The organism is Idiomarina aquatica (genome assembly GCF_004362895.1).
Taxonomy (GTDB): domain Bacteria; phylum Pseudomonadota; class Gammaproteobacteria; order Enterobacterales; family Alteromonadaceae; genus Idiomarina.
The window spans coordinates 1-115,343 of record NZ_SNXI01000003.1 but is presented as its reverse complement, the minus strand read 5'-3'; the positions used below and the strand labels follow the sequence as shown (position 1 = coordinate 115,343).

Here is a 115,343-nt window from a genome sequence, read left to right as displayed (position 1 = left end):
GGGGCTCGCGCAAGAGGGTGTTGGAGGCCATGGATGGCCGGAAACAAGCGTACAGGGATGTACTTGCAGCGTCCCTCTTGCGCGAGCCCCCGGCATACCAACTAGCCCGTCTTTGCAGAGTTGATATGCCCGAACTCCCCGAGGTTCCCAGCGCTTATAGGCCCAGCACTTCTTTACCCTGAATAAAATCAACATCAACCGGAATGCCGGCATCGCTGAGGCGGTCAAGGTCGGCTTGCAGTTGCGTATTGATCACACCCAGACTGTTGACCAGTTCGGCAACGCCGTCGTAATCACCGTCGCCTTGCAGGGTCAGGATTTTTTCTGACAGCTCGTTCATTGCCTGACGCATTTTGCCCATATTAATTGCGTACTGGCCGTCGGCGTTGCGGGTGAAGGCACCGGCGTTGGCAAAGTAATTAAAACGAATCATATTGGCTTTGCCGTGGGCGCTGGAGGCACCGAAGCGGACAGAACGGAAGATACTGGCCATAAAGGTGGTGTAGTAATCTTCCAGTTTGCCGGTCTCGATTTCGCCTTTTTCGAACAACTGGGTGATCATATACAGACCCAGGATATCGGCTTTACCTTCTTCCAGTGCCGAGGCATGTTCTTTTAACGCAGCGCGGACGGTGCCCTTGTCATTAATGGTGTTTTTAATACCTAAACCATGGGCGACTTCGTGGAACATGGTATTGGCAAAGAATGCATCGAAGGTAATATTACCTCGTTGCCCGGGCACAATAAGCTGTTCGGCAATAGGCACCAGAATTTTATCAAACTTAGCCTGCATGGCGTTTTTTAACTGCAGGCGACGGGTACCTTTTTCTAGCTGAACTTGCTCGTCATTAGGTAAGTTGATGGCAATTGTTTTACTACCGGCGTTGGAGTGGCCGGCGTAGTAAATAGCGTCGTAGGCGTTAAGTTGTGCATTAGCACCGGGCATTTCTGCCTTGTATTTGTCCGCAACCGGCAGGCCTCGTTGCAGTTCTGGTAAGAATTGCGCGTACTTAGCTAATCGTTCACTCCATGCTTTGTCCTTAATTAAAACGTAGGACTCAAATGCAGTTTTGTAGCCGAATAACTGGTCTTCGTAATTCTCGATCGGGCCGATGACGACGTCGATATCATTGCCGGTCATATCCATCCAGGCAAGATCAGAGGGCTGGTATTCGTTACTCAAAAAAGCGTCGGCGCGCAAACGCAGATAATTTGCAAAATCCTGGTTCTCCGCTAAATCAGCTGCCTGGCGCAATAGGTCAGCCGCTTTTTGCAGCTGCTGTTGATAAGCTTGAGAATAAGGGACTGCAGTTAACTGCCCGTTGCTATCGCGACGGATTAAAGTGTACAAGCTGTCTTTCTGATCGTTGTCGAAGGCCTCAAATTCCGGCTTAGTCATGTCGGCGGGATAAAAATTGGCGCCGGCAGGTTTTTCGCTGAACTCAGCAATAAACGGCTTGTCGCCGTTGAGACGATCCCATGGGCCGTAGTTAATTCGTCCAAATTCTTTCGCTGACTCGGGAACGGAGGATAAAAACTCGTCGCGGTCGCGTGGGAACGCTTGCTGCCAAAATAAATCATCCATGATCACTGATGCGTCGATTAATAGTGAGATCATGCGCTTTTGGTTATCACTCAGATGGCTCAAATCTGAATTCAACTCATAGTCAGTGTATATATCAAAGCGACTTTCGGCGCCATCAGCGACGCTGTATTGCACTGTTGTAGCAGTCGATGATTGCTCGGCGCTATCGGTTGATGATGTCGGTTGATCGCTGCAAGCGACCAGGGCTAAACATAAAGGAGCTAAGGTAAATATTTGTTTTAACATAACGGTGTTTTTTTGGTTATAGTAGCGGTTACACGATCTATAAAGTACTGCTTACTACCAGCGGGCGCAAGCGAGACTAAATAATAAGGATACGGCAATGGCAGCGCCGAATGCGCTTTACCTATTAATCGACGACCGTTTAAAACGCGATGAACTGCAATTACCGGGCTTACCTGAAACCGCAGAGCGGGTGCGGGAGGCAACGCTGAACCCTAATTGCAATTTGCAGGAGCTGGCGCGAATCATTCAGCATGACCCGGCTTTGTCGGCGCGTTTAATTCGATTGGCTAATAGTGCGTACCTAGGGAGCAGAAGCAAGGCAGAAAGTTTAATGCAGGCGCTAACCCGCATTGGGCTGCGGCGGATAAGAACGTTGGCATTAGCGATGGCGGTAGAACAAGTATTCTGCCCGGCTAATGATATTGTGCGCGAATATGCACAACGCTATGTTCGGCAGACACGCGAGATCGCGGCTGCGTCGGTTGTTATCACACAACATCTGCAGGAGCGCGGCATTGGCCACCGGTTACATCAGGATGTGGCATTATTGGCGGGTATGGTATCGCGCATCGGGCTGGCACCAATTTTAAAGCTGGCAGATGAGTTTGATGATAGTTTTGCTAACCCGTCGTTAATTAACGGTACAATGCGGGGTTTCGGCGGCAAGTTGGGAGTCGATGTGCTCAAACACTGGGAGTTCACGCCTAATTTAATTCGTGTACCACACTATTTTCGCTGTGGCCGTATGAAGTTGCTCGACGATGCAATTGTTGTGAACTACTGCGATATCGTGCATCTGGCGAGTTTGCTAACGGAAAATGCCGAAGCAGATAAAGCGGCTATGACCATTGCCGAATATGAACAGCGGGAAATTATTCCTGCCAGTGGTTTCTGGCAGGAAGAGTCCATACAAGCAGCCTATCAAACGATGCTGGAGACGCTAAGTTAAGCGTCAGAACCCGTAAAGGCACGAACCAGGTCATCATATAACTGACCCACTTGTGCTGAAATCAGCATAAAATCAGCGTCAACTTTTTGCTCCGCTGTTGGGTCGACCAGATCATCTTGCTCATCCATTAGCATATCGGTTGCCTTGACCCGTTTTAATGCAAAATCTGTCTCAATAATAAAGTCGATATGCTCTTGCCATGTTAGCCCCAGCCGCGTTACCTGTTTACCGGATGTCAGGTGAGCTTGAATATCCTCACGGCTAAGATCTTCGTTTTTGCAACGTAATATGCCACCGTCTTGCTGTGGTGCTTTTAGTTCGGCTTCGTCACCAAATTCAAACGGGTTAGGAACGTGATTGGACTTAAGCCATTCGGTCAGGGTTAGTTCGATTGATTCTGCCGGGCTCACCGGCTGCACCGGTAGTGAGCCTAGCGTAGAACGCAACAGCCCCAGGAAGTCTTCTGCTCTGTTCGCTGCTGATTCATCGATGACAATCAACTGGCGGGTTAAATCGATGTATCCCCAGCTTAGGCGAAAGCGGCTGAATGCTTGTGGCAGCATCTGGTGTACCAAGTCTTCTTTGAGGTTTTGTTTTTCTTTGCGATTAACCGGACGTCCCTCAGTTTCCTGGATTTGACGAACTTTTTCGTCCACTTCTGCGTTAACGACGGTCGCGGGTAATACCTTTTCTTCGCGCCGGGCACAGAGCAAGTGGCAATTATTTAAGCTGTGTGTGAGTAACGCATTGTCTGCGCCAAAGGGAGAACACCAGCCAAAGCTACTTTGATCCTGGCGCCCGCACGGCTTAAATAGATAGTCCTGTAACTGATTTTCAAAGTCTTCGGGCAATGCAAAAGTGTCGCTAAAGCGATAAAAGCGTAAATTCCTAAACCACATGCTGAGGTCTCTTTAAGTTGATTATTTATGTAAACAAGGATTAATTAAGAATGATTACCGGGAAGGTAAATTCGTAAGTTAGGCCATTACCTGGCTCACTGTAGGCGTTAATATCGCCTTTTAATGTCTGTGTTACGAGGTTTCTTACAATGTGCGTGCCCAGACCGCTGCCGCCCTGGTCACGTTTGGTGGTAAAGAACGGGTCAAACAAATGATTCAGCTTTTGTTCATCAATACCAATGCCATCATCGCTGTAGCGAATACGCAGCAGATCTTGCTCGCCATCATGCTCGGTAGTGATATTTATCCACATATTACCGCTATTAATGCCATCAAAGCCGTGCAGTAGCGAATTCATAATAAGGTTTGTGAAAATCTGTGATATGGCGCCGGCCGGGCAGCGGATATACAAATCGGCGGGACACTCGATATGTATCTGGTGTTGCGTTTTTTTAAGTTGCGGTTGCAGTGACTGGATTAAGTCTTCTACATAGCGCTTTAAATTAATATCGCGAATAGCATCTGACGCTTGGTCAACAGCAACCTGTTTAAAGCTGCTGATAAGTTCAGAGGCGCGCTGCAAATTGTTGTCAAGCAGGCCCAGACTCTCCTGACCTTCGGTAATAAACTTTTTCAGTTGCGGCTGGGTGAGCTGTTTGGACTCCAGTGCTTGTGCCAATTCTTCCAACTTTTCCTGCATAAAGGAAGTCGCGGTAACACTGATGCCTATGGGCGTATTCACGTCATGTGTTATACCGGCAACTAAACCTCCCAGTGAGGCCATTTTTTCTGATTCAACCAGTTGCTGTTGGGTTTCTTTTAAATGTTGCAGAGACGCTTCCAGGCGCTGGTTTGAGTCGCGCAGCGTTTTTTCCATGGTACGGCGTTGGCTGATTTCCCGTTCCAGCTTCTCCTGGCGCATTTCCAGTTCGTTTTTACGTTGCTCCAAGTCTAGCATCACCTGGCTCAGGCGCGAGGTCTTGCGGGCGACTTCCTGCTCCAGAATAGCATTTTGCTCATCCAGCTGGCGGTTAGCCAGTTTCAGTTTGTGCTGTGTGCGCTCCAGGTCGTCCTGATATTCCTCGATATTATCAATAAGCTGATTGTAAGCGTGTTCAATTAATACCAATTCATTGTTGTGTTGGTCGTGTAGACGTACTCGCGAGGCTTCCAGGTTATCTAACCGGAACGAACGAATCTGCCGGGTCAGGTCATTTAACGGGCGATTAAGCATGCGATTAAAAGCCAGCGAAAATAGAATCAGCAGGAAGGTACTCTTGATGATGGCGTTACCGACAATAAAGGCCAGGCTGAGCTTAATCCGGTCAATGGCAATATCGCGGGTCGAAAATAGCGTGACATCACCGACGCGGGTAGAGTGTCCGGAAAACTCAAAAATGAGCGTATTAAAATAACCAAAGATACCGTTCTGTTCTTGTAGCGTGTAGCCGTCGGCTACTTGCTCCGGAAGCTCGTCAACCGATATTGTTTCGCCTAACTGCACCACCACGTTACCGCTGTCATCGCGAATTAAAACGCCGGCAATGGCCGGAATACTGATTAAGCCATCGGCAATGGTATCTATTTGCGGGTTATTAAACTCCCACAGCGAGCGAGTCAGGGAACCGCTAAAGGTACTTTGTTGGTTTTCCAGTTCGGCCAGCAGTGCGCGTTTAGTATCAAAGTATTCGGCCCCAATCTGGATCGCTGTCACCATTAATGTCAGTAGAAAATAGACTGACAAAACGCGAGTGAGTAGTGAGGTAGAAATACTTTTATTGGCCATAAAAGAGTAACAATCGCCGTTTATTCTATGCGGATAATTATCGCTTAAGCTAAAACATTCTCGCCCGTAACGCAATAAAAAGGCGTGTCACAAAGCTGACATATAGCCGTCATCAAGCTGTCACGAAAAATCACTAAAGTTGTCGCATCTTTCACATGGGGGCTTAATTCCCCTTGATTAAATAGCGAAGGTCCCACTTATGAGGTTGTTAGCAACAAGCACCGCGTTAGCTCTCGCAGCCACGCTATCACTGTCTGTAAATGCTCAGGATTCCAATCTTGAGCCGGTGGTAGAAAATGCCGCACAAATCAACCAGTCCGCACGGCAGTCACAATTAACTGTCGATACGATAGCAGAGTCAATGCAAGAGCGCCTGCAACAGTATAAGCAAATCATGAAGGAGATTGATGGTTTGCAAGTCTATACCCAGCAGCTACAGCAGCAGGTTGGTAGCCAGCAACAGGAAATGGATGACCTGAACCAGTCACTTGATCAGGTGAGCATTGTCGAGCGTCAGGTATCGCCTTTAATGACTCGCATGATTGATGCACTGGAAACCTTTGTAGAACTGGATGTACCGTTTTTAGAAAAAGAACGTACAGACCGCCTGGCAGGCCTAAATGACTTGATGCAGCGTGCCAACGTTGAGGTTTCTGAAAAATTCCGCCGGGTCATGGAAGCTTATCAAATCGAAGCCGAATACGGTCGCAATATCGAAGCCTACAGTGCAGAGCACTCCGTCAATGGTCAGCTGCAGGATGTGACCTTTTTGCGTATCGGTCGGCTGGCATTAATTTACAAAACCCGTGATGGGCAGCAATTAGGTATTTGGGATCAACAGGCGCGCGAATGGAAGCCTTTAGACAATAGCCACCTTATAGCCATCGACCAAGCGATTAGCATTGCCCGCAAACAAAAAGCACCGGACATGCTGATGTTACCTCTTCTCGCCAATAAAACCTCGGGTCAATAAGGAGCTCTGGTATGTTACGTCACTCGTTAAAAAAATTGACCCTGGCTGCAGCGGCTTCTTTGCTGGCCATGTCGGCAAGCGCGGCAAAACCGCAGGATCCGATTAATTTAGATCAGTTATTACAACAGTTGCAGCAAGGTCAATTCTCGCAGTCGGAAGAGAATAAAGCGCGTGAAGCGCGTTTCAGGCAGCAGGAAGCACAGCAAGAACAAATCCTGCAAGAGGCCATCGCGCAGCGCAACGCGCTGGAGCAACAAGCGTCAGATTTAGAGACACAGTTTGAAGGCAATGAAACTCGCCTGGCTGAGCTGGAAAATAACCTTGAGCAAAGCATGGGCTCGCTGAAAGAGCTGTTTGGTGTATTGCAACAGGTAACCAGTGACGCGGCGGGTAAGTTCCAGAATTCGGTAATATCTGCGCAATTCCCCGGCCGGGCGGAGCAACTATCTGCACTGGCGGAAAAAGTCGGTAATTCATCTAAGTTGCCGTCGATAGAAGAGATTGAAACGGTCTGGTTTGCTTTGCAAAAAGAAATGACTGAGTCCGGCAAAATTGCTGAATTCACTGCTGAAGTGACTGAAGCAGATGGCGAGAAAGAACAACAATCGGTCGTTCGCGTTGGTAGCTTTAACCTGGTGGCTGACGGTAACTACCTGGAATATAACAGCACCACCGGCAATATTGCCGAGTTAGTGCGACAACCGGCCGGGCGCTATCTTGATTCGGCAGAGGCGATACAGGAAGTCGATTCGGGCGTGGTGAACTTTGGCTTAGACCCCACCGGTGGATCGATATTAGGCTTGCTAGTGCAGGCGCCCAGTTTAAAAGAGCGTGTCCAGCAAGGTGGTACTGTGGGCTATATTATCCTGGCGCTGGGCGTGGTCGGTTTACTATTCGCGCTGGAACGATTTGTGTCGCTGATGTTGATTGGCAACAAAGTTAAACGCCAGCTCAAGAAGCCGCAGCCGAGCAATGACAACCCGCTGGGTCGCGTCATGCTCATTAAGGACAAATACCCGCAAGCTGACACCGAAACACTGGAGCTGAAGTTAAGCGAGGGAATTTTACGCGAGGTGCCTAAGATCACCCGTAATCTAACCTTTATTAAAATCATCTCGGTCGTCGCGCCACTAATGGGTCTGTTAGGTACCGTCACCGGCATGATCAATACCTTTCAGGCGATCACCTTATTCGGTACTGGTGACCCTAAGCTGATGGCTGGTGGTATCTCGCAGGCATTGGTTACTACCGTACTGGGCTTGGTTGTGGCGATTCCAATGACGCTGTTATTTGCGATGTTACATACCCGCAGCAAAAACATGATTCATATCCTGCAGGAACAAGCGTCGGGCATCATTGCGGAGCGTTCTGAGCGAGGAGCATAAGTCATGTTATTCCTCATTGAATTTAGTCACGCGTTACGTGACTTCCTGGAGACCGGCGGCCAGGTGCTGCTGGTCATCGGAATCCTCATCTTTACGATGTGGTTGATGATTTTAGAACGAATTTTTTATTTTTTTCGTGGCCATCGTGCCCGTGTCAAAGACGCACTAAAACGCTGGCAGCAGCGTGAGGACAAGTCCTCCTGGCACGCCGAACAAATTCGCCAGGCGATGATTTCACGGGTGGCATTGAGTTTAGGCGGCAACCTGCCGGTGATAAAAGCATTGGTAGCACTGTGTCCGTTGCTGGGCCTTATGGGCACCGTAACCGGCATGATCGAGGTGTTCGACGTGATGGCAATTACCGGTACCGGGAGCGCACGTTCAATGGCTTCGGGCGTGTCGAAAGCGACTATCCCGACGATGGCAGGCATGGTCGGTGCTTTATCGGGGGTGTTTGCTGCAACCTGGTTACAGCGCACCACCCGCCGCGAAAAAATGAAATTAGAAGACCGCATTTTACTTGAGCGTCATTAATTGGAGCGCCAACAATGAAACAGCATTTTGCCAACTTAGTGGAAGAAGAAGAAAGCCAAATTGATATGACGCCGATGCTGGACGTTGTATTTATCATGTTGATTTTCTTTATAGTTACAGCGTCTTTCGTGAAAGAAGCGGGTATCGACGTTAACCGACCGGACGCTTCAACAGCGGTGCAAAAAAGCCGCGCCAATATCCTGGTCGCGATTAGCGAAAATAACGAGATCTGGATTAACAAACGCCAGGTTGATGCGCGTGCGGTACAGGCAAATATTGAACGCTTATATGCCGAGAACCCGCAAGGCTCGGTGGTCATCCAGGCGGATGAGCAGGCCAATACCAAAACCCTGATTCAGGTGATGGATGCCGCGCGTTCAGCCGGTGTATTCGACGTGTCAGTAGCAACGGACGAACAGTGATATGCGTTATCTTGCTGCAATTCTAGCTGCCGCAGGCATCACCATTGGGTTGTTTTATCTGATGCAGTCGCTAATCAGCGGCGGCGAGGGGGCGATGTCAGAACCTGTGCGCGGTAGCGTGCTTGATTTTGTGCGTACCCCCGAACCAGAGCAAGTTCAGGAAAAGGAAAGAAAGCCTGAGCGCCCGCCCGAGCCTGAGCAGCCACCGGAAGATTTACCACAGCCACAAATGGACACCAATGTCGAAGCCGATACCGGCGCTGGCTATGACTTTTCGGCCAATGTCGATGCAGCAGCTGATATTGGTAATGGCGCTTCGCTACAAGCCTCTGATGGCGAATATCTGCCCATCGTTAAAGTGCAGGCAACTTATCCTCGCCGGGCTTTACAGCGAGGTATCGAAGGTTACGTGGTCGTTGAGTTTACCGTTACCCGGCAGGGCACTGTGCGTGACCCGGTGGTCGTGCAAGCCGAGCCTGAGGGGATCTTCGAGCAATCGGCGCTGGATGCGGTCATGAAATTTAAATACAAGCCGCGGGTAATCGATGGTGAACCCGTCGAAGTCGAAGGCGTGCAAAACCGCATGACCTTTGAAATGAATTAATGGAGAGCGTCATGAATAAACTGTTAAAGACGCTGGCATGTGCGGGTGTTGCACTCTTTGTATCGGCACAACCGGTGCTGGCGCAACAAACAGAACGTGTACCGGCGTTACGCGAGAAAGTTTATAGTCAGTTGGCCCGGGCACAGTCGGTTGCTGACGAGCAAAATAACGCAGCAGGTATTGCTGTGCTGCGTGAGATAGAATCTCGAGCGGATAGCATGAATAGCTATGAGCGGGCGATGCTCTGGAACTTTTTCGGTTTTATGCACTATGACAATGGCGATACGACCAAGGCCATTGAATATTTCGGCAAGGTGGTAAACGAAACGCCAATCCCAGCATCGTTAAAAAAGAGCACCTTGTTCAGCTTGTCGCAGTTAGCATTGAGTGACGGCCAGTACCAAAAGTCACTGACTTACCTCAGTGACTGGAAAACTCTGGCGGAAGAAAAAGAGTTAGCTAAGGCATGGATTTTAGAAGCGCAGGCCTACTATCAAAAAGGCGACTACGCAGCTGCGCTTGAACCGATACAGCGAGCAATTGAAAACGCAGAAAAGAAAGGCGATATAGCCAAAGAAAATTGGCTGATTTTGGCACGCGCAGTGCACTATGAATTGGGTCAAACCGAAGGTGTTGCGCGTATGCTCGAACAGTTAGTGGTTAACTACAGTAAACCCGAGTATTGGTTACAACTAGCCGGTATTTATGGTCAGCTGGAACAAAATAAAAAGCAACTGGCGGTGTTAGAGGCGGCTTACCAGCAGGGTTTTGTTACTACAGCCAGCGATATTCGCAATCTGGCGCAGGTATATTACCTGAACGAATTACCCTATGAAGCTGCGCAGTTGATGCAAAAATTCTTTGATGAGGGTGTGCTTGAGCGTAATCTGAGTAACCAAAAATTTTACGCGCAAAGTTTAACGCAAGCCAAAGAATATGACGCGGCAATAGCAGCTTATCAAACCGCTGCTGATTTGGGCGATACAGCAGAAATGCTGGCTCAGGCTGCTCAGTTAGCTATTAACATAGATAACAACGAGCAAGCGTTGCAGCTGGCTAAACGGGCATTGTCAGCGGGCGAGGTTAAAAGCCCGGGCAACCTTTATCTGGTGCAAGGTATGGCTCACGTAAATAACAAAGATTTTGAACAAGCAATTACAGCATTTGCCCGTGCAGCTGAATTTGAGGAAACGCAAGCAGCAGCTCAACAATGGGCAAAATATGCTAAGGCTCAGGAAAAACATGCTCAACAAATGGCCAACATTGACATCTGAGTGACATCAAAAATTCACTCAACTATCACAATGCCATAAATCTGTCATAAAAAAGACATAACATGGACACAGATCAGAAATGAATCTGTAATCTTCGCTGTAATGGTTTAAAATATATTATAGCGTTGTTTAATGCTCCATTTAGTTATTGTTAATACAGGGTCTTTTTATGAACAAGCTGCTAGGTTATGTTGCGGTTGCAGCCGTGCTGGCATTTCCGCTAAGTGCAACGGTTGTCTCGCCGGTGCAGGCACAGGATAACGATGCATTAACGGTTTATGGTCGTGCAAATGTATCTTTTCAGAGTAACGATGAAGGCAACGCTGACGGGCGTTATACCGATGTTGTTAGTAACTCATCACGCTTCGGCTTTAAAGGTTTCGCCGATTTAGAAAACGACTTGGAAGTTTTTTACCAACTTGAATTTGGTATTGATCTGGCAGATTTTGACGAAGGTGATGATGCTGTCACTAACCGTAACCAGGTCGTGGGTTTGCGTGGTAATTTCGGCGAGGTCATGTTGGGTCGTTATGATACGTTCCTGAAAGACTCGCAAGGCAAGATTGACGAGTTTACTGATTACGAAGCTGACCTTAAAAGCTTGTTCCGCGGTGAAAACCGTCCGGATAATACGTTAACCTATTATTCACCAGCTTTTAACAACATAAAATTTGGTATGACTTACATTGCCTCTGACGATGAAGATGGCGATGATGGAGTCTCGTTCGGCTTGTTATACGGCGATGCGAAGCTCAACAAAACCAATTTTTATGCGGCAATTGCCGTTGACCGCGATGTTGCCAATTACGATATTGAACAATTGTCAGTAGCGACCAAATTTGGTGACGTTCGGGTTGGTGCTGCAATACAACAATTTGAAAGTATTAACGGCCTTTACGACGGTGATGGCTATTTAGTGAGTGCTGCCTACCCATACAATAACTGGGTATTTAAAGGCCAATATCAATCAGTTGACGAAAGTGGCGATACTGATGCCTCGTTTTCGTTTGGTGCCGACTACTTCTTTAGTGGTGATACCCGCGTGTATGCATGGTTTACCGGCCGCGAGTGCGACATTCAACAGTATGAAAGTCGTGGTTGTAGTGCCACACCAGGCACTGAACAAGACTATTTGGCTGTCGGTATTCGTCACGACTTCTCCTGGTAACGGTTATCTGACTTCAGTAGCCTCTGTCATCGATAGAGGCTACACTACGCCCTGTAAAGCGTAATATAGGGAGTTCACTGTTATGACCAATCTGGCTGTTCTGGGCATTTACCTTTTGATTGGTCTGGTGATAAAACGCGCGGGTAAATTCCCCGACAATACCGCGCAGGTTCTTAATCTGTATGTCATCTATGCCGCGCTACCCGGTGTGATTTTTACCAAGATCCCATCACTTCAATTCTCTACTGATTTATTAATTCCGGTGATTATACCCTGGGTACTGTTATGTATCAGTGCGGTTTTTATTTACGCGGTCGGTCGCCTATTGGGGTGGAGTCGCAGCATTATTGGTGCGCTGCTAGTATGCGTGCCGCTGGGTAATACTTCCTTTTTTGGTTTCCCGATGATCGAGGCCTTTTATGGCAGCGACGCGATTTTGTATGGTCTGCTATATGACCAGTTTGGTTCTTTCTTTGGCCTGGCCATCTATTCGACCGTGATTATTGCACTATTTGCTGAAGGCGCCGACGGTGAGACTAGCAGGCCCAGTGTGCTGGGGATTGGCAAAAAAATAATCTTGTTTCCGCCCTTTATTGCTTTGGTTATCGCATTATTTATCAAAGACCTGCAGTATCCGCCAATATTTGCTGAATTAGTGCAGTCGCTGGCGGTGACGCTGGTACCGGTGATTATGGTAGCGGTCGGGTTTCAGCTAAAATTCAGGCTGCCAAAAGGTAGTAAAACCCCCTTATTTGTAGGTTTAGTGACCAAACTTTTGATAATGCCCCTAATCACTATCGGTTTACTGTGGTCATTTGGTTTTGATTCGCAGTTGGTGCAAGTCACGGTATTTGAAAGTGCTATGCCGCCGATGATTACCGCAGGTGCAGTAGCCATAATGGCTGGTCTGGCGCCGAGTCTGGCTGCCGCAATGGTAGGTTATGGCATTCTGTTTGCGTTCGTGTCACTGCCACTTTTCTACCAGTTATTACAGTGGCTGGCATAAAATGTTGTCATAAAAGTGACGTGTTTTAATAAAACTGTCATATTAATTGTTAATAATCAGGGCATCCCAACAGTGCAGGAATCCCTAAATGTCACGCAGAATATTAATTGTTGAAGATGAGGCTCCCATTCGCGAAATGTTAAGTTTCGTGATGGAGCAGCATGGCTATCAGGCAGTGGAAGCCAAGGACTTTGACACTGCGATCAGTAAAATTGCCGAACCTTACCCCGATATGGTGCTATTAGACTGGATGCTCCCCGGTGGATCGGGTATTCAGCTGGCGAAAAAAATAAAGGGCGACGATTTTACTCGTAACATTCCCATTATTATGCTGACCGCTCGCGGTGAGGAGGAAGACAAAGTCAAAGGGCTGGAAGTCGGGGCAGACGACTACATCACTAAACCGTTCTCGCCAAAAGAATTGATGGCTCGCATGCGGGCAGTCTTCAGACGTGTTGCGCCAACGGTGTTGGATGAGCCACTTGATTTTGAAGGCTTAAAACTAGATCCCGTCTCGCATCGTATATCGGCTAATGACAGAAGCATCGATATGGGGCCGACCGAGTTCAAGCTGTTGCACTTTTTTATGACTCACCCGGAACGCGTGTATAGCCGCGAACAATTGCTTGATCACGTTTGGGGCACTAATGTTTATGTTGAAGATCGAACCGTCGACGTGCATATTCGCCGGTTACGCAAAGCACTGACCGAGCACGGCTATGATCGTCTAATTCAGACGGTTCGTGGTGTCGGTTATCGCTTTTCAAGTCGCTAACAGGTATTAACAGGGACCGCGCAATTCATGGACCGTGATTACTCAAATTTAATTGCTGTGCGCGGGTTGCTGCTTTACCTGATTCCCTTTGGTGTTATTGGCTGGCTGTTAGACTTGTTTTGGCCGGTACTTACCTTTGCGCTTGCCGGCCTTGTGCTATGGCATTATTACTACCAACAACGGCTGACTAAATGGTTATGGAAAAGCCGTAATCTTTTACCACCGACCGCACCGGGTAGCTGGAGCTACATTTACGATGGCATTTATCGCAACCAACGTCGTAGTCAGTATCGCCGTAAATCGCTGGCGCGGCTGTTACGTCGATTCCGCGAAGCTGCCGAAGCGCTTCCTGATGCAGCCATTGTTTTTCGTAAAGATGGCTCGTTACTGTGGAGCAATAAATTAGCGCAATTTTATTTCGGCCTGCGTTGGCCGGAAGACGCGGGCATGCGTTTGTCTAACCTGATCCGTCACCCGGAGTTTTTTGTTTATCTCAACAAGGGTGAATTTGGTGAGGCGTTAACCATACCATCACCCGTGCGCGACTCCTTAGACATCGAAATTCGCGTTATGCCATACAGTGATGACCAGTTTTTATTGGTTGCCCGTGACGTGACGCAGTTAAAGCAGCTCGAGAACTTGCGCCGCGACTTTGTTGCTAACGTTTCACACGAATTGAAAACCCCACTGACGGTGTTACAGGGATACTTAGAGATGTTGGATGAACCGCAGCATACGCCCCCTGCAATGACAGCCAAAGCGGTAGAGCAAATGCAGCTACAAAGCGAGCGGATGAAGAACTTGGTTGACCAGTTATTGCAGTTATCCCGCATGGAAACGCCGAGCCATGATGTGTTTGATCAAGTAGTTGAGATGCCAGCACTAATTGGCGAGCTACGTGCTGAGGCTGAAAAACTGGCAACTGACAAAGCATTGCAACTGACCTTTGATATCGAACCGATTAATGTTTACGGTAAACGCGACTTGCTGCGCAGCGCAATGCAAAACCTAATCACTAACGCCATACGTTATATTCAGGACGAGGGTCATGTGCGGGTTACCTGGCGGCGTGTTCGCGATGAAGTTGAATTTAGCGTTGAAGATAACGGCCCGGGTATCGATGGTGAACATTTACCGCGTTTAACTGAGCGCTTTTACCGGGTCGACGCCGATCGTAACAGTGAAAATGGTGGCACCGGGCTTGGGTTATCGATCGTTAAGCAAGCGCTGGAACACCACAACAGCCATTTAGAAGTTAATAGTAAACCTGGCGCCGGTTCGCGTTTTTGGTTTCGGTTGTCAGCGGGCTTAATTCAAAACCGCAAATAAAAAAGCGCCATCATAAAAGCGTTAAAAATCTGTCATATTTGTCATCAAACTGTCACATTACTTGCCTATACTTTCATCATCGAAACAAACTCATCAAATCGATGATGACTAAGAGGTGAACACAATGTTCAAATCATTAAAATCCTTCAGTAAATCATTTTCAGTTATTGCTTTAGCGGGCGGCGTGGCATTTAGTGGTGCCGTGGCAGCTAATACCGATGACCTGCCGGAATACAATAAAGTGTCTGGTCTGTCTGGTAACCTTTCATCAGTTGGGTCTGATACACTGGCCAACATGATGACCTTCTGGGGTGAAGAATTTAAACGCATGTATCCCAGCGTTAATATTCAAATCCAGGCCGCCGGCTCATCGACTGCACCGCCAGCGTTAACCGAAGGCACGTCAAGCTTTGGCCCAATGAGCCGGGCGATGAAGTCGAAAGAAATCGAAGCGTTTGAAAAGCGTCATGGCTATAAGCCAACGGCTGTGCGTGTTGCTATCGACGCCTTGGCCGTATTCGCGCACAAAGATAATCCTATCGAGGGTCTTTCTATTGCCGAAGTTGATGCAATCTTCTCTTCTACCCGCAAATGCGGCGCCAGCAAGCAAGTTAACCGTTGGGGCGATTTAGATTTAGACGGCGAATGGGCAGGTCGTGATTTACAGCTTTATGGTCGTAACTCGGTATCAGGTACTTATGGCTACTTTAAAGAAGTCGGTTTGTGTGATGGTGATTTTCGTTCTAACGTTAACGAACAGCCTGGCTCGGCTTCAGTAGTACAGTCAGTTTCTACTTCTTTGAATGCGATTGGTTACTCTGGTATTGGTTATGTTACCTCTGGCGTTAAAGCAGTACCTATTGCCAAAGGCGACGGTGAAGACTTTATTGCGGCGACACGCGAAAACGCATTGGCAGGAAAGTATCCACTAGCACGCTTCTTGTACGTATATGTAAACAAGCACCCGAATAAGCCTCTGGGTAAAGCAGAAGCTGAATTCATGAAAATGATTCTGTCAAAACAAGGCCAGGATATTGTCAATAAAGATGGCTATATCGGTCTACCCAAAGCGGTTGTCGATGCTGAACTGGAAAAACTTGGTTTAAGCCACTAAATTATAAACCTTTTAGAAGGCCGGCATCCCATTTGAGGTTGCCGGCTTTTTATATTTTTACACTTTGGTGAACAAAATATGACAGCACTGTAACAGTACTGTCATAAAACTTTACTAAACTAGTACTCAGTTAATTTAGAGTCACTTTAAATACTTGAGGTCACGATGGCGACACAATCTGCCCAGCAGTTATCTGCCAATCGCACGCGGTTGTTTAAAGACCGATTTGCCCGCTACGGAGTTACCGCTGGCGGCATTATGGTGTTGGTTGCACTGCTTTTGATCTTTTTCTACCTGCTTTATGTGGTACAGCCGATTTTCGAATCGGTTAGCCTTAAAAAAGTAAACGAATTTAACTTGCCGCAAGCGCAGCAAGTTGAAGCGGTGGGGATGGAAGAACAAGCAGAAATCGGTTATCGCTTTTTGCAAAGCGGTAAATTAGAGTTTTTCGCATTAATTGACAAAAACGAACGTCAAGCCGGCGAAATTTTGCTTAGCGAGCAATTTGCCGATGCGGATAAAATCAGTAGTTTTGCGAAAACCTTACCGGTCAACAAACAGTACGTTTATGGTTTAAACGACGGCAAAGCTGTGGTGGTTGAACCAAAATTCAACGTGACCTTTCCTGAAACAGCTTCAACTTCCGCCACCGACCGTGTTGAGCGGATTATTACCCCGCGCTTTGAGGTGAAGAATGATGGTCAGCCGTTGGTCATTGATGAGCAACAACGTGCTTTGCAAAAACTTGCCTACGAAACTGATGGCGATGGAATGTTGTTTGCGGCAGCGGTGGATGGCAGCACGTTGCTGATCACGCACTTTGTTGCCGAAGAAAACTTTATGACCGGCGCGGTCACACTGACGCCAAACTACACTGAAATTCCGCTTAACAGCGCTATTGATGACATTGTGGTTACGCCGGATCTGCGCCAGGTGATGGTGCGCCGTGAAAACCGTGTACACATATTTGATATATCGATTAGTGGTGAAGTTAGCGAACGCGATCTACTACCGATGCGCAAAGGTGAACTTGGTAACGCAACCGGAATGTACTTGTTGGCTGGGGCGTCGTCTATCCTGTTAACCCATGATACCGGTTTGGTCTCACAATGGTTTGAAGTTCCCGGTGACGAAGGTCGCCAATACCAGTATATTCGCCAGTTTGATGCGGGTTCACCGGTAACTGATGTTGAAGTGGAATACTATCGCCGCACGTTTTACACCTTGTCTGAGAATGGTGAATTAAATATTTTTCATACCACCTCAGAAGCTGACTTATACCAGGGCAAACCAGCCGAAGTCGACGTTGAGCGCGTGATGGTTGATCCGCGTGCAAATTATCTATTGATGAAAACGGCGTCAGGGTACAGCTTATTCGATGTTGATAACGAACATCCGGAAGTAACCTGGAGTGGCATATGGCAGGAAGTCTGGTACGAGGGTTATCCTGAACCTGATTACACCTGGCAGTCGACCTCGGGATCGGATGATTTCGAATCTAAATTTAGCCTGGTGCCCATTTCATTCGGTACCATCAAAGCGGCGGCCTACGCGATGTTATTTGCGGTGCCGATTGGCCTGGCTGCTGCAGTCTACACGGCTTACTTTATGTCACCGTCGGTACGTAAGTTCGTTAAGCCAACGGTCGAAATCATGGAAGCACTACCGACCGTTATCCTGGGTTTTTTGGCGGGCTTATGGCTAGCGCCGTTAGTCGAGGCCTATTTACCCGGATTTATTGCCATATTAATTTTGATACCGACCTCTATTATAGCGATGGCAGCTATCTGGAGTCAGATGCCAACCAACATTAAGTCTAAAGTGAACGATGGGCGTGCCAGTTTACTGCTGATACCGGTTGTATTGTTGATGGGTTGGTTATCTTTCGAAATTAGTCCCTGGATAGAGCAGGTACTGTTTGACGGTGATGCACGTCGCTTTATTACTAACGAGCTTGGCGTGACTTTTGACCAGCGTAACTCTTTGGTAGTAGGCATTGCCATGGGCTTTGCGGTTATTCCGACTATTTTCTCGATTGCAGAGGACGCCGTATTTAGTGTGCCTAAACACCTATCTAATGGCTCGCTGGCGCTGGGCGCTACGCCGTGGCAGACACTGACTAAAGTGGTGCTGTTGACAGCCAGTCCGGGTATTTTCTCGGCGGTTATGATGGGCTTAGGCCGTGCGGTCGGCGAAACCATGATCGTGTTAATGGCGACAGGTAACACGCCGATCATGGACTGGAACATCTTTGAAGGCATGCGCACCTTGTCTGCCAATATAGCGGTCGAGATGCCTGAGTCAGAAGTGGGTAGCTCGCACTACCGGATTCTGTTCCTGGCGGCATTTGTGCTGTTTATTTTCACCTTCTTCTTTAACACCATTGCTGAATTTGTGCGCCAACGCTTGCGCGACAAATACAGCTCAATGTAATCCGGACTTGAGGTTTAACAATGAAAAAGTGGTTTAGAACCGGCAAACCCTGGATTTGGCTAACCGCAGGCTCTGTTAGTATCAGCCTGGTCGCGGTCATTGGGCTGGTGATCATGATTGGCTGGCGCGGCTTGTCCTTTTTCTGGCCATCAGCGATTCACGAGATGGATGTAAAGCAAGCCGACGGCGGCACTAAGCACATCATCGGTGAAATCTATGACAGCGAAATAGTACCGACCACGCGGTTGCCGCAGTCTATGGTCGAGTTGGCTGAAATTGAGTCAGAAACAATTACTCGTTACCTGATGAAAATTGGTAACCGCGAATACGTGCCGCTGGATTTTACCTGGGTACTGGAATCGTTGGTGACCGAAGACACCACCCCGGCCGATTTAGCCGTTATCGAGCGCAGTAAAGACGGTAATTTTTACGGTCGTATTACGGCGATTACTGAACAAGGTAACGTGATTGCCCGTCAGGGCGATGCCGACTTCCGTGAGCTGCTGTTTGAGCGCGTGGAACGCGCGGTCGAGCTGAACGAACAGGCGATGGGCTTACAGGAAAGCGAAATTGCCTCGGTTAACTATGCCATGGGCGAGCTGGAACTCGAACGTCGACGGTTGCAACTGGAAGACGAGCTAACGGACCAGGCTGTGGCTTATCTGCAGGAACAGCGCGAGAAGTTGCAACAGGACTATCAGGTCTATGAAGAGCAACTGTTTGACCTGCGTGAGCAGGCGCAGCGCGACACCTTGCTGGTAAAAGACTTTCGTGGCGAGGAAGTTACGGTACCCATGTACCGGGTGCTGGATGTAAATTTCCCTAACGACATGGGATTTTTTGCCAAAGTAGGACACTTTTTCCAACAAATCGGCAAATTTGTCAGCGAAGACCCACGCGAAGCGAATACCGAGGGCGGTGTTTTCCCTGCTATCTTTGGTACCGTATTTATGGTGTTGCTGATGTCCGTCATCGTGACGCCGTTTGGTGTGGTGGCTGCTGTTTATCTGCACGAATATGCCGGTAAAAACTCGATCACAAAGTTAATCCGTATCGCGGTGATAAACCTGGCCGGTGTCCCATCCATTGTTTACGGTGTATTTGGCCTGGGCTTCTTCGTTTACATGGTCGGAGGCAGCCTTGACCAGGTGTTTTATCCGGAAGCCTTGCCGAACCCAACGTTTGGCACGCCTGGTGTACTATGGTCTGCAGTAACGCTGGCGATACTGACTTTGCCGGTGGTGATTGTATCCACAGAAGAAGGCCTGTCGCGCATTCCCAGTACCTTGCGCGAAGGCTCATTAGCGTTGGGTGCGACGAAGTGGGAGACCATTTGGCGGATTATTATTCCGATGGCATCGCCGGCTATTATGACCGGTTTAATCCTGGCAGTTGCGCGTGCAGCGGGTGAGGTAGCACCGTTGATGCTGGTTGGTGTGGTTAAATCAGCGCCGATGTTGCCGGTTGACGGTAACTTCCCGTACTTCCATCTTGACCGTAAATTTATGCACCTGGGCTTCCATATCTACGATGTCGGCTTTCAGAGCCCGAACGTGGAAGCAGCAAGACCGCTGGTTTATGCCACCTCGTTCTTGTTGATTACGGTCATTGTTGGACTCAATTTAACGGCGATAAGCGTGCGTAACCATTTACGCGAAAAGTATCGTTCGCTTGAACACTAAGTTTGAATTGTCGAGAAGGTTTTAAATTATGATTTCGGTAAACCCGACTACAAGTAACGCAGAAAAGCTAGATCTGGAAAACTTATCACCAGAGCAAACAGCATTGAGCATCAAGAACCTCGACTTGTTCTACGGACAGGATCAAGCGCTGTACGATATTTCGATGCATGTACCGAAGAACCGTGTTACTGCGTTCATCGGTCCGTCTGGTTGCGGTAAATCGACGCTGTTGCGTTGTATTAACCGTATGAACGACCTGGTCGAAATTTGTAAGGTTAAAGGCGACATCGAGCTGCATGGCAAGAATATCTATGACAAAGACGTTGACGTAGCAGCGCTGCGTCGTCGTATTGGCATGGTGTTCCAACGGCCTAATCCTTTCCCTAAGTCGATTTACGAAAACGTCGTATACGGCCTGCGCTTACAGGGGGTTAAAGACCGTCGCGTGCTTGACGAAGCGGTGGAAACATCGCTGCGTGGTGCAGCTTTGTGGGATGAGGTTAAAGATCGTTTAAATGCCAGCGCGTTTAGTTTGTCTGGCGGTCAGCAGCAACGTCTGGTTATTGCTCGCTCTATCGCAATAGAGCCGGAAATCCTGCTGCTTGATGAGCCAACCTCGGCGTTGGACCCGATCTCAACACTGACCATTGAAGAGTTGATTACGGATCTTAAAAAGCAGTTCACCGTCGTTATTGTTACGCATAACATGCAACAGGCAGCGCGTGTATCCGATCAAACGGCGTTTTTGTATATGGGCAAATTGATTGAATATGCCGATACCGATACGCTATTTACAACGCCGTCAGAAAAGCAAACCGAAGATTATATTACCGGCCGTTACGGTTAAGGAGACAGTGATGGATAAAATGAATATGGGCAAACACATCTCCGGAAAGTTTAACGAGGAGCTGGAAGCGGTCCGTAATAAAGTATTAAGCATGGGTGGCATGGTTGAACAGCAAATCAGCGATGCCCTCGAAGCGATTCAAACAGCGGACGTTGAGTTGGCCGAAAAAGTACTGAGCAGTGATCACAAGATCAATAAGCTGGAAGTACAGATAGACGAAGAGTGTGTGCATATAATCGCTAAACGCCAGCCGGCTGCCAGCGACTTGCGGTTGGTGATTGCGATCATCAAAACCATAGCTGATCTTGAGCGCATCGGTGACGAAGCTGAGCGTATTGCTAAAGTGGCGAAAGAGAGCTTCAGCAAAGACCAGCAGCAACTGTTGGTTAGCCTGGAGAATCTGGGACAGCACATTCTGGGCATGTTGCGTAAAGTGCTGGACGCTTTTGCTCGCATGGATCTAGAGGCGGCATACGAAGTGCATCAACAGGATGAGCAGGCGGATCGTCAGTACGAAGCACTGACGCGTCAATTGATGACCTACATGATGGAAGACTCACGTTCGATCCCGAAAATTATGGATGTACTGTGGTCAGCACGTTCGTTGGAGCGGATGGGCGATCGCTGTCAGAACATTGCTGAATACATCATCTTTTTCGTTAAAGGCAAAGACGTGCGTCATGTATCGCCAGAGAGCATGGAACGCACGGTGCTGGGCAAAAACCGCGATTAAAATAATTGCCGGGCACGAATGGTGCCCGGTATTTTCCGCATCCGCGCAAGTATTTCGCTGCCATTATTACTGTCAATATCCATCACCACATAGCCCACGGCTTCGTCCGTCTGCAGATATTGACCCGCGACGTTAATCTGATATTCACTCAAGATACTGTTAATCGCGTTAAGCATGCCAGGCTGATTCTTATGGATATGCAACAAACGACGGGTGGTGTCGTGTGTTGGCAGGCTGACTTCCGGGAAGTTTACAGCTGACAGGGTCGACCCGTTATCGGAGTAACGCACTAATTTACCCGCGACTTCAGTACCAATATTTTCCTGAGCTTCCATGGTTGAGCCGCCGATGTGCGGAGTTAACAAACAATTATCAATACCACGCAAGGGTGATAAAAACTCTTCGTTGTTACCTTTTGGCTCGACCGGGAATACATCAATGGCTGCGCCCGCTAAGTGGCCACCTTGCAATGCTGAAGCCAGCGCCTCGATATCCACCACGGTGCCGCGCGAGGCATTAATAAACAGGCTGTTGGGCTTCATGCGGCTAAATTGGCGGACGCCCATCATCATCTGCGTTTGCTCGGTTTCCGGCACGTGCAGGGTCACAATATCGGCCTGACTGAGCAGATCATCCAGCGTGTGCACCGGCATCGCATTACCCAGCGGCAACTTGTCTTCGATATCGTAATAGATAACCTGCATGCCCAGTTGCTCGGCTAATACACTGAGCTGGCTACCAATATGGCCATAACCAACAATACCCAGTGTTTTGCCGCGCGCCTCAAACGAGTTTTTTGCTGATTTAAGCCAGCCCCCGCGGTGGGCTGAGGCATTTTTAGCCGGAATGCCGCGTAACAGCATAATCACCTCGGCTAATACCAATTCGGCAACACTGCGGGTATTGGAAAAGGGCGCGTTGAACACGACTACACCATGGCGCTTAGCGGCGGCTAAATCAACTTGATTGGTGCCAATACAAAAACAGCCAACTGCAATCAGTTTCTCTGCTGCGGCAAACACGCGTTCGTTAAGTTGCGTGCGTGAGCGAATGCCAACGATGTGCACATCCTTCATTTTTTCGATTAGCTCGTCATCGGACAGCGAACTGGGTAACACCTCCATATTGGTGTAACCGTGTCGTTCAAATAATTTTATGGCGCTGGGGTGCACGCCCTCGAGCATCAGGATTTTGATTTTGTCTTTTGACAACGATTGTTTTACTACGCTCATGGTGGTTTTTATTCTTATTAGTGATGAATAGGTTATGAGAGTTTAAAATTCGTATTTTTTAACGCCGTCAGGGCTACCCAATAGGGCAATATTCGCGCCGCGAGCCGCAAATAAACCGTTGGTAACCACACCGACAATATTATTGAGCTTGTCTTCCAGCTCCATCGGTTTCATGATCTCGAGGTTGTGTACGTCCAGGATCCAGTTGCCGTTGTCGGTAGTAACGCCCTGACGCCATTCCGGGTCACCACCTAACTTAACAATTTCACGTGCCACATAAGATCGAGCCATGGGGATAACCTCGACAGGCAACGGGAACTTGCCCAGTATGCCAACCATTTTGCTTTGGTCCGCAATACACACGTATTTTTCGGCTACGGCGGCAATAATTTTTTCGCGCGTTAACGCCGCGCCACCGCCTTTTATCATTTGACCGTGCTCATTAATTTCGTCAGCGCCATCAATATAAACCGGTACCGGGCCTGCCGCGTTCAAGTCAAAAACGGGTATGCCATGCGCTTTTAAACGTGCGGTCGATTCTTCAGAGCTTGATACAGCCCCCTCGATATCGTCTTTTTTGGTTGCCAGCGCGTCAATGAAAAAGTTAACGGTCGAGCCCGTGCCTACGCCGACAATGGTACCGTTCTCGACGTACTCTAATGCTGCTTCCGCGGCTGCTTTTTTCATTTCGTCGCTTGCTGCCATGATCAATTTTTCCTGTTTATTTGTTGCGCAAAAAAATCAATGTTTAGTATACGGCTTTTTACGGTTGACTGCACCGCAACATCTGTTAAAAACGCCAATGTTTTGTCGGCGTAATCACCTCAGGGATAGGTACGTCCCAGGACTCAACCGGAATGGATTCGACTTCTTGTTGGTCGTAGGCAAGCCCAATGGGGCTTAACTGCGTTAACAAGCCGTCGCGCCATCGCGCCAGGGTGCGATCGTAATAACCGCCGCCCATGCCCAGACGATTGCCCTGTCGATCAAAGCCAACCAACGGCATAAATAGCCAATCGATTTGTGCCAGTGGAACAATGTTTTGACAATCAAGCGCTGGCTCGGCGATACCGTAACGGTTTTTTATCATCGTTGTGTGCGGGTTGTAGCGTAAAAACAGCAAATGTCCTTTGCTGAAGGGATGTAACACTGGCAATACGGTGGTTATACCCTGCTGCCATAACGCGTTGATAGTTGGGGTTGTATCCAGCTCTGCAGCAAAGCTTTTAAAAATTGCTGCAATGCCGCCGTGGTTTAAATCTAGCCGCTGTTTTACGCGCGCCGCGACCGCCTCGGCTGCCTGCTTGCGGCTGGCCTCACAAAGCTGTGCTCTGGTCTGCTGTAACTTGCGTCTTAAGGCATCTCGGGTCATGCTAAAGCGATAGGTAAAATAACAATGACAATAAGGATAACCGATGAAGGCATTAAAAACGATGTTAGTCGGACTCGTCGCGCTGACGATGAGCAGTGCAGTTCTGGCATGGCAGGCGCCACCCAAAGCGCCGGAACGAGCCCAGGGTGATGGCCCATACGAGCGCTTAATTTTACGCGGTGGTACTGTGATTACCGGCGAGGGCGCACCGCCACAGGGGCCGGTTGATATTATCATTGAAGATGACCGTATCGTGCAAATTGTCAGCGTTGGTAATCCGGGCGTGCCGGTGATTGAATCACGTCGGCCTAAAGCCGGTGCCGACGATAAAGAAATTGATGTTTCCGGGCACTATATTTTACCGGGCTTTATCGATATGCATGCACATATTGGTGGTTCAGCCGAGGGCATACCTGCCGAGTACGTGCTGAAGCTATGGCTGGGCCATGGCATTACTACCATTCGTGAGCCAGGCAGCTTTAATGGTCTGGACTGGGTAAAATGGCATCAGGCTGAGGCTAAAGACAATGATATTGCCTCGCCGCGCATTGTGCCTTATGTGGGCTTTGGACAGGGCTGGGAGGAACCCATTTATAACGCTGAGCAGGCACGTGACTGGGTGCGTTACATCAAAAAACGCGGCGCCGCCGGTATTAAGTTTTTTGGCGCATCACGTAAGGTGATGGAAGCGGCGCTTGATGAAGCCAACAAACAGGGCTTGGGAACCATGATGCATCATGCGCAGCTTAACGTGATGTCGATGAATGCACTGGACTCTGCGCGGCTCGGTTTAACTTCTATGGAGCACTGGTATGGGTTGCCCGAAGCGTTGTTTGAAGACAAACGAATTCAGAACTATCCGGCGCATTACAATTACAACAATGAACAACACCGCTTTGAAGAAGCTGGAAAACTGTGGCAACAGGCGGCGGAGCCAGGCTCTGAAAAATGGAATGCGGTTCGCGACGAGCTGATCGAATTAGACTTTACCATTAACCCGACCTTAACCATTTATGAGGCGTCGCGCGATCTGATGCGTGAACGTCAGGCAATTTGGCACGATGAATATACTCTGCCGCGGTTATGGGACTTTTTCGAGCCGAGCCGCTATGCGCATGGTTCGTATTGGTTTGACTGGACCACCGATAACGAAATTGCGTGGAAGAAAAACTACCAAAAATGGATGGCGTTTTTGAAAGATTACCACGCCAATGGTGGCCGTATTACCCTGGGTTCAGATGCGGGTTATATCTACAAAATTTATGGTTTTGGCTACATCCGCGAAATGGAACTGCTGCGTGAGGCAGGTTTGAACGCACTAGAAGTGATTCATGCAGCAACCTTAGCTGGCGCAGAAGCACTCGACATGGAAGACGAAATTGGCAGTATCGCACTGGGTAAAAAAGCCGATATGGTGATTGTAAAAGAAAACCCGTTGGCTAACTTCAAAGTGCTATACGGTACCGGTCATTTTAAATTAAATGACGACAACCAGCCGATCCGTACTGAGGGTATCAAATACACCATCAAGGACGGCATTGTTTACGATGCACAAGCACTGCTTGAAGATGTAAAACGTATTGTTGCTAAAGAAAAAGCATCACGCCAGTGATGCTTTTTAAATAGGGTGGTTTCCCGGCGGCGCCGTTGTTGGGCGTTAGCCCTTGAACCCATTGGTTCAAGGCGGGGAGCAAATGGGATCCATCGTAGGCTTCCCGATACGTGTCGGGCTTGCTCATGACGGGCCAGTGGTCCCCTTTAGATATAAGCATCGGCTCAGGGACATTCGCCTACGTGTCGTACGCCCCAGGAAACCGCAGAAAAGGGTACTTTAATTTAGCGTGAACCGCGCTGCGATCGTTGTTCACTCATTGCTTGTTCTATGGTTGCCTGCAGTAATTGGATCTTTTCTTCCAATTTAGCCGTGCGTGCAGCTTGATCATTTTGATCCTGAATCCATTCGTGGCACAGGTTCAACGCTGTCATCACCGCAATTTGTTCGACGTTGGTCAGACTGGTGCGCTCCCTGGTGTCGCGCAGACGCTCATCTAACGCATCCGCAGCTTGTTGTAACGCGCTTTCCTGACCCGCCGGGCAGTTAACTTTGTAGTTTCTGTCCAAAAGGGTGATATCCATGGTACGACCTGCCATTTTGCAGACTCCCTGCTTATTATTCTAACAACACAGTAATCTGTGCCAACCCCACTATTATGACACGAGCGGCGAGCGCTTGTCAGCTAGCGTATTATAAAGGCCAGTGTTAGGATGTAAGCAAGCGAATTCAAGGACTTTTACAATGGCGACACGTTTTAATTATGACCGCTTAGCGGAAATGTTCGCGCAGTTTGATATGACGCCCTCGGCTGCCGAAGTACAGGGCATGCTCACCGGCCTAATTGCAACCGGTACGCGCGCCGACAGTGATGAACTGCTGACGTTAATGACTGACCTGGCCTATGACGGCAACGCCATGCCGGCAGAGCTGAAAAATCTTATCCGCGAGCAGGCCGAAGAAATTCAGGTGTCATTGGGCGATCGTGATATGGGTTATCAGTTGTTGTTACCCGACGATAAAGCACCTTTGGTGGACCGCTTACAGGCCTTAGGTGGCTGGGTGCAATCCTTTTTGGTCGGTTTTGGCGTAAACCAGTCAAGCGTAGCAACGGCTTCCGGCGATTTACGCGAAGCGCTGGATGACATGATCGAAATTGCCAAACTGGACTTTGATGATGAAGAAGGCGAAGACGCGGAGCGTGCTTATTTTGAAGTCGCTGAATACCTGCGTATTTCTGCCATGATGTGCTTTACCGAATTAGGACGTCACCAGCCGGCGGCTAATGATATCAGTAAAACACTTCATTAATTGGTTATAAAAATTCGTTTTAAGTTGCTCGTTAAGAGGTGAACTGATGAAACCCGTGATACCCCAGGATGAGTTTTTACAACGCCGTAAACGCGTGCTCGAACAGCTACCCGATAACGTGGTGGCGTTGGTCGCTGCAAACCAAGAATTGACGCGCAGCAACGATACCGAATATCCATTTCGACAGAATAGCTATTTTCATTATCTGACGGGCTTTAACGAGCCGGATGCGGTATTGGTGTTAAGCACGGTGTCTGACCACGCCGGCAGCACACTTTATTGTCAGGACAAAGATCCGGATGCCGAAGTTTGGCATGGACTGCGGCTGGGGTATCACAATGCACCCAACGCTCTGGGTATTGAACAGGCCTTTGATATCGAAGAAATCGACGAACGCCTGCCCGAAACACTCAACGGTGCCGAGAGCGTCTATTTAATTTTAGGCGAAGACGAAGAGCTCGAGCATCAGGTTCACCAGGCAATGGCGTATTTGCGTGAGACCGAAAAACGCGGTAACAAGGTCCCGCACCGTATCGACGATCTCAGACCCTTGGTCGATCGCATGCGACAAATCAAATCGGCGCACGAGCTGCAAGTAATGCAGGAAGCCGCGCGCATTAGCAGCGACGCGTTTAAACGCATCATGAAATTTGTCCAGCCTGGCGCGTATGAGTATCAACTGGGCGCTGAACTGCATCACGAATTTGCCATGAATGGCGCATTATACCCGGCCTACGGCATGATTTGCGGCGGTGGTGCCAATGCCTGTGTGCTGCACTACACCGATAACCGCGACCAATTACACGACGGCGATCTGGTACTTGTCGATGCCGGCGCTGAATATCAGGGCTATGCTGCGGATATTACCCGCACCTTCCCGGTTAACGGCAAATTTTCGGATGAACAAAAGCTGTTGTACGAATTGGTCTTAAAAGCGCAGCTGGCCGCATTTGAAAAAATCAAACCCGGCTCTGACCTGAATCAAGCCACCCAGGCAGCGGCGCGTGTTATCAATGATGGCCTGACAGAACTGGAAATTTTAACAGGGGATGCGGACGAGAATTTCGAACAGCAGCGCTGGAAAAAATACTTTATTCACGGCCTAAGTCACTGGTTGGGTCTGGATGTACATGATGTCGGCCGCTACAAAGATGCTGACAACCAACCGGTTAAATTGGAGCCGGGTATGGTTATTACGGTTGAGCCGGGTATTTATATTTCGCGCGAATCAGGCGCAGATGAGCGCTGGCGCGGTATTGGTATTCGTATCGAAGACGATTTAGTTATTACCGAAGACGGCTTTCAGAACATGACGGCGTCAGTACCGAAAACGGTGGAAGAGATAGAAGCGTGGATGCAAAAGTTGTAATTGCCGGCGGTAGTCTGGTCGGTGCGCTAACCGCCTTAATGTTAGCGCAAAAACGGCCTGACTGGCCGATTGTGGTGGTAGAACCTCGTGCCGATGGACCACCTCAGGATAAGCGCATCATTGCGTTGGCGGCCGCGTCGGCAAAACGTTTAAAACAACTCGGTGTGCTGAATGAGCACATTACACAAACCCCAATCGAGCACATTCACATCAGCGACCGCGGCTTTATTGGGGCAACAGAATTACACGCCGAAACCGAGGGTGTCGACGCGCTCGGCGTGGTCGTGCCTGCGGCTCAGTTGGTTCAGCGGTTATACGAAAGTTGCCGACAGTTACCGAATGTCGAATGGCTTAGTGCGAGTCGGGTCGAGACCATCGATCAGCAGGTAGCGCAGATAGATATCAAACTCGATAACGGGCAACAACTCGCGACCGAATTGTTGGTGGGAGCGGATGGTCAGCATTCTTTGGTACGCGAAGCGCTTCGTTTACCCAGCGAGGTCGAAGAGTATGACCAGGTTGGCTGTATTGCTACCTTAACCCTGGATCGGCCCCTCAATGGCTGGGCCTACGAGCGTTTTACCGAGCACGGCCCGATTGCATTGTTACCGATGCCCAATAATCAGGCTTCGCTGGTCTGGACCTTTACCGGCGACGCGGCAGAACAGGCAAGGCACTGGCAGGATGAACATTTTATCAAAACCTGCCAGCAGGCATTTGGTTATCGGGCCGGCGCAATAACCGCTACCTCGGAGCGCTTTTTTTATCCCCTGCAATTACGGCGGGCAACGCGCTCTATTCGTCACCGCAGTGTGATAATTGGCAATGCGTCACACGCGTTACATCCAATTGCAGGGCAGGGTTTTAACCTGGGGCTGCGTGATGTCGAGACGCTGGTAGCGTCGCTGGCGCGGGTTAACGACCCGGGCGAATTTTCGGTGTTGAATGACTACCACAACAAACGCCAGCAGGATTACGATGCCATTATCAACCTGACCGATTTGTTAGTCAGAGGCTTTTCCAACCACTATGGGCCGATGGTGGTGCCGCGCAATATGGCATTACTGGGGTTGCATCATATAGCGCCGTTAAAGTCTGCGTTCGCTCGCTTAACCATGGGGATGAGGGTATGAGACGACAACAAGCAGACATTGTCATTGTCGGAGCCGGTATGATTGGCTTGAGCCTGGCGTGTTTACTGGCCAAGGCAGGACGTCAGGTGACTGTGTTGGAGCGTCATTCGCAGCCGCAATTAAGCGATGAGCTCGCGCTGCGTGTCAGTGCGCTTAATAATCGCAGCCGTCAGGTACTGCGGGATTGCGGCGCCTGGCCGCTGATTGACGATTACCGCATTGGGCCTTATACCAGCATGGAAGTGTGGGATAAAGACAGCCCTGCACACATCGAGTTTAGTGCCGCAGAAATTAATCAGGACGACTTGGGTGCGATTGCCGAAAATAACGTGGTTGAGCACTTTTTGTGGCAGCAGGCACTGCAACTGGGTGTTGATATTCAGCAAGTTGACGAGTGGAAACTGCTTAACGAAGGGGATGCCGATAGTCTGGTCGAAATAAAAGTGGGTGATGACTTAGTCTTTGCGTCGTTGTTGGTAGGCGCTGACGGTGGTCGCTCGCTGGTAAGGCAATGGAGCGAATTACCCGTAACGTTCTGGGATTATGAGCAACAGGGTATTGTCGCTAATATTAAAACGGAGCAGCCTCATGGCGGCGTCGCGCGGCAGATATTTTTGCCGACCGGACCGCTGGCGTTGCTGCCGACTCCCGATGCGCACACTGTGTCGATTGTTTGGTCGGCTGACACGGCGCTGGCTGAACAGTTGTTACATGAATCGGCAGAGCGCTTTGCCAAGCACGTAGAAACCGAGTCACAACGAGTATTAGGTGGCTGTAAATGTGTCTCTGATATTAAGGCTTTCCCTCTGCGCATGCAGTACGCCCGGCAGTGGCAGCATGGCCGCATTGTGTTAGCCGGTGATGCCGCGCATACCATTCATCCATTGGCGGGGCAGGGTGCAAATTTGGGTTTTGCCGATGTGCGAGCACTGGCGCAACATTTAGACACAAGGGATTTAAAATCCCTTGTTGAATTGAACAAGGCATTAAGTAAATACAGCCGCGAACGCCGCGCCGACACCCAACTGATGATCGCCGGTATGGAAGCTTTCAAACGTGGCTTTGGCACCGCTAATCCGCTGGTGAAAGGCATGCGCGCCATCGCCTTCGCGATACCCAATAAGCTTACTCCGTTAAAGCGCCGGCTAGCGCAGCTCGCGATGTAGACGCTTCGCGTGGTTTGGGCTCGTGCTTTGCACTCGCGGTATAAGCTCGCTGCGCTCGCGGTTTAGGCTTCGCGGCTTAACGGCCGCAGGCCCGACACCACGCGTAGCGTCTACACCACGAGCGCAGCAAGCCCAAACCGGCGTAGCCCTAAACCGCGAGCACAGCGAGCCTAGATCCTGGCTTTTAGGTAGTCCGCTAACTGCGAGGCTGCGGTGGATGCACCGCCCGCGAGCCGCATGATCACGTTAACCGAGCCCGGATGAGGCAACCGCTTGCCATCGGGTAGTGTATCGATAACAGAAATGGCGTCCGGGACCGTGCTGCGAGCAAGCACCGTGATACCCAGTCCACTATTGATTGCGGCCGTCAGACCGGAAAAATCGGTATTGGTGTAGGTAATACGATGAGGTTGATGAATACGTTGCAGGCTTTGTTCGGCGCGGCGCCGGTAAATGCAGCCTTCGGGGGCAACGACTAGGGGTAAACTGGGTTGTTCAAGCAGCGCCGGCGATAACGCCGGTGAGCCCACCCAGACTAATTCCTCGCGCTGAATCAGCACGTCACTTTTATTGGTCTGTTCCCGCAGTGCCAGAATAATATCAAATTGCTGACCCAATCCAGCCAGTAAGTCCTTACTCAGCGCTGACGTCACCTGCAGCGTAACCTGTGGGTAGACCTGCGCGAATTGCCCTAAAACTTTAGGCAACAAGCTAGAGGCAAACTCACTGGTAATACCCAGCCGTACTTTACCACTGACTTGCTGCGGTTCGAATTGCGCCCAGGCCTGATCATTAAGCGCTAACAAACGTTGGGCGTAATCAAATAACACTTCGCCATCGGCGGTCAGGGCAAAGCCGGCACCGTGTCGTGTGAGTAACTCAACACCAATTTGCTGTTCCAGCTTTTTTAGCTGCAGGCTAATGGCCGGCTGCGAGCGGCCCATACGTTCTCCGGCCGCCGTCATGCTGCCCAGCTCAATGACTGCAGTAAAACTTCGCAACGCCTCAAGGGACAAGTGCTTCATTATAAAGCCTTATAAAGTCGAGATAGGGTATTTAAATAATTAATGCAATTATAAACAATATTCATTGTTAGTTTAAGCCGATCACGCCTATAATTTGCGCCCATTAGCTCGTCATTATTTTAAAAGGATCGCGTTATGGGCAGCAAAACTCCGTTGTATGATGCACACGTCAAAGCCGGCGCCAAAATGGTCGACTTCCATGGCTGGGATATGCCATTGAACTACGGCTCGCAAATCGAAGAGCACCACGCCGTGCGCCGAGACTGCGGTGTTTTTGATGTTTCGCACATGACCATTGTGGATGTTGAAGGTGCGCAAGCTCAGGCGTTTTTACGCTACTTGCTTGCTAACGACGTAGCCAAGCTAAAAACCGAAGGCAAAGCACAATACACCAGCATGTTAAACGAAAGCGGTGGTGTTATTGACGACCTTATCGTTTATCACTTCTCTGACACCTCATACCGTATGGTAGTCAACTCAGCGACCCGTGATCGCGATTTAGCCTGGATCGAAAAAGTCGCTGCTGATTTTGACGTAACCACCAACGAACGTGACGACATGGGCATGGTTGCGCTGCAAGGTCCTAACGCGGCAGAAAAAATCCAACAGGTAATTAGCGCAGATCAGTACGCCGAAATTGACGGCATGAAACCATTTGTGGGTAAACAAGTAGACGACTACTTTATTGCTACCACCGGTTACACCGGCGAGAAGGGCTACGAAATTGTCGTGCCATCGCAGCAGCTGGAAGCGCTGTGGGATGCTCTGTTAAAAGCCGATGTTGCACCGTGCGGTTTGGGGGCGCGTGATACCCTGCGTCTGGAAGCTGGCATGAACCTGTACGGCCAGGATATGGACGAGAACATTACCCCGCTGGAAGCAAACATGGGCTGGAGTGTGGCGTTTGAACCGGCAGACCGCAACTTTATTGGCCGCAAAGCATTAGAAGCTTTAAAAGAAAAGGGCCACGACAAGTTAGTTGGTCTGGTAATGGAAGCAAAAGGGGTACTGCGTCACGGTCAAAAAGTGACCGTTGAAGGTGGCGAAGGTATCATCACTTCTGGTACATTCTCGCCTACACTTGGATTCTCTGTCGCGATGGCTCGTGTACCGGCCAGCGTTGGTGATACAGCCGAGGTAGAAATGCGTAAGAAGCAAGTACCGGTAAAAGTCGTTAAGCCAAGCTTCGTGCGAAACGGTCAATCTGTTTTATAATCACGTTTTTATAGACTAATAACAGGAAGTCATTATGAGCAACATTCCAGCCGATTTAAAGTATGCATCAACCCACGAGTGGGTTCGCGACGAGGGTGACGGTACCTTCACCATTGGTATCAGTGAGCATGCCCAGGACCTGTTGGGTGATATGGTATTCGTCGAGTTGCCTGATGTTGGCGATAAAGTCGAAACCGGTGACGATATTGCAGTCGCTGAGTCAGTAAAAGCGGCATCCGATATCTATGCACCCATTAGCGGCGAAGTCGTTGCTATTAATGAAGATTTGGAAGATTCGCCAGAAACCGTCAACAACGACCCGTATGGCGACGGTTGGTTATTCAAAATTAAAGCGGACGACAGTAGCGAGCTGCAAAACCTGTTGGACGCAGACGCCTATGAAGCGTCAATTGACGAAGATTAATTTCGTCATGCATTAGCAGACATGGAACGTCGCGAACCCCGGAGCCAACAGCCGGGGTTCGTTGTTTTTCTTACACAGAAAATTTTCCTATTTGTACGAGGCCGAGGTAAATGACCAGTACTACCCTGACGCAATTAGAACATCACGACGAATTTATTGGCCGCCACATTGGCCCCAGCGCTGACGAGCAAAAAGCGATGCTTGAGGTGCTTGGTGCGGATTCGCTGGAAGCGCTGACTAAAGACACGGTGCCGGGTACTATCCTGCGCGAACCGTTTTTGCAGGTGGGCGAGCCACAAAGCGAGCGCGAAGCGTTGGCAACGCTGAAAGCGATAGCCAAAAAGAATCAAATTTTTACGTCGTATATCGGCATGGGCTATTACGACACCGTAACGCCTAACGTGATCTTGCGTAACGTACTGGAAAACCCGGGTTGGTACACAGCGTACACGCCGTATCAGCCGGAGATTGCACAAGGCCGTCTGGAAGCACTGCTTAACTTCCAGCAAATGACCATGGATTTAACTGGCCTGGATTTGGCCAGCGCCTCGTTGCTGGATGAAGCGACTGCGGCCGCCGAAGCAATGGCGATGGCCAAACGCGTATCGAAAAATAAAAAGTCGAATGCGTTCTATATTGCTGACAACGTTTACCCACAAACCATCGACGTAGTTAAAACACGTGCAGAGTACTTCGGTTTTGAGATCATTGTAGGTCCGGCGCGTGAGGCCTCTGACCATGACGTGTTCGGTGCGTTATTACAGTACCCGGATAAAACTGGTGAGCTGCATAATATCGAGCAGCTGATTGGCGAGTTACAAGAGAAAAAGGCCATCGTTGCCGTTGCCTCTGATTTAATGAGCTTGTTGATGCTTAAGTCTCCGGGCGAAATGGGTGCCGACATGGTGTTCGGTAACGCTCAGCGCTTTGGTGTTCCTATGGGTTACGGCGGTCCTCATGCCGCGTTCTTCGCAACTCGCGACAAGTTTAAGCGTTCATTGCCGGGTCGCATAATTGGTGTGTCCAAAGACAGCCGCGGCCGCCCTGCATTGCGCATGGCAATGCAAACTCGCGAGCAGCATATCCGCCGCGAAAAAGCGAATTCAAACATCTGTACCGCGCAGGTACTGCTGGCTAACATGGCGTCGTTTTATGCGGTCTACCATGGCCCGCAAGGCCTGCGTCGTATTGCTAATCGTATCCACCGTCTGACCGACATCGTGGCGCTGGGCTTAAAAGACAAAGGCGTAGAGATTCAAAATGGTCATTGGTTTGACACCCTGACTTTCGAAATGAAAGACAACGCGGCAGACGTGTTGGCGCGCTCTAAGGCAGCACAGCTGAACCTGCGCAACGACGGCGAGGGCGTGTTTGGTGTGAGCCTGGATGAAGCCAAAACTCGTGACGATGTCGAAGCCCTGTTTACTGTCTTGTTTGGCGAAAATCACGGCCTGGATATCGACGTATTAGACAGCCGTGTTGCAAGCGGTGACGTTGAGTCGATTCCTGCGGCGTTGGTGCGCCAGTCGGACTTTTTAACGCACCCGGTATTTAACGAGTACCACTCAGAAACCGAAATGCTGCGTTATATCAAAAAGCTGGAAAACAAAGACTTAGCATTAAATCATTCGATGATTTCGCTGGGTTCGTGCACCATGAAGCTTAACGCAACCGCTGAGATGATCCCGGTCACCTGGCCTGAGTTTGGCCAGTTGCACCCGTTCTGCCCGGTCGATCAGGCGCAGGGTTATGCTGAATTGGTATCGACGTTGTCTGACTGGTTAATTGATATTACCGGTTACGACGCGTTGTCGATGCAGCCTAACTCCGGTGCGCAAGGCGAATACGCTGGTCTGCTGGCGATTCAGAAGTACCATGAAAGCCGCGGCGACGGACATCGCGATATTTGCTTAATCCCAAGCTCGGCGCACGGTACTAACCCGGCCTCAGCGCAAATGATGAACATGAAAGTCGTGGTCGTAGACTGCGACAAACACGGCAACGTCGACATGGCTGACCTGAAAGCGAAAGCTGAAGAAGCCGGCGATAACTTGTCGTGCATCATGGTCACTTACCCGTCTACGCACGGTGTATACGAAGAAGGCATTCGCGAAATCTGTGACTTAGTCCACAGCTACGGCGGCCAGGTCTACATGGACGGTGCCAACATGAACGCTCAGGTTGGCGTGACCTCGCCAGGTTACATAGGCTCTGACGTATCGCACCTTAACCTGCATAAAACCTTCTGTATCCCGCATGGCGGTGGTGGTCCGGGTATGGGCCCCATCGGTGTTAAAGAACACCTGAAAGACTTTTTGCCAAACCATAGCGTGATCAACATCGAGTCGACTAAAACCGGTAACGGCGCCGTATCGGGTGCACAGTTTGGTAGTGCCAGCATTCTGCCAATTTCGTGGATGTATATTGCCATGATGGGTGGCCGCGGTCTGCGTGAAGCCTCTGAAGTGGCTATTATGAACGCAAACTACGTGGCTGAGCAGTTAAGCAAACACTTCAAGATCCTGTACCGTGGTCGTAACAACCGCGTTGCACACGAGTGCATTATCGACTTGCGTCCGTTAAAAGAAGCGGCCGGCATTGCCGAAATCGACGTTGCTAAACGTCTGCAGGACTACGGCTTCCACTCGCCAACCATGAGCTTCCCGGTAGCGGGTACCATTATGGTTGAGCCGACAGAGTCTGAGTCTAAAGCTGAGCTGGATCGTTTTATCGAAGCGATGGTTAGCATTAAGCAAGAAGCCGATAAGATTGCCGCCGGCGACTGGCCGAAAGACAATAACCCGCTGGTAAATGCACCGCATACCCTAGCGGATATTACTGATGCTGAATGGGATCGCCCATACGACCGCCAAACGGCAACCTATCCGGTAGAAGCCGTTGGCTACGACAAGTTCTGGCCAACCGTTAACCGTATTGATGACGTGTTTGGCGACCGCAACCTGATGTGCTCCTGCCCGAGCATTGACGAATACCGGTAGCGTGCGCCCCGGCGCACGTGCTCTACAGCACTAAAGTTTGGTTATTCGAAAGCCCTCTGGTTAGAGGGCTTTTTGTATTGATTGCCGACTTCCGAGACTTAATCGTGCTTAGCGAAAAATTTCTTGAACAGGCGCTCTGACTCTTTCAGACCATCCTCTGTGAGCAGGACAGACTTACTTTTACCAACTGGATTCCCAATAAGACCCTTTTCATGGAGCCTATTCATAACATCCCAATCGAAGGACTTCCACGACCGACAACCATCGTGCAAAGTCAGCTGTAGCAAAGCAAGCACGGCCTCATCGACTTTGTCTTCATCAACTTTCATAGTTTTTATCCTGTGGTTATTTAAAACTACGCGACGACCTGACTACCGCAAAATACTAAACCTGCCCACCAACCCCTTTAAACTTCTCTACAAACGCCGAAATCTTCTGAAACACAGTTTGCTTCTTGGTTCGGTATTCCGGGTTTAGCGGGCTTAGTTTCGGCAGTGTTGAGTTCAGCTCGGTGCCGTTTTCGCTGGCGTATTCGCGACGTAATGAGGCGGCGATATAGCGCTTGGCGGCGTATTCGTTGAGGTTCTCCGAGCGAATGAGTTCTTCGGCTTCACGTAGCTGTTCGGCTTGGGCGAATTTGTAGAAGTCGTCGATAATTTCTGATTTTTCCGGTATTTCATCAAGCTCGGTTTGGTTAATAAATTTAACCACCAGACTTTCTTTGGCCCGGTTGCCAAGGCTGGCGCGAATTAGGCGGCGAACTTCTTCTATTAAGTCGTCTTTGCTTTTGTTTCTCCTATTCTGCTCAAATATCAGCTCAAGAATATAGTCGAGGTTTATTTCCTGCGACTTCAGCAAGTCGACTTCAAATTCGATATCGTCCCAGTCGATAGATGACTGCGCTTGGTTTTCGGCTGATCTTTCACGGCGGATCCAGTCGCGAATATCGTTATAGGTCGAACGATAATCCTGTACTCTTCGTTCAGGCGGTATGCGAATGGTTTGCAACGTTGCAATATCGTCGTCGCTTAAATGATGCTCAACCTTGAACGCTTCAACGGCATCATCATCGCTGGTATCGATTTTCTGCAGAGCTTTTAAGCTGGCAAATTCATCGTAGTTTTGCAGAATATTTTCAACACGCAAATACTCGCCAAATAACTTGGCGAAGTCTTTCTTGTCCTTCTCTCGTTCAATGTCATCTGGATCCGGAAAGCGCTGTTCAAGCTCGGACACGACTTCCATAAAACCACGTCGTGCTTGGCCGGTAACCAGGTCGGTAAAGCCTTCCATGTACTCTTTGTAGCTCTTTTCGAGCACCACATTCTTGGTGTTTTTGTCACCAAACAAGGTGATGGCATCAACTGTTGACTTTTCCAGGTCGCGGAAGGTGACAATATTGCCGAAAGTCTTGGTGGCATCGTAAATGCGGTTGGTGCGCGAATAAGCTTGGATAAGTCCGTGGTAGCGTAGGTTCTTATCCACAAACAGGGTGTTCAATGTCGGCGCATCAAACCCGGTGAGGAACATACCCACCACAATCAGCAAATCAATTTCCTGGCTTTTAACGCGCTTGGCTAAGTCGCGATAGTAGTTCTGGAAGCCTTTACTGTCGACGCCATGGTTCACCTTAAACATGGCGTTGTAATCAGCAATAGCAGCGCTTAAAAACTCTTTGCCGCTGCTGTTCAAGGCAGACACTTCGAAGCTCTCGTCCGGAATTTCGCCAATAGCGTCTTGCTCTTCATTCGCCGCAAACGAGAAAATAGTCGCCACACGTAATGGCCGCTCTGCATCTTGTTGCAGCTGCTGAAACGCCTCGTAATAGGCTTTTGCAGCATCAACACTGCTGACCGCGAACATTGCGTTAAAACCTCGGCCACCAGCTCCCCTGCGATGCGTTTTCTGGCGGAAATGCTTCAGTATGTACTGCGTTATCTCGCGTATACGCTCCGGGTGCAGTAATGCTTGCTTGTTTTCCGCGGCGCTGAGTTTTTTCTCGTCCTGCTCGGTTTCAATTTCACGGAACTGCGGGCGTACGTCGTTGTAGTCTACTTTGAACTTCAGGACTTTTTCGTCACGAATGGCGTCAGTTATCACATACGAGTGAAGCTCACGACCAAACACACTGGCGGTGGTTTCAGCACCTAATGCGTTCTGAGGGAATATCGGCGTTCCGGTAAAACCAAACTGATAATAGCGTTTAAACTTCTTCTGTAAGTTTTTCTGTGCTTCACCAAACTGGCTGCGGTGGCATTCATCAAAAATAAACACAACCTGCTGACGATAAACCGGCAAATCACGCTCGGTTTTCATCAAGTTATTCAGTTTTTGAATAGTGGTGACAATAATTTTGTTGTCATCTTTACTCAAATTGCGCTTAAGGCCAGCGGTGCTGTCCGAGCCGTTTACGCTATCGGGCGAGAAGCGCTGATATTCCTTCATGGTCTGGTAATCGAGGTCTTTACGGTCGACCACAAAGAACACTTTGTCGACAAAGTCGAGCTCGGTCGCCAAGCGCGCCGCTTTAAAGCTGGTGAGCGTTTTCCCCGAGCCCGTGGTGTGCCAGATATAGCCGCCCGCATCGGTTGAGCTCCATTGCTTGGCCTGAAACGCACTCTTAATCTTCCACAAAATGCGTTCTGTGGCGGCAATTTGGTAAGGCCGCATCACTAGAAGGGTATCGCTGACATCAAACACTGAGAAGTGCAGTAATACTTTGAGCAGGGTCTCTTTTTGAAAGAAGGTCGCAGTAAAGTCTTTGAGATCTTTAATCAAGCCGTTGTCGGACTTCGCCCAGTTCATGGTGAAATCGAAGGTGTTCTTGTTGCGTTTAACGGTGTTGGCGAAATAGCGCGTGTCAGTACCGTTGGAAATAATAAACAGCTGCAAATATTTAAACAGCGAGCTCTCGGCGTTAAAGCTTTCTTTGCTGTAGCGGTGCACTTGGTTAAAGGCTTCGCGAATCGCCACACCGCGCTTTTTCAGCTCAACCTGAACCAGCGGCAGGCCGTTCACCAAAATGGTCACGTCATAACGATTGGCGTGCGAACCAGTCTGCTCAAACTGCTTGATCACCTGCACCTTGTTACGTGCAATATTGTTTTTATCAACCAGGTAGATGTTTTGAATGCGACCATCATCAAAAACGAAATCTTCAATGTAATCGTCATGAATTTTGCGCGTTTTGTCGGTGATGCTGTCACTGGGTCTGTCGAGATACGTCTCAACAAAGCGCGCCCACTCGCCGTCTGAAAACTCAACGTTGTTCAAGGTCTGCAACTGCACGCGCACATTGGCAAGCATTGCAGTAGGGTTATTCAGTCCAGGCACATATTCATAGCCCTGATTCATTAGATCTTGAATCAGTTCGCGTTCTAAATCACTCTCGCTTTGGTAGCTTTCAGCAACTTCATATTGCTTGGTGTACTTATCTAAAACGATAAAGTGTTTTGACTCGGCTATGGGTTTGTAGGTGGTCATTCCTTTGTATCCTTTTTCTGCAACAGCGCTTTATTCATCGGTTTTTAATAAAATAAAATGCTCAACCAATCGAATCATCAGTTCTTTCTGGTCGGGTAAGCTTTCAGCAACTAATAATGCCAGCGCAACCAGCGTATTGTCGTTAATCAATTGCTCAACAGGTTTTGCCAATAGGTGCTGATTAACCCGCAAATACCATAAAAATAAAAATGACCCGGTGCGCTTATTACCATCGGCAAGCGGATGGTTCTTAATGACAAAGTAGAGCAAGTGTGCAGCACGGCTTGCAACGTTCGGGTAGAACAATTCGTCGGCGAAGCCTTGCTCTATGGTAGCCAGTGCAGACGCCAAGCCGTCACCACGCACTTGGCCAAACAGCTCTGTCGCCTCACCTTTTGCAATGAGCGTTTTTTTAAGTTCGGCAATCGCGACAAGTACATCGTCTAGCTCCAGCGCCAGCATGTTATTTTGCTTGTTCGTTAGTGAGGCTAGGCTTTGTTCGTCATAACCCTGTAACAGGCTCCAACTGCGCGCATAATCATTAATGACCGCAAGCACAGCTTCACCTTCATCGCTCACTAATTCTTGGTTAGCCAGTGTACGAGAAAGCAAAGCAATCGCTTGCTCGAACTCAACACCTCGCTCTTGTAACCGGCGCTGGTTTATCGTGTAGCCTTCAATGAGATGCTGTTTCAGGATTCTGTTGGCCCACTGACGGAACTGTACGCCGCGCTGGGACTTAACCCGATAACCTACGGAAATGATCACATCTAGGGAGTAAAAGGCTACCGGCTTGTCGGAGCCAGCAATATGCATTTTTTGCATATTGCTTTTTTCAGACAATTCTCCGTCCTTGAATACATTGCGAATATGTCGAGATAGCACTGACTGATCACGCCCAAATAGCTCTACCATTTGTAGTTGGGTGAGCCAAACCGTTTCGTTCTCAAGGGTAACGTTGAGTTCTAGTTTACCGTCATCGGCTTGGTAAATTTCAATACTATTGGTCATCGGAAATTCCTTTTCCTTGAATGCCATTCAATCGACTAACGACTTGAACTGCTAAGAAATCCTTATCAGTTGCGGTTGGCCGCGCACTTCCTTTGAGAGCAAGTGTCTCGGTCGCTCGGTAAGCAACGCTCAACAGATTGTTATTTCCGAGCGCCATCGACATATCAAGCCGCCTGCTCATCTGGCTTCGGAAAGCTAAGCAGTAAATCACGATAGTACTCGTACTGCTTTTGCCGTAACTCAATTTCGCGTGGGAGGCCCTCGGTGATTGAACTGGTCAGTGTGTCGAATTTGTCCAAAATAGTTGCGATCTCTTTCTGTTCTGTAATGCTCGGCACCGGCACTAATAAGGTTTTAATGATATCCGCGTTTAGGTTACTAACTGAGCCACTATTGATCTTCGACGCCCAATAATTACTAACCATATCCGACGATAAAAAGTGATAAAGAAAACTTGAATCTAAGATTTCATCAAAGTCACTAATAGCGGCCCAACCATCATGGATTGCTCCGCGAATTGCTAAAATGTATGGGCGACCAAAACTCATCGAGTTAGAGATTACAAAATCGCCTGGATTTAGAACTCGCGATTTTTTTGAGCCTTCAACTGTAACTCTCTGAGCTGTACTGGTTATAAATTTAGTTCCAGGCTTCGTATCCCCAATCTTGATCCATGGGATGCCACTTTCATCTTCTGTAATATATTTAGATATGGGTCTAGGAGATGCGCCCCGTCTTACTCTGGCGATATCCCCCAAAGGCTTCCACTCCACCTCGCCCTCTTCAAAGCTGAGCAATTTATCGCGGTAGTAGTTGTATTGTTTTTTGCGTGCGGTAAGCTCGGCGGTAAGCTCGGCGGTAAGGGAGGTAAATGCGTCCAAAATTCGGACGATTTCCGCTTGGATTTGCAGCGACTTTTCTGGGTTTTCAGGGCATGGGATTGGAACCGCGATTTTTGCCAGATTGCTACTTGATACTCGACGTACTTTTGCGCCACTAATGTACTTTCGCTTTTCGTTCTGAAAAGTAGCAGTTTGAATAAAGTAAGCTAGATATTTTACATTTTGCTCGTGCCTGAAAAGCATCATATCGCCAGAAATCGCAACGTCCTGACCAAGCCACGCCAAAGGCTTCACAACATCCTCATCATTTTCGGATGTCGTGGCCAACAACAAGTCATTCTTACGAGCTTTTCGTAACTTAGCCGCTAACTCTTCCGAGACAAAAGTGAACGTCTTTTCTGCGAACAATCCATATTTTGTGTATATTTGGCCGTAATGCACAGCTGGAAACCCATTCTCGATAAAATCCTTTTTCTGTAGCCCGTTACCACGAATAAATTCACCGATTTCTCCAAACGGCTTCCACTCCACCTCAACCCCATCCAACAACCGTTCTATAAAGCTAACGTCACTCATCCCTGACCTCCTTCGAGCTTCTTCATGCTTTTGTCTTCAGTCAACAGCTGCATTTGTTGAATGGCGGTGTTATTGAGCAGGGTAAGCCGCTGCGCTTGTGGTACAGCTTGCTGAATCAGATGAGCATTTAAGGCTTCAAGATTAGCCAAACATACCAGCTGTGAAACGTTCGAGTAATCACGAATATTACCCTCTTTGTTGGGGTTTTCGTCACGCCACTGCTTAGCGGTTTTGCCAAACAGTGCCATGTTGAGTAAATCTGCCTCAGACGCATAGACGCTACCGGTTTGCTGCGGTGTTAACTCCGGAGGGATTAGGTTTTCTTTTACGGCATCGGTATGAATGTGATAGTTAATTTTAGTGAGGTGGCGTTTTACATCCCAGCCCAGCTGTTTCTGCTCGTCTTCTTTTAAGCGTTGAAACTCTTTGATTAAGTACAGTTTAAACTCGACAGAAACCCAAGCTGCGAATTCAAACGCCACGTCTTTGTGGGCATAGGTTCCGCCGTAGCGGCCAGCTTTAGATGTCAGTCCTATAGCTCGAGTTGACGCTATCCATTGCTTGGGGGTGATTGCAAAACTATTTAATCCAGCTTGGCTTTTAATCCCGTCGAATTCGACGGAATTAAAACTAGGGTTATTTAATTGCTCCCAAATACCCAGGAACTCAAGCGTATTGCGGTTGCGAAGCCAGTTTCGGATGAGATCATCAGGGTGTTCAGGGTTTTTTGATTTGGCAATATCTGTCAGACAAATAAAGTCGTCGCGTTCGACTGTTTTGATTTTTACTTCCGTGTTGAGTACAGCAATACTTTTGCTCATTTGGGCTCGCCTCCTGCGATGCTAATTCCATTTGGTGTAGTCCCTTCAATCTCCGCCACAATCGCATCAATATCGGCACGCAATTGATTAATCTTGGCAACGGTGGTTTTCAGCTCTGCGTTTATCTCGGTAATGTCGATAACTTCACGAGTGTCTTTGAGTTCTACATAACTGCTGACTGAGAGGTTGTAGTCATTCTCTGCGACTTGTTCATACGGCACTGACTTAGCGAAGTGTTCAGCATCTTCTTTAGTCTCGAACACCTTTATAATCTGCTCGATGTGCTCATCGGTGAGGTAGTTGTTGTTGGTTTCTTTTTTGAATAACTCGCTGGCGTCAATAAACTGCGTGGTGGTGTCTCGTTTATGCTTTGAGAGCACCAAAATATTCACGGCAATAGAGGTGCCAAAAAACAAGTTCGGTGCTAATGAAACGACGGTTTCAACGTAGTTGTTATCGACTAAATACTTACGGATTTTCTGCTCGGCACCACCGCGATAAAAAATACCCGGGAAGCAAACTATAGCAGCCCGGCCCTTACTCGACAGGTAATTGAGCGCATGCAGCACAAAGGCAAAGTCCGCTTTTGACTTTGGTGCCAACACGCCGGCAGGGGCAAAACGTTCGTCGTTAATCAGTGTGGGGTCTTCACTACCAATCCACTTCACCGAATAGGGTGGGTTAGAGACTATTGCGTCAAACGGTTTGTCATCAAGAAAATGCGGATCAGTCAGTGTGTTCCCCAACTGGATATTGAACTTGTCGTAGTTAATGTTGTGCAAAAACATGTTCATACGGGCAAGGTTGTAGGTGGTGTGGTTAATTTCCTGCCCGAAATAACCGTCTTGAATGCGGTGCGGGTCCATGTGCTTTCTGGCTTTCATCAGCAAAGAGCCCGACCCCACTGCTGGGTCATAGACTTTATTGACTTGTTCCTGGCCGTTAATGGCAAGCAGGGCAATTAGCTTCGACACCTGTTGCGGGGTAAAGAACTCGCCGCCCGACTTACCGGCATTGGCTGCGTAGTTTGAAATAAGAAACTCGTAAGCGTCGCCGAACAGGTCTATGTGGTTGTCTTCGAAGTTGCCGAAGTCCAAACCTGCTACACCTTTTAATACCGCTGCTAAGCGTTGGTTTTTATCTTTAACGGTACTACCTAAGCGATTGCTGGTGGTGTCAAAGTCAGCGAACAAGCCTTTAATGTCGTCTTCCGATGCATAGCCATTGGCCGAGTTTTCAATTTCACCAAAAATATTGGCAAGGTCGGTGTTCAGGCTCTCGTTTTTGTTTGCCGTTTTCGCAATGTTCTCGAACAACTGGCTTGGGTATATGAAGTAACCTTTGGTTTTAATGGCGTCGTCTTTAATGTCGTCCGTTACTACCGAGTCGTCGAGCGCTGCGTAAGTAATGCTTTCGTCACCGCCTTCTATATAGTTAGCGAAGTTTTCGCTAATGAAGCGATAGAACAGAGTACCGAGTACATACTGCTTAAAATCCCAGCCGTCGACTGAGCCACGAACGTCGTTAGCAATTTGCCATATTTGGCGCTGAAGTGCGGCGCGCTGTTGGGTACTTGTCATGTTGAGTCCATTTCCCTGGTTTTACTGTGGAGCTTTTATGCTAAGTTCTCTAGAGTACTTGGTAGTGGACGTATTTTGAAGTCTGTTTGGATTATTACGCGACGGTCAGATCAATTTTCTGCACTGTGTCTAAGCTTAAATTTTTCTCAGCATGCCATAAGTCGTATGCATCCTGCATCGCTAGCCAACTCTCAGGGCTTCTGCCTAATGCTTTTGATAAACGTAGTGCCATATCAGGACTTATACCACTTTGGCATTACTCTGAAGTATTGGATTAGACTTTCTTTAGCCCTTAAAAGTGCTTTTATAATTAATTTATGGTTTTGCAGTCCATATAAAGACTTTTATATAAATATAATTACGTCTCTTAAATAGTCTGCTACACTCTATTTATCAGTTTAAAGCCTATTTAAGGTTCTTTATATGGATTCTGAACGTGTTTCAGCCATCATTGGTCAGCGAGTCAGGCAGTATCGGTTGAATCAAGATTTAACTCAGGAGGACTTAGCGACCTTAGCTAATGTCTCACTGAATGCGGTTAAATCCGCGGAAGGTGGTAAAAGCACCTTACCGACCTATGTCGCTATTCTTCAGGCTTTGGGACATATCGACAATTTACTGGCCGCGTTCCCGGACGAGGGCGTTTCTCCTGTGCAACTACTCAAAAGTAGCACCAAACAGAAGAAGCGAGCGAGCGGTAAAACGCGTGTGAAACCCGCTGATGACAAGGAGCTGGACTGGTGATTAATACCATTGAAGTTCGCTACAAAGGTGAGCCTGTCGGTGCCTTAAGTTATAACAAAGGCGACACGGCTGCGCGGTTCGAGTACTTATCCGAATTTGTCGAAAAAGACATTCCGCTGGCGCCTTTAACTATGCCTGCTGAGAAGGCACGAATTTACTCCTTTCCGGGGTTAAATTGGGATACCTTCAGAGGGCTGCCGGGCATGCTGGCAGACTCTTTGCCCGACGACTTTGGTAATGCGGTACTGAATCAATGGGTTGCGCAACAGCCCGATCGCACCGAGCCCCTGAGTCCGCTTGAGCGACTTCAGTATACCGGTGAGCGGGGCATGGGCGCTCTTGAGTATCACCCTGCTCGTAAGAATCAAACCAACGCCAAAAACAAAGACATTGAGCTTGAAAGTTTAATGAGATTAGCGCAGGAAGTGCTCGATGCACGAAAGGGTTTTCGTCAGCGCACGCACTTTGACGACGCGGCAGACAAAGAAATGATGCAGGCCTTGTTAGCGGTTGGTACCAGCGCCGGTGGCGCAAGACCAAAAGCGGTATTGGCGTTTAATAAGGACTTCAGCCAGGTTCGTTCCGGGCAGGGGCTTGTGCCCGAAGGGTTCGAGCATTACCTGCTGAAGTTTGACGGCGTAAAAGAGCGCGACCCTTCTCAGCAAACCTTTGGCGACCCGATGGGTTACGGTGCCATGGAGTATGTGTATTACTTAATGGCCACGCAAGCCGGCATTCATATGATGCCATGCCACCTGCTGGATGAAGGCAACCGCCGCCATTTTGTGACCAAGCGCTTTGACAGAATAGGCAATGAGAAAAAGCATATTCAAACGCTTACCGCTATTAAGCACGTGAACTATCACGACATTGGTGCGTTTTCTTATGAAGAGCTGTTTCAGGTTGCCCGCCAGCTAAGGTTGCCACGGGTGGACGCTATAGACTTGTTCCGCCGTATGGTATTTAACCACGTAGCAACCAACCACGATGATCACTCCAAGAACTTTGGCTTTATGCTGGAGGGCAAGCAATGGCGGTTGAGCCCGGCTTACGATGTTGCCTTTAGCTTTAAGCCCGGAAACCCTTGGGTAGAGCAGCACTGGATGTCGTTAAATGGCAAGCGCAGCGGCCATACCCGCGCCGATTTTTATGCACTTGCAGACGTTCAGTTGCCAAAGATAGAGCGCAAAGAAATAGATGCCATTATTGATGAAGTGATAAACGCGGTGTATCAGTGGCGGGAGTTGGCCACTGAACATGAGGTGCCCAAAGCGCTTGTGGAATCAATTGACAGGCACCTCAAGTTGAAAGATTTTGCCTAATAAGGCTGGTTACTAGGAACCTTCTGCTTTCGGTTTAAGGTTTTCATGCACTTCGCTGGCATCGAAAGTTGATTCTGAGTCCGGTTGCTCACCTTTACCGAACTTAATGCTCATTATGGCTTCGACTTCGCTGTCGCGATTACCCCCTACAAAGACACCAGTTTCATAAGACGTTGATGGCCTGGTAGTGGTGCGGCACGACAATATGCCACATTCGCGAACTTGCTCGTAACGACGAGTAAAACCTACTTGAGATGTATTCTGCTTCTGCTCTTTGTCGACCAGAGTTTCACGGCTGGAAACAGTAAACCAGTCATAGTCATTTTGTTATGTGCCGGAGTCTTATTATTCTGACCATACCGCGTATTCATTCCCGCTAGGGCAGGTAAATTGAAAGCGTCGGCCACCGGGAAAGTCAAATATAGGCTTAATGACTCTACCGCCTGCGTCTTCAACGCTTTTTAAACTTTGTTCAAGGTTTTTGCTGTATAACACTACCAAGGCACTACCGGTGGCGGTTTGTGCCACTAGTTCGGACTGATAAAACCCACCATCGAGTCCGGCGTTTTGAATCGCCGCGTACTCCCGACCATAGTCCACAAAATCCCAGCCAAAGGCCTGCTGAAAAAAGCGCTTGGTTGCTTCAAGGTTCTGCGCTGGTAGTTCAATGTAATTAATTTTGCTTGAGTTCATTGTGAGCCTCGCTTAGTGCTTTTATGCGGCAACGAGCTTCTTAACCTTGAGTTCTTTACGATGTTGCTCGGCATGCCAAAGTTCATATTGAGACTGCTGGTTTAGCCAGCTCTCCGCCGAAGTATTAAATGCAATTGAGAGCCTGATAGCCATTTCAGGGCTAATACCAGCCTTGCCGTTCAGAACAGCACTTAACGTTTTCCGGCTTACGCCTAAAGCTTCCGCTGCAGCGGTTACAGATAAGCTAAGAGGTTCGAGACAAAGCTCTCGTACAACTTCACCGGGGTGGGGGGGATTGTGCATTAACATAGGAATACCTCAGTGATAATCTTCATAATTTACTATCTCGGCATCTCCATCCTCAAATCGGAAGGTCACGCGCCAATTTCCGCTGACTGTCACTGACCAAATTCCAGAGCGGTTACCGGAGAGCTCATGAAGTCGAAGACCTGGCAAATCCATATCTTTTGTGCCAGATGCCGCATTCAACCTACCGAGAATAAGCCGAAGCCTCTTTGCATGGCTGGCCTGAATCCCTGCGGTGCTACCGAACCTGAAAAACTTAGCCAAACCTTTGTGCTTGAAGTTTCGGATCACGACTAAATCGTACTCTGTAACGTATCGGGTGTCAATTTTTCTAGTTTCTGTATACTACGCATGGACACCTTGCTTAAAAAGTTATTCATCTTCGAGCTCCTCCCTAATTCGCAAAAAACTGGCAAAGCGCGGCACGCCATTATTGGTGTAGCCGTGGTACTTGTAGGTAATGATACTCCCGACAGGTGGCGGGTTAGTGCGTTCTGCATCTGTAAACCCAGTGCCAATAGAAAATTCAATGCCTTGTTGATTTCGCACGCGTAAGGCGCCGAGCATACCGGTATATTTGCCTTTGCCCGGTAAATGGGCGATAACCTCGGCCTCATCGTCGAAATAGGGTTTTAACTTCAATAAAGCGTCGCTCCTGCCAGACTGATGAGGTGCCGTTGCTAAGTGCAGCATCAGGCCTTCTGCGCCATTTTCAACCATAGCTTGCAGGTGTTTGCTTAACTCATGGTTGGAATGAAACCGTTGCTGCTTTACCGGCTTAATATGCTCAGCGTTTATTTGTTCAATTAAGCTTGAATAGTTTTTGTATCGCTGCGCAAAAGGCAGCTCGGTATCAGGCATATCAAATACCATATAGTTAACTTCACGCCAACGTTCTTGTTCCGGAATGTGGGTTCTGACTATGGCGCTCAATGCCTCAAAATTCTGGCGTGACGTCCACAACTCACCATCAAGCCAGACGTCAGGTAGTGGTGCAGTAAACCATTTGGGCGCATATATTCGGTTACCTTGCCGGGTCAGCAAGTGCTTGCCTGTCCATATTGCTCTGATACCGTCGTACTTTTCGCTGACTAAGTAGTTGCTAACGGGAATGGCAGCATTTTCTTCATACACGTTTGCCAGCTGGGTTTGCGTCGACACCTGTAGCGCAACTGCAGCATTGGGTATAAGCGCCGTGAAACACATAATGGTTAGATAAAGCAGATAACTCCTGGCGAGCCTTTGCATCCTTGCCTCCATAAAATCTCGTTGGTTATAGCGACATTACGAGAATTGCTAGTAACGATGTTAGTAGTCATAACGTCGCTTTCCAGTATGTGTTGTCGTATACAGCCCGACGAAAGTCGCTGCTTGTCGCTAAACCTCGCACTTTTCCACTCATGACGGTCCGTTAAGCCTTTCGGTGCCGCAAACAACTGCCCTCTGATGCTTAATTGTATTTCTATAAAAACTTTTATGTAGTTAACGAAGTGACTATAATGTAATTAGTTTAATAATTATTTTTACCTATGCTTTTGATTTTTATAATTATATTTAAATTTTATGTAAATAAAGGGTTCCTTTTATGGAGTTTCCGCTTCGCGTTGTGAGTCCAAGTTTTGATTCTCCGTTGACCGATACGTTGATGGAGTTGAATCATCTAAGAAAACTGCGGTTGCATGGGACCACAGCGCCGTGGATATTTTTTCAACTGAAGGAAATATTTCACATACTTGAGAGTGTTGGTTCGGCTCGGATCGAAGGAAATCGAACAACGATTTCGGAATATATTGAGCGGAAGATTGAAAAAAGCGAGCATGCTTCCGAGCGGTTTTCTGAGATAGCTAACGTCGAGGCGGCTATGGATTTCATTGAAGAAGCCATAGAAGAGGGCTCCGATATTACCCATCATTTTATTCGACAACTGCACGCACTAGTTGTTGGAGATCTAATAGCGGAGGGTGATCGCACTCCCGGAGCGTACAGAACTTGGAGTGTTGAGATATCCCAGTCTGCGCACATGCCACCAGAAGCAATTAATGTGCAAACGTACATGGATGAGCTACTGGATTTTATCAATGAGAAAAGTTCGGAAAAATATGATTTATTAAAAACTGCCATAGCGCACCATCGATTCACATGGATATATCCCTTTGGAAATGGCAATGGTCGAGTTGTCCGCTTGCTAACTTATGCATTGCTGATTAAGTATGGGTTCAATGTCAAGGACGGTAAAATTTTGAACCCAACGGCAGTCTTTTGTAACGATCGAGACTACTATTATGAACGGCTAGCAGATGCTGACCAAGGGACAGATGAGTCAGTACTTAATTGGTGTGACTATGTGTTAACAGGGATCTTGCACGAGGTCACTAAAGTAAACAAGCTACTCGACTTTGCGTTTCTATACAGAAAAATCCTTGTCCCAACGCTAGAGTTAGCGAAACAGCGTGGGTATCTTACAAAGGAAGAAGCTCGGGTGCTCAGCATCGGTATTGAAAAGCAGCAATTTAAAGCGGGCGAACTCGACGATACCTTGGATGGCCTAACGTTACGACAGCGGACTCATTTGATTGCTAAAATGAAGGACGCAGGCTTTATTAGACCACTAAAACCAAACGGTAGAACTTACAGCGTTAGCTTTATGAATAATTATTTGATGAGAAGTTTGATTCAAGTGCTTGAGAGGGAAGACTTCATTCCAGCAATTAATAGTTAATAGTACTGAATTCTTAATAGCGACTTTTTAGTCACATTGCCTTTGCTAACCTGCCTAAACAAAATCCGATAAATCCGGTTGGCAGCATCGACCTGCTCGAACACCGCGATTTATCTGCGGCTGACGTGAAGGTGCTTGATCGAATCCGGCGCGCAACCCACGAAATGAAAACCACGATTGAAATGTTCTTATGTCTTGCCCGCGAAACTGACGACGGCTTAGATGACGAGCAGTTTATGGTGATGCCAATGGTTAACCAGGCGGTCGAACAACAGCGCCATTTGCTAAATGGCAAGAATATCGATGTTGATATAGATGCGCAGGCGTATCCGAGTGTCGTCGGTCACCCACAGGCTTTTTCTATCGCGGTTAATAACTTGGTGCGTAACGCTTTTGAACATGCGTTCGAGGGGCAGGGGGCAGTAACTATTGCTATCACTGACCATGACCTTTTAATAGTGAATAAAATGAGCAACAACGCCGATGAGCGTTACACGCCAACGGATACTCCGTCCTCACATGGCTATGGTTTGGGCCTGGGTATCGTTGAACGACTGTGTGAGCGCAATGGCTGGTCGTTTTCACTGAATATTGAAGAGACGCGCGTATCCGCGCGGCTTGCCTGGTAATGGCCGCGTGCGCGTCACTCGCGTACTGTCTCCAGAATATCGTCCATTAAGTCCAGGTTATGCGCATAAACAATGCGTTGTGATTTAAACAACTGCGGTAGTTCAACGATAAACACGGTCACTAGCAGAATAACGCCCAACGGGGCAAATAACGGCAGCAGTAGCAACCCAACCACCATCAGCGCAATGTTGATAAGGCCACGGTTAGTTCTGCCCAGATAAAAGTGGTGTAAGCCGGCAATAAAAAAGTAATTTAGTACGGCGTAAGTATCCGGATCTTTTAGTTGTTGCCGTTCAAGCCGGTAGTAGTGTTTGCGTTGTTCGTCGCTGAGTTGCCGAATCTGTTCGCGCAGATGCTCTTCGCGATCGCTAAGTTCCTGCATTGTTGGCAGTGTCATGGGGAGACCTCACGGGATCATAGTGTTTGTGTACACAATCAGGATTGTTACAGCGGCGAATACGCCGCCAGCCCATTTTTAGCCCCCGACGAACGCCATAATGCGTTATCGCCTGATAGGTGTACTCCGAACACGAGGGCTCAAAATTACAGTCGATATTAAAAAAGTGCCGTGAACCGCCACGACGTTGATACCAACGAATAGCCGATAATATGGCGGTTTTCATGATGGTTAGCGCCGACCCAGCGTCAGGATAGCTGCTTCGCGTGTCCAGAATAACCAAAACCGTTTTTGTTCAAGTACCTGAAACACCATCTGCCAGCCGTTGGCGGCTTCTTCATTCAAAACCGACTCGATTTTTTTAAGCGGCAGTCCACTGGACCCTAATAACAGCGTGCCACAACCGCCTTCGGCTACGTGAATGACTTTATACTCTTTAAAATCTGACATAGGTAACTTCCTGTTTTGTTGTTGTTTTCTATAAGCTAGAGCAGTTATCGCAGAGCGTCAATACGCCAATGCATAAGCGATTAGCGCTTTTCATTGTAAGACATTCTCGAAGGCGCTAAGCAGCTCAGTGAGCTGTTTGCGGTGCTCGTCACCTAACGGCGCCAATAACTGTTGCTGGGTAGCAACGTGTGCACGCAAAACTTCTTCACTTTGGGTAAATCCCTTTTCTGTGAGCTGTACCCAGCTGACACGGCGATCATCAGGATCAGCGCTGCGGCTAATCCAACCTTGTTTTTGTAACCGGCTCAAGCGACTGGTCATACTGCCCGAGGTCACCAGCATTTGTGCAAGTAATTGGTTGGGGGTCAGCCGGTAAGGTGAACCTGAACGTCGCAATGTAGCAATAACGTCAAAACCAGCATCGGTTAAGCCAAAACGACGAAATGTTTTGCTCATGGTATCAGTCAGCTGCTTATGAATAGTTTGCATGCGACCAATTAACGCCATGGTTGAGGTGTCCAGATCGGGTATCTCATGTGCCCATTGTTGTTGAATCGTTTCTAAATCTTGCATTTATTTTTAACTCTCCGGTGAACCTAATATCAGTTAAACTGGTATTTATCTTCAATTCAAGATAAATCTATGGAGAGGCTGTTAAACAATGAAAAAATACCTTGGCGCATTATTGGCTCTGCCGATGCTAGTATTTGCACAGCAGTCCGAGCGAGTTACTGCACAGCAGTTTGTTGATCTGCAGCAGGGTCAAAATGCTCATGAAGGCTTTAGGCGGGCGCATGCCAAAGGTATTTGCGTAACCGGTGAGTTTCGCTCCAATGGCTCGCTAACCGATTATTCGAATGCTGCCGTTTTTAATAAAGGCGCTCATCCCTTTGTGGGCCGATTTTCTATTGCCGGCAATAACCCATCAGCACCGGATTTAAAAGCACCGGTGCGTAGCTTAGCGTTAAGCTTTGCAACCAGTGCAGCGCAGCAGTGGCGCATTGCCATGAATACACCGCCGGTGATGGCGGTTTCCGATCCTCATACCTTTTACCAGCAGATTAAAGCGATACAAAGTGGCACGATTGCAGAATTCTTTGCCGAGCACCCCGAGAGTGCTGACTTCATTGCCTGGAAAGATAACTACCAGCCCAGTGGTAGTTTTGCCGCCGAGCAATATCACAGTATCAACGCGTTTTACCTCACTAAGGATAATGGCGACAAGCAGCCTGTACGTTGGGCAATGAGACCAACGGTTAACGTCGCCAATACATCTTTTGACGGAGATGACGCGTTACAGAACGAGCTAACAGAACGATTGACCTCAGGTCCGGTGATTTTTGACTGGGTGTTCACGTTAGCAACGAGCGAGGATGATGAAAATGATCCCGCTGTTGGCTGGCCTGAATCGCGCGAGCAAATTGTAGCGGGGCAGATCGCCATTAATGACTGGCAGAAGCAATTAAATGGTGATTGCCATGAGATTAACTACGACCCGTTAGTTCTGCCCGATGGTATTGAAGCAACCCGCGATCCTATCCTGCGGGCGCGCTCTGCGGCCTATGCGGAATCTTACCGGCGCCGTGCGGTGGAGGTATTTAATGGTGCGTTTGAGGAGCAGCAAAATGACTAATCGCTTTTCGTTAACGATGCGCATCATGCACTGGGCAATGGCAGCGTTGCTAATCTCGATGCTAGCGGCCGGCTTACTGATGGTGCGGTCTTTAGAGCCGTGGCAATTGAGCCTGCTGACTATTCATAAAGGCTTTGGAGTGGTAGCAGCGGTTCTTGTGGTAGTGCGCCTGGTCATTCGATTGGCTTTTTCAGTGCCGCCCTTACCGCAAGGCCTGAGTCGCTTGCAGGCATCGGTTGCAAAATTATCGCATGGGTTACTCTATGCTTTGATGGTGTTAATGCCGATATCCGGCTATCTAATGCAATATCTGGCAGGTCGGCCGGTTGAGGTTTTCGGGCTGTTTCGATTACCGGCCGCACTTAGCGTCGATATCGAAGGTTATGCCATTTTCAGAGAAATGCATGGCTGGTTAGCCATCGTCTTAATCGCGCTCGTTATTATGCATGTTGGTGCTGCCTTGCATCATCACTTTATTCGCAAGGACGATGTTTTAAAAAGCATGCTTTAGCGATGTTTGTATTGAGTGGGGCAGTAGCCTCGCTCAACGCCAGCCGGGCGTAACTTTTTGTGTTTAGTATTGCGGCCGGAGACCCGCGCGCGCCACAATCGAAAGCTACCAGGCTTTAACTGCCCGCGCATAAATTTAACCACTTCCTTTTCGCTTAAACCAAATTGTTGTTCAATCGCTTCGAACGGCGTGCGGTCTTCCCAGGCCATCTCGATAATCCTGGATTGTTCGGATTCTGTAAATGTCATCAGTCCCCTGTTAATCAATGCTGTATCAAAGTGTCTACCTAAAAGCTTACGTTAAGTCGGTAGAAAACGATTATCTGCCTAACTTTTTTGCCTGTTGCGGTCACCCATTCGATGTGAGCTTTAACACGATAGGGTCCTCACAGCTATTTGCGACAAGCAAGTTATTCCCCGCCGCTTCATAAAGTGTCAGGCTTTGTTTAGGTTGACAATGAGACAGTAATTCTTCGTAACGCAATTGCCCGAGGGCATCGTAAACCAATAGCATGGAAATGCCGGAGGTAGGGCGCAGTTTTACTAGTAGGGCTAGCCACTGTTGACTTGACTGTTGGACAGTCAATATATTGATGGACGAAACATAGGTATAGCCGCTGAAGTCGTAGCTAAGTCGTGGTTTTTCGCCCGACTTTAGGATTAGGGTATTGTCCTTTACATCTGCGACTATGGGAGCACCATGCCAGGTTATACCAGATGTGTTCGCGTCGTAGGTTAAGATTGAACTAGCCGCCACTTTTTTAGCACCCACCGGAATAGAGTTCCGCCGCTCAAATCTACCAGCGTTCGATATGATGCGGGGAGTTTTTAATGCAACGTTTTCGACAACCTGCTGGTAAGCCGAGTAGCCTGAAAAGCCACTTAAAATGATGGTAATGCCGAAGGCAATGACTAATTGTTTGATGTGAGAAAAAGTAAGGTCGAAACGAAATCGACGTAAAAGAAATCGAAAAATGAAACCAAGGAGGTAACCTATACCTAGCTGAATGGCTGCATAAATGGGTAAAAATAAATAACCAAGAGCGAAAGTCGAACTGGGTCGGTCGAGAGCCGATGTAGCCTCTAAAGATACGTAGCCGTGTACCGCAAAAATAATGCAGAAGCTAAACGCAAATAAATGAGGAATCGTTGATGAAACTCTTAACGGTGTCGACATATGTTGGCTCTATTCGGAATTTGGTTTAGTTAAACTGACCTTTTGCTGCGCACGCCAGCGCTTCTCTAATGTCGCAATGGCAAAAATGTAGAGAGCAATAATCACCAGAGATACGGCTAAAAAACGCTGCTCAGGGAAGGCGTACCACGCGACAACAATCAGCACAGTTCGCGCGATGCTATGAGCGATACCAATCCAGTGCTGGATAATCCATGAAATTGGAATCCACATTAAGCCGGTTAGCACGCCTACGGTTAAGGGTAAAGAAGTGTAATCAATCAAAAAGAATGGAATCGCAATAGCATATACCGACGCGGACATCGCCACTGTCAGCATAAACAACGTGTCGAAGCTATTCTTAGGTTTGCTTTTATCGAGAAAATTTTCACCCGTAAATTTTGAGATGAACAGCGCGATATAAACAATAGAACCCGTCGCAATAAACAATAGCAATGACAGCGGGAATGGGTCTAAAAATACTGATCCTATGGCAATAATCGTCCAGGCAATCAGCCCTGATAAGGGTGTTGCCAATAGGCGACGTTGTTTAAATTCAATTCGCTGTGCTTCAAGAGAGCGTTTATCGGACATGTTTAGGTTCCAGAGAATAATCCAAGCTTTAGTTAATAAAATGTTAAGAGCTAAGTCAATGGCAGGGGAATCTATTTGTAAAGAAATAAACAGCGATAGTTATCAAGTGATTGGTCATTGAAAATAGCGGTCAGATGAATAAAGATAACCGCAAACACCGTCATAGAAAACGGACCCCGTCGATGTTAAAAATTGGTCTGGAACAGTTAGTATGAAGTGTAGGCCACGACGGGCTCGTTAATTGTTTGGGGTGGTGTTTCTGGCGATAATCAGTCACTTAAGGTATAACATAAATTAGTTTTTAATGTATTCGAAAACAAGGACTGAATCGCCACTAATTTCCTAGACACCTCTTAGTTAGATAAACTAACTGAAAAGAGAGGTGATTATGAGCGGTAAACGCTACCCCGAAGAATTTAAAATTGAAGCGGTCAAACAGGTTGTTGAACGCGGCCATTCAATATCTGACGTTGCCAAGCGGTTGGATGTCACAACGCATAGCCTTTATGCTTGGGTCAAGAAGTACGGCCCTGACTCTAAACAGCATAATGAATTGAACGACGCGCAAGCTGAAATCAGAAGGTTACAAAAAGAGCTAAAACGAACAACAGAAGAGCGTGACCTGTTGAAAAAAGCCGCGGCATACTTCGCAAAGCAGTCCGACTGAGGTATGCCTTTATCAAAGAGCACTCGGACAGTTGGCCCGTTCGTTGGTTATGCAGAATGTTGGATGTTCACCCCAGCGGTTATTATGCCTGGTGCAACAAGCCTCACTCGAAGCGTCACAAAGCCAATCAACACCTAACGGGATTGATTAAACAGTTTTGGCTCGAATCAGGTGGTGTATATGGTTACCGCAAGATCCATTCAGATTTACGGGACGTGGGTGAAGCTTGTGGCATTAACCGTGTATATCGCTTAATGCGTTCAGAGGGTCTGAAAGCTCAGGTCGGCTATCGCAAACCCCGTCACCGTGGCGGAGTGAGCCACATTGTTGTCCCGAACAGATTACAACGACAGTTTAATCCTATAGCCCCAGATGCGGCTTGGGTAACTGATATCACGCATATCCGAACACACGAAGGCTGGTTGTATCTTGCGGTGGTTGTAGACTTGTTCTCGCGCAAAGTAATTGGTTGGTCAATGCAATCACGCATTACAAAAGATATCGTACTTAATGCGCTGCTAATGGCGGTATGGAGGCGCAACCCTAAGCAACGAGTAACGGTGCATTCCGATCAGGGAAGCCAGTACACTAGCCATGACTGGCAGGCGTTCCTCAAAGCCAATGGACTGGAAGGTAGCATGAGCAGGCGAGGCAACTGTCATGATAATGCTGTTGCTGAGAGCTTCTTCCAGTTGCTGAAACGTGAACGTATCAAACGAAGGATCTACTCAACAAGAAGTGATGCTAAAAGTGATATCTTTGATTACATCGAGATGTTTTATAACAGCAAACGCAAACACGGTTCCAATAATCTGCTGTCACCAGTAGAGTATGAAAACCGTTACCGAGAACAGCTGAGAAGTGTCTAAGTTATCGGTGGCGATTCAGACGTTAATGAGAACTTTATTACAAGATAATGAACGAGTACTGCACCGAAGTTGGCTCAGTTACGTTATTTTCTTTGAGGTCGTTCTAATTGCCGTCGGCGGGGTTTTCCTTAACTTGTTATTCAATGAGGAAGATGGGCTGTTCTCGCTCGGATGGTTGCTATTTGTCCTGTGTGATGCCATAAAAGTCTGTCTGGAATATACCCGAACCAGAGTGGTTATCACCAATAAACGCATATTGGCGAGGCATGGTGCATTTTTTATTAAAGAAACAGATACGCCATTAACTGAAATTCGGAGTTACTACATCAGCCAAAGCTACATTGGCCAGTGGTTCAACTATGGATTGATTACTATTAATACTAACGCAGGCGAATACCACGCAATTGCGACTATTTATAAACCCTACGAACTGGAACAAGCAATAAAAAACGCTACTCGTGAATAGCCATAATAGTTGAAGGAAAAACGATGTTAAAAAAAATTTCCGGACTGATTGCTGTGTGCTTCGTATTTAATTGTAATGCGGTTGACTGGGAGAATAGCGAGGGGCTGCAGAAAGTTCAGGATGTGTTCACTAAATATGGCAGCCCTGAGGCGGTTGAAACTAAATTTGGCAAACCCTCATCTACATTACAAAAATCTATACAGATGCCCGGAAGCGATCGGTTTGATACATTATTAACGCTAGAGTACCCAACACAATTGTTTAGATTTCATATCATAGCGGGTCGACACCTCGATCGTAAAAATGACAAAGTCATGCTGGATAAAGTGGTTGTAACAGGCTGCGGGCCAAACTTTGAGTTTGCTGATATAACATGCCAAGGCAGACAAAACTTAATTGATGCGCTGGGTCAGCCAGAACAAGACAGCGATAATATCCTGCATTATCAGATAACCTTCGGGGATATGGGAAGCTCACCCAGTTACTTCGAAATATCAGATTTCGGGTATGTATCAAGAATTGAATACCATACCTTTATAGATTAGGTCTTTCTTAACCTACAGAACGGTCCAGTGGCCGCCGCTGAGGGTGTTGCGCAGCTCTTTTTCGTAACTTGGCTTTAGGTGGGTAACCCATACGTGTTTTACGCCGTTAACCTGGGCCAGTGTGCGTTGTAACATACCCGGCGTCATGTGCTGGGTCTTTTCAGCTACTTCGATTAAGCGATCGGGGAATGCACACTCAATCATCAGCACGTCAATAGGCGCCAGGCGGTTTAAATCAGCGACCAATTGTGCGGATTCGGTGCAGTCTGCACAAAACACGTAATGCACGGTTTCGCTTTTTACCGAGTAGCCAACAGTGGGAATTTTGTGTTTAACCGCGAACAGCTCTAGTGTCATACCGTCGTGTTCGATAATATCGCCGGCCGCGACCTCGACGAGTTCGACAACCGACTGTTGCCCGTCGATAACCCGGGTAAAATCCGGCCAAATCTCGTCGTTAAAAATATTAGTCTTCAATCGAGCCAGCGTCTCAGCGAGTCCATATACCTTGACGGGTAGGTTATCCTGCTCGAACAGGTTGCTTAAAAAGGTCGGTAACGCGGCAATATGATCCATGTGCGCATGCGTCAGGAAGATATGACGGATTCGGCTCATTTCTGCCAGACTCAAGCTGGCAAGGCCGGTGCCGGCATCAATCAGTGTCGAAGGACTGATTTGAATACAGGTGGAACCCTGTTGATTTTCGCCACTCAAACCACCACTACAGCCTAAAACACGTATTGACACTTTTATATCCTCATTGGCAACGGCGTCATGGTTATAAGCATAACAAAACTTTGACGCATAATGGTGTTATGATTTGAGGATACTTAGTAACGCAATAGCAACCAATTGGAGACAAATTTTGGCTTCTAATGACGCGACAAAACAACAAGGCTATGTTCCCCAGCTTATTATTCTGACGGTTTTTTGGCTCGGCCTGCAGTTGGTCGCCAGTTGGGTCAAGCCGGGCTTTGACCATATTGGCCAGTACATTAGCGAGATCAATGCGACGGGTACGCCCAATGCAGGCGTGCTCGGTTGGGTGGGCTTTATTCCGCTGGCCATGATCGCATTTAGTTTTCTGGTGTCTATACGCAGTCAATTACGCGTACGTTCGGTAAGTCACGTGGGTTGGTTGCTGTTATTTTTATGGCCGTTTGGTTATTTAGCCTCGGCGTTGGCGCCATGCGATGCCGGTTGCCCGATAGATGGCAGCAGTTCGCAGGCTATCCACAACGTGGTAGCTGTTATCAGTTACTTTGGCTTCGCGCTTGGTACTTTGCTGCTAGCGCTAACGCCCAAAACCAGCTGGTTGGTTCGCGTCGCTTTGGTGCTGCTGGCTGCGGTTACCGTGTTAGGATTTTTAGTCATGACGTCCTATCCGATGTTTGAAATCCGCGGAGCCATTCAGCGTTACGTAGAAGTAGCCCAGCTTATTGTATTTTGGTTGTTGTTAACGCTACAACAAAAGGAGTCAGAATGAGTCAGCAGACCATCAGGTTAAGTGTTAGCGGCATGAATTGTGGTTCGTGTGCAAGCCGTGTCGATAAAGCACTGTCCGGCGTAAACGGCGTTGAGCAGGTAGCGGTAAACCTTGCCTCGGACGCAGCTGAAGTTACCGCTAATAACGTGTCCACTGATACGCTGATTAAAGCGATACAGGACGCCGGCTACGATGCCCACGAGATTATTGACCGCGATAAAGAGATGCGCGAACAGCGTGAGCGTCAGCAACGTGAGTATTCGGGCCTGCGCAAAGAATTTACCTTATCAGCTTTACTGACCTTACCGGTGTTTATTCTGGCCATGGGCAATCACATGGTGCCGGCATTTTCGAACTGGGTTCATAACAGCCTGGGCTTACAAACCAGTTGGTGGATACAGTTGCTGTTAACGAGCATTGTATTGTTTGTGCCGGGGCGGCGTTTTTATCAAATCGGTATTCCGGCTTTATTCAAAGGTGCGCCGGACATGAACTCGTTAGTCGCGCTGGGGGCAACTGCGGCCTGGGGTTATTCTATTGTCGCGACCATTATGCCGCAGTGGCTACCGGCCGAGTCAGTGAGTGTTTACTTTGAGGCATCGGCGGTTATTGTTACCTTGATTCTGGCAGGTCGCTTTATGGAAGCACGGGCCAAAAGTCATACCTCGGATGCGATTCAGCGCCTGATGGGGTTACAAAGTAAAACCGCGCGCGTTATACGAGATGGCGATGCAAAAGAAGTTGCGGTTAAGGAATTAGCCAAGGGCGACGAAATCGAAGTTCGTCCGGGCGAAAAGATCCCCGTCGATGGTCAAGTCATTAGTGGTGACAGTTACGTTAACGAAGCCATGATCACGGGCGAGGCTGAACCGGTGCATAAGCGGGCGGATGATAAGGTCGTCGGCGGGACGATTAACGAGCGCGGGACGCTGCGTTTTAAGGCCACCGCGATAGGCGAGACAACGGTATTATCGCAAATTATTCGTATGGTGGAGCAGGCGCAGGGCGCCAAATTGCCGATTCAGGATACCGTTAACAAGATCACCTTATGGTTTGTACCCGCGGTGATGGCGGCAGCGTTACTGACCTTTATCGTGTGGTTTTTTGCTGCTGGTGAATACTCACTAACATTTGCGCTGGTTAATGCCGTTGCGGTACTTATTATTGCGTGTCCCTGTGCTATGGGGCTGGCCACGCCAACGTCGATTATGGTGGGTACCGGTCGAGGCGCAGATTTGGGCGTACTGTTTCGTCAGGGCACCGCATTGCAGGCGTTGCAACAGGCCAATGCCGTGGTATTTGATAAAACCGGTACCCTCACGCAGGGTGAGCCAACACTCAACGAGTGGGTAACGGTTGCTGGCGATGACAGCACAACGCTGCAACTGGCTGCTTCACTTGAGCAACGCTCTGAACATCCGACTGCGGAAGCGTTGGTGGCTTTTGCTTCCGAGCAGACGCCAATGTTAGAACCGGAATCATTTGAAGCATTGTCGGGTCTTGGGGTTACCGGCAAGGTTGATGGGCAGCAGGTTTTGGTCGGCTCGGCCACATTGATGCAAGAGCACGACGTTGCGCTAAGCGAAGCGCCGGACAAGGCTGGCGAGTGGCAGAAGCAAGGACTTACTCCCATTTATGTAGCGATAGATGCGCAGTTAAAAGCTATATTTTGCGTTAGCGATCCGATCCGCGAGAGTGCGCCGGCACTGATTAAAGCGCTGCATCAGCGCGGTTTGAAAACTGCGATGGTGACAGGCGATGCGAAAGCCACCGCTGAGCGTATCGCCAACCAGCTTGGCATTGATAAAGTCGTGGCTGAGGTAAAACCCGATGGCAAAGTAGACGCCGTTAAACAGTTGCAAAAGCAATGGGGTAAGCTGGTGTTTGTTGGCGATGGCATTAACGATGCGCCGGCACTGGCGACGGCCGATGTCGGTTTTGCCATAGGTACAGGTACTGACGTTGCGATTGAATCGGCGGACGTGGTGTTGATGTCTGATAATTTGACCGTGGTGCAGCAGGCGTTTGCCTTATCCAAAGCAACGATGCGCAATATTCGGCAGAATTTATTTTGGGCGTTTGCCTATAATACCGCGTTAATTCCGGTCGCAGCCGGTCTGTTGTACCCGTGGTTTGGTATATTGTTATCACCGATGCTGGCGGCCGCTGCGATGGCGTTATCCAGCGTTTTTGTGCTAACCAACGCATTACGCTTAAAACGTATTAACCTGAGTACCTGAGCGGACGACGATAATTAATGAAATTAGGAATATTTGATAGTGGTGTCGGTGGTTTAACGGTTGCACGGTCGTTGCAGCGCAGTGGTTGTTTTAGCGAACTGCTTTATTACGGTGATACTGCCCGCGTGCCATACGGTAGCAAAGATGCTAATACGGTGACACGCTATGCGCTGGAGGCGGTCGAGTTTTTTAATGGTGCAAACGTGGATGCCCTGGTGGTGGCGTGTAATACCGTGAGTGTGGTGGCGCTGGAACAAATGCAGCGCTACTCGAATAAACCGGTTTATGGCGTACTGGAACCGGGCGTGCTGGCGTTGCAGCAAATGCCGGGGATTACTCAGGACGCGCGTGTACTGGTTATTGCAACGCGCTCAACGATTGCTTCAGGCGAGTATCAGCAACGTATTAATGCGCTGGGATTCCATCGGGTTGAAGCGATGGCTACGCCATTGTTTGTGCCCATTGTCGAAGAAGAGCTCTACGACGGACCAATATTAACGGAGACGTTTAAACACTATTTTGGCGGACTAATGCGCCCTGACGTTGTATTGTTAGGGTGTACCCATTTTCCGCTGATCGATACCGCGATATCTGCGTACTTTGGCGGCGCAAAAACAATACATTCCGGCGAAGCCATGCTGCACTGGATGGAACAGCGGTTGGACTTAACGGCGCGCTTTGATAACACGCCGATCCAAATTATGGCATCAGAGAATGTCGAGGCGGTTAAACGTGTCGCGGCACGTTGGCAGCTACAAGTATAAAAAGGAAACCTTATGTTAATTGCAGATTACTGGGCAACGCTGCTGTGGATGGCTATTATTATTGTAACTGTATTGCTGCAGTGGTTCGTTGCCAGCGGTACAAAAGCAAAGCAAACCGGGGCTATTCCGGGCAAAGCTCCGCAAGACTTGAGCCACCAGAGTTTCGTATTCAGGGCCTGGCGTACCCATCAAAACTCACTCGAAAATCTGAGCCCGATGTTAGGGACTATTGTATTAGCCATATTGGCAGGCGTTCATCCGTTATGGACAGCATCAGCAACAGCGGTATTTGCCGTAGCTCGGCTGGCGCACATGGTGTTGTATTACGTTATTGCAACCGAAAAGAATCCAAGCCCACGCAGTTACTTTTTTATGCTGGGTTTGCTAGCGAACGTAGTACTGTTGGTTATGGTGTTTGTGACGTTATTCAATGGGGCGTAAGTCGGGCGCTACGTAGCTGGTTTGAGCCGCTTCAGAGGTTATCGCTTTTTCTGAATAATAGCGTTTAATAACGCTAGGCATATCGTCGACCAGATCCTGGTTGTCATTCAGAAAATCACAAAAGTCGTTGTAGTCGGCTTTACTGATGCGCACATTAATGATGCGCAGGGAGGCGATGGTCAGGGTGTGATGGTAAGGAATATCACCCAGGCCAAAGTTGCGCTCAGTACGCAGCAAGTCGACTACCTTTTGCAACGCAATTGGCCATGGATGGGCTTTTAGATACACCCAGGCTACGCGTAAATGCCAAAGGTGATCGATATCATCTTTGCCAAACGAGCGTTGTTCCAGCTGTATTAAAAAGTCCGCATCGGACACTGAGCATTCGTACATAATTTGGTTCGCGTATTAAAACATCTGTTCGATTTAATTGGATTATACGTGTTTCATTACTAACATGCATTCGATTTAGTTCAATCGTTCAATAATTTTTAATGCTGTTTAATTCGATTCCCCGCTATGCCTTAACATTTGCTATGATTAGCAATTAGTTAGTCTGTACTGTTTTAGGAGTAAGTACCCATGTCAGATTCTGCACAACGTCCGTTGTATATCCCCTACGCGGGACCTTCTTTGTTAGAGACGCCATTACTTAATAAAGGCAGCGCGTTCTCAAAGGAAGAACGAGCAGCATTTAACCTGACCGGGTTGTTACCGCCGCGCTACGAGAGTATCGAAGAGCAGGCCGAACGCGCTTACATGCAGTATAAAAGCTTCGAAACACCGCTGAATAAACACATTTACCTGCGTGCCATTCAGGATAATAACGAGACATTGTTCTATCGTTTGCTAACCGATCACCTCGAAGAGATGATGCCAATTATTTACACGCCGACAGTCGGCGATGCCTGCGAGAAATTTTCCGATATTTATCGCAGCTCCCGTGGTTTGTTTATTTCGTATTCAGAGCGTGATCAACTGGATGACATCCTGCGCAATGCGACTAAACAAAAGGTAAAAGTCATCGTAGTAACTGACGGCGAACGCATACTGGGCCTGGGTGACCAGGGTATCGGCGGTATGGGTATTCCGATTGGTAAGTTGTCGCTTTACACCGCCTGTGGTGGAATCAGCCCCGCTTACACGTTGCCGGTGATGCTGGACGTTGGCACCAATAACGAGAAACTGTTAAACGATCCCATGTACATGGGCGCGCGCCACAAGCGTATTAACCAGGAACAGTACGATGAATTTTTGGATAAGTTTATTAAGGCAGTGACGCGTCGCTGGCCCGGTGTACTGTTGCAGTTTGAAGACTTTGCCCAACCTAACGCGATGCCGTTGCTACGACGTTATCGTGACGAAGTGTGTTGCTTTAACGACGATATCCAGGGCACTGCGTCTGTGACAGTAGGCACCTTGTTAGCTGCCTGCCGTAAAAAAGGTAAAAAACTAAGCGAGCAAAAGGTTGTATTCGTCGGTGCCGGTTCTGCCGGCTGTGGTATTGCTGAGCAGGTGATGATCCAGATGATGGCTGAGGGGCTGTCCGAAGACGAAGCTAAGCAAAATGTCTTTATGGTCGATCGTTTCGGCTTAGTTGTTGATTCCATGGATGGTTTACGGGATTTTCAACAAGCCTTGGCGCAGCCCATGAAACGCATAGGCGAATGGCAATACAGCGGTGACTACCCATCGTTACTGGATGTGATTCATTGTGCTGAGCCCGATGTATTGATTGGGGTTTCAGGGCAGGCGGGCTTATTCACAGAGCAGGTTGTTGATGCCATGGCCAAAAATGTTGAACAGCCGATTATTTTCCCATTGAGTAACCCGTCAAAACACGTCGAAGCGCATCCGGCCGACGTAATGAAATGGACTCAGGGCAATGCTATCGTAGCCACCGGTAGCCCATTCGGTTCAGTAGAGTATGACGGCAAGCAATATCCTATTGCGCAGTGCAATAACAGTTATATTTTCCCCGGGATTGGGCTGGGTGTGATAGCGGTTAAAGCCAATCGCGTCAGTGACGAAATGTTCCGCGTAGCCAGTAAAACACTCGCGAAAGCGTCGCCGTCTGCTAATGGCAAAGGTGAGCACTTACTGCCGGCGTTTGACGACCTGGCACAGCTGTCTAAAGATATTGCCTTTGCGGTCGGCAAGGTCGCTCAGGAAGAAGGCTACGCGCTGGAGATTGACGATGAACTGTTACGCCAACGCATAGAAAGTCATTACTGGAAACCAGAATACCGCTTTTACAAGCGCGTCAGTATATAAGTAGGTCGCGCATTATGCGCGACGCTATTTGTTTAGGACCGAAAAGCCTGCTCTAAATCGCGGAGCAGGTCTTCACGGTATTCAATCCCAACCGATAAACGCAGCAAATCGTCGGGCACCGGCGTGCCTTCACCCTCGATGCTGGCGCGGTGTTCAATCAAACTTTCAACACCCCCCAAGGATGTCGCTCGCTTCCACAAACGTGTTCGGGCCGCTGTTTTAATTGCTTGTTCTGCACCGCCTTTAAGCCGAATCGATAACATTCCCCCAAAGCCGTTATGCATCTGCCGTTTAGCGACTTCATGACCGGTGAAGCTCGGCAATCCGGGATACAGGACCTCAGCAACGTGCGGATTTTCCTGCAGCTGTTCTGCTAACCACAGAGCAGACTCACATGACTCCCTGACACGCAGGTGCAGCGTACGCATCCCGCGCAATAGCTGCGCGGCGTCATCGGGGCCGGGTACACAACCGTTTTGCGCCCGCAATGCGACAATGCGTTGCCAAAAAGCTGAATCTTCTGCGCTGGCCAAGGCACCGGAAATAACATCCGAATGGCCATTTAAATACTTGGTTGCAGAGTGCATGACCAAATTAGCGCCTAAGCTTAACGGCCGGGTTAATAGCGGTGTGGCAACGGTTGAGTCGACGGCAAGCAGTGCATCATGTTTTTTACAGCTTTGCGCAATAGCAGCGATATCAGAAACGGTCCACAACGGATTGCCCGGAGTCTCCAGCCACACCAGTCGTGCCGGTTGCTCAGTCAGTGCTGCCTCAACTGCGCCTTCGACGTGCGTATCAATAAAACGAACATGTAAGCCAAAATCCTGTCCAAAGGTGCGCAACCAATTGCGCAAAGCCCAGTACATGATAGTGGGTGCAATGACGTGGTCGCCGGGTTTTAGCGCTAAAAATACGGCTGTTGCTGCGGCCATACCTGAACTAAAAATACGAGCGTCAGCGGCCTCCTCCAGGGTTGCGATTAATGTCTCCGGCGCTTTATAGGTTGGGTTGTCAGCTCTCGAGTACACCCGTCCGCTGCGATATTGATTATCCTCATCACGCAAATAGGTGGTTGAGTTATATACTGGCGGTATCAATGATTGTTTATCATTGGTGTGATGCTGCTGCAGACAAGGAGAGCCTTGTGCCAGCAGGGACTGCGGCGCGAATTGTTTTTTTTGCGTCATAAACCCACTCAAAAAGTAATCTAAACGTGCGTATTCACGTATACATGAGCGTTATTTGATAGTAACTACAGGAGTATTGCAATGCGATTTTTGAAAACTTTGTTGATTGGTTCTTTGCTGTTGGTCGCAAACTCTGCGCTAGCCAACGAATGTGAACTAACCATCGATAGTAATGACAACATGCGATTTGATAAAAAGGAACTTTCAGTACCAGCGAGTTGCTCTGAGGTGACGTTAAAATTAACTCACTCAGGCAAGATGGCTAAGAACGTAATGGGCCATAACTGGGTATTAAGTAGCGCTTCGGACATGCAGTCAGTGGTGCAACAAGGCATGGCAGCTGGTCTTGATAACAACTATACACCAGACTCAGATGCTGTGATTGCAGCCACTGACGTTATCGGTGGTGGCGAGGAAACGTCGATTACTTTCTCGACTGACGGAATGGATGCAAATGGCAACTATAAGTTCTACTGCACCTTCCCAGGCCACTCTGCAATTATGCAAGGTGTGTTTAAAATTACTAACTAATTAGCGTTCGTATAAATCGCTAAGCTAAAGCCCGTGTTTGGATAGCAATCACGGGCTTTTAAATGGAGTACCAATGAAAGGTTTCGGAATCGTTTTAGTGGCGCTTTTTTCAGCGCTGATGGCAATTGTACCTGATAAAGCGCAGGCGCAGGGCTTTGGAGCACGAGAAGCACTGGTTAAAGCGCAGCCTGTGCAGTTTGAACGCGAATCCAATCGTGTCGAAGCTGTTGGAACTGCTGAAGCTCGACGGTCCGTAACCTTATACCCCGCTGTCGGTGACCGTGTTGAATCGATTAATTTTGAACCGGGCGATCGCGTCGAAGCAGGACAAGTTTTAGTTCAGCTTGACGACCGTCGACAGCAAGTTGCACTGCAACAAGCGAAACTAAATTACAAAGACGCGCAGCGCACGGTTGAGCGCTTACGCTCCAGCTTTGATCAAGGTGCGGTGCCGCAATCGGAGCTGGATAATGCGGTATTATTACGTGACTTAGCCGAAGTCGAAGTAGACAGAGCGCAGACCGAAGTCGATGACCGTCAGGTTATTGCACCATTTGACGGTATCGTTGGGCTTACTGATATTGAGCCCGGCGATCGTATTACCGAACAAACCATGATTACCACCATTGATGACCGTGAAACCCTGCTTATCGATTTCAGTATTCCTGAAGCTGCGGTATCGATTTTACAGGAAGGCGCTGAATTGACAGTGCAACCGTGGCGATATTCGGGACCACCGGTAACGGCTGAGATTGTCGAGCGCGACTCCCGCATTAATCCAAAGACACGTATGTTCAGAGCACGTGCTGCTATTGATAACAGCAAAGATGATTTTTTACCAGGCACTAGCTTTCGCACGCAAATTGAATTGTTAGGTCGGGAGTTCGTTTCTATCCCTGAAGCGGCTTTGTCATGGGGGCCAAATGCACCATTCATTTGGTTGGCCGAAAACCAAAAAGCTAAACGTGTGGAAGTTCAGATCGAGCAACGTCTGGAAGGACGTGTGCTTGTTTCCGGTGATATTCAGCGCGACGATATTCTGATCGTGGAAGGGATTCAGAATTTGCGCGAAGGTCAGGATGTTAAGTTCCAAAATGTCGAGAATGTCGACGCTGCCGAGGTTGCTGAGTAATGGCCGACACTAAAACCACATCAGTTGGTGAAGCGAACGACTTGCCGTCGGTATCAATACGCCGGCCTGTTCTGATTGTTGTTCTTAATATATTAATCGCGCTGGCCGGTGTTGCAGCTATTATGGGCGTAGAAGTGCGCGAACTTCCTGACGTAGATCGACCCATCGTTACGGTTCGTGCTGCGCTGCCGGGCGGAGCTCCGGAGACCGTCGACTCAGAAGTTACCAGTATTCTTGAAGGGGCTGCTGCTCGAGTCTCAGGGGTAAAATCTATTCGCTCCTCGTCCGAGGAAAACTCTGCACGTACCGTGGTCGAATTCAGACCGGGTGTTGACCTGGATGTGGTAGCCAGCGAGGTTCGCGAGTCGGTCAATCAGGTTAGACGCGAATTGCCTGATGACGTTGAGCAGGTAATTGTTGTAAAAGCTGACGATGATGCCAGGGCTGTTCTGGATATAGCAGTTAGTAGCGACTCACTAAGTCTGGAGGAACTAACCCGGCGATTAGAGACAGACGTCGCGCCTGAATTTCTATCTATAGACGGGGTGGCTGATGTCAGGTTAAACGGCGCTCGTGAAAGAGTGTTAAGGGTAGCTTTGGATCCGTTAAGACTAACGAGTTTTGGTCTATCGGTTACCGACATCGCTGATGCATTGCGACAAGCACCGTTTGATGTTCCGGCAGGTAGTTTAAAATCGACCGACCAACGCATCATTATTCGCGCAGATGCAACCTCAGTGACTGCTGAGCAGGTCGAAAATATTATTGTGCGTGACGATACACGTATCGGCGACGTGGCACAGGCCTACTTTGGCCCGGCCGATGCAAGTAGTTTCGTGCGCTTAAACGGTAAACCAGTAGTTGGCGTGGGGGTTATTCGCCAAGCCGGCTCCAATACTATCGAAATTTCTGATCAGGCACTGGCAATGCTTGAGCGGTTGCAGGCACGTTTCCCCGACATGGAAATGCAGGTAACTAATGACGACGCCTTGTTCATACGGAAATCTGTTGCTGAAGTTATCACTACGCTGGCGATTACTATTGCGCTGGTTGTGGGGACGTTATGGGTATTTATCGGCTCGTTCCGGGCTACCATTGTCCCTGCTCTATCGATACCGGTGGCATTGTTTGGCGCAGTAGCAGCCATATGGTTGATGGGCTTTTCGATCAATATTCTAACCTTGTTAGCATTGGTGCTGGCAACCGGTTTGATTGTTGATGATGCTATTGTTGTTACCGAGAACATTCAGCGACGGCGGGGCATGGGGCTGGGTCCACGAGCCGCAGCGGTACTGGGCACCCGGGAAGTGTTCTTTGCGGTGGTCGCGACAACGGCTGTATTAGTGGCTGTGTTTGTGCCGATAGCGTTTTTACCGTCAACGGCCGGCCGACTATTCAGAGAGTTCGGTGGCGTGCTGGCTGCTGCAGTGATTATTTCTTCGTTTGTCGCGCTATCGTTGGTACCCGCATTTACGGCGAAGTTGCCCAAAAATGCCGGTAAGCGCAATGTGTTCTCAGGTGTCGGCAACTGGTTCAAAAAACATTACGAGCGTACCTTAAAAGTCGCATTGAATTTTTCCTGGGCGATCGTTGGCTTGTCGTTATTAGCCGCTGTAGGGGCTGGCTTTTTATACGACCGAGTGGCGGCGGAGCTGCTGCCCAGTGAGGACCGTGGTACGGTTCGGGTATTCGCCCGGGGGCCTGACGGCGTAGGCTTGAACTTTATGGATCGCCAGGCTCGTCAGCACGAAGACGCGTTAATTCCTTACCTGGAAGCGGGTGTATTTGATTCTATCTATACGGTGGTGGGTCAGTGGGACCCCAACTTGTCATTTATCACGGCGACCATGAAGCCCTGGGAAGAACGCGATATATCTCAGCAGGCAGTGATTGATGAAGTACGCGGTCCGTTATCACAAGTGGTCGGTGCGCCGGGTCGAGCGTTTGGCTCTAACTCGTTAAACGTGCGCGGTGGCCAGGGCGGCGGTGCTGTCGAAATGGCAATCACCGGCGAGAACTACACCGATATTTATAATGCTGCCAAAGAATTTACTGCGGCGGTGGTTGCGCAGGCGCCGGAGTTCAGAAATCCGGATATTTCGTATCAGCCAACACAGCCGCAATTGCGATTTAAGATTGACCGCCGTCGGGCAGCCGAGCTTGGCGTACCGTTAAGCGATATTTCGTCTACGTTACGCGCAGCAATCAATGGTGACGATGTCGCGGATCTTAACGTTGGAGATCAGCAGATCCCGGTTATTCTGCAAACTCGGGTCGAAGCAATCCGTTCTCCGCAGGACATGCAGAACTTGTACGTATCGTCTACGTCGGGCGAACTGGTGCCTATTTCTAGTGTTGCTGAAGTGGTCGAGGAAGGCGTATCGGCAGAGTTAGAACGGCACGGCCAACGGCGCGCTATCGAAGTTGAATTCGAAATTGACGAGGATTATCCGTTATCTGAAGCAACAGAGATCCTGCGGGAGATTGCTCAACAGGAGTTGCCGCCAAGCATGGGGCTGTTATTCCTTGGCGAGGCCGAAACCTTTGAAGATACCAATAGAGAGGTCGCGATGACCTACATTCTGGCATTCTTAATTGTATTGTTGGTGTTAGCTGCGCAGTTTGAGAGTGTCAACAGTGCGGTAGTGGTCATGCTGACGGTCCCATTTGGTATAGCTGCCGCTATTTATGCGTTATTCCTGACCGGGATATCGCTTAATATCTACTCTCAGATTGGTTTGGTCATGTTGATTGGTCTGTTGGCTAAAAACTCGGTGTTGTTGGTCGAGTTTGCTGATCAGTTGCGTGACCGCGGAGAGAGTGTTCGTACAGCGATAGAGCAGGCCGCGTCAATTCGCTTGCGACCCATCATGATGACCCTGGTGTCGACTATTCTGGGTGGTTTGCCATTAATACTATCTAGTGGCGCAGGCGCTGAGGCTCGTAATTCTATTGGTTGGGTGGTATTTGGTGGCCTGGGGCTGGCTACTGTATTTACTCTGTACTTAACGCCGGTGCTTTATTTGTGGCTGGCGCGCTTTACTAAGCCTCGCGCAGACGAGTCGGCTCGTCTCGCACAAGAACTGGATGAGGCTAACGAATCGGCGTGATGTCCCACTGCTCGCGCAGGCGCTCTAAAGTACCGTCTTGCTCGAGCAGTGTAATTGCCTGATTCAGCTTTTGTAATAACTGGTCGTTGCCTTTGGTAACGGCCATTGCAACCGGCGTAGCGTCGTTTGGCTGCCACAGCACTTTCAATTGAACACCGTATTGCGCTGCAAGGTAATTAGCGACGCGACGCGGCATAATAACGGCTTCGACTTCGCCAACTGCCAGTTGTGCCATGGCATCCTTTTTTGAGTCGGCCTGTTCAACCCGAATAGCGTCACGCAGGCCGAGCTCCCTTAAGTGCGCTTCCAACACCGAGTGACGGTCACCGCTAATGCGTTTGCCCACTAACTGCCTGACATTCTCTATAGCTTTATTAGACTCTAGAATAAATAACGCTGTTTGTCTTTCGTAGTAGGGAGTACTAAATGAAAAGTACTGCTGCCGTACGTCGGTTTTTTCCATACCAATAGCGATGTCGAGCTGGCCGTAACGCAATAGACTGACAACATTGTCCCAGTCGTACTGGTTCAGTGTGAGGCGCTCGCCGAGCTTGTCATAAATAGCGTTCGCAACGGCTACATCAAAACCTGTGAGCTCGCCCTGATAAAGAAATTGATAAGGAGGATAACCGGTTGCCATACCCGCTTGGGCATCGGCCAGCGCTGCCGAATTAACCCCAAGGGCAGTAACACTGATAATGGTGGCCTGTAATAACTTTTTCATGGGGCTAGGGTGCCTTATTCCATTACATTGAGCTTGGTTTTTATATAATCCGCATGAGATATGTAGAGCAAATCTGCAAGCTTCCGCAACATGCTTTCTTCATGTGGATCGAGCTTACTATCAGCATAGGCAAGTCGCCATAGATTTGCCAACAAGTCGACTTTCTCCTGATAGGGTAAGTCTTTTAATGGCGCGGTAAAATGTTGCAGCGATGCCGCATGCTTTACTTCAGCCTCAGCTGCGGTTATCGCAGGCTCAGCCTGGTCCGCATTCAGGCCATATTCGTTTTGCAGGTCGTTACTCACTAACGCTCGTTCGTCAGCAGAAAATTCGCCATCTGCCATAGCAATTTCCACCATCAGGATCAGACTTAACGATTGGCTTTGATCAAGTCCGGCAATGGTTATTGAGTCATCTTTTTCGGGTTGAGACAAATGGGTTTGCAAAAGTTGCTGCAGTTTCTTCAACATAATATGTCTGGCGTCCTATGATAAATTGGGAATAAGTAAAATAAATTCGCTGCCTTCACCGGGCGTTGATTGGACGTCAATTTGACCTTTGAGTTTCCTGGTGACCAGGTTATAGACAATGGAAAGGCCTAAACCAGAGCCACCGGTGTCTCTTGCGGTGGTATAGAAAGGTTCGAATATGCTTTTTCGGGTTTCGTTGTCCATACCCTTGCCGTTGTCTTTAAAGCGCACAACAGCACCATCCTCGTGTGGTTGGATGGTTATAAGTATCTGATGAGCATCATCCGGCTCTGTAAACGCGTGGTCGTGACAATTACTGACCAAATTGGTAATGATCTGCGCTAATGCACCCTGATAGGTTTTTACTTTAATATCTGCCTCAGATTCAATCGCAATACTGACTTTTTTCTTTTTAACCATCGGCTTTAAGCTGATTACCAGCGCATTAAGGTAGTCTGCTAACGGGCAGTTGACCAGTTCGAAACTGGATTGATCAACCGCGGTCTTTTTAAAGTTTTGTATTAATGTGGCGGCACGCTCTAAATTGCTGCTGAGTAGAGTGTAAGCGTCAAAGGTATCGTCAATGAATGTAGCCAGCTGCTTTCGCGAAATAGAACCATCTTCAAATGCTGCTTTAAGTTTTTTAAGACGATGTTCGCAGTGGGTGGTTGCGGTAACCGAAATGCCCAGCGGGGTATTAACTTCATGCGCGACACCGGCAACGAGTTTACCGAGAGCCGCCATTTTTTCGGTTTCGATCAGGCGTTCCTGCGCTTGCTTAAAATTATCCAGTGCTTCACGCAGTGATTGTGTGCGCTGTTCGACAATGGCTTCCAGCTGTTCGTTCTGGCGTAACAGCATTTGTTCAAACTGATCACGTTCAGACGCACTCATTGCACGGCCGTAGATGTCTGCCAGAATGCCGGCAAATGCGACTTCGTCTTCGGTCCATTTACGTTCACTTTTGCGGCTTTCACAGCACATAACGCCAATCATTTCGCCTTTATGACGCAGCGGCACGTCCAGCATGCCGAAGATGCCGAACTGCTGCATATAAATTTTCAGCTCATGAGTAGCAGGGTGCGTAGCCGCATCATTAGCGATAATAGTGCGTTCTTTGCGCAGTGCGGCGAAGTAATCGGAATAGTCTGTTTCGCTTATCGATAGTTGCTGCGAGGTATCGCTGTCGTGTTGATCAAAAATAAGCTCGGAATGCATCGCAGTGGTGTTATTGCCAAACAGCCAAACACCAACACGGGTGATCTGCAGCCCTTCCATTGCGGCAGATAAAATAGTCCGCGTTGCCTTATCCAATTGACCACCGTCAATATCAGGTGATTTAGATACATCGAGTAATATGTTTTCCAGACGTTCCTGCATGTACCCTTTCCAACATTTGTTGCTAACTTCACTATACCGAAGCGACAGCAATTGTCTATTGAACGACCGTTTTAGGGTGTTGACCGAGCACCTCTGGACATTATGGTCTATTCGTTTTACAACAAACTAAATTCAAAACAAAGTGAACAACATGAAAAAAACAATGATTTCGGTCGCTGTTACCACGCTGCTTAGCATGCCCGTAATGGCGCAGGAGGAAGGCTCAGAGAGCTGGACGGTGGACTCTCCCCAGGGCGTATTTGATACCGTTGATATCAGCGTTAATTCTGGCACCTGGATGAACGTTGATTTAAGCCCTGATGGCAAAACTATCGTTTTTGACTTACTCGGTGATATCTATCGCATGCCCGCCTCGGGCGGAGCTGCAACCCGCTTGACCAGTGACATCGCCTGGCAAATGCAGCCGGTGTTTTCACCCGATGGCAGCCAAATTGCCTTTACCTCGGACCAAGGCGGTGGCGATAACATTTGGGTGATGGACGCTGACGGTTCCAACCAGCGTGCAGTTACAACAGAAACGTTTCGTCTACTAAATAGCCCGGCCTGGTCTCCGAATGGTGAATTCATTGTCGCGCGCAAACATTACACCGCCACGCGTTCCCTGGGTGCCGGTGAAGTCTGGATGTACCACATCAGCGGTGGTACCGGAGTGCAGTTAACCGAAAGACCTAATGATCAAAAAGATCTGGGTGAGCCGGCTTTTTCACCCGATGGCAAATACATTTATTTTTCGCAGGATGATACGCCGGGCAAAACCTTCCACTACAGCAAAGATTCACTGGAAGGCATCTATGAAATTAAACGTTTTGAGCGCGAAAGCGGTGATATCGAAACACTAATAGCTGGCGCAGGTGGTGCTATTCGGCCAACCCCGTCACCCGACGGCCGTTACCTGGCTTACATAAAACGTGAAGACTTTAACAGTGTTCTGTATGTGATGGACCTGAAAACAGGCGAACATCGCCGTGTTTATAAAAACATGGAACGCGACATGCAGGAGACCTGGGCTATCCACGGCGTCTATCCAAAAATGGACTGGACACCTGACAGCAAAGAACTGGTGTTCTGGGCTGGTGGGCATATTCAGCGCTTAAACCTGGAATCAGGAAATGCCCGTATCATTCCGTTTAGCGTGGAAACGACTAAACAAGTGCAAAAGCCACTGCGCTTTGAACAGGACATTGATAACGATACCTTTGCCGTCAAAATGCTGCGAATGACACAGGTAGCACCCGATGGCAGCGAAGTTATTTACGAGGCTCTGGGTCACTTGTATCGTAAAAGCCTGCCCGATGGCGAAGTTGAACGATTGACCTCGGCTGAGCACTTTGAACTTTACCCTCAGTACTCGCGTGATGGCGAAAAGCTGGTTTACGTAAGCTGGGATGATCAGGAGCTGGGTCAGGTGATCGTGCGCGACCTCGATTCCGGCGAAGAGACCGTATTGAAAACCGGTGGCGGGACCTTCGTTGAGCCCGTGTTTTCGCCTGATGGTAATACCGTGGTTTACCGCAAGGTAGGTGGTGGTTATATCACCAGTGACAAATATGGCCTGGAAACGGGCGTTTACCGCATTGCCCTGGATGGCAGTGAACCACAGAAAATTGCCGATAACGGCTGGTTGCCGCAGTTTGGCGCGCGTAATGACCGCGTCTACATGATGACGCCGGCAGAAAAGCCAACCTTGAGTGTGGTCGATCTGAACACGCTGCAGGCCAGTCCGTTGTATCAGTCTGAATTAGCCACCGAATACCGGGTTTCGCCAGATGGCAAACAACTGGCGTTTGCTGAACGCTTTAAGGTGTTTGTTACGCCGTTAGTTGAGCGCGGCGAAGTGATCAATGTCGGGCCGGGCGATACGCAGATGCCGGTAAAACAATTGTCGGTGCGAGCCGGCGAGAGCTTGTCATGGACAGGTGACAGCTCGCAACTTTACTGGACCCTGGGTCCGGAACTTTACCACACAGACGTGTCGGCTGCGTTTAACGCCGATATCGATGATACAACCTTAAAAGCCGAAAACGGAATAAACATTGGCTTTGAAGCTGAGGCAAATGTACCCGATAGTACGGTAGCCTTTGTTGGTGGTCAGGTGATCACCATGGAAGGCGACGTGGTTTATGAGCAAGGCGCTGTGGTGGTAGAAAATAACCGCATTGTAGCGGTCGGGCCAGTCGATGAGATTGAGGTTCCGGATGGTGCTGAAATCATCGATACCGAGGGCAAAACCGTGATGCCGGGTTTATTCGATGCGCACGCACACGGCTCGCAGGGTAGTAACGAGATTGTACCGCAACAAAACTGGGGTCAGTACGCCAACCTTGCTTTTGGAGTAACCAGTATTCATGACCCCTCGAATGACACCACTGAATTCTTTGCCGCATCCGAAATGCAAAAGGCGGGCTTAATTGCCGCACCGCGCTTGTATTCGACCGGTACCATTTTGTATGGCGCGCACGGTCCGGGTTATACCTCGCATGTGGACAGTCTGGAAGACGCGAAATTTCATTTAGAACGACTTAAAAAAGTCGGGGCGTTTTCGGTTAAGAGCTATAACCAACCGCGTCGGAACCAACGACAGCAAGTGGTTGAAGCGGGTCGCGAACTGCAAATGATGGTGGTGCCGGAAGGCGGCTCATTGTTACAGCACAACCTGACCATGATTATGGATGGCCATACTACGGTTGAGCATTCACTGCCGGTAGCGGAAATTTATGATGATATCCGTCAGCTATGGGATCAAACCGATGTTGCCTATACGCCTACACTTGGCGTCGCCTACGGTGGTATTTGGGGTGAAAACTACTGGTATGCCGAAACCGATGTGTGGAAACATCCGAAACTATCCAGCTTTGTGCCGCAAGAGTTTTTGGTAGGTAAATCGATGCGCCGCGAAAAAGCGCCGCATAATCATTACAACCATTTCAACAATGCCGAAGTCGCGGCACAGCTGCAGGATTTAGGCGTCGACGTCTTATCCGGAGCTCATGGGCAGCGTGAAGGGCTGGCGCAGCATTGGGAAATCTGGATGATGGCACAGGGCGGAATGGAACCGCTGGATGCGTTGCGTACATCAACTATCGCACCGGCTGAAGTGTTCGGTATGGATCATCAGGTCGGGTCGCTTAAAGAGGGTAAGCTAGCCGATATTATTGTTATCGATGGTGATCCGCTTAAGAATATTCGCGACACCGATAAGGTGACGCACACCATGGTCAATGGCGTGCTTTACGATGCCAAAACGATGGATCGCTTGTTGCCGCGGGCACAGCAGCGCGAGCCATTTTTCTGGGAAAAATAGCGTCAATATAGCGTTAATGGATAGTAAAAAGGGGCTGCGAAGCCCCTTTTTTATTCTTCAGCGGCAGTATCCGCAACAATTTGCCGAAACCAGCGATGGCCGGCATCGTGTTGCAGTAAGGGACTCCAAATCATCGTCAGAGTCAGCCCCGGAATTGTAAACGGTGGTTCCTTTTTAACCAGCAGTTCGTCGCTTTCGTATAAGGCTGCGGCGCGCGTCGGCAGCGTTGCAACAAGCCCCTGACGGGCCAGATACATGGCAACGTGATAATTACGGGTAAAGACCTTGATATGACGGCGTTGCTCAAGTTTATCCAGCGCTTCGTCGACCCAACCGAGTTTTTGTACATCATGCGGGTCCATGCCCACGCCCACGCCAAAACCGGTTTTACTGACCCAGACATGCTGCGCTTTTAAATATTCATCCAGCGTGTAATTTTGTAATAGCGGATGATCTTTGTGTATTAGGCAGGAGAACTCATCTTGCCAGAGAACTTTTTGATGAAAGGACTGCGGCAGCTTTTCAAACCGGTTGATAGCCAAATCCACTTTGCCGTTTTCAACGTCGTGAAAACTGATATCACTGGGGGTCATGATATCTAAGGATACGTTAGGCGCCTGTTCATCGAGTGCTTCTAATAGCCTTGGCATGAGTGTTGATGCAGCATAATCAGAGGCCATAATACGAAATACCCGATCACTGGTAGCTGCTTCAAATTCGCGCACCGGCTGGATCATTTCCTCGACCGAGTAAAGCACAGTGCGCAGCGCTTCCTGCATATCCAGCGCGCGCTGAGTCGGCATCATACCTTCGCTGGTACGTACTAAAATGGGGTCATTTAACAGGTTACGCAGTCGTTTAAGGCCATTACTCATAGCCGGCTGGGTAATATTAAGCTGAGCTGCTGCGCGGGTTACGTTGCGTTCGCGCAGCAGTACGTCTAAATAAACCAGTAAATTGAGATCGATATCTTTGATGGTATTCATACAGCGCCTAAGAATAATCCCGATACAAAAAATGTATCGGGATTATAAGCGCTGTGAATAGTTAACGCCAATGTAAAATATTAAATGTTACGTGTAGCTGTGGCCGGAGAGATATGTGCGGCCCGCAACGCCGGGCCAAACACCGCGGCTAGTCCGACAACAACCAGACACACCATTGCGATGGGCAGGTAAATATAATCCAGCCGTGGTAAGTCAAAATTGTTAACCAGCACAATATTCAGACCGACACTACCCATACCGCCAATGACCACGCCGGTTAGCGTGATGAGTAAATTCTCGGTTAGAAAATAGCTCATGATATCGCCACGGCTGGCGCCCAGTGCCCGACGTGTGCCAATCTGACGACGACGGCGGTTAATGGTAAAGCTGATAAGCCCGACAATACCCAATGCGGTAATTAGCATCAGCGTGACGATAATTGCCCACAAAATCGATTGCAGCGCGGTGTCGTTGCGGTAACTGTCGGCGCGTACCTGAGTCATGGTGTCATGCTCCAGTACCATGCGGCCAACATCGCGCTGTTCGATTTTAGCCAGCGCTTCGGGCATCACCGTAGCTCGCTGACCGGGTTCAGTGCGGACAAGGTAGTGAGCATAGACAGAATCTGATTTTTGCGGAACCAGCATGGCATGCTCAATATTCCCCCAGCCGACCCAGGGCGCATGAAGCTGCTTAATAACGCCGATTACCGTCATGGGCTCGTCATCACCATTAAATAACGTCTTATCGACGACTTGTTCGGGCTCTAAATCGGGGAACAGCGACTGCGCCAGCGTCGCGGTTATCATGATTTTTTGCGGCATCGTACCTTTATTCATTTCGCGCCAGGTGATATCGGTGGCGTTAAAATTTTCGCCGGCAAGCAGTTCAATACCCATGGTATTAAGCGCATGGTCATCAACGTAATACAGCGCCGCGCCGGCATCTCCGGCATCCTCACCGGCGGCGTTTTTGATGGTGGTTGACGAACCGCTGTTAGACATTGGTAGGGCGTTAATTTGCACGGCGTCAACAACGCCCGGTAATTGTCGCAAGCTATCCAAATCAGTATCAGTGACATAGCGAGCATCGTAGTTTTGGTCATAGCCAATGGTCGTTATGTAAAACTGGTTACTCTCGTCAAGGCCAGAGTCGCGCGCAATAAGGTCACTGCGGCTGCTGATTAAGTGAATTGCGTTAACGACGATTGTCATGGTAACGGCAACCTGCAGGGCAATAAGGACAGCCCCGACTTTATTGCGTAATAACGCGCGGAAAATAGGTCCCAGGTGATTCATCACAAGACTCCTTATTGCGTTTTTAGTTGTGAGGCGGGCGGAATACGGCAAGCGCGCCAGGTCGGATAGGCGCCCGCCAGCAGGCTGCTGACAATGGCCAGAACGATACCGATAGCAACAAGCGTCAGATCAAGTTCAGCAAGGCCTGCCAGATTATCGCCGTAAAGTGACTTGATACCCTGTAACCCCAGCCAGGCCAGTATCAGCCCGCCGGCACCGCCACCAACGCCTATTAATGCCGACTCAACTAAGTGTTGCCAATACAGATCAGCACGGCTGGCGCCGACCGCGCGGCGCAACGCTATCTCGCCGGATTTGGAAACAAACTTAGTTAACAGCAGCCCGACGGTATTGAGCAAACACACCAGCAGGAACATCAAGGCCAGATAAAACATCACCTGAGCATCATCGTCGACTACTTGCTGGTTCTCCATCCACTCCATGACGTCTGACAGGCGATTATTTAACGGCCGAGGAAAGCGTCCAAGTTGTTTTTGCTGCTCTACATAAGCATTAAGAAAGCTCATATAGTCTTGTTCAGCGTCGGCATCATCTAATTGCACCCAAAACTGATAGTTAATACACTCAGATTGTAAAAATGCCTGAAAGCCTTCACCGTCAGGTGATTTCCAACAGTTGGTGTTACCGCTGTTGGGCATTTCCAGCGTTTCGCGCAGCTTAAATGGCACATAGCCATGCTCCATACTGTTAAATGCACCTGTGGTGACATCGTAAAAGCGTGGTTTTAGTTGCCACTCGTCTAAAACACCGACGACCTCAAATTCACGATCCATCATGGTGATGGTTTCACCCACCGAGTTAGCGCCGTCAAACAATTCATCGTTGGTTTTTTTGCTGAGTACGATAGTCAAGCGACCACTTTTATCAGCTTCGTCGGACCAACCCTGTCCGTACAAAAACGGCGGCTCAAACAGCTCAAAGAAGTCGTTGTGGGTTAGCCGCAGATACGCCATAAAGGGTTTTTTACCCAGTTCTTTGGGCTCGATAACGGCAGCCGATTGTGTCATTGCTGCCTGCAACTTCGCCTGCCTTGCCTCTTTTAAATTGGTGGCATCCCGATAGGTTAATTGATCCGGTGGCTCGTTCGGTTCGGCGTAGGGCTGATTCGGATCCCAGCTGTCTAATTGCACATAAAATAGCTGCTCGCTTTTGCCGGGGATTGGGTTCGCTGACATTAGGTAATTAATGGTCAATGTGGTCATGGCGGCGCCAATACCTAAGGCGATGGCAGCCATCATTAAGGTCGACAACACAGGGTTACGGCGAATGCTTAACCATGCCAGTCTGCAGTAATAAAAAAACATGGTGCGTTCCTTAGGCTCTCAGTGGCGACACAACTGCCGCTTGTTTGTCTTGCTCAGTCACTTTGCCATCCAATACCTGAATATGGCGCTGTGCCCGTTCCGCCTGCGCCAGGTCGTGGGTGACCATGACAATAGTGGTGCCGGCTTTATTGATATCTTCCAGCAACGACATAACACTGTCGGCCATTTTTGAGTCGAGGTTACCGGTTGGCTCATCGGCTAATAAAAAAAGAGGATCGCCGGCTAGCGCCCGAGCAATCGCAACACGCTGCTGCTGGCCACCGGATAATTGTGACGGCAGATGCTTCATGCGATTCGCTAAACCGACGACCTCCAAACTGTGTTCTATACGTTGCTTGCGCTCTGCTTTGTTGAGCTTGCGGTAACGCAGTGGCACGTCGACATTGTCGAATAAATTCAAATCCGGGATCAGGTTAAAGCTTTGAAAGATAAACCCGATTTTTTGGTTTCGAAGTTGTGATAAGGCTTTATCATTCAGATTTTTGACCGAATGTCCGTCAAGCTTGTACTCGCCGTCATCAAAACTTTCGAGTAAACCGGCAATATTAAGAAAGGTCGTTTTACCCGACCCCGAAGGGCCGGTAACGGCAACGAAGTCGCCTTCGTTGACTTGCAAGCTAAAAGACTGCAATGCGGTGGTTTCTACCGTATCGGTACGAAAAACTTTACTGACGTTATGCATAGTTAACATGATGATTCCTTATTATTGATTGATGACGACAGATTTCGCACCGTCAAAACGTTGCGTGTCAGAAACAATGACCCGATCGCCGGCTTGCAGGCCTGCGATTACCTCAACACTGGATAGGCTGCTGGCGCCGGTTTCGATAGGCGTACGGACGGCAACACCATCGCGCACGACATAGGCGATATTGCCACTGCTATCCTGCAGGAAGGGGCCGCGTTGTAGTGTCAGTACGTCACTTTTTTGGTCGAGCAGAATACGTGTGGTCAGGCGCTGGTTTTGGCGCAGCCCTGCCGGCGAAGCATCGGCAAACCGCACGGTACCGACCACTTGGTTTTCACGGATTTCGGGGGATACGGCAACCAGCGTTGCCTGGTGGATCTGACCGTTGTAATTGATTTCAGCCGCCATCCCAATCGCCAGATCGTCGGCGTAGCTTTCCGGAATACCCAGTTCGACTTCAAACTCCGACAGGTCAACGACGCCAATAATGGCCTGATTTCTCGCGACCTGATTTTTTTGGTCGGCTTCACGGTTGCCAACAATACCAGCCACCGGCGAGGTGATTTGCAAACCATCAACCTGACGCTGCAGTTCATCAACGAGCAATTGCTGGCGATCGACTTTTAATTGTAGCGAACGAATATCAAAGGCCAGGCTTTCACTGTTTAAGCGTGCGTCCTGAACCGCGTGTTTATGCACCACTTTGGCGTTTTCCAGATCGTCTTGTGCTTTCTCATAATCAATCTGGCTAATCGCCTGCTTTGACCAGGCAGCATCAGCGCGGCGTTTTTCGCGATCGGCAGCAGTTAAGGTAACTTGTGCCAGGTCGACTAATTTCTGATTTTCTAATGCGGCTTTTTTGGACTGGATGCGTTGTCGATCCAAATCCATCACCAGACTCTCGAGTGATGCTTGCTCTTGTTGTAGTTGGTTTTTTAGCTCCGGACTGTCAATGGTTGCTAGTAACTGACCTTGTTCGACCGGGTCGCCGGCATCGACATGGTATGTGATCACGCCTTCTGCGGGCGCGTATAAGGTGGGACTGACCGCGGCGACAACACGCCCCTGAATTGATACATCGCGAACAAAGTCGCCCCGCTGAACCGTGGCGATGCGCAGTTCTTCGGCGCCGACGGAGGCTTCCGCATGGGACCACTGTGTGACGACAGGCGTGATGATGGTTAATAAAGCAGCCACAGCAATCGCTGCCAGGCCCCAACGCCAATAGTGCCGTTTGGGCGTAGCGAGGACTTTATCCTGGCCGCTGGTATCCGATATTTTAGTCATTTGTTTTACCCTCGGTGGTTAACAAATTAGTGTGTTTGTTTGTGCGTTCGTAGAGTAAGTCGAGGGCAGTTGGGTGAAGGTTGTGGAAATTTTTAAAATGACTGTAACAGAATGTGTCAAACCGCTATGGTAGAGGCATTGAAACAGTAACAAGGGTTATAGCGTGGCCGTAGATAGTCACTATTTGGCGCAAAAAATACTGCAGGGTTTTCATTGCCATTATGATCGCTTCCAGCGCTTGACGCGCGGTGCCCGTTCACGTTTTTTAAAACGTGCCTGGGACGCGGTGGTGTCGGCATCAGCGGAGCGCATTTCGTTTTATGACCGACAGGTAAAAGAAACCAGTGCTGCGATACAACGCGCGGTTGGCGATGAGTTTGATCAGGCTTTGTGGTTGGCAACCCGGCAGCGTTATCAGTCGTTGCTTAAGTTTCATCCGCAAGCGGAACTGGCAGAGACCTTTTATAACTCCGTATTTTGCCGGGCTTTTGAACGGCGTTACTTTAATAACGACTTTATTTTCGTCGAAACGGTACTTCACAGCCATATCCCGATATCAGTGCAGAGCCAGTACCGCAGTTACTTTCCGGTCAAAGGCGGGTTACAAAAGGTGTTACCGCAAATTTTTCTGGATAGTGGTTTAAACGGCGAGTTCGAAAATTTTGAAAACGAACTGGAGCAGTTGCGCGACGCCTTCTTGCAACGTTCTCAGGAAACCGAAATTGAGCCCCACGATATTCGCATTGACGTGCTTAACGCGCCGTTTTTTCGTAACAAGGCGGCTTATTTAGTCGGGCGTATCGTCACCGAGCGCTATCACTACCCGTTTATCGTGCCGATCCTGGTAAACAGCCATGGCAAATTATATGTCGATGCGTTTATTACCAACTCCAACCGCATGGCGACGATATTTGGCTTTGCGCGTTCTTACTTTATGGTCGAGACAGAAGCGCCGTCAGCGTTGGTACGATTCTTAAAAGATCTCATGCCACGCAAAACATTAGCCGAGCTGTATGCATCGATTGGCTTTCATAAGCAGGGTAAGACCGAGTTTTATCGGGAGTTCCTGCACCACTTACAACGCACCGATGATCAGTTAGTGGCTGCGGCTGGTGTTAAAGGCATGGTGATGACAGTGTTTACGCTGGCGTCCTTCCCGTATGTTTTTAAGGTGATTAAAGACAAATTGGGGGCCACCAAAGCATTCACCCGACAAACGGTTATCGACCGTTACCGCATGGTAAAGCGTCATGACCGGGTAGGGCGCATGGCGGATACGCTGGAGTTTGCTGACGTAGCGATACCTTTAAAACGCATTTCCGCCGATTTGCTGGACGAATTAACAGCGACGGTGGCAAATTCGCTGCAGATAGAGGGCGATACGCTGGTTATCAAGCAACTGTTTGTCGAACGCCGGTTAACACCGCTGAATCTTTATCTTGAGTATGCCAATGACGACGAGATAGAAGCTGCTATGAATGATTATGGGTTGGCGTTAAAGGAGATGATGGCGGCGAACATTTTCCCCGGCGATATGCTGCTGAAAAATTTTGGTGTGACCCGGCATCGGCGGGTGGTGTTTTATGACTATGACGAAGTGCGTTATTTAACCGATATGAGTTTTCGTGCATTACCCAAAAGCGATGGCTTCATGGATGCCGAAGTTTCGGCAGCTCCGGATGATGTGTTTCCCGAGCAGCTTGACCAATTTGCGGTACCGCAACAGCGGTTTCGCGAGGTGTTGCTAAAACACCATCCGGAACTAAAAGATCCCGCCTATTGGCGTAAAGTACAACAACACATCCGCGAAGGGCGTCTCACGGATGTGTTCCCGTACGAGCAGCATCTGCGCTTTACGCGGAGGTTTTAAACTGCTCTTCTTCGGTCGAGCCGGTGAGTGCAGTCACTGATGACACACCACCCTGAATCACGTTAGTCAGGTCATCGAAATAGCCGGTACCGACTTCCTGCTGGTGAGCGACAAAGGTATAGCCCTTATTGGCAGCTTCAAACTCTTGTTGCTGCAAGCGCACGTAAGCTGACATATCGTTGCGCGCGTAATCATGCGCCAATTCGAACATGTGATACCACATGTTGTGTACGCCGGCGAGGGTAATAAACTGGAATTTGTAACCCATTGCGGCTAGTTCGCGCTGGAACTTGGCAATGGTTTCGTCATCCAGATTGCGGCGCCAGTTAAACGAAGGCGAGCAGTTATAGGCCAGCAATTTACCCGGGTATTTGGCATGCACGGCCTCGGCAAACTGGCGCGCCTCGTCGAGATCCGGCTTGGCCGTCTCGCACCAAATTAAGTCAGCATAAGGGGCATAGGCAAGGCCACGAGAGATCGCTTGTTCAATGCCGGGTTTGACGCGATAAAAGCCTTCTGCAGTGCGTTCACCGGTAATAAAGGGTTTATCGTTAGGGTCGAAGTCTGACGTCAGCAGGTCTGCCGCATTGGCGTCGGTACGCGCCACGATCAACGTAGGAATTCCGGCGACATCGCTGGCTAAACGGGCAGCGACCAGTTTCTGCACCGCTTCCTGGGTTGGTACCAGCACTTTGCCTCCCATATGGCCACATTTTTTAACCGAAGCCAGCTGGTCTTCGAAATGCACGCCGGCGGCACCGGCCTGGATCATGCGTTTCATCAGCTCATAGGCATTCAAAACGCCACCAAATCCAGCTTCTGCATCGGCGACAATCGGGGCAAAATAGTCAATGTAGTTATCGTCTTCGGGGGTTAAGCCCTTCGACCACTGGATTTGATCTGCCCGCGCAAAGGAATTATTGATGCGTTCAACTACAGTCGGTACCGAGTCAACCGGGTATAACGACTGATCCGGATACATGCTACAGGCGCTGTTGTTGTCAGCGGCTACCTGCCAGCCTGACAGGTAAATCGCTTGCAAGCCTGCTTTAACTTGCTGTACCGCTTGTCCGCCGGTCAATGCACCCAAGGCGTTAACATAGTCTTTGCCGAACTTACCCTGAGCCTCGCCATTGATCAAACGCCAGAGTTTGTTGGCGCCGTTGCGGGCATAGGTGTATTCCGGCTGTACGGAGCCGCGCAAGCGCACGACTTCTTCGGCAGAATAAGGGCGTTCTACACCTTGCCAACGAGCGTCAGACGCCCATTGTTCCTTCAGTTTTTTGGCTTGTGCTGCTTGTGATAGTGATTGTGTTGTCATGGTTGTTGTCCTGTTATTTTTAATCGAAACTTAGGCTAATTTTTGGTAGCCGGGCAGGGTTAAAAAGTCGACCAGTTGGTCTGCTGTGGTGATTTCGTCCAGTAGCTGTTTAGCTTGCGCAAAGGGTTCGTCTTGCCAGCGCTTATCGCCGACCTCTTTGCGCACTGCGTCGGCTTCTTGTTGCAGGTATTCGCGGAATAACTCGCGAGTTACACGGGTTCCGTTGCTGAGTGTTTTACCGTGACGGATCCACTGCCAAATGGAGGTGCGCGAAATTTCAGCGGTGGCGGCATCTTCCATAAGCCCATAAATGGGCACGCAGCCCTTGCCATCCAGCCAGGCGGCGATATATTGCAACGACACGCGGATATTCATGCGCATGCCCTGTTCAGTGCGCTCGCCGTCGCAGGGCTGCAGCAATAGTGACTGAGTAATGTTGTCATCCTGTTCGCGTAAAACGTGCAACTGGTTATCGCCGTCGATGCCATCCACAAAAATTTCGCGTACGGTATCGGCGAGGCCTGGATGGGCGATCCAGGTGCCGTCATGACCATTGTCACGTTCCAGGGTTTTGTCGGCGTGAACTTTAGCCAGTATTTGTTGGTTCTGTTCGGCATCTTTACTGGGGATAAATGCTGCCATACCGCCCATCGCAAGGACACCACGCTGATGGCACGTTTTAACCAATAAACGCGAATAGGCATTAAGAAATGGCTTGTCCATGCCGACCATTTGGCGGTCAGGCAGTACGCGATCCGGATGGGCTTTAAGGGTTTTGATATAACTGAAAATATAGTCCCAGCGACCGCAGTTAAGTGCGGCAATGTGATCGCGCATGCGGTAAAGAATTTCGTGCATTTGAAACACCGCGGGTAGCGTTTCAATCAACACGGTGGCACGAATGGTGCTGGTTTTTAGATTGAATCGCTTTTCAGTGTAATGGAATACGTCTGCCCACCACTTTGCTTCGTCGCCATGCTCGAGCTTGGGCAGGTAGTAATAAACACCGGTACCCTTTTGTAAACGCTGCTGATAGTTATGAAAAAAGTACAGCGCAAAATCCATTAACGCACCGGGAATAGGCTGGTCGTCTAACAGAATGTGTTTCTCCGGCAGATGCAGGCCACGTACGCGTGCAATTAGCAGCGCCGGGTGCTGGTTAACCGCATAATGTTTGCCACTGGTCGGGTCGTCATAAGTCATACCGCCTTTGTTGGCATCACGTAGATTAATCTGACCGTTGACCACACCGTCCCAGGTGGGCGATTGTGAATCCTCAAAATCGGCCATGTAGCAGTCAACGTTTGCGTTTAGTGCGTTAATGACCATTTTGCGGTCGACGGGACCGGTGATTTCGAGACGTCGTTTTTTTAGGTCGTTGGGTAATTCAGCAATCTGCCATTCATCGTCGCGAATGCTCTGGGTTTGTTGGTCAAAGTCGGGCAAGTTACCGTTATCGTAATTTTGCTGACGCTGCTTGCGTTGTTCGAGTAATTCAAACAGACGGGGGCGGAATTCTTGCACGAGTTCGGCTAAAAAGGCTGTCGCCTCATCGCTAAATATGCTTTTTGCGGGATCATCCAGTGTGTGAGTAAAAACCAGTGGGTTAGTCATTTTTTAATCCGTTGTTAGCAAGTTGTTAACACGGATTTAGACTAGACTCTGGTCGGTGTATTAGTCTAATTTATGCAGTGGATTATGGGTATTCATGTAGGATATTTAAAGAAGTGGTCATGCTGTGGCTAAACTAACACAGCGGAGCGTGTGTACCGGGCATACAAACGCTCCGCTGGAATTAGCGATTAACTGACTTTAAAACGCTCAACTAAGTTGTTCAGATCAACCGCAAGACGCGATAGCTCCTGACTTGAGGCACTGGTTTGCTCAGCACCCGAAGCTGTTGAGTTAGACAGGTCACGAATGCTGACCAGGTTCTTGTCAACATCACGGGCTACATTGGCCTGCTCTTCTGCGGCCGATGCAATCGAGGTGTTGTGAGTATTAATTTCACTCACTGCCTGAGCAATAAGTTTAAGTGCTTCACCCGCTTCACGAGCGATATCTAAGGTGCTGGTGGCACGCTCCATACTGCGTTGCATGGTCGATACAGAACGGTCGCTGGACTCGTTGATGGCTTTAACCATGTCTTCGATTTCGACTGTTGACTGTTGCGTTTTGTGAGCCAGCGAGCGAACTTCATCAGCAACAACTGCGAAACCACGTCCGGATTCACCGGCCCGGGCTGCTTCAATTGCTGCGTTAAGTGCTAACAAGTTGGTTTGCTCGGCGATACCACGGATAACTTCCAGCACCTTGGTGATGTCGGTTACTTTGTTTGCCAGCTCGGTAACACTGTTAGAGGAATCGCCAATTTCCTGTGACAATTCTTCGATAGCGGTAACCGTTTTACGTACCCGATCGTTGCCCAACTGTGCCTGCTCATCAGCATCTTCTGAAGCTTGCGAGGCGCTTTGTGCGTCTTGTGCAACGTTCTCGACCGCGGTGGTTAGCTCAGTAACCGCCGTTGCTGCCTGCTCCAGCTCTTCGCTTTGCTGCTGAATAGTACGGGTAGAATCTTCGGTAACTGAGCTGAGCTCTTCAGAGGTTGACGCTAATTGTTCAGATGATTCGGAGATTTTGCCAATGGAGTCCCGTAGTTGCTGTTGGGTAGTTCGTAACTGGCGCAACAGAGTCGCCGGCTCGTCTTTACCTTCAATAGTAATATTCTGAGTTAAGTCGCGCTCAGCAATGGTTTTAGCAAAGTCCACAGCCGCTTGTATTGGCACGACGATACTACGAGTCAAAATAAGCGCGAACAGAACGAGTAAGGCAATAACAACAACCAATGCGATAATAACAGCGATGTTGGCTGCTGTTGCCACATTACCGGCCTCTGCGGTGGCGTCATCAATAAGCGCCATCTCTCTGGCCAGTAGCTCGTCCAATGCGGCGGAGATTTTGTTGGTCAGCGGCAAAATACGATTTTCGCGCAGTGACACAATCGGATCGGCTAATTGCGCATCCACCAGCTTTTCGAACTGGTCATGAAGCTCCCAGTACTCACTATTAAGCGCCATATATTCATCAAAGATCTGGCGAGCTTTGGCATCACTGATGGTTTTTTCATATTCGCTCTGATTACGTTTTAGGGCGCTAATTGCATCGTTTAAACTGTCTTTATAGCGCGCCACACGTTCTGCATCGTTAACAAAACTGGCGACATTGGCAGAATGAATCCGTACCCGCAAAAACTCTCGGTCCAAGTCATTGACGTTATCAACGGCCGGCACCTGATCATCGGTAATAATATCCATCTGGGTGGTAACAGCGGCTAACCGATTAAGTGCAAAAATGCCCAGTATCAGTACTAAAATCCCAATGATACCAAAGGCTGCTGAGGCGCGGACGCCTATCGAAAATTGTCGAAACATGGGTCTTATCCCTATCTATTATTGACTTATATCATGTTCTTATTGGGTATTATCGGCCACATGATCTAAAAACAATAGGTCTGAATTAATTTTTTTATCATTTGCTGGGAAGGAACAATCGATTCCATCGAAAGATACTCGTCAGGTTGATGCGCCTGATTAATCGAGCCGGGCCCCATGACCAGCGTTTCGCAACCCAATTGTTGAATAAATGGCGCCTCAGTACAGTAATTGACAGCTGCTGCTGGCTGTTGGCTAACCTGCTCAGCCAGTTTCACCAGGGCGGCATCCGTATTTTGCTGATAGCCCGGGATGGGCTCGTGTAGATGATGCCAGTCAATTTGCGCCGGGGATCGAGCACTAAGTGGTTGCAAATGAGCATCAATTACTTGATATAAATCCTCAATCGCCATGCCGGGAAGCGGGCGAATATCTAATTGCAACTCACAGCATCCGCAAATCCGGTTGGGATTGTCACCGCCATGAATACTGCCTAAATTAAGCGTCGGTGCCGGCACCGCAAACGATTTGTTTGAATATTTATGCTGAAGTTCCGACTGAGCTTTTAACAGTTCCTGAATGACTTTATGCATCACTTCTATGGCATTAATACCTAAGCTGGGATCGGAGCTATGACCTGAGCGCCCAACCACCCGTATAGCCTCGCTCAAATGGCCTTTATGGGCATGAATAGGGCGCATCTCGCTGGGTTCGCCAATAATGCAGGCTGTCGGCCTTAGGTTGTCGAACATCGATAACTGACGCGCGCCATCCATGGTGGTTTCTTCGTCAGCTGTTGCCAGTATCATCAAGGGTTGCTTTTGATGTTCAACGGGCAGCGTTTTCAATGCTTCGATAACAAAAGCAAAGAAGCCTTTCATATCAATACTGCCCAGCCCATACCAGCGATTATCCTTTTCGGTGAGTTTAAAGGGATCAAAATTCCAGCGGTTGGCGTCGTAAGGAACCGTGTCAGTGTGTCCGGATAACAACAGCCCGCCGCTGCCTTGGCCGCGCCGGGCTAACATATTGTATTTACCGGGCTTGTTCTGTAATTCGTTAACTTCGCAGCTAAACCCCAGCGGCGTCAGCCAGTCGACCAGTAAATCAATCAGCCCCTTGTTGGAGTGGTCCCAGCCAGAGTCCATGCTACTGATGGAAGGCGTCGCAATAAGCTGTTGATACATGCTGAAAAATGCTGGTCTCTGCATAAATAATTATCCATAAAAGTTGCATAAATATATTTATTTCGGTATTGTGCCGAAAATATCACTTACCCACAACTGAAGCAGAAAAGAGTCGTAAAAGGAATAGTGCCGTGAAAATATCCTCAGCCGAATCGATCAACGCCGTGATTATCGGAGCCAGTGGCTACGCCGGTTCTGAGTTGACACGACTGGTGGCTGCGCACCCGGCACTGGCGTTAGCTGGCATCTATGTTTCGGAAAGTAGTAATGATGCCGGCAAACCACTGGCGCAGTTGTATCCCCGCTTGCGGGATGTCGTTAATCAGCCATTGCAGCCCTTAGGCGAGCAACAGCTAGCACATATTAAACAAACCGCGCAGGTGGTATTTATTGCAACCGAGCATGATGTTGCTGCGCAGCTTGTCAGCGCGTTGCACGATGGTAATAAGCTCATAGTTGATTTGTCCGGCGCTCACCGGCTTGCTGCAGCCAGCGATTACGAGCGTTACTATGGTTTTGAGCATCCGTTTGAGGCTGCGTTAAATCAGGCCGTTTATGGTTTAGCCGAATGGTATACAGATGAGCTCACGCAGGCACAGTTGATTGCGGTGCCCGGCTGCTATCCTACGGCCTCGCTATTAGCATTAAAACCGCTAGTATCTTTGTTAGCAAACCAGCCGGTGATAATTAATGCGGTCTCCGGCGTTACCGGTGCCGGGCGTAAACCCAAACAAAACACCCTGGGCGCTGAACTATCTCTGCAAGCCTATGGTGTTTTTAGTCATCGCCACCAGCCCGAAATTGAGCGTTACAGTGCTATGCCGGTTGTTTTCACACCACACCTGGGTAACTTTAAACGCGGCATTTTGGCGTCAATTTATGCCACGGTGGCTGATGACGTGTCACATCAGGATGTTGAGCAGGCGTTTAGCGTTTATCAAAAGCAGCCCTGTGTACGTGTTGGTCACCAACACACGCCTGCGATCCAGGATGTTGAGCACACGGGATATTGCGATATCGGCTGGCATTTGAACGGGTGTCAACTTATCGTGTTTGCTGCCATCGATAACCTGCTAAAAGGCGCGGCAAGTCAGGCAGTGCAGTGCGTTAACCTTAGACTGGGGCTGCCGCAGACAGTGGGACTACCATTATGAGCATGGTGACCAGCCCATTAAGCGTGATTAAGTTAGGCGGTAGTTTGTTACAGCAACCGACCCGGCTTAAGCAATTATTTAATGAGTTAGCCCACAGTAATACCGCGCCGGTGTTAGTGCATGGTGGCGGTGCGAGCGTCGATTCGTGGTTAAGTGCTATGGGCTACCAAGTAGAAAAAGTCGATGGCTTGCGGGTTAGCCCGCAGCAACATATGTCGATGATCGTCGGCGCATTGGCCGGCTATGCCAATAAACAGCTGATGGGATATGCCATCGCTGCGGGTCTGCAACCGATCGGACTTAGTTTGTACGAGCTTGGTTTGCGTTATCAGCCGATGTCACCGGCGCTAGGCCAGGTAGGTTTACTAAATCCTCGCGATACAAAAACTTCTGAGCTTGCAGTGTCGTTACTTAAACAGCACCAGCTGCTCATTGTGAGTTGTATTGGCTTTGATGAACAAGGCCAGTGGTATAACGTCAACGCCGATCATGCGGCGGCAGAGCTCGCCCGGTTACTGCAAGCACAACTCACCCTAGTTACTGACGTAGAAGCGGTATTTGATGAATATCAGCAGCCCATCGCCAGACTATCCGCTGCTCGTCTTAAGCAACTGAGCGACTCCGGAGTTATTAATGGTGGCATGAAAGTCAAAGTCGAGGCGGCTTTTGACGCAGCAAAACAATTACGACGCAGTGTGCGAATTTGCGGGTGTGCGTGCCTCACCCGCCCCGAATCAGGCACCGTGATTACTGTTTAATTGTTTTGCTGGAATACTCATGACCTTAAAAAACTCAACCCTACCGCACCTGCTGACGGGTGCTGAATTATCCCTAGTACAACTCGAAAGTGTGCTGGCGCTGGCGCTTGCTCAAAAAGCCAAGCCCGCGGATTATCAACAAACCCTGGCCGGCAAAAGTATTGCTACCGTGTTCGAAAAACCCAGCTTACGGACGCGTGTTTCGTTTGCCGTGGGTATGCAGAAGCTCGGCGGACAGGCACTGTATTTAGACGAACAAACGCCGGGCCTTGGCCAGCGTGAAAGCTTAGCCGACTATGCCAAAAACCTATCCTGTTGGTGCGACGCCATTGTTGCTCGTGTGTTAAAGCACGAAACCCTACAAATACTGGCTGAGCATGCCACTGTGCCAGTGATTAATAGCTTATGTGACCAGTTCCATCCCTGCCAGGCACTGGCCGACTGCTTGACTTTAACTGAACAATTTGGCGGGCTGAACGGCTTGCATATCGTGTATGCCGGCGATGGTAACAACGTCACCCGTTCGTTAATGCTGTACGCGGCTATGCTGGGCGCACACGTCACCTCGGTAACGCCGCCTGATGCCGCCGTCGACAGCAACTGGCTTGATTACGTCAATGCCAATAGCGCCGGTAAGGTCGCTAACGCTAACGACTTTAACGGGTTGGCCCCGGTCGACGTTATCTATACCGATACCTGGGTTTCTATGGGCGACAACACGCCGTTAGAGCAAGTCAAAGCACGGTTTTTACCCTATCAGATAAATAAGCAATTGATCGAAAGCCTGTCACCGCAAGCGGTTATGCACTGCCAACCGGTGCACCGGGGTTATGAAATTACATCTGAAATTATCGATAGTGACTTGTCACTCTGTCTGCAGCAGGCAGAAAACCGGCTGTACGCTCAAAACGCCTTGTTATCGCTGATGCTGGCCGATGCCAATGAACTTAATCAAACCGAATTATTAAGGAACGCCTCATGAAAAAAGTTGTATTAGCCTATTCTGGTGGTCTCGACACCTCTGCCATCGTGCCGTGGTTAAAAGAAAATTATGACTGCGAGGTGGTTGCGTTTGTGGCAGATGTTGGTCAGGGAGCTGACGAATTAGCAGGCGTTGAAGCAAAGGCGAAAGCCTCAGGTGCCAGCGAATGCCATGTGGTCGATTTAAAAGATGTCTTTGTTAAAGACTACATTTATCCGACCTTAAAAACCGGCGCGATTTATGAAGGCACCTATTTACTGGGTACTGCCATGGCGCGGCCGATCATCGCTAAAGCGCAAGTCGAGGTGGCACGCAAAGTCGGGGCAGATGCGCTGGCGCATGGTTGTACCGGTAAAGGTAACGATCAGGTTCGTTTTGAGAGTTGCTATGCAGCGCTGGCACCCGACCTACAGGTGATTGCGCCGTGGCGGGAGTGGTCGTTGGATAGCCGCGAGTCGTTATTGAATTATTTGGCCGAACGGCATATCCCCTGTTCGGCGTCGGCAACAAAAATTTATAGCCGTGATGCCAATGCCTGGCATATCTCGCACGAGGGCGGCGAGCTTGAAGACCTCTGGTGCGAACCGAGTGAGCAGGTTTGGACACTAACTCAGTCGCCGGAGCAAGCCCCTGACCAGCCTGAGTATGTAACTGTTGCGATAGCGGCGGGTGAAATTAAATCAATCAATGGCGACGCACTTTCACCCTACGACTGTTTGGAGACACTCAACCAGTTGGCAGCCAAACACGGTGTAGGGCGTGTCGATATCGTCGAAAACCGGTTGGTCGGTATGAAAAGCCGTGGTTGTTACGAGACGCCTGGCGGCACCGTGATGATGACGGCGTTGCAGGCGATCGATGAGCTGGTTTTAGATAAGGCCAGCCGCAGCTGGAAAGCCTCACTGTCCGAGCAATTTGCGCAATTACTCTATGATGGGCGCTGGTTCACCCCGCTTAAACAATCGGTTTTAGCGGGCGCCGAGGCATTAACGATGCGTGCCAGCGGGGACGTGGTGTTAAAGCTTTATAAAGGCCAGGTCACTGCAGTAAAAAAACGCTCACCGTACTCTTTATACAGCGAGGATTTCGCGACCTTTGGTGCGGATGAAGTGTATAACCAGCAACACGCCGAAGGCTTTATTCGGCTGTTCTCGTTGCCAAGCCGGATTGCTGCACTGCAACAGCAGGGAGGTGTTGATGGCTGACGCAAAACTTTGGGGCGGGCGTTTTGCCAACGGTCCCAGTGAGGCATTTCAGGCGTTTAACGACTCGTTGCCGTTTGACTATGTGCTGGCAGAGCAAGATATACAAGGCTCTATCGCCTGGGCTGATGCTTTGCGCCAGGTAGGCGTGTTAACGGCGCAGGAATGTAACCAGTTGCAGCAGGCACTGCAGCAGCTGTGGCAAAGGTTAAAGTCTAACCCGTCTGCGATAGCTAAGGCAGGCGATGAAGATATCCATTCTTTTGTTGAGCGGGAATTAGTCGCGCTGGTTGGCGACCTGGGTAAAAAGCTACATACCGGGCGTAGCCGTAACGACCAGGTAGCGACTGATTTACGGTTATGGTGTCGTCAGCAAGTGACTGATTTAACCCAGAACTTGAGCGACTTACAGCAGCAGTTAGCACTTTTAGCAGAGCGTGAAATAGATGCGGTTATTCCGGGGTATACCCATTTGCAGCGGGCGCAGCCGGTGCTGTTTTCGCATTGGGCTTTGGCTTATGTGGAAATGCTTAAACGCGATCTGGAACGGTTAACGGATGCCTTAAAGCGGTTGAATCAGTCGCCGCTGGGATGTGGCGCGCTGGCCGGAACCGCTTATGCGATCGACCGCCGGCAATTGGCTCACCAACTGGGCTTTGACCAGCCCTGTTTAAATAGTTTAGATGCGGTATCTGACCGTGATTATGTCATTGAACTGTTAAGCACAGCGTCGTTGTCGATGTTACACCTGTCGCGCCTGACTGAAGATCTGATTTTTTATAACAGCGGCGAAGCCGGGTTTATCGAGATGGCCGATGACGTAACCTCAGGGTCATCATTAATGCCGCAAAAGAAAAACCCTGACGCGCTGGAGTTAGTGCGGGGTAAAACGGGACGGGTGACCGGCGCGTTGATGGCGATGACAATGACGTTGAAGTCGTTGCCGTTGGCCTACAACAAAGATCTGCAGGAAGACAAAGAAGGCTTGTTTGATGCGCTAAAGCACTGGCGTGCGGCGCTTCAGATCACCAGCCAATGTTTGAGCGGGCTTACGGTTAATCATCAGCGTTGTCGAGAGGCTGCACAACAAGGCTACGCCAACGCAACCGAACTTGCCGACTATCTGGTCGCAAAAGGCGTTCCTTTTAGGCAGGCACATCACCAGGTCGGTGAGCTGGTGCAATTAGCCATTAGCCAACGCCAACCACTGGAGGCATTGGCGCTAAGCCAATTGCAACGCGTAAACGCCAATATCCGCGAGGATGTCTATGAGTGGCTTTCGCTTGAATCTTTGTTAAGTAAACGTCAGGCACTGGGCGGCACGTCAAGGCAGCAGGTAACCTCTGCGTTAAAAAAAGTTCGGCAACAGCAACAGATTAGCGTGCGCGATGCCAATCTGTCAGACATTGACGCAATTGTCGGCTTAGTCGGGCATTGGGCGATGGCAGGCGAAAACCTACCGCGGGCTAAAGACGATATTATTCATTCGATTAATGAGTTCGCGGTGACCGAAATTGATGGCCAGGTGATGGGCTGCGCGTCACTCTATATCTACACCACAGGGCTGGCAGAAATTCGTTCGTTAGGCGTTAATCCCAAAAGTAGTGTCAAAGGCCAGGGGCGCTTATTAGTAGAAAAGCTACTGGATAAAGCCCGCCGGTTACACTTAAAACGGGTGATCGTATTAACCCGGGTACCGGACTTTTTTGAACAACAAAACTTTAGTCATTGCAGCAAGGATACACTGCCGGAAAAGGTGATGAAGGACTGTGAGTTGTGCCCGAAAAAGGCCAACTGCGATGAGTTGGCCATGGAATTTCGGCTAATATAGACTTAGTAGAGTGTTTTAATCCAACGTTCCTCGGTGATGAAGTTCCAGGCCCACGGGCTCCACTTCTCACTGAGGCCGTTACCCAGCGCATCCTCTAATGCCATACCCTGATTACGCATTGCATCAACTTCTGCTTTGGTTTCTTTGATCATATTAACAAAGCGTTGGTAATCGGCGCGCGTTGCTTTAGGGCCATGGCCCGGAATGATGACCGTATCATCGTTAATCTTACTGATCAGCGTCTCGACATTCTCGATGTAGCCATCGACGTCACCGCCGCTACCTAAGTCGATAAACGGAAAGCGCTCGTTAAAAAATAGATCGCCCGGATGCAGAACGTTGGCCTCTTCAAACCACACGGCGACATCACCATCGGTGTGGCCATTAGGCAGGTAAAATACGTGTACGGTATCGCCATTGATGTGCAGTGTAACGGTTGAGTCAAAGGTGAGTTGCGGCAGGCCGGCCGTGTCAAAATCACTATCACTGCTTAACCGTTCACGCACGTTATCGTGAGCTAAAATGGTTGCATCATGGTTTTGACGCAGCCACATATTTGAGCCGACGTGGTCGCCATGAAAATGCGTATTGATGACATAGCGCACATCTTCACCGGTCAGTTCGTTGACTTTACTACCAATTTTATCGGCCAATTGCGTGTACTGGTCATCGATAAGCAGCACGCCATCGGGTCCGGGCATTAACGCCATGTTGCCGCCGGCACCCGTCAACATATGGACATTAGTACCAACTTCTTCAGCATTAATTTGTACATCGGCAAAACGGTCTTGTGCAAAACTTGAAAAACTCACGGCAACAGCCGTTGCAAGCAAAAGCTTTTTCATTTTTATTTCCTGTTATGGGTTTTGAACTTATTACTTTGTAGGCAACAAAACAGATCAACGCAAGGTTTCAAATTGGTGAATATTTTATGACAGTTTGAAGTTGTCACATATCTGTCACGCAAGCTGACTAACCTCGCTCCCGTCAATTCAAAACCGAAAATAGAAGGTCGGGAGAACTCAATGAAACTTCAAACGTTATTTAAAGCTTCTGCTGTTGCGGCAGCACTTGCTCTGGCAGGTTGCGGCGGCGACATTAATATTGATACCGGTGCCACGGTAGAACAGCCGGACCCGGGTACAGGTGGTGACAATGGTGGAGATACCGGCGGTGACACCGGTGTTGACTTACCAGGCGAAACCAGTGGCTCATTGTCGCTTGCAGCGTCAGAAGCCTTGGGCGAAGAAGTTCAGGTTCAGGTTCTTTCAGGACGCATTACAGCAGACACAACGTTAATCAACAGCCTTGAAGACGGCACAACGGTTATGTATGCCATTGACGGCCCAACTTTTGTGGGCGGCGACAAAACGGATTCAGCGGTACTTACCGTTGAGCCGGGTACGGTTATTTTCGGTCGCCAGGGCAACGATTATTTAGTTGTTAGCCGTGATTCGCAAATCATGGCAGAAGGTACTGCAGACGCGCCGATCATCATGACCTCTTCGCAGGATGTTCTGGGCGAGGAAACAGCACCGGGACAGTGGGGCGGCTTCATCATTTTAGGTAACGCGCCAAGCAACAAATGCCCGTCGGATGGCTCTGACTGTGCGCTGCAAGTGGAAGGTGCAGAAGAAGGCGCAGTATTTGGCGGTAGCGATGAGACCGACAACTCAGGCGTACTTCGTTATTTAGTGGTCAAACACGGTGGCTTTGAAATTGCCCCGGATAACGAATTAAACGGTATTACTTTTGGCGGCGTCGGTTCAGGTACTACGGTCGAGTACTTGCAAGTTCATGGTAACTCAGATGATGGCATCGAAATGTTTGGTGGTAACGTCGACTTTAAACATGTCGTGTTAACCGGTATGCAAGATGACAGCATCGACTGGGATAACGGTTATCGCGGCCGCATGCAGTTTGTATATGTGGAGCATGATAAAAACGGTGGCGACGCAAACCGTGGTATCGAAGCCGATAACGACGGTTCTAACCCTGCTGCTGAACCTATGTCTAACCCTATTCTTGCTAACCTGACCATCGTTGGTAATAACTTCCAGGGCGAGAATTCGTCAGAGGGCATTTACCTACGTGAAGGTACGGGCGCTCAGTTTTACAACACAGTAGTAACCGGGCCATCAGAAATGGGTGAATGCTTTGAAGTCGAGGGCAATCCGGTATCTCAGGGACACCTGGCTGACAATACCATCCGTATGGAAAACTCGGTATTTGCCTGTTCAAATGGCGAGAACTTTAAGTACGGCGACACGGACGTAAACCTGGAAGACTGGTTCTTAAACGACCAGGCGAACAACTTTATCAGTGAGTCAGTGATGTTATCTGCCAATGGCCAGCCAATGAGCGGCTCTCCATTGCTGGGCGCAGGTCAGGACGTTTCGAATACGGTTGACGGTAGCTTCTTTGAAGCGGTCGACTTTATCGGTGCTGTCGGTGGCAGCGACGATTGGCGTCAAGGCTGGGCGTTTGGTTTTGGCGGCGGTGAAGTGACTGCTGGTGGTTCAGAAGCACCGGTAGCCGGTTGCCCGGCCGGCACTGAAGCTATCACGCCTATTGATGGTTCAACGACAACTTGTGAATTAGAAGGTCGTTACACGGATGATCTGACATTAACAGCAGGCAATTTCTACGCGCTGACTGGTCCGGTATTTATTGGCGGCGACAACGTTGATTCTGCAACATTAACCATTGAACCAGGTGTTACGGTCTATGGCCGCACGGGTAATGACTACCTGGTCATCAGTCGTGGTTCAGAAATTGACGCACAAGGTACTGCAGAGGAACCTATCTCATTAACCTCTTCAATTGATGTAGAAAGCGGCGAAGGTATGCCAGGGCAATGGGGCGGTTTGATTGTATTGGGTAATGCACCAAGCAATAAATGTCCGTCAGATGGCTCTGACTGTGCGCTGCAAGTTGAAGGTGCTGAAGAAGGCGCGGTGTTCGGTGGTACAGATAGCGCTGATAGCTCGGGTACTTTGCGTTACGTGCGTGTCATGAACGGTGGCTTCGAAATTGCACCTGACAACGAATTAAACGGTATCACTTTTGGTGGTGTCGGTTCAGGTACAACCGTCGAGTACATTCAAGTGCACAACAACTCGGATGATGGCATCGAAATGTTCGGTGGTAACGTTAACTTCAAGTATGTAGTGCTGACCAACATGCAGGACGACAGCATCGATTGGGATAACGGTTATCAGGGTAAATTGCAATATGTACTGGTACGCCAGAATCCGGACAACTCAGACGCGAACCGTGGTATCGAAGCGGATAACGACGGTTCTAACCCGGCAGCTGAACCTATGTCGAGCCCGACACTGGCTAACCTGACAATTATCGGAAACACCTTTGCCGGCGAGAACTCATCTGAAGGTATCTACTTGCGCGAAGGTACTCAGGCGACTTTCTACAACACCATCGTATCAGGCCCTGCCGGTATGGGAGAGTGTTTAGAAGTTGAGAACAACCCGGTCAGCCAGGGTCACTTGCAGGATGGCGGCATCAGCATGACGCACTCGGTCATGGCATGTGATAACGGCGAAAACTTCAAGTTTGGCACGTCTGACGTAGACCTTGAACAGTGGTTCCTGGGTCAGCAAGGCAACAGTGTTGTGACAGCCGCTGAAGCACTGGAAGGCATTGTAACCGCAACGGACGCGGCAGCTGCTGACTTAAGTGGCGATACCTTCTTTGACAACGCAGACTTTGTTGGCGCAGTAAGCAGCGATAACGACTGGACTGCAGGCTGGACAGTAGGTCTGGAATAACACCGCACCCTAAACCGCGGGCACGCAAAGGATTGTGTGCCCCGGTTTTCACTGTATAAAAGAGGTAGTTACTATCATGCGAGCCAAACAATTTCCTCTGGCGAGCCTTACTCTTGCGGTTTTAACGGGCTTGTCATCGCAAAGTGCGTATGCATTACAAGAACAGCAGGAGCAATCTGTTACTGAACAATCTTCTGCTACTGAACAACAAGCCTCACCCGAAACGGTTATCGAAGAAGTTGTAACCACGGGTACCCGATTACAAGGCAGTGCTGCGGCGGTAGTGCAGGAACGCAAAGAGCAAGCGTTTGTTGCTGACATCATGGGTGCTGAGCAGATTTCCCGTACCGGTGACAGCGATGCGGCAGCGGCACTTCGTCGGGTAACGGGCTTAACGCTGGTGGACGGCAAATTCATTTATGTGCGTGGTTTGGGTGAACGGTACTCCAGTACTCAGCTCAATGGTATGTCAGTACCTAGCCCGGATCCTACCCGCGCGGTAATCCCACTGGATTTATTCCCGGCTGACATCATTGAAAGCCTGGCCGTGCAAAAATCCTATTCGGCATCTATGCCCGCCAACTTTGGCGGTGGTAATGTTGATATCCGCTTGAAATCAGCGCCCAGCGAAGAAGTCTTTAATGCATCAGTCAAAGTGGGTGGAAACAGCGAAAACTTTGATGACGCCTACTGGTATGACGGCGGCAGTAACTGGAACGGCAAAGACGATGGGACCCGTGCTGCACCACAAATGCTGCAGAGCCTGTGGGATCAACGTACATTCCTGGATGATATTTCGTTAGAGCAAAACCGCGATGTTGCGTTGGCGTTAAATCGCGATTATGACCCAAGCCTACAAACGATTGACCCGGATTATGGTCTGGATCTGACCTATGGCAATCGTTATGACATCGACGACAAATGGGCTATTGGATTTTTAGCCACAGCTGCGTATGACAACGAGTGGGAAGTGTCGGAGCAATACTTAGGTGAAGACTGGAGTCTTAACCCGGATGGCACCTACACCATTTTGCGTGGCTGGGATGATGTTGAGTCGACCGAACAGCAGGTAACCTGGTCCGGAATGTTTACCGCCGGTATTAATTACGGCAGTAACCATAAAGTCGATTTTAGCCATGTTATTTTAAATGACACCGAAGATCAGTTCCGTGAAAAGCTCGGTAACAGTAACAATATTAACTTTGGTTCTGACCAGCGTATCCGTTCATACGATGTGACCTATCAGGAGCGTCGCATGGTGGCGAATCAAGTTAAAGGCATGCATACCTTTACCGACTGGAACTTCTTAGGCGTTGACTGGAAATACTCGAAGTCACGTTCAAGCCGTTATGCACCGGGCAATATCGAAACCCGTTTCATTTTGACGGATCGCAACGATGACGGAACCTTCGATCGCGAAAACGAGAGTGTTTTAACCAATGCGACAACGGCTGCACGTTACAACTTTCAGGATTTGAATGACCAGGTCGAAAACTGGGGCGGGAATGTAACGCTGCCGATTATGTTAGACAGCTGGGATATTACCCTGAAGGCGGGCGCTGACTTTGTACAGAAAACGCGCTACGCAACCAACCGTCGTTTTGATATCAACACCCGTGCATTCAGTGACTCAAGCGTGCTGGAAGGCTATCAGCTAGGCGAAATCCTCAACGACAACGTCATTGCGGATGCGGAGTTGGGCTTTTTGCCGATTCTTAACGACACGACGGTTGCGGGGGATGACTATATCTCTGCTCAGGCGATTGACGCGTACTATTTTGAAGGTGATTTTTTCTTTGATGAAAAATGGCGGGTTACTGCCGGTGTTCGTTGGGAAGATTTTCGTCAGGTAGTGGTACCGTTAATTCCGCAGTCGGGCGAAATAGACCTGCCGACAAGCCCTGATGCACAGGACTTAGTGGATCTGGCGTTCCAGGAAGATGATTTGTACCCGTCACTGGCGCTGACTTACTTTTTGACTGACGAGCAACAACTACGGTTTAGCTACGGTAAAACCGTGGTGCGTCCGGATCTGCGTGAAGTGTCCAGTTCAACCTACCTGGATCCACTGACGTTGTTCCCGGTAGGTGGTACTCCAGGTTTGGAAACAACCGATATCAATAACTTTGATGCGCGTTGGGAATGGTACCAGGACAATGGAGATACCTTATCAGTCGGGTTTTTCTATAAAGACATGACAAACCCGATTGAATCGGTACAGTCACCGTCGCAGGATGGTCCGCCGCTGGTGCGTATTGCCAACGCTGAGACCGGCGAAGTGTACGGTACTGAAGTGGAATGGCTGAAGAGCTTAAGTAATAACTTCTTTGTCTCGGGTAACGTTACGTTAAGCGATTCAAGCATTACACTCGACACACAGAACATTGTTGAGCAAACCGGTGTATCAACCTCAATCACCAATACAGAGCGGCGCTTAACGGGTCATTCAGAGTGGGTGGTGAATACGCAGTTAGGCTTCGATTCAGATGACGGCATGCACTCGGCGTCGTTAGTGTATAACGTATTCGGTGACCGTATTATCATTCCGGGTATCGATGGCCGTGGCGATTCGTTTGAGCAACCCTTCCATTCACTGGATGCGGTGTACAGCTATTATCCAGACTTTAACTCGCAAATTACCCTCAAAGTTCAGAACATGTTGAACCAGGATAAAGAGATTGAGTTTGATAATACGCTGTTGCGTTCAGAGACACGTGGAGTAAGTTTCTCGCTTACTTATAAACGTGAGTTCTAGCTCTCAGACTCTGCGATGATGATAAAGGCGCCTTGTTAGGCGCCTTTTTGATGTTCGCTGGGATCTTTCAGGTGAATTTCCAACGGCTTGCTGGTATCCAGGTGAATATCGCGTTGCGGGAAGGCAATGACAATATTGTGCTCGGCAAACAGCGCATTGATTTTAAACCGTACATCGGATTGCACCCGGCGGATATCCATGGGTTGGTGCACACTGGTCCAGAAAAATAGGTTAAACGTCAGTGCGTTATCTCCAAACTCTTCAAAGAAGACCTCAACCGGATAGTCCTTCGATACCTTTTCGTGTTCCTCGGCTGACTGCTGCATTAAGTCTCTGACTTTCTCGACCGGCGAACCATAAGCAACCCCCACTGAAATTACCGAGCGAATATCCGCTGATACCAGGGTCCAGTTAACCACTCGCTGCTCGAGGAAATAACTGTTCGGCACTAACACATGCACACCGTCGTAGCGACGAATGCGTACACAGCGGTTACCAATTTCCTCGACCCGACCGCGTTCTTTTTCCAGTTCGACAATGTCGCCGATGCGAATGGGGCGCTCGGCAATCAAAATAATGCCGGAAATCAAATTGTTTAGTAGGTTCTGTGCACCAAAGCCGACACCAATGGCTAAGGCGCCACCGAGTACTGCGAATATGGTTATCGGAATACCGGCAATGGGTAGCGCAATTAATACGATCATGGCGTATGCGAAAAAGGAAATCAGCCGGCGAAACGCGTACACGGTATTCTCCGATGCGCCACTGGAACGCAGCGCGCGTTTAACCAGGTGAGCCCCTAACCAACGCACAATCACAAAGCCAATAATGATCAATACTAAGGCGATGATCACTTGCGACAAATAAATCGGTGTATCACCGGCTTTGTAGAGCTCGGTTTGCCATAGTCCCGAAAGTTTGCCGGACAAATCCTGCCAGTTCATTTGCATGGTGATGTCCTAAACAGCAGCCGACGGACGCGCTTTTATGCGCTCGTACCAGTGTTTCAGGTGAGGGTGCGATTCATTAACGCGTAAGTTAACTACCTTACCGAAATCAACTGAACAAAACGCATTAATATCGGCTGCTGTCAGGCGTCCGCAGGCAATGTAGTCATGGTCTTTTAAATGGTTGTCTAAGAAGTCGAAGAACTTCATTGCCTGTTCAATGTTTGATTCGCCCCATTCTTTGATCGGATTCATGCGGTGCGCAAAATAATCAGTGGTGTGCTGAAAGCCCATGCCAATGGGCAGGAACAGATAGAAGTCGACCCAGCGAGTCCACTGCTCGATTATGGCCTTTTCGTTAGCATCGTTGCCCAATAGTTTTGGGCTGTCGGGATAGTGCTCTTCAAAATAACGGCAAATCGCGGTGGTTTCGCTAATACAGGTGCCGTCGTCAAGCTCTAGTACCGGTACCTTGTTCATGGGGTTTTTAGCACTAAAATCGGTACTGAGGTTTTCACCTTTGGCAAGATCAATCTCGATGCAGGTAACCTCGTCCAGTAAGCCTTTTTCGGCCAGAAACATGCGCACCCGGCGTGGATTGGGCGCTTTCGCCATCTCATAGAGTTTCATTGAAGCTAACTCCCTGTTTATTTGAGTGTTAGCTTCAATTTACTCCGACTTTAATGAGATTGAAAGGTGCTTTTTAGGCTGTTGGCGAAGGCGACAAACTTTTCTTTCATGCTGCGTTTGACTTTAATTTCGACCGAACCCAGCACTTGGATCCCTTCGATACGTATATGTGGTGCCTGCTTCAGGTGACCCAGCGAGGGCGCTTTGTTTTCGGTAGATCCAAGTATATTGAACACATTGGTACTGAGCGTAACCTGTTCAGGTACATAGATTTCCAGACTGGACAGGCCACCGACGATTTTTACGGTAACGTCAGGCTGTCTAAAAATGGCATCGGTAAAGTCCAGTACGGCAGAGCCCAGCAACGAATAGATGGTGATTTGACTAGGAACCGTCCATACCCCGGTTCGCTCATTCGAGGACAAAATTGAAATGACGTTTTCGGTCGGTTCTACCCGGCCCTCACCATATTGCGGTGAAAACCGTTGCTCTTTCATGTTGTCGTAAGACGCGTCAGGCTTTAGTTCTAAGTCTTCGACCAGTACCGACAACTGCGCATGTTCGGTGGCATCCATAGCCTGATCTAAACGGCGCTCAAAGGCCTCGGCAGAAATGATGCCGTGACTGTAATTCATCACCAGCTGATCAATGGTTTGTTCCCGTACCTGCTCAATCGGGCGATCTTCAAATTTTACCGCCATGCTTGTTCCCCGTTGTAGATATATTGTTATTATTAGCCGGGTGGCGGATAAACGCAAAATAGCTTTTTATATATAAATCAAATGGATAACATGTTCTTACAATTGAACATAAATAGGTTATTTTACGCTTTGACTGATTGTTCGTGCCGAGCACTCCAGCAATAGTTGTTTTAAAACACAGCGACTTTTACTGTCGCAACAGCGAAAATCACTGGCAACCAGCTGACGCTTTTGCATTAAGCGCATTAGTTGCTGTGTGTCTATTTCAAGCCGAACGCGACTATGGGTTTGATTGCGCATTAATGGTCTCCTCGCGTAATCGTTCCAGGTGAAGATGCCGACAGGCTCTCTCCGCCAGCGTCTGATAACCGCGCAAACGTTTTTGACATGCTCTGCTGGATGCTCTGCCAAGCCAGTCATCCAGCTGATGAAACAACTGGTGATACGTGGCAAGCGTGTCCGCATGCAGATGCAATCTGAATTGCACCCCCATCATGATCAAACTCGTTGTTACGTAGTTTTGCTGTCCGTTCGCGGCCAGCACGGGATCCTCGCTGACCTGCAGAGCTAATCTACGCGCCCGTAACAAGGTGGCCAGTGCTGCCTGTAATTGGTGCTGTTGCAATAGTTGAGTTGCTTCTGCAAAGCAAGTATGAAACTGGTGATTATGCGAAATTGCTGATGCCATTTTGTGACCCTATTGACTTAGTATCGTTATAGCGACATCAAAACGATAGTATAAATGAGAATTGTTCGCAACAAGCGGCGGTGTTTTTTGATACACTGCGGATAAATAAAAGTTACGGAGTAGAGCAGATGACCCAGGGTGTAGGTACGTTAACAGCAGAGCAAGCGCTTAATAGCCTTGATGGTATGACAGCGGATTTAGAGCCGATTCAATTATCGGAATATCAGGCTCGTATTAAAAAAGCGCAAGCGCTGATGCAGGCAAATGGTATTGATGCCATGTATGTTAACGCGGGCACAAATTTAACTTATTTTACCGGATTGCAATGGTACGCCAGTGAGCGACTGGTCGGGGCGATTGTGCCGGCGCAGGGCGATGTGACCTTGATAGCGCCCGCTTTTGAAGTGGGCTCGCTAACGCAGGCCATGGTGGTGCCTCTAAACACGTTACTGTGGGACGAACACGAGTCGCCCTATGATCACTTTGTACAGTTCTTACAGACTCAGGGGCTGACCGAAGGCAAGCTGGCGCTGGATGAATCCTGTTCCTACAGTATCATTGCCAATCTTGAAGAACGCTATCCGGCGGCAAAGATGGTGGATGCAAAAGTCATTACCGCAGCATGTCGTATGCAGAAATCTGAGGCGGAACTTGCACTAATACAACGTGCCATGGACATGACGCTGGCTGTGCACCGTGCCACCGCAGCCATGTTACATGAGGGTATTAGTGCCTCTGAAGTGCGTGCATTTATTGACGAAGCCCATCGCCGGGTGGGTGCCAGTGGTTCGTTCTTCTGCATCGTTTTATTTGGCCAGGGGACTAGTTACCCGCACGGAGTTAATTACGAGCAGCATCTACAGAAAAATGACTGGGTATTAATTGATACCGGCTGCAAGTTGCATGGCTATCACTCGGATATCACCCGAACTTATGCCTTTGGCGAAGCCACGCATGAACAAAAAACCTTTTGGCAATACGAACAACAATTGCAGTTAGCCGCCTTTAATGCGGCGGCTAATGGCCGTGCTTGCGAAGAAGTCGACGATGCCGTTCGCGACGAATTAGCCAACATTGGCTTAAAAGATAACTATCAATTACCCGGCGTGCCGCATCGTACCGGTCACGGCATTGGCATGGATTTGCACGAATGGCCTTATTTAGTTGGCGGAGATAAAACCTTATTAGCCCCGGGCATGTGTTTTAGCAACGAGCCCATGGTGATACAGCCGGATAAATTTGGCGTGCGTCTGGAAGACCATTTTTATATGAGCGAACAAGGCCCAGTCTGGTTTACTGAGCCGTCGCGGTCATTGGAAAACCCCTTTAATCTAGACGATTAGTGGCGGACTTGCTTTAAATTTTTTAGCGGCTATGATGGTGTCATCGGGTTTCGAGGACACCATGTTTAAGTATAACTATTCCATACAGAGTACCGCACTCACCTTTCCAAATTAAGCCGAACGCAGCCCCTGCGTTCGGCGCTTTTCTGTTGTGATTTTATAAAAATACTTCTTTCATTAGTTCGGTTGGAGAAAAGCCGTGCTTATGCGTTTGTTGAGGCCTTGTAGGGCTCTCTTATGTCCAATTAATCCTATTTTTAAAAATAGCGGACAGATGTTAGTCGACCCAATGGATTTAAGCCTGTTGTTGAGTCGCTTGGAATATAGTCAGCAGCCTAGTTCCCGTTTGATCGGGCGTATTAGCGTAGGCTCAAGAGTAACAATACAACACTGTCGCTCTAAAGAGCGGCTCACGATAACGTTAGTGCCCCCCCGAATTGGCGGATCCCGAAAACCAGCGAATTTCGTTCATTTCGGCTATGGGACTGGCTTTATTAGGTCTGCGCCCGGGAGCGGTGGCGATGACCCAACATGGACGAAAAACTGAATACTGGAATATTGTTGCGGTGAATCAGCAACGAATAATGCGAAAGAACTAAAAAAACAAGCCTTAAGGAGGGCAGAGCCTTGGAGTAACTGAGTTGTGCAATAGTCTTTGAGTTTAATTATTGAACAGATAAGGTGAATCCAATGAGTAAAGAAAAAGAGAAAAAGAAGCCACAAATGACGTTAAAAGAAAAACGAAAGCAAAAGAAAAAAAAGAAACTTTCTGATGAGTAACTAGTAAAGGGCTCTTCGGAGCCCTTTTTTAATGGAGAATAGACATGCAAACAAAACCAAAAATCATGATATCAACCTTTGACTTAGCAGTAATCGAACACTGTCTTGATGAATCGCGACTGCCGCGGGAATTACTCGATGAATTAGAAGCCGAGTTAGCGCGCGCTGAAGTCGTAACGCCTGCGGCCATGCCAGACCATGTAGCTCGTTTGAATAAACAAGTCACCTTTAAAGTGCTTGAAACAGGTAAAGTATTCACGAAAACGCTAACAGCGCCAGACCAGGTCGACAAATACGAAGATAGCTTATCGGTTTTTGCCCCGCTGGGGGCTGCGCTTATCGGTTTGTCTATTGGTCAAACGATTGAATGGCAAACAAATCGCGGTAAGCAGTCTGTTGAGGTTATTCACGTCTCTTGAATAATTACATATTTGGTTTACCATATATATGAAATATCAGATATATGGCGCTGAATATGACTTCAAAACAACCGACAAGCGTATTGTTTCTTTGCACTGCTAACTCAGCCCGATCATTAATGGCCGAGGCACTTTTTAGACAGTTTGCGGGCGATGACTTTAAGGTTGCCAGCGCGGGTACTGAGCCCACTCGGCCAGAGCCTGAAGCGTTGGCAGCATTAGGCACACTGGGGGTTGAGACCGGTGGACTGCACTCAAAAGCGCTTGATGAAATTAATCTCAATAGCTTTGATTACGTGATAAGCCTTTGTGATCGGGCTCGCACAGAATGCCAAACTTTGTGCGGTGATCAGCATTTCATTGCCTGGGACTTCCCCGACCCGGTGGTCAGTAAACAAGCGGATGCGTTTAAGAAAACGGCGCATGAATTAAGCGAGCGCATAAAGATGCTGTTGCTTATTTTACGCAAAAAAAGTGACCGTCCGCAGCTGTTTGACGCACCGCATGAGTTCTTCAAAATTCTCGCTGACCCGCTGCGCCTGCAAATGATTTTGATGCTGCAACACCATGGCGAGTTATGTGTTTGCCAGTTTGTCGATGCCACTGGTATGTCACAGCCCAAAGTATCGCGGCATTTGGCGCAGCTGCGCGAATACGGCTTGTTGGCCGATCGCAAAGATCAGCGCTGGGTTTACTATCGAATTAATCCGGCCCTACAGGACTGGATGGCGACTATCATTAAAACCACAGCGACTTACCACGCGTCGTTAATTCCTCAACAAATCAAGGATATCGATAATGGGTGTGTTTGAACGATACTTATTGGTCTGGTTTGCTAATCGGACACGTCACTGGTTTAGTCAAAATTAAGGAGTCTTGCATGTCGATTAAAGTTGGAATTAACGGTTTGGGGCGTATTGGGCGTTTAGCCTTGCGCGCGGCTTGGGACACCCCTGAGCTGCAGGTTGTTCAGGTGAATGACCCGGGCGCTGATGCGGCAACCTTTGCGCATTTGCTGAATTTTGATTCGGTGCACGGTCGCTGGGGATATGAAGCTGAGGGTCTGGACGACGCCATTCAAATTGGTGGGGAGCGCATTGCTTTCTCTCAGCACAAAACCATTGCCGACAACGACTGGAGTGGTTGCGATGTGGTGCTGGAAGCCTCCGGCAAGATGAAAACCGTGAAGGTGCTCAACGATTACCTGTCACAAGGCGTAAAACGAGTTGTCGTATCAGCTCCGGTCAAAGAGCCCGGCGCTTTGAATATTGTGATGGGCGTTAATGACCACCTTTACGAGCCTGAAAAACATCAAATAGTCACTGCCGCGTCCTGCACCACTAATTGTCTGGCGCCGGTAGTCAAAGTTCTGCAGGACAAAATTGGTATTAAGCACGCGTCTATCACTACTATTCACGATTTGACCAACACCCAAAGCATTCTGGACGCGCCACACAAAGACTTACGCCGAGCCCGTGCCTGCGGCATGAGCTTAATTCCGACGTCTACAGGTTCGGCAACGGCTATTGTCGAGATTTTCCCGGAGCTTAAGGACAAGATTGACGGCCATGCGGTTCGCGTACCCCTTGCCAATGCATCGTTAACCGACTGTGTGTTCGAAGTCGAAAAGGCCACTTCGGTGGAAGAGATCAACGGCTGGATGAAAGAAGCTGCAGAAGGTGAGCTAAAAGGCATTCTGGGTTACGAAGAGCGCCCGTTAGTGTCGATAGATTACAAAACCGATCCGCGCTCAAGCATAGTCGATGCGCTGTCCACCAAGGTCATTAACGGTACGCACGTTAAAATTTATGCCTGGTATGACAACGAATGGGGTTATGCCAACCGCGCGGTTGAACTGGTCGAAAAGGTCGGGTGATGCTGAGTCAGCTGTCGCCGGCAATACGCCAATATTTAATTGTTACCGGTAATTACTGGGCCTTTACCCTGACTGACGGCGCGCTGCGCATGCTGGTGGTGCTGCACTTCCACCAGTTGGGTTATAGTGCGCTGGAAGTGGCTATGTTGTTCCTGTTCTACGAGTTTTTCGGCATAGTCACTAACCTGTTTGGGGGCTGGCTGGGGGCTCGATGGGGACTCAACCGGACCATGAATATTGGGCTTGGTATACAAATTGTGGCACTCGCCATGCTGCTGGTGCCCAGTTCTATGCTCACTGTTATTTGGGTGATGGCGGCTCAGGCGCTGTCCGGTATTGCCAAAGATCTCAATAAAATGAGCGCCAAAAGCACTATCAAGCTATTGGTGCCGGATGACAAACAGGCTCAGCTCTACAAGTGGGTTGCTATACTCACCGGTTCAAAAAACACCTTAAAGGGCGTTGGCTTTTTCCTGGGTGGCTTGTTGCTGACGTTAATTGGTTTCCAGGGTGCGGTGCTCGCCATGGCGGTTATGCTCAGCCTGGTCTGGATAGCCAGTTTAATTTTTCTGAAAAAAGAATCGGGCAAAGCTAAGTTCAAGCCTAAATTTAAGGACATTTTATCCAAAAGCCGGCCTATCAATATTCTATCGGGCGCGCGGTTTCTACTCTTTGGCGCCCGCGATGTTTGGTTTGTCGTCGCTTTACCGGTGTTCTTAGCCAGCCAACTGGACTGGAACCACTGGCAGGTCGGCAGCTTTTTAGCCTTGTGGGTTATTGGCTACGGGTTTGTGCAAAGCGTTGCGCCTAAATTCACAAAAAGTAGCAAGGACGTGCCCAAAACTCAGGCGATAGTCTGGAATGCGCTATTGACGCTTAGTCCACTGGCGCTCGGCCTGGCACTGTGGCAACACTTACCGGTTGCGCAGAGCATCATTATTGGCTTAGGGCTGTTCGGCATTTTGTTTGCTATTAACTCATCACTGCACAGCTACCTCATTGTCTCATATTCACGGGCTGATGGTGTTTCTCTAGACGTTGGTTTTTATTACATGGCCAATGCCGCCGGGCGTCTATTAGGCACCATTTTATCGGGCTGGGTATATCAGCAATGGGGACTGGTTGCTTGTTTAATCATATCAACGCTGTTATTGCTATTATCCACGGCTGCAATTAGCTTTTTGCCCGCCAGAGATTCGGTTAAGGAACCACAATGAAATACTTAGTGTTTTTAGGTACGGTACGCGATAGTACACCGCCCAAGCCAGCTAGGTTGGGCGAACGTGTAGCAAAGGCCTGCGTTAATTATCTGGAACAAAGCTTCGATAACGCAGAAGTCGAACTTGTTGACCCTTTAGATTACTCATTTGATGATGTTTTTAAGCCACATTTTTCATACCATGAAAAAGACGTTCCCGAACACTTAGACATCCTTGCTAAAAAGATTGAGGCTGCCGATGCTTACGTGATGGTCAGTCCTGAATATAACCACTCCATGAGCCCCGCTCTGGCAAACTTGCTGAACCATTTTGGTGCGTCTTTGTACTCCTACAAACCCAGTGCCATTGTGACTTACTCGGCTGGTCAGTGGGGTGGTGCTCGCGCTGCGGTTAACATGCGCACCTTTCTTTCAGAGTTAGGCTGCCTGCCGGTATCAGCTATGATCCACGTGCCTAAAGCACAAACCGTGTTTGAGGAAAACGGTAAATTCAATCAGGACGTAAAAGATACTGAGCGCTGGATCCACTATTTCGGGCGAACGCTGAATCAGTTGTTCTGGTGGGCGGAAGCTGCACAAAAACAACGCGAAGCTCTGAACCCGCGGAAGCTGGTCAGCGACTTTAAGAGCGACCCCTCGCAGCGAAATGCGCCATAGGTTTATCTCCCAAAGGTACCAACAACGAGTGGATTAGATGTGTTAAAAAATTTAATAGTAGCGGCGCTAATTATCGCCTCATTATCGGCATGTTCCTCTAACAACGTTAAGGTAATAGATGTTGGTAAGCAGCCGGTCAGAAGTGATTCGCAGCGATTTACAAACCTCTATACGGGAGAAAAACAATATCCTGTTTCCTGTGAGTCAGATTGTTATGAATCGATTAGTGAACTGACTTGTAGCGATGCTCGATGTACTTACACAGGACCTTATGCGCAGGCAAAGTATGTCAATGACTTCGTCGTTCAGTGGCTGGGGCACGCGCAGTTTTCAATTGTTACACCGTCTGGTGAAAGGTGGCTAACAGACCCTGTATTCAACGAGTTCGACTGGCCCATCAATTGGCTGCATGCGATGTTTAACGGCGACTATCGTGAGAGTTACCCTGATATTGACTCAGCTGAGCCAGACGCTGTGGACGGCGTTTTATACTCGCACATCCATTACGACCATTTTAATAAAGCAGATATCGAGCAATTGGGGAATAGTATCTCTTATTACGTGCCGCGTAACGTTGCTGGGCATTTTCCTGAAATTGGCGCTGACGTCTTTGAAATGAGTTGGTTTTCCCAATCGACAGAGGGTGAAACCACTATTAATGCAGTTCCAGCACACCATTTTAGTAGCCGTACGTTCATCCCGTTTATATACGACGACAGTAATCGCGCGTCCTGGAATGGCTGGTTATTAAAGAGTGAAGGCAAAACGTTATTCTTTGCCGGTGATACGGGCTATTCCGAGCATTTCAAGGATATTCATGAGCAGTTGGGAGATATTGATGTCTGTTTATTGCCCATTGCGTCTTATCACAGCGAAGAAAGTCCAGAGTGGTATCGTTACGTTCATATGACGCCCGAGGATACTATATCTGCTGCACAAGACCTTCATTGTAAAACGGTGATTCCGTGGGGCTATGGTAACGCGAGCTGGGGAATGGGTGATAAGTCATCCCATGCACCCTTGTTAAGGTTTTTGACCATGGTTAAACGAATGGATACAGACTTTGAAATTGTCGTGCTGAAAGAGCACAGCGATTAGGTTTAATTGATAAACGAGTGTTGTGTAAACCCAACAAAAAAGCCCCGCACAAAGTGCAGGGCTTTTTCTGAATAGTGGTGCCGGAGGCGGAATCGATAAGATCTAATAACTTATTGTTTTATAGTGGATAAAAAATATTAAGATTCAAGCGTGTTACTTACCTTGTTACTAAAACTTCAGCTTTAGTTTTTTGATTGAAAGCTTTTTCACAAATGAATCTTTTAACTTTTTGGCTATGCCCAATACTCGCTTAACACGTTGAACATAGCTATAGTGGTCTGCAACTTGTGAACGTGTAGTGGCAAATAAATTCGGGTAAGCGGATTAAATGGTTGATCTTACCTTTGCATGAGAGTGAGACAGACCGGCATCTCATCGGATTATCTGGTTGATGCTTCACCTACTGCTGGTGCATGTTTCCTTCGCTAATTCCAGCAAGAACCCCACACGCCTCAACTTCCCGGTCATCGTTGCAACTCGCTCTCAGTGAAACGAGTTGTTTCTCAAGCGCTTGCAGAGCGGTTATCTGCGACCGCACATGAGAGATGTGATCATCGAGCAAGGCGTTGACGGCGGTACAAGGCTGATGAGGGTCGTCCTGATAGCTCTGTAGTTCGTGAATCTCAGCCAGTGACAGGCCCAGGATTCTGCAGCGACGGATGAAGGCCAGCCCCTCACCATGCTTCTCGGTATAGACACGGTAACCGTTGTCCTGCCGATCAGGCGGCGGCAACAAGCCCTGCTGTTCATAGAAGCGGATCGTCTGTGTTTCGACCCCTACCAACTGCGCCAACTGACCAATGCGCATCAGCCTCCTCCCCAACGGATTCTTTACTCTATTGACCTTATAGTAGCTTTATAGTTTAAAATGGTACCACAACATTGTTCAAGTGGAGTCGTATCATGAGCAAATCCTGTGGTGGCGCCTGTGGCGGTGATGCAACGTCCGCAGCGGATACCGATATACAGGCCTCCTCCGAGGCGCCAGGGAGATGGGTCAGTGTTTATGCCGTGCCGAAGATGGACTGTCCATCAGAAGAACGAATGATTCGCCTAGCCCTGAACGGCTTTGAGGAGATTCGGGCGCTGTCCTTCGACTTGTCGAACCGCCGGCTGAAGGTCGTGCATGACGGCGAGGTCGAGCCCGTCACCTCGAAACTGAAGACCTTGGGGCTAGGCGCCTCGCTTCAGGAAACCGTCGCTGCAAATCCGGAGACCATCAAGGCCGCCGAGTTTTCGGCAGCTTCTGCTAAGCAAGAATCCGGGACCCTGCGCTGGTTGCTCGGCATCAATGCACTTCTGTTCGTGGTGGAAATGACTGCCGGTCTGATCGCCCGGTCCACCGGCCTGATTGGAGAATCCCTGGACAATTTTGCCGATGCGGCGGTGTACGGGCTTGCCCTTTATGCGGTTGGACATAGCGTGAAAATGCAGGTACGTGCCGCGCATCTTGCTGGTGTACT

Annotated in this window: 105 protein-coding genes, 1 other RNA gene and 3 pseudogenes; 59 read left to right on the top strand and 50 right to left on the bottom strand. The window is 48.9% G+C overall.

What is annotated here, in order from left to right; genetic code table 11:
* Positions 1-154: 154 nt before the first annotated feature.
* Positions 155-1,831 carry a dipeptidyl-peptidase 3 family protein gene (locus DEU29_RS03820; protein ID WP_133538927.1) on the bottom strand — a complete coding sequence of 559 codons (1,677 nt, stop codon included), beginning with the start codon at positions 1,829-1,831 and terminating at the stop codon, positions 155-157.
* 97 nt (positions 1,832-1,928) lie between these two features.
* Here DEU29_RS03820 and DEU29_RS03815 point away from each other — a divergent pair, with 97 nt between their 5' ends.
* Positions 1,929-2,780, top strand: coding sequence for an HDOD domain-containing protein (locus tag DEU29_RS03815; protein ID WP_133538926.1), 852 nt, complete (start codon positions 1,929-1,931; stop codon positions 2,778-2,780).
* On the opposite strand, the gene rdgC is transcribed toward DEU29_RS03815, so the two are convergent.
* Positions 2,777-3,679 (bottom strand): recombination-associated protein RdgC, encoded by a 903-nt coding sequence (gene rdgC, locus DEU29_RS03810; RefSeq protein WP_133538925.1) that lies wholly within the window; start codon positions 3,677-3,679, stop codon positions 2,777-2,779. The two genes, DEU29_RS03815 and rdgC, sit on opposite strands and share 4 nt — an antisense overlap.
* A 40-nt stretch (positions 3,680-3,719) precedes the next feature.
* The gene (locus tag DEU29_RS03805) at positions 3,720-5,465 is read right to left on the bottom strand and encodes a sensor histidine kinase (protein ID WP_133538924.1); all 1,746 of its coding nucleotides are present in this window, start codon (positions 5,463-5,465) and stop codon (positions 3,720-3,722) included.
* Positions 5,466-5,664: 199 nt separating this feature from the next.
* Between DEU29_RS03805 and DEU29_RS03800 the strand changes: the two genes are divergently transcribed.
* The 15 genes from DEU29_RS03800 to phoU all read left to right on the top strand — a co-directional run bounded on the left by DEU29_RS03800 (position 5,665) and on the right by phoU (position 21,744).
* A complete protein-coding gene (locus DEU29_RS03800; protein WP_133538923.1) occupies positions 5,665-6,438 on the top strand; it encodes a DUF3450 domain-containing protein in 774 nt (257 codons plus the stop codon).
* A gap of 11 nt (positions 6,439-6,449) precedes the next feature.
* Positions 6,450-7,823: a MotA/TolQ/ExbB proton channel family protein gene (locus DEU29_RS03795; RefSeq protein WP_133538922.1), complete on the top strand. Its 1,374-nt coding sequence runs from the start codon at positions 6,450-6,452 to the stop codon at positions 7,821-7,823.
* 3 nt (positions 7,824-7,826) lie between these two features.
* Positions 7,827-8,357: a MotA/TolQ/ExbB proton channel family protein gene (locus DEU29_RS03790; protein ID WP_133538921.1), complete on the top strand. Its 531-nt coding sequence runs from the start codon at positions 7,827-7,829 to the stop codon at positions 8,355-8,357.
* 14 nt (positions 8,358-8,371) lie between these two features.
* Positions 8,372-8,779 (top strand): ExbD/TolR family protein, encoded by a 408-nt coding sequence (locus DEU29_RS03785; RefSeq protein WP_133538920.1) that lies wholly within the window; start codon positions 8,372-8,374, stop codon positions 8,777-8,779.
* A 1-nt stretch (position 8,780) separates the two neighbouring features.
* Positions 8,781-9,383: an energy transducer TonB gene (locus tag DEU29_RS03780; RefSeq protein ID WP_133538919.1), complete on the top strand. Its 603-nt coding sequence runs from the start codon at positions 8,781-8,783 to the stop codon at positions 9,381-9,383.
* Between the two features lie 11 nt (positions 9,384-9,394).
* Positions 9,395-10,657, top strand: a complete 1,263-nt coding sequence (locus DEU29_RS03775; protein WP_133538918.1) for a tetratricopeptide repeat protein — start codon at positions 9,395-9,397, stop codon at positions 10,655-10,657.
* 169 nt (positions 10,658-10,826) lie between these two features.
* Positions 10,827-11,825: a porin gene (locus DEU29_RS03770; RefSeq protein WP_133538917.1), complete on the top strand. Its 999-nt coding sequence runs from the start codon at positions 10,827-10,829 to the stop codon at positions 11,823-11,825.
* Between the two features lie 82 nt (positions 11,826-11,907).
* A complete protein-coding gene (locus tag DEU29_RS03765) occupies positions 11,908-12,831 on the top strand; it encodes an AEC family transporter (RefSeq protein ID WP_133538916.1) in 924 nt (307 codons plus the stop codon).
* Positions 12,832-12,919: 88 nt separating this feature from the next.
* Positions 12,920-13,606, top strand: coding sequence for a phosphate regulon transcriptional regulator PhoB (phoB, locus tag DEU29_RS03760; RefSeq protein WP_133538915.1), 687 nt, complete (start codon positions 12,920-12,922; stop codon positions 13,604-13,606).
* Between the two features lie 27 nt (positions 13,607-13,633).
* Complete coding sequence (gene phoR, locus DEU29_RS03755; RefSeq protein WP_133538914.1) at positions 13,634-14,935, top strand: phosphate regulon sensor histidine kinase PhoR; 1,302 nt, start codon at positions 13,634-13,636, stop codon at positions 14,933-14,935.
* 124 nt (positions 14,936-15,059) lie between these two features.
* Positions 15,060-16,049 carry a PstS family phosphate ABC transporter substrate-binding protein gene (locus tag DEU29_RS03750; RefSeq protein ID WP_133538913.1) on the top strand — a complete coding sequence of 330 codons (990 nt, stop codon included), beginning with the start codon at positions 15,060-15,062 and terminating at the stop codon, positions 16,047-16,049.
* 165 nt (positions 16,050-16,214) lie between these two features.
* Positions 16,215-18,482 carry an ABC transporter permease subunit gene (locus DEU29_RS03745; protein ID WP_133538912.1) on the top strand — a complete coding sequence of 756 codons (2,268 nt, stop codon included), beginning with the start codon at positions 16,215-16,217 and terminating at the stop codon, positions 18,480-18,482.
* A gap of 20 nt (positions 18,483-18,502) precedes the next feature.
* Positions 18,503-20,164: a phosphate ABC transporter permease PstA gene (gene pstA, locus DEU29_RS03740; protein ID WP_133538911.1), complete on the top strand. Its 1,662-nt coding sequence runs from the start codon at positions 18,503-18,505 to the stop codon at positions 20,162-20,164.
* A gap of 28 nt (positions 20,165-20,192) precedes the next feature.
* Positions 20,193-21,011 carry a phosphate ABC transporter ATP-binding protein PstB gene (pstB, locus tag DEU29_RS03735; RefSeq protein WP_133538910.1) on the top strand — a complete coding sequence of 273 codons (819 nt, stop codon included), beginning with the start codon at positions 20,193-20,195 and terminating at the stop codon, positions 21,009-21,011.
* A gap of 10 nt (positions 21,012-21,021) precedes the next feature.
* Positions 21,022-21,744 (top strand): phosphate signaling complex protein PhoU, encoded by a 723-nt coding sequence (gene phoU, locus DEU29_RS03730; protein ID WP_133538909.1) that lies wholly within the window; start codon positions 21,022-21,024, stop codon positions 21,742-21,744.
* Here phoU and serA read toward each other — a convergent pair.
* From serA to DEU29_RS03715, 3 genes are all read right to left on the bottom strand, one after another.
* On the bottom strand, positions 21,741-22,976 hold the full coding sequence (serA, locus tag DEU29_RS03725) for a phosphoglycerate dehydrogenase (protein WP_133538908.1): 1,236 nt from the start codon (positions 22,974-22,976) through the stop codon (positions 21,741-21,743). The genes phoU and serA overlap by 4 nt on opposite strands.
* Before the next feature lie 42 nt (positions 22,977-23,018).
* On the bottom strand, positions 23,019-23,681 hold the full coding sequence (gene rpiA / locus DEU29_RS03720; protein WP_166635872.1) for a ribose-5-phosphate isomerase RpiA: 663 nt from the start codon (positions 23,679-23,681) through the stop codon (positions 23,019-23,021).
* Between the two features lie 85 nt (positions 23,682-23,766).
* Complete coding sequence (locus tag DEU29_RS03715) at positions 23,767-24,348, bottom strand: 5-formyltetrahydrofolate cyclo-ligase (RefSeq protein ID WP_133538907.1); 582 nt, start codon at positions 24,346-24,348, stop codon at positions 23,767-23,769.
* Positions 24,349-24,391: 43 nt separating this feature from the next.
* On the opposite strand from DEU29_RS03715, the gene DEU29_RS03710 reads away from it, so the two are divergent.
* Positions 24,392-25,960, top strand: coding sequence for an amidohydrolase family protein (locus DEU29_RS03710; protein ID WP_133538906.1), 1,569 nt, complete (start codon positions 24,392-24,394; stop codon positions 25,958-25,960).
* Positions 25,961-25,976: 16 nt separating this feature from the next.
* Here the strand turns inward: DEU29_RS03710 and ssrS are convergent.
* Both ssrS and zapA read right to left on the bottom strand, forming a co-directional pair.
* Positions 25,977-26,164, bottom strand: a non-coding RNA gene (gene ssrS, locus DEU29_RS03705) — 6S RNA.
* A gap of 20 nt (positions 26,165-26,184) precedes the next feature.
* Complete coding sequence (zapA, locus tag DEU29_RS03700) at positions 26,185-26,499, bottom strand: cell division protein ZapA (protein WP_133538905.1); 315 nt, start codon at positions 26,497-26,499, stop codon at positions 26,185-26,187.
* A 145-nt stretch (positions 26,500-26,644) separates the two neighbouring features.
* Between zapA and DEU29_RS03695 the strand changes: the two genes are divergently transcribed.
* The 4 genes from DEU29_RS03695 to DEU29_RS03680 are packed head-to-tail and all read left to right on the top strand — an operon-like array spanning position 26,645 to position 30,879.
* Positions 26,645-27,211 (top strand): UPF0149 family protein, encoded by a 567-nt coding sequence (locus DEU29_RS03695; RefSeq protein WP_133538904.1) that lies wholly within the window; start codon positions 26,645-26,647, stop codon positions 27,209-27,211.
* A gap of 46 nt (positions 27,212-27,257) precedes the next feature.
* Positions 27,258-28,580, top strand: coding sequence for a Xaa-Pro aminopeptidase (gene pepP / locus DEU29_RS03690; protein WP_133538903.1), 1,323 nt, complete (start codon positions 27,258-27,260; stop codon positions 28,578-28,580).
* Entirely contained in the window at positions 28,562-29,713 is a 1,152-nt protein-coding gene (ubiH, locus tag DEU29_RS03685) for a 2-octaprenyl-6-methoxyphenyl hydroxylase (RefSeq protein WP_133538902.1), read from the top strand. The genes pepP and ubiH overlap by 19 nt, the downstream gene beginning before the upstream one ends.
* Positions 29,710-30,879, top strand: a complete 1,170-nt coding sequence (locus DEU29_RS03680; RefSeq protein WP_133538901.1) for an FAD-dependent oxidoreductase — start codon at positions 29,710-29,712, stop codon at positions 30,877-30,879. The genes ubiH and DEU29_RS03680 overlap by 4 nt, the downstream gene beginning before the upstream one ends.
* 170 nt (positions 30,880-31,049) lie before the next feature.
* On the opposite strand, the gene DEU29_RS03675 is transcribed toward DEU29_RS03680, so the two are convergent.
* Positions 31,050-31,904: a LysR family transcriptional regulator gene (locus tag DEU29_RS03675; RefSeq protein ID WP_133538900.1), complete on the bottom strand. Its 855-nt coding sequence runs from the start codon at positions 31,902-31,904 to the stop codon at positions 31,050-31,052.
* 135 nt (positions 31,905-32,039) lie between these two features.
* Between DEU29_RS03675 and gcvT the strand changes: the two genes are divergently transcribed.
* From gcvT to gcvP, 3 genes are all read left to right on the top strand, one after another.
* The gene (gene gcvT / locus DEU29_RS03670; RefSeq protein ID WP_133538899.1) at positions 32,040-33,119 is read left to right on the top strand and encodes a glycine cleavage system aminomethyltransferase GcvT; all 1,080 of its coding nucleotides are present in this window, start codon (positions 32,040-32,042) and stop codon (positions 33,117-33,119) included.
* A gap of 34 nt (positions 33,120-33,153) precedes the next feature.
* A complete protein-coding gene (gene gcvH, locus DEU29_RS03665; protein WP_133538898.1) occupies positions 33,154-33,543 on the top strand; it encodes a glycine cleavage system protein GcvH in 390 nt (129 codons plus the stop codon).
* A gap of 110 nt (positions 33,544-33,653) precedes the next feature.
* A complete protein-coding gene (gene gcvP / locus DEU29_RS03660; RefSeq protein ID WP_133538897.1) occupies positions 33,654-36,542 on the top strand; it encodes an aminomethyl-transferring glycine dehydrogenase in 2,889 nt (962 codons plus the stop codon).
* Positions 36,543-36,640: 98 nt separating this feature from the next.
* On the opposite strand, the gene DEU29_RS03655 is transcribed toward gcvP, so the two are convergent.
* The 7 genes and pseudogenes from DEU29_RS03655 to DEU29_RS03625 all read right to left on the bottom strand — a co-directional run.
* A complete protein-coding gene (locus DEU29_RS03655; protein WP_133538896.1) occupies positions 36,641-36,871 on the bottom strand; it encodes a DUF6429 family protein in 231 nt (76 codons plus the stop codon).
* Between the two features lie 55 nt (positions 36,872-36,926).
* Positions 36,927-40,025, bottom strand: coding sequence for a type I restriction endonuclease subunit R (locus tag DEU29_RS03650; protein WP_133538895.1), 3,099 nt, complete (start codon positions 40,023-40,025; stop codon positions 36,927-36,929).
* Between the two features lie 30 nt (positions 40,026-40,055).
* Positions 40,056-41,036 carry a RhuM family protein gene (gene rhuM / locus DEU29_RS03645; protein ID WP_133538894.1) on the bottom strand — a complete coding sequence of 327 codons (981 nt, stop codon included), beginning with the start codon at positions 41,034-41,036 and terminating at the stop codon, positions 40,056-40,058.
* 164 nt (positions 41,037-41,200) lie between these two features.
* The gene (locus tag DEU29_RS03640) at positions 41,201-42,454 is read right to left on the bottom strand and encodes a restriction endonuclease subunit S (RefSeq protein WP_133538893.1); all 1,254 of its coding nucleotides are present in this window, start codon (positions 42,452-42,454) and stop codon (positions 41,201-41,203) included.
* Positions 42,451-43,275, bottom strand: a complete 825-nt coding sequence (locus tag DEU29_RS03635) for a KilA-N domain-containing protein (protein WP_133538892.1) — start codon at positions 43,273-43,275, stop codon at positions 42,451-42,453. The genes DEU29_RS03640 and DEU29_RS03635 overlap by 4 nt, the downstream gene beginning before the upstream one ends.
* Entirely contained in the window at positions 43,272-44,855 is a 1,584-nt protein-coding gene (locus DEU29_RS03630; protein WP_133538891.1) for a type I restriction-modification system subunit M, read from the bottom strand. The genes DEU29_RS03635 and DEU29_RS03630 overlap by 4 nt, the downstream gene beginning before the upstream one ends.
* 94 nt (positions 44,856-44,949) lie before the next feature.
* Positions 44,950-45,108: pseudogene (locus DEU29_RS03625) on the bottom strand (HigA family addiction module antitoxin); the annotation flags it as partial.
* 170 nt (positions 45,109-45,278) lie between these two features.
* On the opposite strand from DEU29_RS03625, the gene DEU29_RS03620 reads away from it, so the two are divergent.
* Positions 45,279-45,599, top strand: a complete 321-nt coding sequence (locus DEU29_RS03620) for a helix-turn-helix domain-containing protein (RefSeq protein WP_114982235.1) — start codon at positions 45,279-45,281, stop codon at positions 45,597-45,599.
* Positions 45,596-46,921 carry a type II toxin-antitoxin system HipA family toxin gene (locus DEU29_RS03615; protein WP_133538890.1) on the top strand — a complete coding sequence of 442 codons (1,326 nt, stop codon included), beginning with the start codon at positions 45,596-45,598 and terminating at the stop codon, positions 46,919-46,921. The genes DEU29_RS03620 and DEU29_RS03615 overlap by 4 nt, the downstream gene beginning before the upstream one ends.
* A 12-nt stretch (positions 46,922-46,933) precedes the next feature.
* Here DEU29_RS03615 and DEU29_RS14260 read toward each other — a convergent pair.
* From DEU29_RS14260 to DEU29_RS03595, 5 genes and pseudogenes are all read right to left on the bottom strand, one after another.
* Positions 46,934-47,236, bottom strand: a pseudogene (locus tag DEU29_RS14260) (CC0125/CC1285 family lipoprotein); the annotation flags it as partial.
* Positions 47,237-47,266: 30 nt separating this feature from the next.
* Positions 47,267-47,614, bottom strand: coding sequence for a VOC family protein (locus tag DEU29_RS03610; RefSeq protein WP_133538889.1), 348 nt, complete (start codon positions 47,612-47,614; stop codon positions 47,267-47,269).
* A gap of 21 nt (positions 47,615-47,635) precedes the next feature.
* Complete coding sequence (locus tag DEU29_RS03605) at positions 47,636-47,923, bottom strand: HigA family addiction module antitoxin (RefSeq protein ID WP_133538888.1); 288 nt, start codon at positions 47,921-47,923, stop codon at positions 47,636-47,638.
* Between the two features lie 9 nt (positions 47,924-47,932).
* Positions 47,933-48,211 carry a type II toxin-antitoxin system RelE/ParE family toxin gene (locus DEU29_RS03600; RefSeq protein ID WP_088767570.1) on the bottom strand — a complete coding sequence of 93 codons (279 nt, stop codon included), beginning with the start codon at positions 48,209-48,211 and terminating at the stop codon, positions 47,933-47,935.
* A gap of 81 nt (positions 48,212-48,292) precedes the next feature.
* On the bottom strand, positions 48,293-49,168 hold the full coding sequence (locus tag DEU29_RS03595; RefSeq protein WP_133538887.1) for a DNA ligase: 876 nt from the start codon (positions 49,166-49,168) through the stop codon (positions 48,293-48,295).
* Positions 49,169-49,505: 337 nt separating this feature from the next.
* Here DEU29_RS03595 and DEU29_RS03590 point away from each other — a divergent pair, with 337 nt between their 5' ends.
* Both DEU29_RS03590 and DEU29_RS03585 read left to right on the top strand, forming a co-directional pair.
* Entirely contained in the window at positions 49,506-50,639 is a 1,134-nt protein-coding gene (locus DEU29_RS03590; protein WP_133538886.1) for a Fic family protein, read from the top strand.
* A 164-nt stretch (positions 50,640-50,803) separates the two neighbouring features.
* On the top strand, positions 50,804-51,268 hold the full coding sequence (locus tag DEU29_RS03585) for a sensor histidine kinase (protein ID WP_133538885.1): 465 nt from the start codon (positions 50,804-50,806) through the stop codon (positions 51,266-51,268).
* Positions 51,269-51,282: 14 nt separating this feature from the next.
* Here DEU29_RS03585 and DEU29_RS03580 read toward each other — a convergent pair whose 3' ends face one another.
* The 4 genes from DEU29_RS03580 to DEU29_RS03565 form a co-directional block, all read right to left on the bottom strand.
* Positions 51,283-51,666 carry a TM2 domain-containing protein gene (locus tag DEU29_RS03580; RefSeq protein ID WP_243734463.1) on the bottom strand — a complete coding sequence of 128 codons (384 nt, stop codon included), beginning with the start codon at positions 51,664-51,666 and terminating at the stop codon, positions 51,283-51,285.
* On the bottom strand, positions 51,638-51,892 hold the full coding sequence (gene yidD, locus DEU29_RS03575) for a membrane protein insertion efficiency factor YidD (RefSeq protein ID WP_432206866.1): 255 nt from the start codon (positions 51,890-51,892) through the stop codon (positions 51,638-51,640). Before yidD ends, DEU29_RS03580 begins: the two co-directional genes overlap by 29 nt.
* Positions 51,893-51,897: 5 nt before the next feature.
* A complete protein-coding gene (locus tag DEU29_RS03570) occupies positions 51,898-52,116 on the bottom strand; it encodes a DUF4177 domain-containing protein (protein ID WP_133538884.1) in 219 nt (72 codons plus the stop codon).
* A gap of 90 nt (positions 52,117-52,206) precedes the next feature.
* A complete protein-coding gene (locus tag DEU29_RS03565; RefSeq protein ID WP_133538883.1) occupies positions 52,207-52,689 on the bottom strand; it encodes a MarR family winged helix-turn-helix transcriptional regulator in 483 nt (160 codons plus the stop codon).
* Between the two features lie 88 nt (positions 52,690-52,777).
* On the opposite strand from DEU29_RS03565, the gene DEU29_RS03560 reads away from it, so the two are divergent.
* Both DEU29_RS03560 and DEU29_RS03555 read left to right on the top strand, forming a co-directional pair.
* A complete protein-coding gene (locus DEU29_RS03560; protein ID WP_133538882.1) occupies positions 52,778-53,749 on the top strand; it encodes a catalase family peroxidase in 972 nt (323 codons plus the stop codon).
* On the top strand, positions 53,742-54,260 hold the full coding sequence (locus DEU29_RS03555) for a cytochrome b (RefSeq protein ID WP_133538881.1): 519 nt from the start codon (positions 53,742-53,744) through the stop codon (positions 54,258-54,260). Before DEU29_RS03560 ends, DEU29_RS03555 begins: the two co-directional genes overlap by 8 nt.
* Here the strand turns inward: DEU29_RS03555 and DEU29_RS03550 are convergent.
* The 3 genes from DEU29_RS03550 to DEU29_RS03540 all read right to left on the bottom strand — a co-directional run bounded on the left by DEU29_RS03550 (position 54,257) and on the right by DEU29_RS03540 (position 56,027).
* Positions 54,257-54,508, bottom strand: coding sequence for a TIGR03643 family protein (locus DEU29_RS03550; protein ID WP_133538880.1), 252 nt, complete (start codon positions 54,506-54,508; stop codon positions 54,257-54,259). The genes DEU29_RS03555 and DEU29_RS03550 overlap by 4 nt on opposite strands.
* Before the next feature lie 100 nt (positions 54,509-54,608).
* Positions 54,609-55,436, bottom strand: coding sequence for a hypothetical protein (locus tag DEU29_RS03545; RefSeq protein WP_133538879.1), 828 nt, complete (start codon positions 55,434-55,436; stop codon positions 54,609-54,611).
* Positions 55,437-55,445: 9 nt separating this feature from the next.
* On the bottom strand, positions 55,446-56,027 hold the full coding sequence (locus DEU29_RS03540) for a DUF7010 family protein (RefSeq protein WP_133538878.1): 582 nt from the start codon (positions 56,025-56,027) through the stop codon (positions 55,446-55,448).
* 388 nt (positions 56,028-56,415) lie between these two features.
* Here DEU29_RS03540 and DEU29_RS03535 point away from each other — a divergent pair.
* From DEU29_RS03535 to DEU29_RS03525, 3 genes are all read left to right on the top strand, one after another.
* A protein-coding gene (locus DEU29_RS03535; protein ID WP_133538877.1) for an IS3 family transposase occupies positions 56,416-57,563 on the top strand; the annotation gives its coding sequence in 2 pieces (ribosomal slippage) (positions 56,416-56,662 and positions 56,662-57,563; 1,149 coding nt in all).
* A 25-nt stretch (positions 57,564-57,588) separates the two neighbouring features.
* On the top strand, positions 57,589-58,029 hold the full coding sequence (locus tag DEU29_RS03530) for a PH domain-containing protein (RefSeq protein WP_133538876.1): 441 nt from the start codon (positions 57,589-57,591) through the stop codon (positions 58,027-58,029).
* A gap of 23 nt (positions 58,030-58,052) precedes the next feature.
* Positions 58,053-58,574 carry a hypothetical protein gene (locus DEU29_RS03525; protein WP_133538875.1) on the top strand — a complete coding sequence of 174 codons (522 nt, stop codon included), beginning with the start codon at positions 58,053-58,055 and terminating at the stop codon, positions 58,572-58,574.
* Between the two features lie 12 nt (positions 58,575-58,586).
* Here the strand turns inward: DEU29_RS03525 and DEU29_RS03520 are convergent, their stop codons facing one another.
* Positions 58,587-59,321 (bottom strand): 3',5'-cyclic-nucleotide phosphodiesterase, encoded by a 735-nt coding sequence (locus DEU29_RS03520; protein WP_133538874.1) that lies wholly within the window; start codon positions 59,319-59,321, stop codon positions 58,587-58,589.
* 118 nt (positions 59,322-59,439) lie between these two features.
* On the opposite strand from DEU29_RS03520, the gene DEU29_RS03515 reads away from it, so the two are divergent.
* Genes DEU29_RS03515 through DEU29_RS03500 form a run of 4 tightly spaced genes read left to right on the top strand, consistent with a single transcriptional unit; the run spans position 59,440 to position 63,505 of the window.
* Positions 59,440-60,060, top strand: coding sequence for a DUF998 domain-containing protein (locus DEU29_RS03515; RefSeq protein ID WP_133538873.1), 621 nt, complete (start codon positions 59,440-59,442; stop codon positions 60,058-60,060).
* Positions 60,057-62,300 carry a heavy metal translocating P-type ATPase gene (locus DEU29_RS03510; protein WP_133538872.1) on the top strand — a complete coding sequence of 748 codons (2,244 nt, stop codon included), beginning with the start codon at positions 60,057-60,059 and terminating at the stop codon, positions 62,298-62,300. The genes DEU29_RS03515 and DEU29_RS03510 overlap by 4 nt, the downstream gene beginning before the upstream one ends.
* A 17-nt stretch (positions 62,301-62,317) precedes the next feature.
* Positions 62,318-63,064: a glutamate racemase gene (gene murI, locus DEU29_RS03505; protein ID WP_133538871.1), complete on the top strand. Its 747-nt coding sequence runs from the start codon at positions 62,318-62,320 to the stop codon at positions 63,062-63,064.
* A 12-nt stretch (positions 63,065-63,076) separates the two neighbouring features.
* Entirely contained in the window at positions 63,077-63,505 is a 429-nt protein-coding gene (locus DEU29_RS03500) for an MAPEG family protein (RefSeq protein ID WP_133538870.1), read from the top strand.
* Here DEU29_RS03500 and DEU29_RS03495 read toward each other — a convergent pair.
* Positions 63,488-63,898, bottom strand: a complete 411-nt coding sequence (locus DEU29_RS03495) for a hypothetical protein (protein ID WP_133538869.1) — start codon at positions 63,896-63,898, stop codon at positions 63,488-63,490. The two genes, DEU29_RS03500 and DEU29_RS03495, sit on opposite strands and share 18 nt — an antisense overlap.
* A gap of 189 nt (positions 63,899-64,087) precedes the next feature.
* Here DEU29_RS03495 and DEU29_RS03490 point away from each other — a divergent pair, with 189 nt between their 5' ends.
* Complete coding sequence (locus DEU29_RS03490) at positions 64,088-65,779, top strand: NAD-dependent malic enzyme (protein ID WP_133538868.1); 1,692 nt, start codon at positions 64,088-64,090, stop codon at positions 65,777-65,779.
* A gap of 32 nt (positions 65,780-65,811) precedes the next feature.
* Here the strand turns inward: DEU29_RS03490 and DEU29_RS03485 are convergent, their stop codons facing one another.
* Complete coding sequence (locus DEU29_RS03485) at positions 65,812-66,969, bottom strand: trans-sulfuration enzyme family protein (protein ID WP_133538867.1); 1,158 nt, start codon at positions 66,967-66,969, stop codon at positions 65,812-65,814.
* A gap of 81 nt (positions 66,970-67,050) precedes the next feature.
* On the opposite strand from DEU29_RS03485, the gene azu reads away from it, so the two are divergent.
* The 3 genes from azu (at position 67,051) to DEU29_RS03470 (ending at position 71,742) form a co-directional block, all read left to right on the top strand.
* Complete coding sequence (gene azu, locus DEU29_RS03480) at positions 67,051-67,500, top strand: azurin (RefSeq protein ID WP_133538866.1); 450 nt, start codon at positions 67,051-67,053, stop codon at positions 67,498-67,500.
* A gap of 73 nt (positions 67,501-67,573) precedes the next feature.
* Complete coding sequence (locus tag DEU29_RS03475; protein ID WP_133538865.1) at positions 67,574-68,632, top strand: efflux RND transporter periplasmic adaptor subunit; 1,059 nt, start codon at positions 67,574-67,576, stop codon at positions 68,630-68,632.
* Positions 68,632-71,742: an efflux RND transporter permease subunit gene (locus DEU29_RS03470; protein WP_133538864.1), complete on the top strand. Its 3,111-nt coding sequence runs from the start codon at positions 68,632-68,634 to the stop codon at positions 71,740-71,742. Before DEU29_RS03475 ends, DEU29_RS03470 begins: the two co-directional genes overlap by 1 nt.
* On the opposite strand, the gene DEU29_RS03465 is transcribed toward DEU29_RS03470, so the two are convergent.
* From DEU29_RS03465 to DEU29_RS03455, 3 genes are read right to left on the bottom strand one after another with little or no spacing between them, the layout of a single operon-like run.
* Positions 71,726-72,466: a transporter substrate-binding domain-containing protein gene (locus tag DEU29_RS03465; RefSeq protein WP_133538863.1), complete on the bottom strand. Its 741-nt coding sequence runs from the start codon at positions 72,464-72,466 to the stop codon at positions 71,726-71,728. The genes DEU29_RS03470 and DEU29_RS03465 overlap by 17 nt on opposite strands.
* A gap of 14 nt (positions 72,467-72,480) precedes the next feature.
* Entirely contained in the window at positions 72,481-72,936 is a 456-nt protein-coding gene (locus DEU29_RS03460) for a TerB family tellurite resistance protein (RefSeq protein ID WP_133538862.1), read from the bottom strand.
* A 15-nt stretch (positions 72,937-72,951) separates the two neighbouring features.
* Positions 72,952-74,316, bottom strand: coding sequence for a GAF domain-containing sensor histidine kinase (locus DEU29_RS03455; protein ID WP_133538861.1), 1,365 nt, complete (start codon positions 74,314-74,316; stop codon positions 72,952-72,954).
* Positions 74,317-74,458: 142 nt separating this feature from the next.
* Here DEU29_RS03455 and DEU29_RS03450 point away from each other — a divergent pair, with 142 nt between their 5' ends.
* Positions 74,459-77,638: an amidohydrolase family protein gene (locus DEU29_RS03450; protein ID WP_432206865.1), complete on the top strand. Its 3,180-nt coding sequence runs from the start codon at positions 74,459-74,461 to the stop codon at positions 77,636-77,638.
* Positions 77,639-77,688: 50 nt separating this feature from the next.
* On the opposite strand, the gene DEU29_RS03445 is transcribed toward DEU29_RS03450, so the two are convergent.
* The 5 genes from DEU29_RS03445 to DEU29_RS03425 form a co-directional block, all read right to left on the bottom strand.
* A complete protein-coding gene (locus tag DEU29_RS03445) occupies positions 77,689-78,624 on the bottom strand; it encodes a LysR family transcriptional regulator (RefSeq protein WP_133538859.1) in 936 nt (311 codons plus the stop codon).
* An 80-nt stretch (positions 78,625-78,704) separates the two neighbouring features.
* Positions 78,705-79,922 (bottom strand): ABC transporter permease, encoded by a 1,218-nt coding sequence (locus tag DEU29_RS03440; protein ID WP_133539001.1) that lies wholly within the window; start codon positions 79,920-79,922, stop codon positions 78,705-78,707.
* A gap of 11 nt (positions 79,923-79,933) precedes the next feature.
* Complete coding sequence (locus DEU29_RS03435) at positions 79,934-81,247, bottom strand: ABC transporter permease (protein WP_133538858.1); 1,314 nt, start codon at positions 81,245-81,247, stop codon at positions 79,934-79,936.
* Positions 81,248-81,257: 10 nt separating this feature from the next.
* On the bottom strand, positions 81,258-81,959 hold the full coding sequence (locus DEU29_RS03430; protein ID WP_133538857.1) for an ABC transporter ATP-binding protein: 702 nt from the start codon (positions 81,957-81,959) through the stop codon (positions 81,258-81,260).
* Positions 81,960-81,971: 12 nt separating this feature from the next.
* Positions 81,972-83,243: an efflux RND transporter periplasmic adaptor subunit gene (locus DEU29_RS03425; protein ID WP_133538856.1), complete on the bottom strand. Its 1,272-nt coding sequence runs from the start codon at positions 83,241-83,243 to the stop codon at positions 81,972-81,974.
* Between the two features lie 163 nt (positions 83,244-83,406).
* Here DEU29_RS03425 and aceK point away from each other — a divergent pair, with 163 nt between their 5' ends.
* On the top strand, positions 83,407-85,113 hold the full coding sequence (gene aceK, locus DEU29_RS03420; RefSeq protein ID WP_133538855.1) for a bifunctional isocitrate dehydrogenase kinase/phosphatase: 1,707 nt from the start codon (positions 83,407-83,409) through the stop codon (positions 85,111-85,113).
* Here aceK and aceA read toward each other — a convergent pair.
* From aceA to argE, 4 genes are all read right to left on the bottom strand, one after another.
* Complete coding sequence (gene aceA / locus DEU29_RS03415) at positions 85,097-86,434, bottom strand: isocitrate lyase (RefSeq protein WP_133538854.1); 1,338 nt, start codon at positions 86,432-86,434, stop codon at positions 85,097-85,099. The genes aceK and aceA overlap by 17 nt on opposite strands.
* A 30-nt stretch (positions 86,435-86,464) precedes the next feature.
* Positions 86,465-88,048: a malate synthase A gene (gene aceB, locus DEU29_RS03410; RefSeq protein WP_133538853.1), complete on the bottom strand. Its 1,584-nt coding sequence runs from the start codon at positions 88,046-88,048 to the stop codon at positions 86,465-86,467.
* Between the two features lie 188 nt (positions 88,049-88,236).
* Entirely contained in the window at positions 88,237-89,865 is a 1,629-nt protein-coding gene (locus DEU29_RS03405; RefSeq protein ID WP_133538852.1) for a methyl-accepting chemotaxis protein, read from the bottom strand.
* 65 nt (positions 89,866-89,930) lie between these two features.
* Entirely contained in the window at positions 89,931-91,076 is a 1,146-nt protein-coding gene (argE, locus tag DEU29_RS03400; RefSeq protein WP_133538851.1) for an acetylornithine deacetylase, read from the bottom strand.
* Positions 91,077-91,183: 107 nt separating this feature from the next.
* Here argE and argC point away from each other — a divergent pair, with 107 nt between their 5' ends.
* Genes argC through argH form a run of 5 tightly spaced genes read left to right on the top strand, consistent with a single transcriptional unit; the run spans position 91,184 to position 96,979 of the window.
* Complete coding sequence (gene argC / locus DEU29_RS03395; protein WP_133538850.1) at positions 91,184-92,206, top strand: N-acetyl-gamma-glutamyl-phosphate reductase; 1,023 nt, start codon at positions 91,184-91,186, stop codon at positions 92,204-92,206.
* Positions 92,203-92,964: an acetylglutamate kinase gene (argB, locus tag DEU29_RS03390; protein WP_243734461.1), complete on the top strand. Its 762-nt coding sequence runs from the start codon at positions 92,203-92,205 to the stop codon at positions 92,962-92,964. Before argC ends, argB begins: the two co-directional genes overlap by 4 nt.
* Positions 92,965-92,983: 19 nt before the next feature.
* Complete coding sequence (locus DEU29_RS03385) at positions 92,984-93,946, top strand: ornithine carbamoyltransferase (RefSeq protein WP_133538849.1); 963 nt, start codon at positions 92,984-92,986, stop codon at positions 93,944-93,946.
* Positions 93,943-95,151: an argininosuccinate synthase gene (locus tag DEU29_RS03380; RefSeq protein WP_133538848.1), complete on the top strand. Its 1,209-nt coding sequence runs from the start codon at positions 93,943-93,945 to the stop codon at positions 95,149-95,151. The genes DEU29_RS03385 and DEU29_RS03380 overlap by 4 nt, the downstream gene beginning before the upstream one ends.
* Positions 95,144-96,979 carry an argininosuccinate lyase gene (gene argH, locus DEU29_RS03375; RefSeq protein ID WP_133538847.1) on the top strand — a complete coding sequence of 612 codons (1,836 nt, stop codon included), beginning with the start codon at positions 95,144-95,146 and terminating at the stop codon, positions 96,977-96,979. The genes DEU29_RS03380 and argH overlap by 8 nt, the downstream gene beginning before the upstream one ends.
* 2 nt (positions 96,980-96,981) lie before the next feature.
* On the opposite strand, the gene DEU29_RS03370 is transcribed toward argH, so the two are convergent.
* Positions 96,982-97,824, bottom strand: coding sequence for an MBL fold metallo-hydrolase (locus tag DEU29_RS03370; protein WP_133538846.1), 843 nt, complete (start codon positions 97,822-97,824; stop codon positions 96,982-96,984).
* Between the two features lie 180 nt (positions 97,825-98,004).
* Here DEU29_RS03370 and DEU29_RS03365 point away from each other — a divergent pair, with 180 nt between their 5' ends.
* Complete coding sequence (locus DEU29_RS03365; protein ID WP_133538845.1) at positions 98,005-100,767, top strand: hypothetical protein; 2,763 nt, start codon at positions 98,005-98,007, stop codon at positions 100,765-100,767.
* 76 nt (positions 100,768-100,843) lie between these two features.
* Positions 100,844-103,522 carry a TonB-dependent receptor domain-containing protein gene (locus tag DEU29_RS03360; protein ID WP_133538844.1) on the top strand — a complete coding sequence of 893 codons (2,679 nt, stop codon included), beginning with the start codon at positions 100,844-100,846 and terminating at the stop codon, positions 103,520-103,522.
* A 35-nt stretch (positions 103,523-103,557) separates the two neighbouring features.
* On the opposite strand, the gene DEU29_RS03355 is transcribed toward DEU29_RS03360, so the two are convergent.
* The 5 genes from DEU29_RS03355 to DEU29_RS03335 form a co-directional block, all read right to left on the bottom strand.
* Positions 103,558-104,472: a mechanosensitive ion channel family protein gene (locus DEU29_RS03355; RefSeq protein WP_133538843.1), complete on the bottom strand. Its 915-nt coding sequence runs from the start codon at positions 104,470-104,472 to the stop codon at positions 103,558-103,560.
* 9 nt (positions 104,473-104,481) lie between these two features.
* Positions 104,482-105,099 carry a glutathione S-transferase family protein gene (locus tag DEU29_RS03350; RefSeq protein ID WP_133538842.1) on the bottom strand — a complete coding sequence of 206 codons (618 nt, stop codon included), beginning with the start codon at positions 105,097-105,099 and terminating at the stop codon, positions 104,482-104,484.
* A gap of 50 nt (positions 105,100-105,149) precedes the next feature.
* Positions 105,150-105,800: a DUF1707 SHOCT-like domain-containing protein gene (locus DEU29_RS03345; RefSeq protein WP_133538841.1), complete on the bottom strand. Its 651-nt coding sequence runs from the start codon at positions 105,798-105,800 to the stop codon at positions 105,150-105,152.
* Positions 105,801-105,917: 117 nt separating this feature from the next.
* Positions 105,918-106,100, bottom strand: a complete 183-nt coding sequence (locus tag DEU29_RS03340) for a hypothetical protein (RefSeq protein ID WP_133538840.1) — start codon at positions 106,098-106,100, stop codon at positions 105,918-105,920.
* A complete protein-coding gene (locus DEU29_RS03335; protein ID WP_133538839.1) occupies positions 106,081-106,488 on the bottom strand; it encodes a hypothetical protein in 408 nt (135 codons plus the stop codon). Before DEU29_RS03335 ends, DEU29_RS03340 begins: the two co-directional genes overlap by 20 nt.
* 128 nt (positions 106,489-106,616) lie before the next feature.
* Here DEU29_RS03335 and DEU29_RS03330 point away from each other — a divergent pair, with 128 nt between their 5' ends.
* The 8 genes from DEU29_RS03330 to DEU29_RS03295 all read left to right on the top strand — a co-directional run bounded on the left by DEU29_RS03330 (position 106,617) and on the right by DEU29_RS03295 (position 113,880).
* Positions 106,617-107,831 (top strand): M24 family metallopeptidase, encoded by a 1,215-nt coding sequence (locus tag DEU29_RS03330; RefSeq protein WP_133538838.1) that lies wholly within the window; start codon positions 106,617-106,619, stop codon positions 107,829-107,831.
* A gap of 437 nt (positions 107,832-108,268) precedes the next feature.
* Positions 108,269-108,430, top strand: a complete 162-nt coding sequence (locus tag DEU29_RS14255) for a GreA/GreB family elongation factor (RefSeq protein WP_133538837.1) — start codon at positions 108,269-108,271, stop codon at positions 108,428-108,430.
* A gap of 225 nt (positions 108,431-108,655) precedes the next feature.
* Entirely contained in the window at positions 108,656-109,030 is a 375-nt protein-coding gene (locus DEU29_RS03320) for a GreA/GreB family elongation factor (protein WP_133538836.1), read from the top strand.
* 44 nt (positions 109,031-109,074) lie between these two features.
* On the top strand, positions 109,075-109,842 hold the full coding sequence (locus DEU29_RS03315) for a metalloregulator ArsR/SmtB family transcription factor (protein WP_347813150.1): 768 nt from the start codon (positions 109,075-109,077) through the stop codon (positions 109,840-109,842).
* Positions 109,843-109,910: 68 nt separating this feature from the next.
* A complete protein-coding gene (locus DEU29_RS03310) occupies positions 109,911-110,906 on the top strand; it encodes an ArsJ-associated glyceraldehyde-3-phosphate dehydrogenase (RefSeq protein ID WP_133538834.1) in 996 nt (331 codons plus the stop codon).
* Positions 110,906-112,123, top strand: coding sequence for an organoarsenical effux MFS transporter ArsJ (gene arsJ / locus DEU29_RS03305; protein ID WP_133538833.1), 1,218 nt, complete (start codon positions 110,906-110,908; stop codon positions 112,121-112,123). Before DEU29_RS03310 ends, arsJ begins: the two co-directional genes overlap by 1 nt.
* Complete coding sequence (locus tag DEU29_RS03300; RefSeq protein ID WP_133538832.1) at positions 112,120-112,782, top strand: NADPH-dependent FMN reductase; 663 nt, start codon at positions 112,120-112,122, stop codon at positions 112,780-112,782. Before arsJ ends, DEU29_RS03300 begins: the two co-directional genes overlap by 4 nt.
* A 39-nt stretch (positions 112,783-112,821) precedes the next feature.
* Positions 112,822-113,880: an MBL fold metallo-hydrolase gene (locus DEU29_RS03295; RefSeq protein WP_133538831.1), complete on the top strand. Its 1,059-nt coding sequence runs from the start codon at positions 112,822-112,824 to the stop codon at positions 113,878-113,880.
* Between the two features lie 400 nt (positions 113,881-114,280).
* Here the strand turns inward: DEU29_RS03295 and cadR are convergent, their stop codons facing one another.
* Positions 114,281-114,703: a Cd(II)/Pb(II)-responsive transcriptional regulator gene (cadR, locus tag DEU29_RS03290; protein ID WP_011588648.1), complete on the bottom strand. Its 423-nt coding sequence runs from the start codon at positions 114,701-114,703 to the stop codon at positions 114,281-114,283.
* 80 nt (positions 114,704-114,783) lie between these two features.
* Here cadR and DEU29_RS03285 point away from each other — a divergent pair.
* Positions 114,784-115,343 (top strand): annotated as a pseudogene (locus tag DEU29_RS03285) (cation transporter); the annotation flags it as partial.

What these genes read in the sequence shown, in the direction of transcription:
- DEU29_RS03820 (WP_133538927.1), bottom strand. Translation starts at nt 1,831, where the DNA reads ATGTTAAAACAAATATTTACCTTAGCTCCTTTATGTTTAGCCCTGGTC.
- DEU29_RS03815 (WP_133538926.1), top strand. Translation starts at nt 1,929, where the DNA reads ATGGCAGCGCCGAATGCGCTTTACCTATTAATCGACGACCGTTTAAAA.
- rdgC (WP_133538925.1), bottom strand. Translation starts at nt 3,679, where the DNA reads ATGTGGTTTAGGAATTTACGCTTTTATCGCTTTAGCGACACTTTTGCA.
- DEU29_RS03805 (WP_133538924.1), bottom strand. Translation starts at nt 5,465, where the DNA reads ATGGCCAATAAAAGTATTTCTACCTCACTACTCACTCGCGTTTTGTCA.
- DEU29_RS03800 (WP_133538923.1), top strand. Translation starts at nt 5,665, where the DNA reads ATGAGGTTGTTAGCAACAAGCACCGCGTTAGCTCTCGCAGCCACGCTA.
- DEU29_RS03795 (WP_133538922.1), top strand. Translation starts at nt 6,450, where the DNA reads ATGTTACGTCACTCGTTAAAAAAATTGACCCTGGCTGCAGCGGCTTCT.
- DEU29_RS03790 (WP_133538921.1), top strand. Translation starts at nt 7,827, where the DNA reads ATGTTATTCCTCATTGAATTTAGTCACGCGTTACGTGACTTCCTGGAG.
- DEU29_RS03785 (WP_133538920.1), top strand. Translation starts at nt 8,372, where the DNA reads ATGAAACAGCATTTTGCCAACTTAGTGGAAGAAGAAGAAAGCCAAATT.
- DEU29_RS03780 (WP_133538919.1), top strand. Translation starts at nt 8,781, where the DNA reads ATGCGTTATCTTGCTGCAATTCTAGCTGCCGCAGGCATCACCATTGGG.
- DEU29_RS03775 (WP_133538918.1), top strand. Translation starts at nt 9,395, where the DNA reads ATGAATAAACTGTTAAAGACGCTGGCATGTGCGGGTGTTGCACTCTTT.
- DEU29_RS03770 (WP_133538917.1), top strand. Translation starts at nt 10,827, where the DNA reads ATGAACAAGCTGCTAGGTTATGTTGCGGTTGCAGCCGTGCTGGCATTT.
- DEU29_RS03765 (WP_133538916.1), top strand. Translation starts at nt 11,908, where the DNA reads ATGACCAATCTGGCTGTTCTGGGCATTTACCTTTTGATTGGTCTGGTG.
- phoB (WP_133538915.1), top strand. Translation starts at nt 12,920, where the DNA reads ATGTCACGCAGAATATTAATTGTTGAAGATGAGGCTCCCATTCGCGAA.
- phoR (WP_133538914.1), top strand. Translation starts at nt 13,634, where the DNA reads ATGGACCGTGATTACTCAAATTTAATTGCTGTGCGCGGGTTGCTGCTT.
- DEU29_RS03750 (WP_133538913.1), top strand. Translation starts at nt 15,060, where the DNA reads ATGTTCAAATCATTAAAATCCTTCAGTAAATCATTTTCAGTTATTGCT.
- DEU29_RS03745 (WP_133538912.1), top strand. Translation starts at nt 16,215, where the DNA reads ATGGCGACACAATCTGCCCAGCAGTTATCTGCCAATCGCACGCGGTTG.
- pstA (WP_133538911.1), top strand. Translation starts at nt 18,503, where the DNA reads ATGAAAAAGTGGTTTAGAACCGGCAAACCCTGGATTTGGCTAACCGCA.
- pstB (WP_133538910.1), top strand. Translation starts at nt 20,193, where the DNA reads ATGATTTCGGTAAACCCGACTACAAGTAACGCAGAAAAGCTAGATCTG.
- phoU (WP_133538909.1), top strand. Translation starts at nt 21,022, where the DNA reads ATGGATAAAATGAATATGGGCAAACACATCTCCGGAAAGTTTAACGAG.
- serA (WP_133538908.1), bottom strand. Translation starts at nt 22,976, where the DNA reads ATGAGCGTAGTAAAACAATCGTTGTCAAAAGACAAAATCAAAATCCTG.
- rpiA (WP_166635872.1), bottom strand. Translation starts at nt 23,681, where the DNA reads ATGGCAGCAAGCGACGAAATGAAAAAAGCAGCCGCGGAAGCAGCATTA.
- DEU29_RS03715 (WP_133538907.1), bottom strand. Translation starts at nt 24,348, where the DNA reads ATGACCCGAGATGCCTTAAGACGCAAGTTACAGCAGACCAGAGCACAG.
- DEU29_RS03710 (WP_133538906.1), top strand. Translation starts at nt 24,392, where the DNA reads ATGAAGGCATTAAAAACGATGTTAGTCGGACTCGTCGCGCTGACGATG.
- zapA (WP_133538905.1), bottom strand. Translation starts at nt 26,499, where the DNA reads ATGGCAGGTCGTACCATGGATATCACCCTTTTGGACAGAAACTACAAA.
- DEU29_RS03695 (WP_133538904.1), top strand. Translation starts at nt 26,645, where the DNA reads ATGGCGACACGTTTTAATTATGACCGCTTAGCGGAAATGTTCGCGCAG.
- pepP (WP_133538903.1), top strand. Translation starts at nt 27,258, where the DNA reads ATGAAACCCGTGATACCCCAGGATGAGTTTTTACAACGCCGTAAACGC.
- DEU29_RS03680 (WP_133538901.1), top strand. Translation starts at nt 29,710, where the DNA reads ATGAGACGACAACAAGCAGACATTGTCATTGTCGGAGCCGGTATGATT.
- DEU29_RS03675 (WP_133538900.1), bottom strand. Translation starts at nt 31,904, where the DNA reads ATGAAGCACTTGTCCCTTGAGGCGTTGCGAAGTTTTACTGCAGTCATT.
- gcvT (WP_133538899.1), top strand. Translation starts at nt 32,040, where the DNA reads ATGGGCAGCAAAACTCCGTTGTATGATGCACACGTCAAAGCCGGCGCC.
- gcvH (WP_133538898.1), top strand. Translation starts at nt 33,154, where the DNA reads ATGAGCAACATTCCAGCCGATTTAAAGTATGCATCAACCCACGAGTGG.
- gcvP (WP_133538897.1), top strand. Translation starts at nt 33,654, where the DNA reads ATGACCAGTACTACCCTGACGCAATTAGAACATCACGACGAATTTATT.
- DEU29_RS03655 (WP_133538896.1), bottom strand. Translation starts at nt 36,871, where the DNA reads ATGAAAGTTGATGAAGACAAAGTCGATGAGGCCGTGCTTGCTTTGCTA.
- DEU29_RS03650 (WP_133538895.1), bottom strand. Translation starts at nt 40,025, where the DNA reads ATGACCACCTACAAACCCATAGCCGAGTCAAAACACTTTATCGTTTTA.
- rhuM (WP_133538894.1), bottom strand. Translation starts at nt 41,036, where the DNA reads ATGACCAATAGTATTGAAATTTACCAAGCCGATGACGGTAAACTAGAA.
- DEU29_RS03640 (WP_133538893.1), bottom strand. Translation starts at nt 42,454, where the DNA reads ATGAGTGACGTTAGCTTTATAGAACGGTTGTTGGATGGGGTTGAGGTG.
- DEU29_RS03635 (WP_133538892.1), bottom strand. Translation starts at nt 43,275, where the DNA reads ATGAGCAAAAGTATTGCTGTACTCAACACGGAAGTAAAAATCAAAACA.
- DEU29_RS03630 (WP_133538891.1), bottom strand. Translation starts at nt 44,855, where the DNA reads ATGACAAGTACCCAACAGCGCGCCGCACTTCAGCGCCAAATATGGCAA.
- DEU29_RS03620 (WP_114982235.1), top strand. Translation starts at nt 45,279, where the DNA reads ATGGATTCTGAACGTGTTTCAGCCATCATTGGTCAGCGAGTCAGGCAG.
- DEU29_RS03610 (WP_133538889.1), bottom strand. Translation starts at nt 47,614, where the DNA reads ATGAACTCAAGCAAAATTAATTACATTGAACTACCAGCGCAGAACCTT.
- DEU29_RS03605 (WP_133538888.1), bottom strand. Translation starts at nt 47,923, where the DNA reads ATGTTAATGCACAATCCCCCCCACCCCGGTGAAGTTGTACGAGAGCTT.
- DEU29_RS03595 (WP_133538887.1), bottom strand. Translation starts at nt 49,168, where the DNA reads ATGCAAAGGCTCGCCAGGAGTTATCTGCTTTATCTAACCATTATGTGT.
- DEU29_RS03590 (WP_133538886.1), top strand. Translation starts at nt 49,506, where the DNA reads ATGGAGTTTCCGCTTCGCGTTGTGAGTCCAAGTTTTGATTCTCCGTTG.
- DEU29_RS03585 (WP_133538885.1), top strand. Translation starts at nt 50,804, where the DNA reads ATGAAAACCACGATTGAAATGTTCTTATGTCTTGCCCGCGAAACTGAC.
- DEU29_RS03580 (WP_243734463.1), bottom strand. Translation starts at nt 51,666, where the DNA reads ATGACACTGCCAACAATGCAGGAACTTAGCGATCGCGAAGAGCATCTG.
- yidD (WP_432206866.1), bottom strand. Translation starts at nt 51,892, where the DNA reads ATGAAAACCGCCATATTATCGGCTATTCGTTGGTATCAACGTCGTGGC.
- DEU29_RS03570 (WP_133538884.1), bottom strand. Translation starts at nt 52,116, where the DNA reads ATGTCAGATTTTAAAGAGTATAAAGTCATTCACGTAGCCGAAGGCGGT.
- DEU29_RS03565 (WP_133538883.1), bottom strand. Translation starts at nt 52,689, where the DNA reads ATGCAAGATTTAGAAACGATTCAACAACAATGGGCACATGAGATACCC.
- DEU29_RS03560 (WP_133538882.1), top strand. Translation starts at nt 52,778, where the DNA reads ATGAAAAAATACCTTGGCGCATTATTGGCTCTGCCGATGCTAGTATTT.
- DEU29_RS03555 (WP_133538881.1), top strand. Translation starts at nt 53,742, where the DNA reads ATGACTAATCGCTTTTCGTTAACGATGCGCATCATGCACTGGGCAATG.
- DEU29_RS03550 (WP_133538880.1), bottom strand. Translation starts at nt 54,508, where the DNA reads ATGACATTTACAGAATCCGAACAATCCAGGATTATCGAGATGGCCTGG.
- DEU29_RS03545 (WP_133538879.1), bottom strand. Translation starts at nt 55,436, where the DNA reads ATGTCGACACCGTTAAGAGTTTCATCAACGATTCCTCATTTATTTGCG.
- DEU29_RS03540 (WP_133538878.1), bottom strand. Translation starts at nt 56,027, where the DNA reads ATGTCCGATAAACGCTCTCTTGAAGCACAGCGAATTGAATTTAAACAA.
- DEU29_RS03530 (WP_133538876.1), top strand. Translation starts at nt 57,589, where the DNA reads ATGAGAACTTTATTACAAGATAATGAACGAGTACTGCACCGAAGTTGG.
- DEU29_RS03525 (WP_133538875.1), top strand. Translation starts at nt 58,053, where the DNA reads ATGTTAAAAAAAATTTCCGGACTGATTGCTGTGTGCTTCGTATTTAAT.
- DEU29_RS03510 (WP_133538872.1), top strand. Translation starts at nt 60,057, where the DNA reads ATGAGTCAGCAGACCATCAGGTTAAGTGTTAGCGGCATGAATTGTGGT.
- murI (WP_133538871.1), top strand. Translation starts at nt 62,318, where the DNA reads ATGAAATTAGGAATATTTGATAGTGGTGTCGGTGGTTTAACGGTTGCA.
- DEU29_RS03500 (WP_133538870.1), top strand. Translation starts at nt 63,077, where the DNA reads ATGTTAATTGCAGATTACTGGGCAACGCTGCTGTGGATGGCTATTATT.
- DEU29_RS03495 (WP_133538869.1), bottom strand. Translation starts at nt 63,898, where the DNA reads ATGTACGAATGCTCAGTGTCCGATGCGGACTTTTTAATACAGCTGGAA.
- DEU29_RS03490 (WP_133538868.1), top strand. Translation starts at nt 64,088, where the DNA reads ATGTCAGATTCTGCACAACGTCCGTTGTATATCCCCTACGCGGGACCT.
- DEU29_RS03485 (WP_133538867.1), bottom strand. Translation starts at nt 66,969, where the DNA reads ATGACGCAAAAAAAACAATTCGCGCCGCAGTCCCTGCTGGCACAAGGC.
- azu (WP_133538866.1), top strand. Translation starts at nt 67,051, where the DNA reads ATGCGATTTTTGAAAACTTTGTTGATTGGTTCTTTGCTGTTGGTCGCA.
- DEU29_RS03475 (WP_133538865.1), top strand. Translation starts at nt 67,574, where the DNA reads ATGAAAGGTTTCGGAATCGTTTTAGTGGCGCTTTTTTCAGCGCTGATG.
- DEU29_RS03470 (WP_133538864.1), top strand. Translation starts at nt 68,632, where the DNA reads ATGGCCGACACTAAAACCACATCAGTTGGTGAAGCGAACGACTTGCCG.
- DEU29_RS03465 (WP_133538863.1), bottom strand. Translation starts at nt 72,466, where the DNA reads ATGAAAAAGTTATTACAGGCCACCATTATCAGTGTTACTGCCCTTGGG.
- DEU29_RS03460 (WP_133538862.1), bottom strand. Translation starts at nt 72,936, where the DNA reads ATGTTGAAGAAACTGCAGCAACTTTTGCAAACCCATTTGTCTCAACCC.
- DEU29_RS03455 (WP_133538861.1), bottom strand. Translation starts at nt 74,316, where the DNA reads ATGCAGGAACGTCTGGAAAACATATTACTCGATGTATCTAAATCACCT.
- DEU29_RS03445 (WP_133538859.1), bottom strand. Translation starts at nt 78,624, where the DNA reads ATGAATACCATCAAAGATATCGATCTCAATTTACTGGTTTATTTAGAC.
- DEU29_RS03440 (WP_133539001.1), bottom strand. Translation starts at nt 79,922, where the DNA reads ATGAATCACCTGGGACCTATTTTCCGCGCGTTATTACGCAATAAAGTC.
- DEU29_RS03435 (WP_133538858.1), bottom strand. Translation starts at nt 81,247, where the DNA reads ATGTTTTTTTATTACTGCAGACTGGCATGGTTAAGCATTCGCCGTAAC.
- DEU29_RS03430 (WP_133538857.1), bottom strand. Translation starts at nt 81,959, where the DNA reads ATGTTAACTATGCATAACGTCAGTAAAGTTTTTCGTACCGATACGGTA.
- DEU29_RS03425 (WP_133538856.1), bottom strand. Translation starts at nt 83,243, where the DNA reads ATGACTAAAATATCGGATACCAGCGGCCAGGATAAAGTCCTCGCTACG.
- aceA (WP_133538854.1), bottom strand. Translation starts at nt 86,434, where the DNA reads ATGACAACACAATCACTATCACAAGCAGCACAAGCCAAAAAACTGAAG.
- aceB (WP_133538853.1), bottom strand. Translation starts at nt 88,048, where the DNA reads ATGACTAACCCACTGGTTTTTACTCACACACTGGATGATCCCGCAAAA.
- DEU29_RS03405 (WP_133538852.1), bottom strand. Translation starts at nt 89,865, where the DNA reads ATGTTTCGACAATTTTCGATAGGCGTCCGCGCCTCAGCAGCCTTTGGT.
- argE (WP_133538851.1), bottom strand. Translation starts at nt 91,076, where the DNA reads ATGCAGAGACCAGCATTTTTCAGCATGTATCAACAGCTTATTGCGACG.
- argB (WP_243734461.1), top strand. Translation starts at nt 92,203, where the DNA reads ATGAGCATGGTGACCAGCCCATTAAGCGTGATTAAGTTAGGCGGTAGT.
- DEU29_RS03385 (WP_133538849.1), top strand. Translation starts at nt 92,984, where the DNA reads ATGACCTTAAAAAACTCAACCCTACCGCACCTGCTGACGGGTGCTGAA.
- DEU29_RS03380 (WP_133538848.1), top strand. Translation starts at nt 93,943, where the DNA reads ATGAAAAAAGTTGTATTAGCCTATTCTGGTGGTCTCGACACCTCTGCC.
- argH (WP_133538847.1), top strand. Translation starts at nt 95,144, where the DNA reads ATGGCTGACGCAAAACTTTGGGGCGGGCGTTTTGCCAACGGTCCCAGT.
- DEU29_RS03370 (WP_133538846.1), bottom strand. Translation starts at nt 97,824, where the DNA reads ATGAAAAAGCTTTTGCTTGCAACGGCTGTTGCCGTGAGTTTTTCAAGT.
- DEU29_RS03365 (WP_133538845.1), top strand. Translation starts at nt 98,005, where the DNA reads ATGAAACTTCAAACGTTATTTAAAGCTTCTGCTGTTGCGGCAGCACTT.
- DEU29_RS03360 (WP_133538844.1), top strand. Translation starts at nt 100,844, where the DNA reads ATGCGAGCCAAACAATTTCCTCTGGCGAGCCTTACTCTTGCGGTTTTA.
- DEU29_RS03355 (WP_133538843.1), bottom strand. Translation starts at nt 104,472, where the DNA reads ATGCAAATGAACTGGCAGGATTTGTCCGGCAAACTTTCGGGACTATGG.
- DEU29_RS03350 (WP_133538842.1), bottom strand. Translation starts at nt 105,099, where the DNA reads ATGAAACTCTATGAGATGGCGAAAGCGCCCAATCCACGCCGGGTGCGC.
- DEU29_RS03345 (WP_133538841.1), bottom strand. Translation starts at nt 105,800, where the DNA reads ATGGCGGTAAAATTTGAAGATCGCCCGATTGAGCAGGTACGGGAACAA.
- DEU29_RS03340 (WP_133538840.1), bottom strand. Translation starts at nt 106,100, where the DNA reads ATGCGCAATCAAACCCATAGTCGCGTTCGGCTTGAAATAGACACACAG.
- DEU29_RS03335 (WP_133538839.1), bottom strand. Translation starts at nt 106,488, where the DNA reads ATGGCATCAGCAATTTCGCATAATCACCAGTTTCATACTTGCTTTGCA.
- DEU29_RS03330 (WP_133538838.1), top strand. Translation starts at nt 106,617, where the DNA reads ATGACCCAGGGTGTAGGTACGTTAACAGCAGAGCAAGCGCTTAATAGC.
- DEU29_RS03320 (WP_133538836.1), top strand. Translation starts at nt 108,656, where the DNA reads ATGCAAACAAAACCAAAAATCATGATATCAACCTTTGACTTAGCAGTA.
- DEU29_RS03315 (WP_347813150.1), top strand. Translation starts at nt 109,075, where the DNA reads ATGGCGCTGAATATGACTTCAAAACAACCGACAAGCGTATTGTTTCTT.
- DEU29_RS03310 (WP_133538834.1), top strand. Translation starts at nt 109,911, where the DNA reads ATGTCGATTAAAGTTGGAATTAACGGTTTGGGGCGTATTGGGCGTTTA.
- arsJ (WP_133538833.1), top strand. Translation starts at nt 110,906, where the DNA reads ATGCTGAGTCAGCTGTCGCCGGCAATACGCCAATATTTAATTGTTACC.
- DEU29_RS03300 (WP_133538832.1), top strand. Translation starts at nt 112,120, where the DNA reads ATGAAATACTTAGTGTTTTTAGGTACGGTACGCGATAGTACACCGCCC.